Origin of the sequence: Paenibacillus polymyxa M1, assembly GCF_000237325.1 — a bacterium.
GTDB classification, from domain to species: Bacteria; Bacillota; Bacilli; order Paenibacillales; family Paenibacillaceae; genus Paenibacillus; species Paenibacillus polymyxa_C.
In genome coordinates, this window is the sequence record NC_017542.1 from 1,860,240 (window position 1) to 1,975,582 (window position 115,343).

Annotated in this window: 124 protein-coding genes, 3 tRNA genes and 2 pseudogenes (1 of these 129 only partly in view); 98 read left to right on the forward strand and 31 right to left on the reverse strand. The window is 43.4% G+C overall.

What is annotated here, in order from left to right:
- The 14 genes from icd to PPM_RS08370 all read left to right on the forward strand — a co-directional run.
- Positions 1-881: the 3' portion of an NADP-dependent isocitrate dehydrogenase gene (icd, locus tag PPM_RS08305; RefSeq protein WP_013370350.1), read on the forward strand. It extends 415 nt beyond the left edge of the window; 881 of the gene's 1,296 nt are visible here — the last part of the coding sequence; its start codon lies beyond the left edge, outside the window; the stop codon is at positions 879-881.
- A 16-nt stretch (positions 882-897) separates the two neighbouring features.
- The gene (mdh, locus tag PPM_RS08310) at positions 898-1,839 is read left to right on the forward strand and encodes a malate dehydrogenase (RefSeq protein WP_013370351.1); all 942 of its coding nucleotides are present in this window, start codon (positions 898-900) and stop codon (positions 1,837-1,839) included.
- A 354-nt stretch (positions 1,840-2,193) separates the two neighbouring features.
- Entirely contained in the window at positions 2,194-2,610 is a 417-nt protein-coding gene (locus tag PPM_RS08315) for a hypothetical protein (RefSeq protein ID WP_013370353.1), read from the forward strand.
- Positions 2,611-2,823: 213 nt separating this feature from the next.
- The gene (locus tag PPM_RS08320) at positions 2,824-3,693 is read left to right on the forward strand and encodes an SDR family oxidoreductase (RefSeq protein ID WP_025676257.1); all 870 of its coding nucleotides are present in this window, start codon (positions 2,824-2,826) and stop codon (positions 3,691-3,693) included.
- A gap of 121 nt (positions 3,694-3,814) precedes the next feature.
- A complete protein-coding gene (gene pnpS, locus PPM_RS08325; protein WP_013370355.1) occupies positions 3,815-5,617 on the forward strand; it encodes a two-component system histidine kinase PnpS in 1,803 nt (600 codons plus the stop codon).
- Positions 5,618-5,745: 128 nt separating this feature from the next.
- Positions 5,746-6,477: a response regulator transcription factor gene (locus PPM_RS08330; RefSeq protein WP_013370356.1), complete on the forward strand. Its 732-nt coding sequence runs from the start codon at positions 5,746-5,748 to the stop codon at positions 6,475-6,477.
- A gap of 157 nt (positions 6,478-6,634) precedes the next feature.
- Positions 6,635-7,759 (forward strand): methyl-accepting chemotaxis protein, encoded by a 1,125-nt coding sequence (locus PPM_RS08335; protein WP_014599606.1) that lies wholly within the window; start codon positions 6,635-6,637, stop codon positions 7,757-7,759.
- Between the two features lie 127 nt (positions 7,760-7,886).
- The gene (gene pstB, locus PPM_RS08340; RefSeq protein WP_013370358.1) at positions 7,887-8,645 is read left to right on the forward strand and encodes a phosphate ABC transporter ATP-binding protein PstB; all 759 of its coding nucleotides are present in this window, start codon (positions 7,887-7,889) and stop codon (positions 8,643-8,645) included.
- A 39-nt stretch (positions 8,646-8,684) separates the two neighbouring features.
- Positions 8,685-9,344 (forward strand): phosphate signaling complex protein PhoU, encoded by a 660-nt coding sequence (gene phoU / locus PPM_RS08345; RefSeq protein WP_013370359.1) that lies wholly within the window; start codon positions 8,685-8,687, stop codon positions 9,342-9,344.
- Between the two features lie 175 nt (positions 9,345-9,519).
- A complete protein-coding gene (gene polA, locus PPM_RS08350) occupies positions 9,520-12,174 on the forward strand; it encodes a DNA polymerase I (protein ID WP_013370360.1) in 2,655 nt (884 codons plus the stop codon).
- Between the two features lie 71 nt (positions 12,175-12,245).
- Positions 12,246-13,076, forward strand: a complete 831-nt coding sequence (mutM, locus tag PPM_RS08355; RefSeq protein ID WP_013370361.1) for a DNA-formamidopyrimidine glycosylase — start codon at positions 12,246-12,248, stop codon at positions 13,074-13,076.
- Between the two features lie 112 nt (positions 13,077-13,188).
- The gene (locus PPM_RS08360) at positions 13,189-13,986 is read left to right on the forward strand and encodes an MntP/YtaF family protein (protein ID WP_013370363.1); all 798 of its coding nucleotides are present in this window, start codon (positions 13,189-13,191) and stop codon (positions 13,984-13,986) included.
- 10 nt (positions 13,987-13,996) lie between these two features.
- Complete coding sequence (gene coaE, locus PPM_RS08365) at positions 13,997-14,593, forward strand: dephospho-CoA kinase (RefSeq protein WP_013370364.1); 597 nt, start codon at positions 13,997-13,999, stop codon at positions 14,591-14,593.
- Entirely contained in the window at positions 14,590-15,153 is a 564-nt protein-coding gene (locus PPM_RS08370; RefSeq protein ID WP_013370365.1) for a lytic transglycosylase domain-containing protein, read from the forward strand. Before coaE ends, PPM_RS08370 begins: the two co-directional genes overlap by 4 nt.
- Before the next feature lie 117 nt (positions 15,154-15,270).
- Here the strand turns inward: PPM_RS08370 and PPM_RS08375 are convergent, their stop codons facing one another.
- Positions 15,271-15,495, reverse strand: a complete 225-nt coding sequence (locus tag PPM_RS08375; RefSeq protein ID WP_013309613.1) for an alpha/beta-type small acid-soluble spore protein — start codon at positions 15,493-15,495, stop codon at positions 15,271-15,273.
- 105 nt (positions 15,496-15,600) lie between these two features.
- Here PPM_RS08375 and nrdR point away from each other — a divergent pair, with 105 nt between their 5' ends.
- The 4 genes from nrdR to PPM_RS30595 all read left to right on the forward strand — a co-directional run bounded on the left by nrdR (position 15,601) and on the right by PPM_RS30595 (position 16,891).
- On the forward strand, positions 15,601-16,068 hold the full coding sequence (nrdR, locus tag PPM_RS08380) for a transcriptional regulator NrdR (RefSeq protein WP_013370366.1): 468 nt from the start codon (positions 15,601-15,603) through the stop codon (positions 16,066-16,068).
- 129 nt (positions 16,069-16,197) lie between these two features.
- Positions 16,198-16,273: transfer RNA gene (locus tag PPM_RS08385), tRNA-Ala, on the forward strand.
- A gap of 11 nt (positions 16,274-16,284) precedes the next feature.
- Positions 16,285-16,357 (forward strand) — tRNA-Lys (locus PPM_RS08390).
- 372 nt (positions 16,358-16,729) lie between these two features.
- On the forward strand, positions 16,730-16,891 hold the full coding sequence (locus PPM_RS30595) for a GNAT family N-acetyltransferase (protein WP_414056452.1): 162 nt from the start codon (positions 16,730-16,732) through the stop codon (positions 16,889-16,891).
- On the opposite strand, the gene PPM_RS08395 is transcribed toward PPM_RS30595, so the two are convergent.
- The 3 genes from PPM_RS08395 to PPM_RS08405 are packed head-to-tail and all read right to left on the reverse strand — an operon-like array spanning position 16,878 to position 19,306.
- Positions 16,878-17,882 carry an alpha/beta hydrolase family protein gene (locus PPM_RS08395; RefSeq protein WP_013370369.1) on the reverse strand — a complete coding sequence of 335 codons (1,005 nt, stop codon included), beginning with the start codon at positions 17,880-17,882 and terminating at the stop codon, positions 16,878-16,880. The two genes, PPM_RS30595 and PPM_RS08395, sit on opposite strands and share 14 nt — an antisense overlap.
- Positions 17,866-18,531, reverse strand: a complete 666-nt coding sequence (locus PPM_RS08400; RefSeq protein WP_013370370.1) for a GNAT family N-acetyltransferase — start codon at positions 18,529-18,531, stop codon at positions 17,866-17,868. Before PPM_RS08400 ends, PPM_RS08395 begins: the two co-directional genes overlap by 17 nt.
- The gene (locus PPM_RS08405) at positions 18,512-19,306 is read right to left on the reverse strand and encodes a MerR family transcriptional regulator (protein WP_013370371.1); all 795 of its coding nucleotides are present in this window, start codon (positions 19,304-19,306) and stop codon (positions 18,512-18,514) included. Before PPM_RS08405 ends, PPM_RS08400 begins: the two co-directional genes overlap by 20 nt.
- Before the next feature lie 176 nt (positions 19,307-19,482).
- Here PPM_RS08405 and PPM_RS08410 point away from each other — a divergent pair, with 176 nt between their 5' ends.
- The 3 genes from PPM_RS08410 to PPM_RS29940 all read left to right on the forward strand — a co-directional run bounded on the left by PPM_RS08410 (position 19,483) and on the right by PPM_RS29940 (position 22,417).
- On the forward strand, positions 19,483-20,361 hold the full coding sequence (locus tag PPM_RS08410; protein ID WP_013370372.1) for a radical SAM/SPASM domain-containing protein: 879 nt from the start codon (positions 19,483-19,485) through the stop codon (positions 20,359-20,361).
- 230 nt (positions 20,362-20,591) lie between these two features.
- Positions 20,592-21,569: a helix-turn-helix domain-containing protein gene (locus PPM_RS29935; protein ID WP_014599608.1), complete on the forward strand. Its 978-nt coding sequence runs from the start codon at positions 20,592-20,594 to the stop codon at positions 21,567-21,569.
- On the forward strand, positions 21,548-22,417 hold the full coding sequence (locus PPM_RS29940) for an ABC transporter substrate-binding protein (RefSeq protein WP_228392892.1): 870 nt from the start codon (positions 21,548-21,550) through the stop codon (positions 22,415-22,417). Before PPM_RS29935 ends, PPM_RS29940 begins: the two co-directional genes overlap by 22 nt.
- A 281-nt stretch (positions 22,418-22,698) precedes the next feature.
- Here the strand turns inward: PPM_RS29940 and PPM_RS08420 are convergent, their stop codons facing one another.
- The 3 genes from PPM_RS08420 to PPM_RS08430 all read right to left on the reverse strand — a co-directional run bounded on the left by PPM_RS08420 (position 22,699) and on the right by PPM_RS08430 (position 25,792).
- A complete protein-coding gene (locus tag PPM_RS08420; RefSeq protein ID WP_014599610.1) occupies positions 22,699-23,835 on the reverse strand; it encodes a DcrB-related protein in 1,137 nt (378 codons plus the stop codon).
- A gap of 394 nt (positions 23,836-24,229) precedes the next feature.
- On the reverse strand, positions 24,230-25,042 hold the full coding sequence (locus PPM_RS08425) for a DNA alkylation repair protein (RefSeq protein WP_013370373.1): 813 nt from the start codon (positions 25,040-25,042) through the stop codon (positions 24,230-24,232).
- A 75-nt stretch (positions 25,043-25,117) separates the two neighbouring features.
- Entirely contained in the window at positions 25,118-25,792 is a 675-nt protein-coding gene (locus PPM_RS08430; RefSeq protein ID WP_013370374.1) for a Crp/Fnr family transcriptional regulator, read from the reverse strand.
- Between the two features lie 205 nt (positions 25,793-25,997).
- Between PPM_RS08430 and PPM_RS08435 the strand changes: the two genes are divergently transcribed.
- Positions 25,998-27,080: an ankyrin repeat domain-containing protein gene (locus PPM_RS08435; RefSeq protein WP_013370375.1), complete on the forward strand. Its 1,083-nt coding sequence runs from the start codon at positions 25,998-26,000 to the stop codon at positions 27,078-27,080.
- An 87-nt stretch (positions 27,081-27,167) separates the two neighbouring features.
- Here the strand turns inward: PPM_RS08435 and PPM_RS08440 are convergent, their stop codons facing one another.
- A complete protein-coding gene (locus PPM_RS08440) occupies positions 27,168-28,055 on the reverse strand; it encodes a LysR family transcriptional regulator (RefSeq protein WP_013370376.1) in 888 nt (295 codons plus the stop codon).
- Positions 28,056-28,181: 126 nt separating this feature from the next.
- Here PPM_RS08440 and PPM_RS08445 point away from each other — a divergent pair, with 126 nt between their 5' ends.
- The 4 genes from PPM_RS08445 (at position 28,182) to PPM_RS08460 (ending at position 32,867) form a co-directional block, all read left to right on the forward strand.
- Positions 28,182-28,853, forward strand: coding sequence for an O-methyltransferase (locus PPM_RS08445; protein ID WP_013370377.1), 672 nt, complete (start codon positions 28,182-28,184; stop codon positions 28,851-28,853).
- Positions 28,854-29,210: 357 nt separating this feature from the next.
- Entirely contained in the window at positions 29,211-29,957 is a 747-nt protein-coding gene (locus PPM_RS08450; protein WP_013370378.1) for a DeoR/GlpR family DNA-binding transcription regulator, read from the forward strand.
- 2 nt (positions 29,958-29,959) lie between these two features.
- Complete coding sequence (gene pfkB, locus PPM_RS08455; protein WP_013370379.1) at positions 29,960-30,871, forward strand: 1-phosphofructokinase; 912 nt, start codon at positions 29,960-29,962, stop codon at positions 30,869-30,871.
- Between the two features lie 67 nt (positions 30,872-30,938).
- On the forward strand, positions 30,939-32,867 hold the full coding sequence (locus PPM_RS08460) for a PTS fructose transporter subunit IIABC (RefSeq protein WP_013370380.1): 1,929 nt from the start codon (positions 30,939-30,941) through the stop codon (positions 32,865-32,867).
- 103 nt (positions 32,868-32,970) lie between these two features.
- Here the strand turns inward: PPM_RS08460 and PPM_RS08465 are convergent, their stop codons facing one another.
- Complete coding sequence (locus PPM_RS08465; protein WP_013370381.1) at positions 32,971-33,879, reverse strand: LysR family transcriptional regulator; 909 nt, start codon at positions 33,877-33,879, stop codon at positions 32,971-32,973.
- 112 nt (positions 33,880-33,991) lie between these two features.
- Here PPM_RS08465 and PPM_RS08470 point away from each other — a divergent pair, with 112 nt between their 5' ends.
- From PPM_RS08470 to PPM_RS08500, 7 genes are all read left to right on the forward strand, one after another.
- Positions 33,992-34,378 (forward strand): tautomerase family protein, encoded by a 387-nt coding sequence (locus tag PPM_RS08470; RefSeq protein WP_013370382.1) that lies wholly within the window; start codon positions 33,992-33,994, stop codon positions 34,376-34,378.
- Positions 34,375-34,710, forward strand: coding sequence for a carboxymuconolactone decarboxylase family protein (locus tag PPM_RS08475; RefSeq protein WP_014599611.1), 336 nt, complete (start codon positions 34,375-34,377; stop codon positions 34,708-34,710). The genes PPM_RS08470 and PPM_RS08475 overlap by 4 nt, the downstream gene beginning before the upstream one ends.
- A 243-nt stretch (positions 34,711-34,953) precedes the next feature.
- Complete coding sequence (licT, locus tag PPM_RS08480) at positions 34,954-35,811, forward strand: BglG family transcription antiterminator LicT (RefSeq protein WP_013370384.1); 858 nt, start codon at positions 34,954-34,956, stop codon at positions 35,809-35,811.
- Between the two features lie 181 nt (positions 35,812-35,992).
- Positions 35,993-37,873, forward strand: coding sequence for a beta-glucoside-specific PTS transporter subunit IIABC (locus tag PPM_RS08485; RefSeq protein ID WP_013370385.1), 1,881 nt, complete (start codon positions 35,993-35,995; stop codon positions 37,871-37,873).
- A gap of 72 nt (positions 37,874-37,945) precedes the next feature.
- On the forward strand, positions 37,946-39,355 hold the full coding sequence (locus PPM_RS08490) for a glycoside hydrolase family 1 protein (RefSeq protein ID WP_013370386.1): 1,410 nt from the start codon (positions 37,946-37,948) through the stop codon (positions 39,353-39,355).
- A gap of 133 nt (positions 39,356-39,488) precedes the next feature.
- On the forward strand, positions 39,489-40,391 hold the full coding sequence (locus tag PPM_RS08495; protein WP_013370387.1) for a LysR family transcriptional regulator: 903 nt from the start codon (positions 39,489-39,491) through the stop codon (positions 40,389-40,391).
- A 124-nt stretch (positions 40,392-40,515) separates the two neighbouring features.
- Positions 40,516-41,655, forward strand: coding sequence for a 5-methyltetrahydropteroyltriglutamate--homocysteine S-methyltransferase (locus PPM_RS08500; RefSeq protein WP_013370388.1), 1,140 nt, complete (start codon positions 40,516-40,518; stop codon positions 41,653-41,655).
- Between the two features lie 95 nt (positions 41,656-41,750).
- On the opposite strand, the gene PPM_RS08505 is transcribed toward PPM_RS08500, so the two are convergent.
- From PPM_RS08505 to PPM_RS30600, 3 genes are all read right to left on the reverse strand, one after another.
- Positions 41,751-42,913 (reverse strand): IS3 family transposase gene (locus PPM_RS08505; RefSeq protein ID WP_414056435.1). Its coding sequence is split into 2 segments (ribosomal slippage): positions 41,751-42,649 and positions 42,649-42,913, totalling 1,164 coding nucleotides; the frame shifts between segments, so codons are not numbered across the junction.
- A gap of 692 nt (positions 42,914-43,605) precedes the next feature.
- Positions 43,606-44,079: an SMI1/KNR4 family protein gene (locus PPM_RS08515; protein ID WP_013370391.1), complete on the reverse strand. Its 474-nt coding sequence runs from the start codon at positions 44,077-44,079 to the stop codon at positions 43,606-43,608.
- Positions 44,080-44,097: 18 nt separating this feature from the next.
- A complete protein-coding gene (locus PPM_RS30600; RefSeq protein ID WP_414056453.1) occupies positions 44,098-44,184 on the reverse strand; it encodes a hypothetical protein in 87 nt (28 codons plus the stop codon).
- Positions 44,185-44,750: 566 nt separating this feature from the next.
- Here PPM_RS30600 and PPM_RS08520 point away from each other — a divergent pair.
- From PPM_RS08520 to PPM_RS08550, 7 genes are all read left to right on the forward strand, one after another.
- Positions 44,751-45,857, forward strand: coding sequence for an SDR family NAD(P)-dependent oxidoreductase (locus PPM_RS08520; RefSeq protein WP_013370392.1), 1,107 nt, complete (start codon positions 44,751-44,753; stop codon positions 45,855-45,857).
- Between the two features lie 128 nt (positions 45,858-45,985).
- Complete coding sequence (locus PPM_RS08525) at positions 45,986-46,249, forward strand: hypothetical protein (RefSeq protein ID WP_013370393.1); 264 nt, start codon at positions 45,986-45,988, stop codon at positions 46,247-46,249.
- Between the two features lie 293 nt (positions 46,250-46,542).
- On the forward strand, positions 46,543-46,749 hold the full coding sequence (locus PPM_RS29510; RefSeq protein WP_013370395.1) for a hypothetical protein: 207 nt from the start codon (positions 46,543-46,545) through the stop codon (positions 46,747-46,749).
- Entirely contained in the window at positions 46,740-47,048 is a 309-nt protein-coding gene (locus tag PPM_RS08535; protein WP_013370396.1) for a hypothetical protein, read from the forward strand. Before PPM_RS29510 ends, PPM_RS08535 begins: the two co-directional genes overlap by 10 nt.
- A 203-nt stretch (positions 47,049-47,251) precedes the next feature.
- Entirely contained in the window at positions 47,252-47,527 is a 276-nt protein-coding gene (locus PPM_RS08540) for a hypothetical protein (protein WP_013370397.1), read from the forward strand.
- 83 nt (positions 47,528-47,610) lie between these two features.
- Entirely contained in the window at positions 47,611-48,351 is a 741-nt protein-coding gene (locus PPM_RS08545) for a hypothetical protein (protein WP_013370398.1), read from the forward strand.
- A 380-nt stretch (positions 48,352-48,731) separates the two neighbouring features.
- Positions 48,732-48,998 carry a phage portal protein gene (locus PPM_RS08550; RefSeq protein WP_013370400.1) on the forward strand — a complete coding sequence of 89 codons (267 nt, stop codon included), beginning with the start codon at positions 48,732-48,734 and terminating at the stop codon, positions 48,996-48,998.
- 136 nt (positions 48,999-49,134) lie between these two features.
- Here PPM_RS08550 and PPM_RS08555 read toward each other — a convergent pair whose 3' ends face one another.
- The 3 genes and pseudogenes from PPM_RS08555 to PPM_RS29195 form a co-directional block, all read right to left on the reverse strand.
- On the reverse strand, positions 49,135-49,296 hold the full coding sequence (locus PPM_RS08555; RefSeq protein ID WP_228392894.1) for a hypothetical protein: 162 nt from the start codon (positions 49,294-49,296) through the stop codon (positions 49,135-49,137).
- A 285-nt stretch (positions 49,297-49,581) separates the two neighbouring features.
- Complete coding sequence (locus PPM_RS08560; RefSeq protein WP_013370402.1) at positions 49,582-50,130, reverse strand: T6SS immunity protein Tdi1 domain-containing protein; 549 nt, start codon at positions 50,128-50,130, stop codon at positions 49,582-49,584.
- Between the two features lie 62 nt (positions 50,131-50,192).
- Positions 50,193-50,599: pseudogene (locus PPM_RS29195) on the reverse strand (hypothetical protein); the annotation flags it as partial.
- A gap of 550 nt (positions 50,600-51,149) precedes the next feature.
- Between PPM_RS29195 and PPM_RS08575 the strand changes: the two are divergent.
- The 3 genes from PPM_RS08575 (at position 51,150) to PPM_RS29945 (ending at position 53,798) form a co-directional block, all read left to right on the forward strand.
- Positions 51,150-52,193, forward strand: coding sequence for an ankyrin repeat domain-containing protein (locus PPM_RS08575; protein ID WP_013370406.1), 1,044 nt, complete (start codon positions 51,150-51,152; stop codon positions 52,191-52,193).
- 314 nt (positions 52,194-52,507) lie between these two features.
- A complete protein-coding gene (locus tag PPM_RS08580) occupies positions 52,508-52,780 on the forward strand; it encodes a hypothetical protein (protein WP_014599614.1) in 273 nt (90 codons plus the stop codon).
- Positions 52,781-53,543: 763 nt separating this feature from the next.
- Positions 53,544-53,798, forward strand: a complete 255-nt coding sequence (locus PPM_RS29945) for a DNA methyltransferase (RefSeq protein ID WP_013370409.1) — start codon at positions 53,544-53,546, stop codon at positions 53,796-53,798.
- Between the two features lie 107 nt (positions 53,799-53,905).
- Here the strand turns inward: PPM_RS29945 and PPM_RS30605 are convergent, their stop codons facing one another.
- Positions 53,906-54,076 (reverse strand): DUF3953 domain-containing protein, encoded by a 171-nt coding sequence (locus PPM_RS30605; protein ID WP_414056454.1) that lies wholly within the window; start codon positions 54,074-54,076, stop codon positions 53,906-53,908.
- A 571-nt stretch (positions 54,077-54,647) separates the two neighbouring features.
- Between PPM_RS30605 and PPM_RS08590 the strand changes: the two genes are divergently transcribed.
- From PPM_RS08590 to PPM_RS08650, 12 genes are all read left to right on the forward strand, one after another.
- Positions 54,648-55,520: an AraC family transcriptional regulator gene (locus PPM_RS08590; RefSeq protein ID WP_025677044.1), complete on the forward strand. Its 873-nt coding sequence runs from the start codon at positions 54,648-54,650 to the stop codon at positions 55,518-55,520.
- A gap of 153 nt (positions 55,521-55,673) precedes the next feature.
- Entirely contained in the window at positions 55,674-55,817 is a 144-nt protein-coding gene (locus PPM_RS08595; RefSeq protein WP_013370412.1) for a hypothetical protein, read from the forward strand.
- 472 nt (positions 55,818-56,289) lie between these two features.
- Positions 56,290-56,445 (forward strand): hypothetical protein, encoded by a 156-nt coding sequence (locus PPM_RS29950; protein ID WP_013370414.1) that lies wholly within the window; start codon positions 56,290-56,292, stop codon positions 56,443-56,445.
- 177 nt (positions 56,446-56,622) lie between these two features.
- Entirely contained in the window at positions 56,623-57,351 is a 729-nt protein-coding gene (locus PPM_RS08610; RefSeq protein WP_013370415.1) for an ATP-grasp domain-containing protein, read from the forward strand.
- A gap of 204 nt (positions 57,352-57,555) precedes the next feature.
- The gene (locus PPM_RS08615; RefSeq protein ID WP_013370417.1) at positions 57,556-57,984 is read left to right on the forward strand and encodes a hypothetical protein; all 429 of its coding nucleotides are present in this window, start codon (positions 57,556-57,558) and stop codon (positions 57,982-57,984) included.
- Between the two features lie 63 nt (positions 57,985-58,047).
- Positions 58,048-58,353 carry a hypothetical protein gene (locus PPM_RS08620; RefSeq protein WP_013370418.1) on the forward strand — a complete coding sequence of 102 codons (306 nt, stop codon included), beginning with the start codon at positions 58,048-58,050 and terminating at the stop codon, positions 58,351-58,353.
- Between the two features lie 16 nt (positions 58,354-58,369).
- A complete protein-coding gene (locus tag PPM_RS08625) occupies positions 58,370-58,627 on the forward strand; it encodes a hypothetical protein (protein ID WP_014599619.1) in 258 nt (85 codons plus the stop codon).
- A gap of 235 nt (positions 58,628-58,862) precedes the next feature.
- Positions 58,863-59,141, forward strand: coding sequence for a hypothetical protein (locus PPM_RS08630; protein WP_013370420.1), 279 nt, complete (start codon positions 58,863-58,865; stop codon positions 59,139-59,141).
- A gap of 316 nt (positions 59,142-59,457) precedes the next feature.
- Positions 59,458-59,691: a hypothetical protein gene (locus tag PPM_RS08640; RefSeq protein ID WP_013370421.1), complete on the forward strand. Its 234-nt coding sequence runs from the start codon at positions 59,458-59,460 to the stop codon at positions 59,689-59,691.
- A 79-nt stretch (positions 59,692-59,770) separates the two neighbouring features.
- Positions 59,771-60,004, forward strand: coding sequence for a hypothetical protein (locus tag PPM_RS08645; protein WP_013370422.1), 234 nt, complete (start codon positions 59,771-59,773; stop codon positions 60,002-60,004).
- A 231-nt stretch (positions 60,005-60,235) separates the two neighbouring features.
- Positions 60,236-60,334: a hypothetical protein gene (locus PPM_RS29955; RefSeq protein ID WP_014599622.1), complete on the forward strand. Its 99-nt coding sequence runs from the start codon at positions 60,236-60,238 to the stop codon at positions 60,332-60,334.
- Between the two features lie 223 nt (positions 60,335-60,557).
- Entirely contained in the window at positions 60,558-61,010 is a 453-nt protein-coding gene (locus PPM_RS08650) for a DUF6386 family protein (protein WP_013370423.1), read from the forward strand.
- 130 nt (positions 61,011-61,140) lie between these two features.
- Here the strand turns inward: PPM_RS08650 and PPM_RS08655 are convergent, their stop codons facing one another.
- Positions 61,141-62,271, reverse strand: a complete 1,131-nt coding sequence (locus tag PPM_RS08655) for a phosphodiester glycosidase family protein (protein ID WP_014599623.1) — start codon at positions 62,269-62,271, stop codon at positions 61,141-61,143.
- 132 nt (positions 62,272-62,403) lie between these two features.
- On the opposite strand from PPM_RS08655, the gene PPM_RS08660 reads away from it, so the two are divergent.
- The 7 genes from PPM_RS08660 to nspC all read left to right on the forward strand — a co-directional run bounded on the left by PPM_RS08660 (position 62,404) and on the right by nspC (position 70,166).
- Positions 62,404-62,877: a hypothetical protein gene (locus tag PPM_RS08660; protein ID WP_013370425.1), complete on the forward strand. Its 474-nt coding sequence runs from the start codon at positions 62,404-62,406 to the stop codon at positions 62,875-62,877.
- A 52-nt stretch (positions 62,878-62,929) separates the two neighbouring features.
- Positions 62,930-64,243, forward strand: a complete 1,314-nt coding sequence (locus tag PPM_RS08665; RefSeq protein WP_014599624.1) for a PQQ-binding-like beta-propeller repeat protein — start codon at positions 62,930-62,932, stop codon at positions 64,241-64,243.
- Positions 64,244-64,399: 156 nt separating this feature from the next.
- Positions 64,400-65,023, forward strand: coding sequence for an SMI1/KNR4 family protein (locus PPM_RS08670; protein WP_013370427.1), 624 nt, complete (start codon positions 64,400-64,402; stop codon positions 65,021-65,023).
- 181 nt (positions 65,024-65,204) lie between these two features.
- Positions 65,205-67,085, forward strand: a complete 1,881-nt coding sequence (gene htpG, locus PPM_RS08675; RefSeq protein WP_013370428.1) for a molecular chaperone HtpG — start codon at positions 65,205-65,207, stop codon at positions 67,083-67,085.
- Positions 67,086-67,243: 158 nt separating this feature from the next.
- On the forward strand, positions 67,244-67,504 hold the full coding sequence (locus tag PPM_RS08680; RefSeq protein ID WP_013370429.1) for a bacteriocin immunity protein: 261 nt from the start codon (positions 67,244-67,246) through the stop codon (positions 67,502-67,504).
- A 314-nt stretch (positions 67,505-67,818) separates the two neighbouring features.
- The gene (locus PPM_RS08685) at positions 67,819-69,018 is read left to right on the forward strand and encodes a saccharopine dehydrogenase family protein (protein WP_013370430.1); all 1,200 of its coding nucleotides are present in this window, start codon (positions 67,819-67,821) and stop codon (positions 69,016-69,018) included.
- An 8-nt stretch (positions 69,019-69,026) separates the two neighbouring features.
- The gene (nspC, locus tag PPM_RS08690; RefSeq protein ID WP_013370431.1) at positions 69,027-70,166 is read left to right on the forward strand and encodes a carboxynorspermidine decarboxylase; all 1,140 of its coding nucleotides are present in this window, start codon (positions 69,027-69,029) and stop codon (positions 70,164-70,166) included.
- Positions 70,167-70,279: 113 nt separating this feature from the next.
- Here nspC and PPM_RS08695 read toward each other — a convergent pair whose 3' ends face one another.
- On the reverse strand, positions 70,280-70,777 hold the full coding sequence (locus PPM_RS08695) for a hypothetical protein (protein ID WP_013370432.1): 498 nt from the start codon (positions 70,775-70,777) through the stop codon (positions 70,280-70,282).
- 270 nt (positions 70,778-71,047) lie between these two features.
- Positions 71,048-71,575, reverse strand: a complete 528-nt coding sequence (locus PPM_RS08700; protein WP_013370433.1) for a hypothetical protein — start codon at positions 71,573-71,575, stop codon at positions 71,048-71,050.
- A 298-nt stretch (positions 71,576-71,873) separates the two neighbouring features.
- Here PPM_RS08700 and PPM_RS08705 point away from each other — a divergent pair, with 298 nt between their 5' ends.
- Both PPM_RS08705 and PPM_RS08710 read left to right on the forward strand, forming a co-directional pair.
- A complete protein-coding gene (locus PPM_RS08705; protein WP_013370435.1) occupies positions 71,874-72,389 on the forward strand; it encodes a hypothetical protein in 516 nt (171 codons plus the stop codon).
- A gap of 70 nt (positions 72,390-72,459) precedes the next feature.
- Positions 72,460-72,969 (forward strand): GNAT family N-acetyltransferase, encoded by a 510-nt coding sequence (locus PPM_RS08710; RefSeq protein ID WP_013370436.1) that lies wholly within the window; start codon positions 72,460-72,462, stop codon positions 72,967-72,969.
- A gap of 97 nt (positions 72,970-73,066) precedes the next feature.
- On the opposite strand, the gene PPM_RS08715 is transcribed toward PPM_RS08710, so the two are convergent.
- The gene (locus PPM_RS08715; RefSeq protein ID WP_013370437.1) at positions 73,067-73,507 is read right to left on the reverse strand and encodes an N-acetyltransferase; all 441 of its coding nucleotides are present in this window, start codon (positions 73,505-73,507) and stop codon (positions 73,067-73,069) included.
- 381 nt (positions 73,508-73,888) lie between these two features.
- On the opposite strand from PPM_RS08715, the gene PPM_RS08720 reads away from it, so the two are divergent.
- Positions 73,889-73,973, forward strand: a tRNA-Leu gene (locus tag PPM_RS08720).
- Between the two features lie 91 nt (positions 73,974-74,064).
- On the opposite strand, the gene PPM_RS08725 is transcribed toward PPM_RS08720, so the two are convergent.
- Positions 74,065-74,595, reverse strand: coding sequence for an NAD(P)H-dependent oxidoreductase (locus PPM_RS08725; RefSeq protein WP_014599625.1), 531 nt, complete (start codon positions 74,593-74,595; stop codon positions 74,065-74,067).
- Between the two features lie 197 nt (positions 74,596-74,792).
- Here PPM_RS08725 and PPM_RS08730 point away from each other — a divergent pair, with 197 nt between their 5' ends.
- Together PPM_RS08730 and fabV are read left to right on the forward strand one after the other, a co-directional pair.
- Positions 74,793-75,149, forward strand: a complete 357-nt coding sequence (locus tag PPM_RS08730) for a winged helix-turn-helix transcriptional regulator (RefSeq protein WP_013370440.1) — start codon at positions 74,793-74,795, stop codon at positions 75,147-75,149.
- A 218-nt stretch (positions 75,150-75,367) separates the two neighbouring features.
- Positions 75,368-76,546 carry an enoyl-ACP reductase FabV gene (gene fabV, locus PPM_RS08735; protein ID WP_013370441.1) on the forward strand — a complete coding sequence of 393 codons (1,179 nt, stop codon included), beginning with the start codon at positions 75,368-75,370 and terminating at the stop codon, positions 76,544-76,546.
- Between the two features lie 107 nt (positions 76,547-76,653).
- Here the strand turns inward: fabV and PPM_RS08740 are convergent, their stop codons facing one another.
- Positions 76,654-76,857, reverse strand: coding sequence for a hypothetical protein (locus PPM_RS08740; RefSeq protein WP_013370442.1), 204 nt, complete (start codon positions 76,855-76,857; stop codon positions 76,654-76,656).
- A 168-nt stretch (positions 76,858-77,025) separates the two neighbouring features.
- Between PPM_RS08740 and PPM_RS08745 the strand changes: the two genes are divergently transcribed.
- From PPM_RS08745 to PPM_RS28435, 3 genes and pseudogenes are all read left to right on the forward strand, one after another.
- Positions 77,026-78,177 (forward strand): sn-glycerol-1-phosphate dehydrogenase, encoded by a 1,152-nt coding sequence (locus PPM_RS08745; RefSeq protein WP_013370443.1) that lies wholly within the window; start codon positions 77,026-77,028, stop codon positions 78,175-78,177.
- A 190-nt stretch (positions 78,178-78,367) separates the two neighbouring features.
- A complete protein-coding gene (locus PPM_RS08750; RefSeq protein WP_013370444.1) occupies positions 78,368-79,474 on the forward strand; it encodes a GntR family transcriptional regulator in 1,107 nt (368 codons plus the stop codon).
- A gap of 272 nt (positions 79,475-79,746) precedes the next feature.
- Positions 79,747-79,999, forward strand: a pseudogene (locus PPM_RS28435) (Ribulokinase); the annotation flags it as partial.
- A gap of 202 nt (positions 80,000-80,201) precedes the next feature.
- On the opposite strand, the gene PPM_RS08760 reads toward PPM_RS28435, so the two are convergent.
- The gene (locus tag PPM_RS08760; protein WP_013370447.1) at positions 80,202-80,786 is read right to left on the reverse strand and encodes a helix-turn-helix domain-containing protein; all 585 of its coding nucleotides are present in this window, start codon (positions 80,784-80,786) and stop codon (positions 80,202-80,204) included.
- 988 nt (positions 80,787-81,774) lie between these two features.
- Between PPM_RS08760 and PPM_RS08770 the strand changes: the two genes are divergently transcribed.
- The 14 genes from PPM_RS08770 (at position 81,775) to PPM_RS08840 (ending at position 90,928) form a co-directional block, all read left to right on the forward strand.
- The gene (locus PPM_RS08770; RefSeq protein WP_025677012.1) at positions 81,775-82,086 is read left to right on the forward strand and encodes a hypothetical protein; all 312 of its coding nucleotides are present in this window, start codon (positions 81,775-81,777) and stop codon (positions 82,084-82,086) included.
- A gap of 494 nt (positions 82,087-82,580) precedes the next feature.
- Positions 82,581-82,733 carry a hypothetical protein gene (locus PPM_RS08775; RefSeq protein ID WP_228392895.1) on the forward strand — a complete coding sequence of 51 codons (153 nt, stop codon included), beginning with the start codon at positions 82,581-82,583 and terminating at the stop codon, positions 82,731-82,733.
- Between the two features lie 656 nt (positions 82,734-83,389).
- A complete protein-coding gene (locus PPM_RS08785) occupies positions 83,390-84,526 on the forward strand; it encodes a polysaccharide deacetylase (protein ID WP_013370453.1) in 1,137 nt (378 codons plus the stop codon).
- A 189-nt stretch (positions 84,527-84,715) separates the two neighbouring features.
- Positions 84,716-85,141, forward strand: a complete 426-nt coding sequence (locus PPM_RS08790) for a phage holin family protein (protein ID WP_013370454.1) — start codon at positions 84,716-84,718, stop codon at positions 85,139-85,141.
- Positions 85,142-85,222: 81 nt separating this feature from the next.
- The gene (locus tag PPM_RS08795) at positions 85,223-85,510 is read left to right on the forward strand and encodes a Dabb family protein (protein ID WP_013309679.1); all 288 of its coding nucleotides are present in this window, start codon (positions 85,223-85,225) and stop codon (positions 85,508-85,510) included.
- 24 nt (positions 85,511-85,534) lie between these two features.
- Complete coding sequence (locus PPM_RS08800; RefSeq protein WP_013370455.1) at positions 85,535-85,975, forward strand: DUF86 domain-containing protein; 441 nt, start codon at positions 85,535-85,537, stop codon at positions 85,973-85,975.
- 8 nt (positions 85,976-85,983) lie between these two features.
- The gene (locus PPM_RS08805; RefSeq protein ID WP_016819697.1) at positions 85,984-86,631 is read left to right on the forward strand and encodes a helix-turn-helix transcriptional regulator; all 648 of its coding nucleotides are present in this window, start codon (positions 85,984-85,986) and stop codon (positions 86,629-86,631) included.
- A 95-nt stretch (positions 86,632-86,726) separates the two neighbouring features.
- Positions 86,727-87,050 carry a YtxH domain-containing protein gene (locus PPM_RS08810; protein WP_013370457.1) on the forward strand — a complete coding sequence of 108 codons (324 nt, stop codon included), beginning with the start codon at positions 86,727-86,729 and terminating at the stop codon, positions 87,048-87,050.
- Positions 87,051-87,259: 209 nt separating this feature from the next.
- On the forward strand, positions 87,260-88,069 hold the full coding sequence (gene racE, locus PPM_RS08815; protein WP_013370458.1) for a glutamate racemase: 810 nt from the start codon (positions 87,260-87,262) through the stop codon (positions 88,067-88,069).
- A gap of 119 nt (positions 88,070-88,188) precedes the next feature.
- Positions 88,189-89,409: a M14 family zinc carboxypeptidase gene (locus tag PPM_RS08820; protein ID WP_013370459.1), complete on the forward strand. Its 1,221-nt coding sequence runs from the start codon at positions 88,189-88,191 to the stop codon at positions 89,407-89,409.
- 135 nt (positions 89,410-89,544) lie between these two features.
- Positions 89,545-89,817 (forward strand): hypothetical protein, encoded by a 273-nt coding sequence (locus PPM_RS08825; RefSeq protein ID WP_014599629.1) that lies wholly within the window; start codon positions 89,545-89,547, stop codon positions 89,815-89,817.
- Positions 89,818-90,017: 200 nt separating this feature from the next.
- Positions 90,018-90,320 (forward strand): heme biosynthesis protein HemY, encoded by a 303-nt coding sequence (locus PPM_RS08830; protein WP_013370462.1) that lies wholly within the window; start codon positions 90,018-90,020, stop codon positions 90,318-90,320.
- Between the two features lie 23 nt (positions 90,321-90,343).
- A complete protein-coding gene (locus PPM_RS08835; RefSeq protein ID WP_013370463.1) occupies positions 90,344-90,565 on the forward strand; it encodes a DUF1450 domain-containing protein in 222 nt (73 codons plus the stop codon).
- 93 nt (positions 90,566-90,658) lie between these two features.
- On the forward strand, positions 90,659-90,928 hold the full coding sequence (locus tag PPM_RS08840) for a hypothetical protein (protein WP_013370464.1): 270 nt from the start codon (positions 90,659-90,661) through the stop codon (positions 90,926-90,928).
- 126 nt (positions 90,929-91,054) lie between these two features.
- Here PPM_RS08840 and PPM_RS08845 read toward each other — a convergent pair whose 3' ends face one another.
- Together PPM_RS08845 and PPM_RS08850 are read right to left on the reverse strand one after the other, a co-directional pair.
- Entirely contained in the window at positions 91,055-93,037 is a 1,983-nt protein-coding gene (locus tag PPM_RS08845; RefSeq protein ID WP_013370465.1) for an LTA synthase family protein, read from the reverse strand.
- Positions 93,038-93,224: 187 nt separating this feature from the next.
- Complete coding sequence (locus PPM_RS08850; RefSeq protein ID WP_013370466.1) at positions 93,225-94,385, reverse strand: THUMP domain-containing class I SAM-dependent RNA methyltransferase; 1,161 nt, start codon at positions 94,383-94,385, stop codon at positions 93,225-93,227.
- 156 nt (positions 94,386-94,541) lie between these two features.
- Here PPM_RS08850 and PPM_RS08855 point away from each other — a divergent pair, with 156 nt between their 5' ends.
- Entirely contained in the window at positions 94,542-95,186 is a 645-nt protein-coding gene (locus PPM_RS08855; protein WP_013370467.1) for an O-methyltransferase, read from the forward strand.
- A 104-nt stretch (positions 95,187-95,290) separates the two neighbouring features.
- Here the strand turns inward: PPM_RS08855 and PPM_RS08860 are convergent, their stop codons facing one another.
- Positions 95,291-96,511, reverse strand: coding sequence for an MFS transporter (locus tag PPM_RS08860; RefSeq protein ID WP_013370468.1), 1,221 nt, complete (start codon positions 96,509-96,511; stop codon positions 95,291-95,293).
- A gap of 231 nt (positions 96,512-96,742) precedes the next feature.
- On the opposite strand from PPM_RS08860, the gene hemE reads away from it, so the two are divergent.
- From hemE to PPM_RS08905, 9 genes are all read left to right on the forward strand, one after another.
- Positions 96,743-97,798, forward strand: coding sequence for a uroporphyrinogen decarboxylase (gene hemE / locus PPM_RS08865; RefSeq protein ID WP_013370469.1), 1,056 nt, complete (start codon positions 96,743-96,745; stop codon positions 97,796-97,798).
- 22 nt (positions 97,799-97,820) lie between these two features.
- Entirely contained in the window at positions 97,821-98,762 is a 942-nt protein-coding gene (gene hemH, locus PPM_RS08870; RefSeq protein ID WP_013370470.1) for a ferrochelatase, read from the forward strand.
- 7 nt (positions 98,763-98,769) lie between these two features.
- Entirely contained in the window at positions 98,770-100,215 is a 1,446-nt protein-coding gene (hemY, locus tag PPM_RS08875; protein ID WP_013370471.1) for a protoporphyrinogen oxidase, read from the forward strand.
- 137 nt (positions 100,216-100,352) lie between these two features.
- Entirely contained in the window at positions 100,353-101,774 is a 1,422-nt protein-coding gene (locus PPM_RS08880; protein ID WP_013370472.1) for a CapA family protein, read from the forward strand.
- A gap of 81 nt (positions 101,775-101,855) precedes the next feature.
- Positions 101,856-102,626: a glycerophosphodiester phosphodiesterase gene (locus PPM_RS08885; protein ID WP_014599630.1), complete on the forward strand. Its 771-nt coding sequence runs from the start codon at positions 101,856-101,858 to the stop codon at positions 102,624-102,626.
- A 38-nt stretch (positions 102,627-102,664) separates the two neighbouring features.
- Positions 102,665-103,288, forward strand: coding sequence for a fumarylacetoacetate hydrolase family protein (locus PPM_RS08890; protein WP_013370474.1), 624 nt, complete (start codon positions 102,665-102,667; stop codon positions 103,286-103,288).
- A gap of 162 nt (positions 103,289-103,450) precedes the next feature.
- A complete protein-coding gene (locus tag PPM_RS08895; protein ID WP_013370475.1) occupies positions 103,451-104,257 on the forward strand; it encodes a DUF92 domain-containing protein in 807 nt (268 codons plus the stop codon).
- Between the two features lie 67 nt (positions 104,258-104,324).
- Positions 104,325-104,903, forward strand: a complete 579-nt coding sequence (locus tag PPM_RS08900) for a TetR/AcrR family transcriptional regulator (protein ID WP_013370476.1) — start codon at positions 104,325-104,327, stop codon at positions 104,901-104,903.
- A gap of 122 nt (positions 104,904-105,025) precedes the next feature.
- Positions 105,026-106,975, forward strand: a complete 1,950-nt coding sequence (locus tag PPM_RS08905) for an ABC-F family ATP-binding cassette domain-containing protein (protein WP_013370477.1) — start codon at positions 105,026-105,028, stop codon at positions 106,973-106,975.
- 89 nt (positions 106,976-107,064) lie between these two features.
- Here the strand turns inward: PPM_RS08905 and PPM_RS08910 are convergent, their stop codons facing one another.
- The 5 genes from PPM_RS08910 to PPM_RS08930 form a co-directional block, all read right to left on the reverse strand.
- A complete protein-coding gene (locus PPM_RS08910) occupies positions 107,065-108,102 on the reverse strand; it encodes a M42 family metallopeptidase (protein WP_013370478.1) in 1,038 nt (345 codons plus the stop codon).
- Positions 108,103-108,115: 13 nt separating this feature from the next.
- Complete coding sequence (locus PPM_RS08915) at positions 108,116-108,538, reverse strand: LapA family protein (protein ID WP_013370479.1); 423 nt, start codon at positions 108,536-108,538, stop codon at positions 108,116-108,118.
- 56 nt (positions 108,539-108,594) lie between these two features.
- Entirely contained in the window at positions 108,595-110,391 is a 1,797-nt protein-coding gene (gene pepF / locus PPM_RS08920; RefSeq protein ID WP_013370480.1) for an oligoendopeptidase F, read from the reverse strand.
- Positions 110,392-110,590: 199 nt separating this feature from the next.
- A complete protein-coding gene (locus tag PPM_RS08925; RefSeq protein WP_013370481.1) occupies positions 110,591-110,779 on the reverse strand; it encodes a hypothetical protein in 189 nt (62 codons plus the stop codon).
- A 7-nt stretch (positions 110,780-110,786) separates the two neighbouring features.
- Positions 110,787-111,020 carry a hypothetical protein gene (locus tag PPM_RS08930; RefSeq protein WP_014599632.1) on the reverse strand — a complete coding sequence of 78 codons (234 nt, stop codon included), beginning with the start codon at positions 111,018-111,020 and terminating at the stop codon, positions 110,787-110,789.
- A gap of 173 nt (positions 111,021-111,193) precedes the next feature.
- Between PPM_RS08930 and PPM_RS08935 the strand changes: the two genes are divergently transcribed.
- From PPM_RS08935 to pfkA, 4 genes are all read left to right on the forward strand, one after another.
- Positions 111,194-111,391, forward strand: a complete 198-nt coding sequence (locus PPM_RS08935) for a cold shock domain-containing protein (RefSeq protein ID WP_013370483.1) — start codon at positions 111,194-111,196, stop codon at positions 111,389-111,391.
- 209 nt (positions 111,392-111,600) lie between these two features.
- Positions 111,601-113,016 (forward strand): MATE family efflux transporter, encoded by a 1,416-nt coding sequence (locus PPM_RS08940; protein ID WP_013370484.1) that lies wholly within the window; start codon positions 111,601-111,603, stop codon positions 113,014-113,016.
- A gap of 237 nt (positions 113,017-113,253) precedes the next feature.
- A complete protein-coding gene (locus PPM_RS08945) occupies positions 113,254-114,333 on the forward strand; it encodes a tetraprenyl-beta-curcumene synthase family protein (RefSeq protein ID WP_014599633.1) in 1,080 nt (359 codons plus the stop codon).
- A 23-nt stretch (positions 114,334-114,356) separates the two neighbouring features.
- Positions 114,357-115,328, forward strand: a complete 972-nt coding sequence (pfkA, locus tag PPM_RS08950; protein ID WP_013370486.1) for a 6-phosphofructokinase — start codon at positions 114,357-114,359, stop codon at positions 115,326-115,328.
- Positions 115,329-115,343 lie beyond the last annotated feature (15 nt).

Below are 115,343 nucleotides of genomic sequence, written 5' to 3' on the forward strand. Positions count from 1 at the left end.
CTCCAGTAAAACGTCCTGAGTTGGTGGACATGGTCATTTTCCGTGAGAACACAGAAGATATCTACGCAGGGATCGAATATGCCGAAGGGTCCGAAGACGTGAAAAAGGTGATTCAGTTCCTTCAGCAAGAGCTGGACGTGAATAAAATCCGTTTCCCTGAAACTTCAGGAATTGGGATCAAGCCAGTGTCTTCCGAGGGTTCAAAGCGTCTGGTACGGGCAGCTATTCAGTATGCTGTTGACCACGGACGCAAGAGTGTAACGCTCGTACACAAAGGTAACATTATGAAATTTACCGAAGGTGCCTTCAAGAACTGGGGCTATGAAGTAGCCGAGCAAGAATTTGCAGATAAAGTATTTACTTGGGCCCAGTATGATGTCATCAAGGAAAAAGAAGGTGAGGATGCGGCAAATGCAGCTCAAAAAGCAGCTGAAGATGCGGGCAAAATCATTATCAAGGATGCGATTGCTGATATTGCACTTCAGCAGGTGCTGACTCGTCCTTCTGAATTTGATGTCATTGCTACGCTGAACCTGAACGGGGACTATCTGTCCGATGCTCTTGCTGCTCAAGTTGGTGGAATTGGTATCGCGCCAGGTGCAAACATTAACTATGTAACCGGGCATGCTATCTTTGAAGCTACACATGGTACAGCTCCAAAATATGCTGACAAAGACGTAGTGAACCCAGGTTCCGTAATTCTGTCCGGCGTCATGCTGCTAGAACACTTGGGTTGGAAAGAAGCAGCTGACCTGATTTACAAAGGACTGGAGACGTCCATTAATAAGAAGATTGTAACTTATGACTTTGCCCGTCTGATGGATGGTGCTACACAGGTGAAATGCTCCGAGTTCGCGGATACCATTATTAGTAACCTGTAAGGAAGGGGAATACTACTTGACCATTCAACGCAAAAAAATATCCATTGTTGGCGCCGGTTTTACCGGTGCCACTACCGCATTGCTGCTGGCTCAAAAGGAGTTAGGTGATATCGTACTCATCGATATTCCGCAACTAGAGAATCCGACTAAAGGCAAAGCGCTTGATATTTTGGAAGCTGGTCCAGTGCAGGGATTTGACACCCAGATCATGGGCACTTCTAATTACGAGGATGCAGCCGACTCGGATATCGTCATTATTACAGCCGGGATCGCGCGCAAGCCGGGTATGAGCCGTGATGATTTGGTCAATACGAACGCAGGAATTGTAAAATCCGTATGTGAGAATGTGAAGAAGTATGCGCCCGATTCTATCGTCATTATTCTGAGTAATCCGGTCGATGCTATGACCTATACTGCATACCAAACGCTTGATTTCCCGAAAAATCGGGTTATTGGTCAATCAGGTGTGCTGGATACAGCCCGGTATTGTACCTTTATTGCACAGGAATTGAACGTTTCGGTTGAAGACGTGCGCGGCTTCGTTATGGGTGGTCACGGTGATGATATGGTGCCGCTCGTACGCTATTCCAGCGTGGGAGGTATACCTATCGAAAACCTGATTTCTCAGGAACGTATCAAGGCGATCGTACAACGTACACGAGTGGGCGGCGGAGAAATCGTTAACCTATTGGGTAATGGCAGCGCATATTATGCTCCGGCAGCTTCGCTTGCGCAAATGACAGAAGCGATTGTAAAAGATAAAAAACGGATTATTCCAGTCATTGCTTACCTGGAAGGAGAGTATGGCTATCAGGACTTGTTCCTCGGTGTGCCTACACTTCTTGGCGGTAATGGCATCGAAAAAGTGTTCGAGTTGGAATTGACAGCCGAAGAAAAAGCAGCGCTCGATGAATCCGCTGAAGCGGTTCGCAATGTGACTAAAATAGTCAACGTATAGATCCGATTTTCTACTAAAATAGTATACTTTTACTTGAAGAGGTGTCCCCTAGCCATCGTTATGGCTGCTGGCCACCTCTTTTATTTTTTAATAGTCTATTCTTTTTCTTCCTTTTCATTTAATATTGAAAATTTCAGTTTGGGTTTGTACCCTCCCCCCAAGCTGAAACTTTCCCCGTCCTATTCCTTTGCTTTGATCCACTTCCCCGGTATAATAGAGTTCATATGCACTAATAGTTACATAGAAAAGCATGTCCCAAAACATTGCAAAGATGCTAGTCATTCGTTGGAATATGATCGTTCTATGGAAAAAAAACAGTTTGTAAGAAAACAAAGAACTGGGAGGTTGTAAAAAATGTTTTTCATTCACATTATTGGATCACTGGCAATGGGCTTTTATTTATTGCTTCCCTTCGTCGTGGGCAAAATCGACAAATTGGCTCCAAGCGCGCAGGAAGGGACGATATCGGCTGTACAGCTATTGAACCGTCTGGCTCAATTTGCACTGATTCTTGTGCTTATTAGCGGCATCTATATGATCTTTGTTTGGGATTCTTATTCGGTAGCATGGATCGTTGTTGTGTTGGTGTTGTTTCTTGCCATTTCCGGTATCGCTGGTGCTATGGGTAAGCCATTACGCTTGTCATTGGAAGCGGTTCGCAACCAACAGCCGATTACGCAATACGCTGGTAAAATGCGGATGTTCAGCACGCTGCTGGCTGTCTTCATGATTCTAATTACGATTTTAATGGTATACAGCCATATTATTTAATGAACCATTTTAATCGGCCAATTAAATAATGACGAAGGCTAACGTTGAATAAAGCGGTCTGTGCAGAATAAGCACAGGCCGTTTTTTTGTGTGCTCATATAGCTAGTTTTTTCTTTTTTCGTTTAACCGATAAGTTTGTGTGGTAAATCAGGAGTAGAGTGGATGCAAATGTTGCATCCTAAAAAATATCTGATTTTGAAGGGAGAATGTATAATGGCTAAAAGCAACCAACCTCAGCAAACCTTGCCCCCACAGCATCAGGACCAGCAACCGGGGATTGAATCCAAAATGACGCCTGCACCTCAATTCGAAAAACCAACTTACAAAGCGGCTGGCAAGCTCACAGGCAAAGTTGCACTGATTACTGGTGGAGACAGTGGAATTGGGCGGGCTGTAGCTGTCACGTATGCCAAAGAAGGTGCGGACGTAGCTATCGTCTACTTGAATGAGCATAAGGATGCGGAAGAAACCAAGCGTCAAGTCGAACAGGAAGGACGCAAATGCGTGTTGATTCCTGGCGATATCGGAGATGACCAATTTGCCAAAAAAGCGGTGCAACAGACGGTGAACGAACTGGGCAAGCTCGACATTGTCGTGAACAATGCGGCCGAGCAGCATCCACAGCAAAAGCTGGAGGATATCACCAAAGAACAGTTGGAGCGCACGTTCCGTACGAATATCTTCGGTATGTTCTTCCTGACACAAGCGGCATTGCCGCATTTGAAGAAAGGGAGCGCGATCGTCAACACAACGTCGATTACCGCGTATGCTGGGAATAAGACACTCATTGATTATTCCTCCACCAAAGGGGCAATCACATCATTCACTCGTTCCCTTTCGCTCAATTTGGCGGATCAAGGTATTCGGGTGAACGCTGTAGCACCAGGACCGATCTGGACACCGTTAATCCCGTCTACCTTTGATGCAAAAACAGTGAGCGAATTTGGAGGAGCACAGCCTATGAAACGCCCAGGTCAGCCGGAAGAATTGGCGCCAGCTTATGTGTACCTTGCCTCAGACGATTCGTCTTATGTAAGCGGGCAGGTTATTCATATCAATGGCGGTGAAGTTGTAAACGGATAAGAGGATAAAGAAAAGGTTGGGGCAGTCTTTTGCTCCGGCCTTTTTTTCTTTTCACAGTGGAACATAATGCAGGTAGCCTGTAGAATGAGATTAACTTACATAAAAGGATGGGCAAATTTCTATGAAATCGTTTCGTTTCAGGCTTACCCTGATCATGCTGATTTTGATTGGCGTATCTGTCCTTGCTGCTGGAATTACTATGGGACAAATTTTCAAAAATTCGAATATGAAGGTGCTAGAGGAGAACATGGGTCGTGAGATCGACCTGCTTCGCGCTACTTTCCCATTTGTTAATGCTGATGCCCTATCCAGCACAGATTACGTCTCCTATTATTCTCAGAAGGCGAAGGAAATTGCCCATCTGACCGATTCGCGAGTGACCTTCATTCGTAAGGATGGAACGGTGGTGGGTGATTCGTTAAGCGATCCACGCAAGATGGAAAACCATGCATCGCGTGAAGAAATACGGCAAGCTACGTCGGAGGGAATCGGACGGACGATACGCTACAGTGAAACTTTGCAACGAAACATGCTATACGTCGCTGAGCCTGTTGTATCGGACAAGGGCTTTGACGGATATATCCGTTTGTCCATGAGTCTGAAAGCGGTGGAAGAGGGAATGCAGCGAGGCTGGACGGCCATCGGGATCGGTCTTGTGTTGCTGTTTATTGCTGCTGGACTGATGAGCTATCGTATTGCTCGCAGCCTCACCTCGCCCATTGAACATATTACAGGGGTAGCCAACCGCATTTCAGGACTAGATTATGACGCTAGGGTCGGTGTACAGCGCCGGGATGAGGTAGGACAACTGGGTGAAGCTATTAATCGTATGGCCGACAGTCTCCAAAACCAAATGAAAACGATACGTGACAATGAGGATCTCCTCCAGAGTGTCATGAGTAATATGACAGGCGGGATTCTGATGATTGATGCTCGTGAATGCATAGCGCTTGTCAACCGTGAGTCTGAGCGTATGCTCGGTGTCGTGGGTAAGCGGGTGACAGACAAGCCGTATCATGAGCTGAAGAAGCACTATGAGCTCACAAAGCTAATTGAGGGCAGTATACAAAGCCGAGAAAGGCTGCATGGTGAGGTGCATTTGTACAATCCTGAGGAACGACTCGTTTTGCTGGATGGTGTCCCTATGTATGAGGATGAAGGGGGATACCGGGGGATGCTGTTCTTGTTGCAGGATATTACAGCTATTCGACGGTTGGAAAATATGCGAAGCGAATTTGTGGCAAACGTATCCCATGAGCTAAAAACACCGATTGCCGCAGTCAAGGGTTTTGCCGAGACATTGCTTGGTGGCGGGGTTAAAGATGAGGAAACGGCCCGTTCCTTTTTGCAAATTATATATGACGAAAGTGAACGACTGAATCGACTGATCGGCGATATTCTGGAGCTTTCCAAAATCGAGTCCAAACGGTCCCCTCTGGATTGCTCTCCGATTCATATCTCATCATTCATAGAATCATTGCTGGAGAAACTGAATAATGTAGCTGCCAAAAAAAGAATTACGCTGCACATGGATATCCCGGATGAACTGTTTATGGAGGCAGATGAAGATAAGCTTCAGCAGATTTTCCTGAACCTTTTGTCTAATGGCATTAACTATACCCTTGATGGCGGCAAGGTAAAGATCAAGGTTATAACGTTACAACGGGACAATGACACGGAAAAGGTCGTATTTACAGTCAGTGATACGGGTATTGGGATACCGAAGAAGGACCTGCCACGTATCTTTGAGCGCTTTTACCGGGTGGACAAAGGACGCTCGCGCAACTCGGGCGGAACGGGACTGGGATTGTCCATCGTCAAGCACTTGGTCGATCTACATCATGGTACACTCTCAGTGGAAAGCGAGCTTGGTTTGGGTACCACGTTTACCGTTGAATTACCGTTATTGCAACAGGAAGAATGAACTATAATATTTTTTACATTGTGTTAACAATGCCGTGATAAAATAAACGGGTGTCGCATGAGTATGGAAAAGATTTCAGGATTTTGACCAATGCGCCTTTAACAGGTAAACAGGAGATGAAGTTATTAATGGGACAACGTTTGCTGGTTATTGAGGATGAACCAACGCTTGCCAGATTGCTATCCTACAATTTGATACAAGAAGGTTTCGAAGTGGACACGGAGGATCATGGCAGTGCTGGGTTTGAAAGAGCCTCCAGAGAATCCTACGATTTGATCCTGCTGGATTTGATGCTGCCGGGGATGAATGGACTGGATATTCTCAGCAGACTTCGCCATCAGGGGCTGACAACACCTATCATTATTCTAACCGCTAAAAACGGGGAGGCTGAGGTGGTCCAAGGACTGAAGTCGGGTGCTGATGACTACATCACAAAGCCTTTTGGCGTTTCTGAGCTACTGGCCCGCGTAACGGCTGTACTGCGAAGAACATCCGGAGGGGATGAAGGAGTGTTGTCTGAACAGAAGGATGGCTCCAAAATTCAACTGGGCGAGCTGGAGATCTACCCTGAGAAATATGAAGTCATTCTTGGAGGTCAGTCCATCAGCTTAAGACCGAAGGAATTTGAGGTGCTCCTCTATTTGTCCCGCAAGCCGGGTGTGGTCCTGACTCGGGATGATCTAATGAATGCCGTGTGGGGCTTTGACTACATCGGCGGTCAACGGACAGTGGATGTACACGTCAGTTCCTTACGTAAAAAGCTGGAGCTTGATCCCGACTCGGTTCATATTGATTCAATCCGTGGAGTGGGGTACAAGCTGGTTGTAAATAAAAAAAGAAGCGCTTCTCATTTGTTATAAATGAGGAGCGTTTTTCTCTTTCCAGGCAGTAGCAGTGACTTTTATGTCCATTTTGTGATTTTACATTTAGTTAACAAAAATAGCCGTTAAAATCAACAAATGACCGATATGATGTTCCCGTCACTTCAAGTAGTTAAAAAAAGGGGACTTCAGAACGATGATAACGGAACCAAAGACCCAGACGAGTTCCACTGCCGTGATTGAACGTGAAACGTTCAAGCCGATTACTACCTATGTGCCATGCCGGGAGGTTCCGATCATTGGCACGGATATGTCTTGCAAAGAACTGTTAGCACTCATGAAAACACAGGAAGATATTCCCTGTGTCATCGTCGTGGATAAAAATGATCTTCCTTTGGGCATCATCATGAGAGATGCGTACAATCGTCATTTTACGGGCAGGTTTGCTGCGGCATTGTTCTATGACAAACCGGCTTCTATATTTGCCGATCCCAATACATTAATTGTGGATCTGAAAAGTCCAGCAGCAGAAATTGTAGAACAGGCGATGATGCGTGAAGTTCAGCGTTTTTACGATTGTTTATTGATAAAGGAAGGGACAAGATTACTCGGTGTATTCACAATTCGTGATATCCTGTCTGTCGTTCAGCGAATGCAAAGAGAAGCAGACGAAGACCGGGGCGATGTGATTCGACATAGCTATGACGGAGTCCAGCGTATTCGGATGACTGTTCTGGATGCAGCGAAAGAGGCCGATGACAGTGTGCAGCTAACCCGCTCAATGAGTGAATTATCCCGCCGTGGCAAAGTGGAACTGGAGGATGTTCTGCTTTCTTATCATGCAGTGACGGAGCAAATGAAGCGCCAGCATGAGCAGATGACGGCGTTAACCCAATCGCTCAATGATATTGCGGGCATGGCTTCATCCATTCGTGCACTGGCAGATCACAGCGGATTGCTGGCGATTAATGCGTCCATTGAAGCGGCTCATGCTGGTGAATACGGACGTGGTTTTCAGATTGTGTCTCAAGAGGTTCGGAATATGTCACTCCAGACCAAAGCTTTTTCTGTACAGATTACCGGCTTACTTACTCATATCGAGCAAATGCTGCGTGATACCGCTGAACTGACGGATACGAGTATGCAGCAGATTCATACAGGCTCTAAATTTATATCTGCCGGAACCCAAACGTTTTCCAAATTATTGCAGGCAGTCGATGAAATAGAGGCTAAAAACAGCGAAATGTCCCGTTCCGCAGAAGAAGCGGCCTTGAATGCAGCCGGAATTGCACAGGAGCTTGAACTCATGCTGAGTTCTTGATCATTTTACATACCGTTAACAAATCCACCACACTGAATTTACACACAGCTTATATAATCTTCATATTGTGCAAATCAGGTGCAATGCTTGAGGACCATAACTGCAACACGAAGGAGATCATAAATCCATGAATGATTCCGTAATCCGGATTGATAAGCTGAATTTGTATTATGAAAAATTCCACGCGCTGAAACATATAAACCTGGATATTCCTGAAAAAACGGTAACAGCCTTCATCGGCCCATCCGGCTGCGGCAAATCAACCTTGCTACGTACGCTGAACCGGATGAATGATATGATACCGGGAACACGTATTGAAGGCACCGTGAGCATCGCAGGTCAAGATATATACGGCGATACTATGGAAGTAGAAATGCTGCGTAAACAGGTGGGAATGGTTTTTCAACAGCCTAACCCGTTTCCCAAATCCATTTATGATAACGTGGCCTATGGCCCGCGTTTGCATGGAATTCGGCAAAAGGACAAGTTAGATGAACTGGTGGAGCAAAGTCTGCGGCAGGCAGCACTTTGGGAAGAGGTTAAAAATTTTCTGAAGCGTTCTGCTCTGAGCTTGTCCGGCGGGCAACAACAACGGCTATGCATTGCCCGGGCGCTTGCTGTACAGCCAGATATTTTACTCATGGACGAGGCGACATCTGCGTTGGACCCGATCTCGACGATGAAAATTGAAGAACTGGTTCAAGAATTAAGAGACACGTATACTATCGTCATGGTGACGCATAACATGCATCAGGCAGCGCGTGTGTCTGGTCGAACTGCGTTCTTTTTGAATGGGGTTGTAGTGGAGGCAGCGGATACTGAGACGATGTTTTCCACGCCACAGGATTCACGTACGGAAGATTATATTTCCGGGCGTTTTGGCTAAAGCCAAATTGATGATTATGCGAGAAGGGGTGACTTCGAAATGATACGTAGAAAAGGTTTTGATGAAGGATTAGAAGAACTGAGAGCCGTACTGCGCGAAATGGGTGCACACGTTTCGAAGGCGCTCGATCAGGCTATTGAATGTTTGCAGACCCAAAATACAGAAATGGCCCAGCAGGTAGTCAAAAATGATGCATCCCTCAATACAATGGAAGAAAATATTCTGGATATGGGCTCCAAGCTCATAATTACCCAGCAACCGGTAGCGAAGGATTTACGCCGGATCATTGTTGCATTTAAAATTTCCAGTGATTTGGAGCGTATGGGCGATTTGGCACTTGATATTGCCAAGGTCACACTTCGCTTGGAAGGGCAACAGGCGATGAAGCCGTTGGTAGATATTCCACACATGGCTTCCATTGTTAAAGAAATGATCGACAATGCGATCAAATCCTATTTGGATGAAAATACAGATCTGGCCTACAAAATGGCTAAAGAGGATGATCGTGTGGATTCCATGTACAGCCACATGATCAGCGATCTATACGCTTTTATGGTAGAAAAGCCAGCAGAGGCTTCACAAGCCATGTTGCAATTGCTTGTAGGACGGTACATTGAACGTATTGGTGACCATGCCACGAATATCGGTGAAAGCACTGTATATCTCGTGACAGGGGAGAGACCAGATTTGAACCAGTAGAGCGATTGGTATATAGCGGTTGTTTCCAACCCAGACTTGTCTTTGAGCAAAAGGCAAATTTGGCTAGGAAACAGCCGTTTTTTTCTGAAAAAGAGTCTTGTATGTTAAGATAGGAAGAGGAATGCGTAAAACGTAAGAACGTTACGAATGCATTGATGAACTTGTGAGGTGCGAAATGGATAAACTCATGCTTATAGATGGTAACAGTATCATATACCGGGCGTTTTTTGCTATGCCGCCGTTGACGAATTCAAGCGGACAGCAGACGAACGCGGTGTATGGATTTACGACAATGTTATTGCGGCTTTTGGAGGAGCACAAACCAACACATATCTTGGTTGCCTTTGATGCTGGTAAAATTACGTTTCGCCATAAAGGGTACGAGGATTACAAAGGTGGACGGGAGAAAACGCCGCCGGAGCTGTCCCAGCAATTTCCACTGCTGAAAGAGCTATTGACCGCCTTTGGCATTGCCCAATTTGAACTGGATGGCTATGAGGCAGACGATATTATAGGCACCCTCTCCAGAACAGCGGACGAAGCGGGTTTCAATGTGCTGGTTGTGACTGGCGACAAGGACATGCTTCAATTGGCTTCAGACCATGTCACGGTCGGCTTAACCCGCAAAGGGGTTACCGAGGTGGAAACGTACGGACCTGAGCAGATTCAGGAACGTTACGGCTTGAAGCCGCTGCAAATCATAGACCTTAAGGGTCTGATGGGCGATACGTCGGATAATATTCCTGGCATTCCGGGCGTGGGTGAGAAAACAGCGCTCAAGCTACTGCATCAATATGGTTCAGTCGAAGAGGTGCTGGCGCACACGGATGAGCTGAAGGGCAAAATGAAAGAACGCGTGGAGACACATGCTGACGATGCACGAATGAGCAAGGAATTGGCGACTATTTATCGGGATGTAACGTTGGACAAACAGCTGGAAGATGTAGTTTTCAGCGGGCTGCAGGCTGAGACGGCTGGACCAGCTCTGGCGAAGCTGGAGTTCAAGTCCCTGCTGGAGCGTTTATCCTTATCGGGCGAGGTTGGCAGTGCTGGAGTTGGCGTAGAGGAAGCCGCTGCAGACGTGACTGTATTGAATGAAGAGCGTATCAGCGAATTGGTAGAAGTGCTGAATAACATAAATGTGCTGCATGTGGAGACGCATGGTGATAATCCGCATCATGCTGAAATTGTAGGCTTAATATTTGCCGCAACGGGGCGGCAGTTCTTTATGACACTGAATGTTCTACAAAGTGATGCAGCTACCCCTATTCGCGAATGGCTTGCCGATCCTGAACGCAAAAAACGCGGTCATGATTTGCACCGTACAGACTTGGCTTTACACTGGCATGGAATTGAGTTTGCCGGAGCCGAATTTGATGTGCAACTGGCCGGATACTTGCTAGATCCGACAGACGCGAATCAGACGTTGAGTGGACTGGCAGCCAAGTATGGCTTGTCATCGATTCGTCCAGATGACGAAGTGTTTGGTAAAGGAGCTAAATATAAAGTTCCTGAAATGGATGTACTATCCGATCATGTGGCACGTAAGGCAGCGGTGATCGAAGCATTGGTACCCGTGCAGCAGGCGGAACTGGAAAAGACGGAAATGCACAAGCTGTTTCATGAGCTGGAGATGCCGTTATCACGCATTCTGGCGGATATGGAGAAGCAGGGGATTTTGGTGAATGTAGAGGAACTGCGCGCTTTGGGTAAAGAATTTGAAGCCCAGATTGCAACGTTGGTGGGTGAGATCTACAGCATTGCAGGGGTAGAGTTCAATCTTAATTCGCCCAAGCAGTTGGGTGAGATTTTGTTTGATAAACTGGGTCTGCCAGTTATTAAAAAGACAAAAACCGGGTACTCGACCGATGCAGAGGTACTGGAAAAGCTTGCTCCATATCATGATATTGTGCAAAATATTTTGCAATATCGCACCATTGCCAAACTCCAATCGACGTATGTCGAAGGATTGCTTAAAGAAATTTCGGAGAAGACAGGTAAAGTGCATACGTATTTCCGGCAGACGGTTGCGGCAACCGGACGCTTGAGCAGTCAATTTCCGAATTTGCAGAATATCCCGATCCGTCTCGAAGAAGGACGCAAAATCCGCAAAGTATTTGTTCCCTCGGAGCCGGGCTGGTCGATTTTGGCGGCTGACTATTCACAAATCGAGCTGCGGGTGCTGGCTGATATTTCGGATGATGAGCGTTTGAAAGAGGCTTTTGTCCACGATATGGACATCCATACCAAGACCGCATCCGATGTGTTCGGTGTACCAGCAGAAGCTGTAGATTCCGATATGCGCCGTTCCGCAAAGGCGGTCAACTTTGGGATCGTTTACGGAATTAGCGACTATGGTCTGTCGCAAAATTTGAATATTACCCGGAAGGAAGCGGCTCGCTTTATCGACCAGTATTTTGACGTGTTCCAAGGTGTTCGCCGTTACATGGATGATATTGTGAAGGATGCGAAGAGAGATGGATACGTAAAAACGCTGCTGGAACGCAGACGATATTTGCCTGAGATTAACGCCAGCAATTTCAACCAGCGTTCGTTCGCTGAGCGTACAGCGATGAATACGCCGATTCAAGGTACCGCAGCCGATATTATCAAGCTGGCGATGGTGCAGATGGACGCAGCGCTGCGTGAACGCAATCTTCGCAGCCGCATGCTGCTACAAGTACATGATGAGCTTGTATTCGAGGTTCCGCCTGAGGAAATGGAGACGATGAAAGAGCTTGTCCCGGCTACCATGGAAGCTGCATTAAAATTGGCTGTGCCGCTTAAAGCGGAAGTCAGCTATGGCAGCAATTGGTATGAGGCCAAGTAAGATATTTCAATGAGCAGATAGTCCCAATTTGACGTTGCTTCCGTTATAATATAGGGTGAGGTGAAGACATCATGCCGGAATTACCGGAAGTAGAAACCATTAAACGAACACTAAACGAGCTTATCGTTGATAAACATATAGATCATGTAACCGTAAATTTGCCGCGTATTATCCAACGTCCCGATGATATCGACGCATTTGCGATGGAATTGGCCGGCCACCGGATTACAGGAGTGGAGAGACGCGGTAAGTTTCTTCGAATTTTGCTGGACGGGCTGGTGCTTGTCTCCCATCTTCGAATGGAAGGACGCTATGGATTGTATTCACAAGATGATCCTGTGGAAAAGCATACCCATGTCATCTTTCATTTTAAAGATGGTACGGAGCTGCGTTATCAGGATGTGCGCCAGTTCGGCACGATGCACTTATTTCCGGCAGGACAGGATTTGCTGGAAAAGCCGCTAAACAAACTCGGTTTGGAACCGATGGACGAGGCTTTTACACCTGAAATGCTGCGTGCCGCTGTTGGAACTCGTTCGACTTCGATCAAGGCAGCGCTGTTAAACCAGTCATATGTGGTAGGCATCGGGAATATTTATGTAGATGAATCGTTATTTAAGGCAGGGATTCATCCGGCACAGCCAGCCAAAAGCTTAACGGATAGTCAATTTCGCGTACTGCATGAAGCTATTGTCTCCACGCTGGGCGCGTCGATTCAGGTTGGTGGCTCGTCCATCAAATCATTCGTCAACGGACAGGGCAAAACGGGCGATTTCCAGCATCAGTTGCAAATTTATGGACGTAACGCGAAGCCTTGCATGAACTGTGGTACATTGATCGAAAAATCCGTCGTAGCCGGACGTGGCACACATCATTGCCCGGTCTGCCAGCCTTTGCGCTAAACAGGCACAGTCACCCCAAGCCCATCCCTCTCATATATTGTTCCAAGTACCAATACTGCGAAGGAAGTAGGTTGCTGTAAGGCCCAGCCTTCGCAATGGGAGGGAATTTGGAGTGGCTAATCATTGGGGAGCCCTGCTGTTACTGGCATTTGCGCTAAGTTTGGACAGTTTCGGAGTTGGTGTTACATATGGTCTGCGCAAAATGAAAATTCCACAGTTGTCGATTGCCATCATCTCAGTATGTTCAGGTTTAGTGATCGGCATATCCATGCAGCTCGGCGCATTACTATCTCGTGTCCTGTCCCCTGTATATACGACGGTTTTCGGTGCTGTCATTCTGATCTGTATCGGATGCTACTCTTTGATTCAGGCTCTGCACCGCAAGGAAGATTTGACGGAGGAAGCAGCGGAAGTCCCGGGGAATCTTCGCCTTACGGAACAGGTTGATTCAGGGAATATATCAGCACTTGCGGAGAAAAAAAGTGCAGAGGATGCCAATACAGAGTCTCTAAGCAGCTCAGGAAAAGGCCTACCGAGAGAAACCTCTTTGGAGCTACAGCAAGAGGAGCGAACGTTATTTTCGCTGGAGTTCCGCAAATGGGGGCTTGTTATTCGGATTCTTCGAAGCCCATCTGCTGCAGATATGGACCGTTCCGGCAGTATATCTGCTACCGAAGCGGTTTGGTTAGGTATTGCATTATCGGTCGATGCGTTCGGAGCAGGATTAGGTGCAGCCATGCTTGGTTTTCAGCCCCTGTCTACTGCGCTGGCTATTACGTTATTCAGTGGTGTATTTTTAATTGCTGGTATGAAGGCAGGATTCTTCCTGTCAGCATTTCGATTTATGAAGGCGCTCGGTGTATTGCCGGCATTATTACTCATTATGATGGGCATATTGAAGCTGTTATGAGGTGAAGAGCATGAATATCGGATTAACCGGAGGGATCGCTACCGGAAAAAGCACCGTGTCGGCTCTTTTGGTCGCCAAGGGTGCGCTGCTGATCGACGCAGATGCCATTGCCCGGGAAGTCATGCTTCCGGGGCATCCGGTGCTGGCGGCGGTCATACAGCATTTTGGACAAGCTATAGTGAACAGTGACGGAACCCTGCACCGCAAAAGACTGGGAGAGATTGTATTCGGAGACCCTGTTCAGCGACAGGCACTTAACGATATTACGCATCCTGCTATTCGTGAGGAAATGCGTCTGCGCATGGAAGCTTATGAACGGGAGCAGCCGGACAAGCTTGTTTTGGCAGATATCCCGTTAATGTATGAGTCTGGGCTGGAGAGCCTGTACGAGGAAATTATGGTTGTATATGTACCACGTGATATTCAGCTCCGACGTCTGATGCTTAGAGACGGTCTGACAGAAGAGCAAGCAGAGCTCCGCCTGTCCGCACAAATGGATATCGAGCAGAAAAAAAGTTTGGCTGATATTGTTATTGATAATAGCGGAACACAGACTGAGACGAAGCGGCAAATTGATCAGTTTTGGCAACGAAAGGGACTTGCATGAACATTTTACGTAAGAAAAGAGTCCTGCTCATTTTGTTTGTCGGATTTGTCCTGATTCTGTTCCTCAATTCCAATTGGATGTCATGGTTTTACCCGATTCAATATAAGGATGAAATTCGGCAATATTCACAGACGTATGAAGTGGACCCATTTTTGGTGGCGTCTATTATCCGTGTGGAAACAAACTTTAAAACCAGCAAGCAGTCACACAAGGGTGCACTGGGGCTTATGCAGATTATGCCGAATACCGCCAATTGGATTATGGACAGTGCCCAGATTCAGAAGGTCCCGCTGGACAGTGTAAAGCACGAGCCTGGCACCAACATTGAGCTGGGAACCTGGTATCTGCATAACCTGTCTATGAAGTTTCAGGATAATCCTGTGGTCATCGTAGCGGCATACAATGCTGGTCCAGGTAAAGTTAAGGAGTGGCTGGATCAAGGGGTGTGGGATGGCAAAGAAGAGTCCATTAAGCAAATCCCTTTTGGTGAGACACGGCATTATGTACAGCGAGTCATCTACTATTACAGGCAATATACAAAAATTTATAATGAGTTTTAAGTGACAGGTAATGACAATATGAGCCTTTTCGCTTTAAAATGAAAAAAGCGCAGGACAGGCTGTTTTTAGCAGCCTATCCCTACACTTTTTCGTATTACTTCTTGATTATTACCGAGATTATTGGTATTGACCTGCCAATTGTTGTTCGGCGATCGTTACGAGGCGTTTTGTGATGTAGCCCCCGATCGAACCGTTCTCATAGGAAGTCATGTTGCCTTGGTATCCATCTTGAGGAATGCTGATACCCAGCTCTTGAGCGATTTCATATTTCATTTGCTCCAGAGCACCGGAGGATCTGCTGACTACCAGGTTGTTGGAGTTGCCATTGTTTCCTTGTGCCATTGTTGTTCACCTCCTCGCGACGTGGTAAACATATTATGATCCGTTTCGACAAAATTATTACTAAAAAGCTCCGGGAATTTATTGGAAAAAGGAAGTGATGAGATTATGAAGTGCCCGTATTGTGCCTACAATGGCACGAAAGTGTTGGATTCGCGACCAGCGAATGATAATAAGTCCATCCGCCGCCGTCGCGAATGCGAACAGTGTGCCAGGCGTTTTACCACCTTTGAAATGGTGGAAGAGACCCCACTGATGGTCATCAAAAAAGATGGCAGCCGTGAAGAGTTTAGCCGTGATAAAATGCTGCGCGGTCTCATTCGAGCCTGTGAGAAGCGTCCAGTTTCAGTCGAGCAGCTCGATCTGATCGTATCTCAGGTGGAGAACGCTATTCGCAACACAGCAGCCACAGAGGTGGATAGCCAGCAGATTGGTGAGCTAGTCATGGAACAGCTTTATCCTGTGGATGAAGTCGCCTACGTACGCTTTGCGTCCGTCTATCGGCAGTTCAAAGACATCAATATGTTTATGAAGGAACTGAAAACACTGTTATCCAAAGATACAGACAGCGACTGATCGCTGACTGTATCTTTTTAGGGCCTCGGTGGGAAGAGGATTATATTTTTTTATAAAAGTATTGACACAGGGTCGAATATTTTATATGATATAGAAGTCGCTTGAAACGTTAATTCATTTACATGTGACGGGGCCTTAGCTCAGCTGGGAGAGCGCATCGCTGGCAGCGATGAGGTCAGGGGTTCGATCCCCCTAGGCTCCACCATAATTTTATATGGACTCTTAGCTCAGTTGGTAGAGCAGTTGACTCTTAATCAATTGGTCCAGGGTTCGAGTCCCTGAGAGTCCATTCTTTAGAAAAAACGGCAGAAATGCCGTTTTTTTTGTTATTCATAGATCTGTTCCCAGCCTAACCAAGGACAGGTAAGGGTTGAATGAGCGCTTATCGAGTTTGATTATAAATAGCAACCCATTGTTTGTGAGTGTACTTTGATCGTTGTTTCAACGCAGTTCGTATTTTACAAATGAGTTGAGTTCCTTCAAATGAATTTCTAAATGAATTAATAGATTATGCTGAATTGAATTGAAATTAACTTTACATGGTGAGAATGTAGCTACTTTAGATATAATCGTAAACGAGGATGGAGAGCAACTGAAGGAGCTTTTGAAAAAAAGAGGGTACATCTTGCAGGATGGGAAAGAAACGACGTCCTAAGGTACGATACCGAAGTATAGAAAAATGGGGCTTGGAAAAGCCGTTATTTATGAAGCCATAAAAAGAGTCAAGGACAAAGGTGTAGAAAGAATCTTTTCGATGGGTTTTTCATTAGCCTATTCCAAAGAAATATGGAAAAAAAGAATATCATTGTTTAATGCTGACTGACATAATCGGCAAGAATCTTCAGGTACTCACTATTCACCAATTGTCTTGGGGCAAATATGGCTGTTAAGAAGGTTAGGGACTTGGAATGCGCGATTTGTTCATTCATCATGGAATGGTCAACTTCAGGCAAATGAATGACAGACAGCAGCTCTGGAGATATCTTTTGGCGATATACTCGCTCGGTGTCTTTTACATCTACGTTCATATCTTTTCCAGCCAGAACCAAGAGTACTGGGGATTTTAAGTAGCTTAATTCTTCCGTAGAATCAGAACGAAAATTTTTGCCTATAAAGCTCCATCTTTCTTTGGGAATTATATTCTCAGGATCGGCCATGCTTAGGTACTTTTCATAGGAAGCATGTTTTTTCAGTAGTTGTAGAATCTTTTGGTCGTAGTCCAGTCTCTTTTTAATTTGCTGCGGGCTAGCTCCTTCTTGTTCCAACTCTTTCCTGGTGTTAAATTGCCCTTGTGTAATCCAATTCACGGCCGGCGATACAAGGATGCTGAATGCAATATCATGCTCCTCTTTAACGATTTTCGGAATGACCCAGCCAGCTTGACTGGCTCCCCATAGGCCGATTTTGTGCTTATCAATCATCGGTAAGGTTTTGGCCCAGTCAACTGCATATCGAATCTCCTGTGCCCGGTCCTCCATGCTCTGCTCCAGCCAATTGCCTGGAGCGCCGTTAATACCGGGCTTATTCAGGGATAAGGAAGCATAGCCCTTAGAAGCGAACCTTTCCCACAGTGGTTTGTATCCATCATCATAGGTGTCATTGATTGGACCATCTCCATGGACAAAAACAACCAGTCCAATCTTTCCCGAGTAGTTCTTAGGCAAAGCCAGTGTACCTGTTAATACTCCTTTGGGAGTCGCAATTTGTATTTTTTCTTCCGTCATCTTGTAGGAATTTTGATATAAAACAATCAATATCAAGGCAACAACCAGACCTGCCACAATACCAAGGGTAAGCCTATATGTTTTGTTCAATGCTGTTCTCTCCTCGATTGCAGTTTCGTTCTTTCCAGCTCATTAGATGCCATACAGGCTCCTTGAACCAAAAATGCCGCCAATAATTATATTGGGACTGCTCTATTTCAAACGCTAGATTGTGGTACAAACGAATAGCCTGCTGGTTCTTATGTGCTACATGAAGTGTCAACGCATGGAAACCGGATTCAACCGTAAACTGCTGTGCGAAAGCTAAAAAACGTCGCCCGATCCCCTGATTGCGATGACTTGAGCGAATCGCCAAATGATCTATGTAACACTCATCTATGGCAGGCTTATATTCCAGCGCATGCATGCCTGTCAAAAATTTAAATACATTAAAGCAGCCAAACTGTTTTATAAGCGGAGCCAAAGAAATGAGATTGGCTATAGGAAGTGAAGAGGAGGGAGCCTTCCATTTGAGCGAAAGGACACCAACAACATCTTCGTTCTCTTTGGCGACAAATTGTTTCATAGATATAGAATTAGCATTTTGAACCCAAACCTGCATTAATAAACGCTGTATATCTTGATCCTCCAGTGCAACAAGAGCTTGAAATTTTGCTTTAAACGATTCCACTAAGAGCTTACATACAGCTTCATGGTCTTGCTCTTGATAAGCAACAATGTCATAGGATTGTGGACTCATGTAACGCCTCCTGCACATCCGAAATTTGTACTTGAATCTCATATTGCAGCTCGTTGCTGTCAAATATGGATAGATAGGATTTTTCCACCACAATGATTTTGCTTAAGCATTCATAGTGGTGCTGGGTCGCATAATGCTCCAGTTGTTGGACTTGGTGTTCTATCTCAGCGTCTTCAGTGGCGGAGAAGTGCTTGTAAAGATAGCTGCCTTCTTCCAGAATATAGTCAGCTTTTCCTGATGTCGTTTCATAATATAGCTTCACCTCTCCAGAATCAGATAGATAATGTAGATCATTTTCAAATAATTGTGGTGGGGCAGGCCGCTGTTCAAATAGATTCCTAGCCGTGAGTTCTTGATCACTCTCCAATGCAAACCACAGCTTTAAATGTCGAGTGCCCTGCAGCTTGAGTCGATACTCATTGTTTTGCTGGGTAAGGGTATAATGTTCTTTTAGCACTTTGTGAATAAACTGTTCGAGCAACTTTAAGTTAGCGATTTCATCCTGTACCTTCTGTAACGAATGTTCTAAAAGCTGGTTGTAATCATCGGCAGTATAGGAAGTCATACATTCTTCAATTTGACCGACAGGGATGTTTAGTTTACGTAGCATTAAAATATGGGAAAGTTGATAAATTTCATGAAGTCCGTACATTCGATATTGATTTTCATCTGTGTATAACGGATAAAGGATCCCCTTTTCCTCAAAATACCGCAGCTGATGTACAGATACATTCATGAGCTGAGCAAGCTGGCTGATCGTTATGTGTTTTTTCAATGATAGGTCTCCTTACTCATAATTGATAATTGAATAACTTCACTATAAACCTTAGGTCAGACCTAAGGTCAATAGAAAATATCCGCAGAGTTTACCTCTCGTTCATAACCCGTTATAATCATAAGATTAGTGAGCATAAACCAAATGTTCAGGATGAAGGTTAGAATGGGGAAATCATGTTGAAGACTTTTAAGAAGGTATACATTGAGATCACAAGCATTTGCAATCTTGCATGCAGTTTTTGCCCTCAGACACAACGTGTCAAAAAATTTATTGATCCGGAAGTTTTTCGGAATGTGCTTGATCAGGTCAAGCCGCATACGGATTACATTTATCTGCATGTAAAAGGAGAGCCTTTGCTCCATCCCAAAATTGATCTTTTGCTGGAGAGTGCGCATGAGAAAGGCTTAAAGGTCAACATTACCACCAATGGTACCTTGCTGCCGAAGACCGGACATAAGCTGCTTGGTCAGCCAGCCTTACGGCAGATGAATTTTTCTCTTCATAGTTTTGACGGGCATGAAGGTTCTGTGGATCGAGAAGGTTATTTGGGTCATATTTTCACGTTTGTCAGAGAAGCTGTGAAGCACAATATCATTATTTCCTTCCGTCTCTGGAATCTGACTCAAGATAATTTGACTAATGTGCAGCGTCAGCGCAACCGGGAGACACTGGAGCAATTGGAGCAAGAGTTTGGACTGGATTATCGGATTGAGGAAAAAGTAATACCGGGCAGTGGGGTCAAAATCGCTCCTAATGTATATTTGAATCAGGACTACGAATTTGAATGGCCTAGCCTGAGTGCTCCGGAAGATGACGGAAAAGGCTTTTGTCACGCGCTTCGCAGTCAGGCGGCGGTTTTGGTGGATGGAACAGTGGTCCCTTGCTGTCTTGATGGAGAAGGTGTCATTAACTTAGGAAATGTGCATGAGCAAACTTTTTCCGAGATCGTGGAAGGTGAGCGTGCAAACCGTCTGTACTTTGGATTCTCCAGAAGAGAAGCAGTAGAAGAGTTGTGCCGAAAGTGCGGGTATCGCAAACGATTTGGAACCTAATCATAGAGGTAGAACTTTAAGCGACAATAGAATGCATCACAAGAAAGAGAGCCCTTTTACAGGGCTTTTTCTTATATTTGCATAGGGGGATAATCAGCGGCTTTGACGATCTAGAGGAAGTTAGACGTAATGATTGCTTGTGAGAATGATTATCAATTATAATAAATTTATTCTAATAAATTGGGCGGGATAAGCAACACATCGGTTTGGATAGGGGCTGAGCGGTAGTAATGAAGTTGAACGATCACATTGTATTGTGGAATCATGTGTTTATACAGGTGATGGATGTTCGCCATAAGAAAATGGAAAAAGGGGAAGAATTGCGGAGCTATAGACTTCCGGTCAGTGCGTTTTTATATACGGTGCGCGGAAGTGCACGGGTATGGCTGGATGACAGTGTTCATAGGGTGGATCGTTTTCATGTCCTGCATGGGGGGAAAGGAATCTGTCTGAGCGTCATGACGGAGGATGTATTTGAATATTACATTATTCTGTACAAGGCAACTTTGGCCCTGTCTGGTCGTAAGGAGGTCGCACAATTGCTGGAAAGGGAAAATCCCTTTCAGAATCAGTATGCTTTCGCACCTCATTACCCGCTGCCCCTGTATGATAAAGTGAAGCTGTTGAAGCAAGAATGGCATAAGGGATCGGGACTTGGTAAACTGCATGTCAAAGCTTTGTTTCATCATTTTGTATTCGAGTTGTTACACCAACTGGATCGACAAGGTATTCAGCCCCTTAAGCCTGACTTGGTAGCGCAAGCTGTAACCTATATTCGTGAGCATTTTAGTCGGCCTATAACACTAGAATCTATTGCGGAGGACCTAGAGTGCAGTACCGGACATTTATCAAGGCTGTTCAAAAGTAAAATGCATACCAGTCCAATTCATTACTTGGGTCAGATACGGGCGAATCGGACGGCAGAGCTGCTAATGCAGACGGATGCTACTTTGCAGGAGATCGCAGAGCGTGTGGGATATCCAGATGCGCATTCATTAAGTCGCAGCTTCAAGAAATATAAGGGACTATCTCCTATACGATTCAAAAAAGGACGGCAGCAGCATATCCAGGGACAAGATCAGGTATGCCCCAAACGAAGCTTAAATATGCCCTTCAGCGGACAGCCTTCACACGTTATACTGATATTGATTATCAATATCGGTATCATGCGGAAGGGGATTTTTTCATGCACGGTAGAGGCAAAATGACGGCTATGATGATCATGTTGTGCTTATCATTGATGCTGGGGGCCTGCTCAGCTTCGACGAATACACATGGAAGCTCGCAGACGAAGGCTAATCATACAGTGGCAACATCTAACAGCGATGGACAAGCGGCAGTACAAACGCAGACAAGAACGGTTAAGACACTAAAAGGCGATGTAGAAGTACCTGCAAACCCGAAACGAGTGGCATCGGATCAGTATATGGGTCATCTTTTAAAACTGGGGATTATTCCAGTAGGGGTCAGAAGCTATATGCTTAATGAGGCTTGGATTGATCCATCGGGATATCCCAAGGAGAAGTTAGCCGGAATCAAAGATCTCGGGGATTTTCCTATGGATTTGGAGGAACTGACCGTTCTGCAACCCGATTTAATTATCGGCTCAATTGAAAAGAACATCGACAGCTACCAAAAGATAGGAACGACTGTGTTCCTGCCGTATTGGGAGGGTGAATCTACAGCGGGACCACTGGATAAATTCCGCAGAATCAGTGAAATTTTTGGCAAACAGAAAGAAGCCGAGCAGTGGATCGCTGAATATGAGAAGAAAGTTGCAGAGGCCAGAACCAAAATTGACGGTATCATTAAAGATGGAGAGACGGTTTCGATCGTACAAGTCGCCAATAAATCCATATATGTTTTGGCGGCGAAAGGCGGCAACTACGGAAGCCCAACCATATATCAAATGCTAAAGCTGCCACCCACAAAGAAAGCATTGAATATGAAAGAGGGATTTGAAAATATTTCACTTGAGGTTTTACCCGAGTATATGGGAGATCATATTTTTGTATATGGCTCAAAAGATGAGGGGGGCCAATCAGATCCTGCATAGTGAGCTATGGAAAGGTCTTCCGGCTGTAAAAAAAGGACAGGTGTACATGTACGGTTCATTCAGCAATAAAGGGGATGAGTTTGTGATGGAAGACCCCTATTCGCTGGAGCTTCAACTGGATACCATAGTTAATCTCTTATTAGCCCACAAAAAATAAAGGAAATACAAGTAACATCTTTGTATACTAATTGGGAGAAGCTTTAAGACTTCAATCTGCGAAAGTCATATAGAAAAATCCGCTTCACACAAGATTCCTAAGTGTTTGGCGGATTTTGTTATATCTATATTTCTTCTTCTCTATATGTTTTGGTATATCTTTGAAATTCAGATTTTTGATCATCGTAATAATCTGCTCTTGTCCAGAAAATAATTTGAGAGAACGAATCGGTATGCTCCAAATAAGTGATTAAATATACAACTTTCACTTTATCGCTCTCTGTCCATACTTCGTATTGCAAACCTTGATTCCCGTTAATATTGACCTTTATTGGTCCCGTCAATATTATCCCTTTTCCAGACCTTTTAAGTACTAATTGAGCTGAAAACTCAGCGTATTCTTTTAATGTGATCATTGAGGATTTCTCATAAGGCAGTTCAGATTTCCAATCCTTGATGACCGCCATGTACGCATCGTTTTTTTCATACCAGGCTTGAATTAATGCATCTGGATTAAGAATTAAACCAGACTTCCATACATAAGGGAGACGGATTCGTTGCTGGGCATCTTCGCTTTTAAAAGTTTTTAAAATAGTTGTTGAACGAAGATCAGGCTCAACTTGTGAATCGCTTAATATTTTCAAGGAGCTGGCTATTGTCGCAAATTCGTGATGTTTTTCTATAGCTGAGCCTCCCCTTGAATAGATCAATACTTGAAGATAATGCTGTTTGCTCTCAAACATGGCACTGAAGTAATAGACCTGTTGGCCCTTGAAATTCCAACTATAATCGGCTGTTCTGGCGGTTGTGGAATCAATCTGGATTGGGTTAGTATCCACAGCCTTAAAGTTTTCTAGGCCCAGTGCGGAGATTTCTTCACGTTGCTGTACGAATTCGTTGAGCGTCATATTATTTGCAAAAGCAGACTTGGGGACACGGAAAACCAGACCTACGTTCTTTTTTTCTTTGTCACAAACACTAAGCACCGAATCCAGTTGTCCTTGTTTAAATTTACGCCAGCCAGCGGGAATGGTGAGAGCCACAAGATCCTTATCCGAGGTAACGGTATGAGCCGACGACTCTGTAACGTGTGGGACAGGCTGACTTTCTTTGTCCACAACGGCTGTATTATGAGTCGTATTGTCTACATTAGAATTCGTGTGGACTGTAGTTACAGCATTTTTGGAATTGCAACTGGTAAGAATGAATAGTGCTATAAGTGTAACAATATAAAATCGAAAATAGGCAAAACTGAATTGCATGGAAATAACTCCCTCTGTTTCATATTTATAAAGGGAATTTTACCCTTTTATAAAATCATAAAAAAGAGGCGTTTGTCCTGTTTTACGTAGCTCAGTCGTTTATTGTGGTCGTCACTGTGACGTTGTTGACAGAAGTTGAGGAAGCGCTGGTGTTAAAATTGATCACCTCAACAACTACGGTAGCGCCAACTAATAAGCCAGTATATATGATTAGATTAGTAGGAGAAAGTGTCGTTAACCCGTCTCGCTGCAACGTTCCCAGATACAACACTGTCAGCTTCCAGATAGATTCGGATAATAGACATAGGAATTCCTCCACTCCTAATATTCCAGATGTATCTCATAGTCTATGTGAATATTTTAGATATGGATTGGATGGGGAGGAGTCTTCGATTTATTTCATTTTGTTCAAGCTTCTTTGGGCCCGAGTTACTATTCGCTTCGTTTCCTTTGTATCAGAAGTCATCAGCCATGTATCACAAACCTGAGTTACCCATTCCGGGTTAGTTTTGCTGGCATCATTCAGCCAATTGCCCACCGAGTCTTGAACATATTTGACTGGGTCGGATTGAACCGCTTCCAAAAGTGGAAGGGCCAGCTCGGGATGTTCTTTTAGTTCAGGGATATGCTTGGCCCAAACGCCTTGTGGCCGGGTTAATTCAATAGCAAAACGACGTATGTTAGCATCCTCATTTCGCACCCAGCTGTTTAACAGCGCAAGCGCCTCATCCAGTTGCAAGAATATAGGTTCTCTCATTGCCATCCAGGCTATTTCACGTACTCCGAAATGGGAATCCGCTGCAAATGGTCGAATGCCAGCTAATTTTTCTTCTAGACTTAAACGGGAATCAATCCCGATGATGTAGGCAGCCCAGCAGCGAATGCTGTCTGAAAGATGGGAGGCCATCGCGTCAAAGAGTCGAGTACGTTCTTCTAGCGCTTGTTGCTCAAACACATGAAGCCACGCCTGTGCTATTGCGGGTATCATTTTCATGATCTTTTTTTCCTTCAGATGATCCAATTCAGTCAAGAAGACATTGAATGATCGCTGCAATCCAAACTCATCCAGAGCGTTCCGCAGAAGAACAACATGATCCACAGCCAGCCATTCGGTAAGATTCACGGTCTCAAGCTGTCCCTGCTGTAGCAGTTGAAGTACATCAGTAGGGATATCTGTTCTTTTGCGAGCTCCTTTGCGGTGTAACATTTCATCACTCCATATCGTATATTTGCTGGTAGGTATACGATAATTCTTTTGTCAGGAGGAAAGATGTAATGTAGCTTACAACTTGACTAGCTTTTTGCGATGGATATAAATTGTCTTAAAACCGGTTTTAATGGCCTTTTCTTTGACAAGCTCCTGTAGAGCGGTTGTTACAGCTTCACGGGTGGCCCCAACCAAATTCGCTATTTCCTGGTGAGAAAGCGGAAAATCAATTTTATAATACTCATCATGACTTTGAAGGGCAAATTGATCACATAATTTTAAAAGAACATACATAATTTTATCTTGTAAATTCCCCAAAGCCAGATGCTGGGCTAAACTGCTCATTCCTGAGATCCGGTCACTTAGTACCTGAATCATGTTCATCATAAACCGGGGATGCTGGATTAAAAAATGTTCAAATCGGTCTGTGTCCATCAAGCAGATATCGCATTCTTCTATCGTTTCTATGTACATGTCCCGTGTCCCCAGCGAAATCATGTCCATTTCACCGAATACATTTCCCTCACTGAGAATATCCAAAGTGAACTGCTTCCCATCGGCATTCAGCTTGTAGAGACGTACCTTTCCCCTTTTCACAAAATAAAGCCCCTTGGAGAAGGTATCCGGGGTTTGAATAAATGTGTTTTTTTGTATAGTCGTAATAGAGGTCATTTGATCCATTTCAATCAAATCTTCTCGTGAGAGACTATGTAGCAAATTGAATTGGGATAAGTATTGAATGCTATTCATATGTTCTCCTTTTCGTTGCATCGAGTATACAGAATCATAATACTATACAATTATAGCTTCTCTAAGGTACTTTCACCTATACTACTCACTTGTTTGCATTAAAAGTGAGCGAATAAACTGGGAAGTCAGGCGGATTTATGTAAAGGGGAGATTGGTATAAAATAGATTTACATGATAATAGATACATAAAGAGTGAGGGTATATAATGATCCAATTAAAAGATATTGGCAAATTTGACGTTCTTCCCGAAATCGCAATGCATATTGTAGAAGGCAATATATCGGCATTACGCCAAGCGCTGACCGAAGGCTGGGATATAGAACAAGAAATTAAACTCAGCAAACATACGACGTTAAGTCCATTAGACCTTGCGCTTATTTCTCAGCGAATGGACGTGTTAAAGCTGTTGGTGGAGCAGGGAGTTCAACTCAATGCAAAAGATCGCCCTGCATTTTTAACAGCTGTTCGCTACTGCTCAGAAGAGATTGTCCGCTATGTGGTGGCCCATGGTGCCAAGCTGGACGGAAAAAATCAAGTCAAATCTGGTGCCTATGAGCAAGCCTATTATGGCAATAAAAAGAATATCCCGCTGATTCACGAACTTGGCCTCGATATAAAGCAGCATGGGGGAGCAACGCTGCGCAACGCAGTTAGTAACCATGACCTGAACACTGTAGCACTACTGTTGGAGCATGGTGCAGATATTAATTACAATGCCTCTGATATGGTGTATCCCTATAAAGCGACTCCTTTAACTGTAGCAGCACGAAATAATGATTTTGCGATGGTTAAGTACCTAGTAGAGCATGGGGCTGACGTGACACTGGCAGAAAAAGGTGGAGATCGGGCATATACGATTGCTGTTAGCAATAAGAACGTGGAAATGGCCGAATATCTAAAGTCTGTGGAACCGCCAGCGTTTCATAATCTGGAGAATAAACAACATGCTTTAAAAAGCTACAAGCTTCCGAAGGATCTTACAGCCTTTCTAATGGGAGACCAGCGCCGTGTAGACCTGCCAGAAAATGATTTAGGTATCCAATTTGTTGAGTTTTTCTCTTTCATAGATACGGTTGAAATGAAAGTAGGTCGGCAAAAGCTGTTGCGTTTGTCTCTAGAAGTAGATAACTATTCGGATATCCTTTTGGTGTGGAATCCCAAGCACAAGTGTCTGGGCTATTACGATGAAGAACATCAGGAATATGCGGATGTATGCAGCTTTGCTGAGTTTCTTGCGCAGCCGGGAGATTACCTGGAGAAGATGATTGAGGGTGAATATTTATCATAACAAGGTGAGCCATGAATGCGGTATGCACGCAGTCATGGCTCTTGTTATTAAAAGAAGGTGCAAGTGTACACAGGTATCCTATGCTTATCAAGAATGATTGCGAATAAGCTGGATGAAATTCTGGGTAGCCGCTGATAGTGGCTCATTTTTGCGAGTACAAATAGCGATTGAATTGAGAAGCTGGACACCCTCCACATATACCCGACATAGCTCACCGCGTTCTACATATTCACGCACGACTAGTGAGGACACAAAGTTTGCACCATAACCGGCAATCACTGCGGTAATCGCCTCATGCAGCCCTGTGAAGTTAAGTGTGACTTTGGGAGCAGGGGCATTGTAGGTTCGACATAAGGAAAACAATCTCTCTCGTGTCGAGCTTCCCTTCTCACGCATAACAAAGGGCTCCTGCATCATTTCCAATAATGAAACCTGCTGATTCGCATACCGATGATCCGGCGCTACTACAAACCATAGCTCATCACGAAACAATTCTTCGGTCTGAATCGTATCGGAGTACTGCTCAGGCAGTCCTCCATAGATCGCCAAATCTACTTCGATATTCAATAGATGCTGCAAGGCATCATTGGAGTTCGTGGTATGAATCGTCATTTCAACTTGTTCATATTGCTGTTTGAATTTTGCGATCCAGGCCGGAATGAGGAAATGAGCCGGTAAATAAGTAGCAGCCAGCCGAATATGACCATGGGCTCCGTCACGATAATCCTGTGAAAATTGTTCGATTTGCTGTTCGACAGCAAAAAGCCGTTTGGCGAGAACAGCAAGCTTTTCACCAGCATCGGTTAAGGTAATCCCTCTTCCCATGGGCACGAGCAGTGTGAGGGATATTTCTTTTTCGAATTTTTTAATCTGGGCTGTTATCGCAGGTTGGCTAATATTTAATAGTTCAGAGGCACGTGTCACACTCCTTGTAGAGGCGACCACGTGAAATAAGCGTAATGCATGCAGGTTCAAGACCGGACTCCTTTCTGATTAACTCATACATTTAAATTATGAATAGAACAAAAACATATATTATTTTTATAATAGTAATTCATTTACAATCAAATTGTAAGTTAAAGCCAAAGGAGAGTGGAGCAAATGCATTCAACGAATACGTGGGAACAAGTAGATCAGTATATCTCGGAGCGTCTTATTCCGCATGATGCTGTCTTGGAAAAGGTATTGGCAACTAACCAACAGGCAGGATTACCTCCGCATGATGTGTCGCCTAATCAGGGAAAGCTATTAAATATCTTAGCTCAAATGCAAGGTGCACGACGTGTGTTGGAGATTGGTACCTTGGGAGGCTACAGTACAATCTGGCTGGGTAGGGCGTTGCCGACAGATGGAAAAATAGTTACGCTGGAAGCCCATCCGGTTCATGCTAAAATCGCTCGGTCGAATATATCGTTGGCTCAGTTGGATGGAATGGTGGAACTTCGAGAGGGAGACGCATTGGAGCAGTTGACACAAATGAAGGATGAGAGCGTTGCACCTTTTGATCTCATTTTTATTGATGCGGATAAACCCAATAATCCATTATATCTAGAGTGGGCACTTCGTTTTTCACGTTCTGGCACCGTTATTATCGGGGACAATGTTGTCCGTGAAGGGGAGATCATTCAAGCTTACAGCACAGACCCTCGTGTGCAGGGCGTAAGAAAGTTTTATGATTTGCTGGCTGAGGAATCGAGAATTACAGCTACAGCCATTCAGACCGTGGGGAGCAAGGGATATGATGGTTTCGTTATTGGAATCGTTAAGGAGTGAGTGTCAGGGACGTTAAGCGTCCAAAGAGCTAAATACTGAGGACGAAGTCCTGGTGATTAGCTCTTTTCTGACTAAATAAGGTTGGGACGAATGGTACGTAGAATGGTAAAATAGTGCTAATTGAAGTGTCAGAACGTTTTTGAACGTTTACTGCTGAATTTCCATGTAAGAAGAATGAATTTACATAAAAGCAGATGAAATTTCTTTAAAATGTAAACGCAATCATGCTGATTAGAGTAGGAATTCACCATTTTGTAAAAAAATGAAGTTGGAATGAATTTTTTTGAATCTTTTTGAAGAAAAATGATTGTTTTTTGCTAGGTTTGTGGTACGATAAGAACAGTTGGGGGAATGAAGATGCTGACGGAAGAAAGATACAAGTTAATAATACAGCGCTTACAAGAACGTGGTGTTGTAAAGTTGCAGGAATTGGCTGATCTCTTGGGAGCTTCTGAGTCAACGATTCGGCGTGATTTGATAGATCTTGAAGGCCGTCAGTTGTTAAAGCGGATTCATGGAGGGGCAACCTTGCTGAATCAGAAAAGTCAGGAACCCGGCATGGAAGAAAAAACGTTCAAAAACGTTCAACAAAAAAACGCAGTCGCCCGTATGGCAGCTAAAGAAATTTTGGATGGTGAATGTATCTATCTGGATGCGGGAACAACAACGATGGCGATGATTCCTTACATTGAAGCTAAAGACGTGACGGTCGTGACAAACGGTCTCTCCCACGTAGAAGCACTGGTAAGCAAACGAATTAGAAGCTATCTACTGGGAGGGATGATGAAAATTCATACCAAAGCCGTAATCGGGAGTATTGCCCTACAGAATCTGGACAATTTTCGATTCGACAAGTGCTTTCTGGGAACGAACGGGGTAGATGTGGAGATGGGGTATACGACTCCTGATCCTGAAGAGGCGCTGATCAAGCGGCGTGCCCATCAGCTGTCCGGCAAAACATATGTGTTGGCCGATTCCAGCAAAATTGGAGAAGTAACGTTCGCCAAACTATTCGATCTCAAGGAAGCTATCCTTATTACTGAGTCGGTGCCAGAACGTTCACGCCGATCCATAGCTCAGAAAACTAAGATAATCGAGGGATAACAATGATATATACAGTAACACTGAACCCTTCCATTGATTATATCGTGGAAGTTGACGATTTGAAGCTCGGTGATTTGAACCGAATGAAACGTGATCTAAAACTGCCAGGAGGCAAGGGAATTAACGTATCACGTATATTGAACCAACTGGGAGCAGACAGCACGGCGATTGGTTTTCTCGGAGGTTTCACAGGCAGGTTTATCGACGATACATTGCGGGAAGAATCCATTAAAACTGATTTTGTAATGATCGAAGATGATACACGGATCAATATTAAGCTCAAGCATGGTGATGAAACAGAAATTAACGGTCTGGGACCTGCGATTCGTGAGCAAGAGGCCGATGCATTGGTACAAAAGCTGGCGGGTCTCCAGAAAAATGACATTGTCGTCTTGTCGGGAAGTATCCCGCCATCTCTTGGAGGAGACTTCTATGAGCGATTGATTCGCGTGTGTCAGGACACCGGGGCTGAATTCGTCATCGACACCACAGGTGAGGCGCTGATGAAGGCTTTGGTTCATAAACCGCTGCTCATTAAGCCCAATCATCATGAGCTGGCTGAGTTGTTCGGCGTAACTATTCATTCAGAGGAGGAGATTGTCACTTACGGCCGTAAACTGCTGGAGGCAGGTGCAAAAAATGTACTCATTTCCATGGCAGGAGAAGGGGCTTTGTTCATTACGGCAGATGAAGTGTATCACGCAAATGTACCAGCAGGAACGGTGAAAAATTCTGTAGGCGCAGGTGATTCTATGATTGCTGGATTCGTGGGTACGCTGGCTCTTCAAGGCGATCCGATCGAAGCCTTCCGTGCAGGAGTGGCATCCGGAAGCGCAACTGCGTTCTCCGATGATCTGGCTACAAGAGAGAAAATTGAACAATTACGGCCGCAAGTCACGATTTCAAAACGGTAATCCGGCTGCATCATGAGCTTATTATGCGTGTGTCTACACGCTGATCGAACTTAGGAGAGTGTGAACAATGAGAATAACAGACCTGATGATTAAAGAAACGATGATCATGGACCTGCAGGCGACGACAAAGGACGGGGCGATTGAGGAACTCATCGCCAGTCTCGAAGCAAGTGGACGTATTAATGACCGTGCCTTGTTTAAAGAAATGATTTACAAACGCGAAGCCGAATCCAGCACTGGAATCGGTGGCGGTATTGCGATGCCGCATGCCAAGACCAAAGCTGTGAATGAAGCGACCGTTGTTTTTGCCAAAAGCAGTAAAGGCGTAGAATTCGAATCGCTGGACGGTGAGCCAGCGAAGGTATTCTTTATGATTGCAGCTCCGGAGGGAGCAGCAAATACACATCTTCGCACATTGGCTGCCCTCTCTCGGCTGCTCATTGATACTGATTTCATCGACAAGCTGATGAATACACAAACACCGGATGAAGTAACAGAGTTGTTTGATACCAAGCAGGCGGAAGAAGAAGCTGCCAAAAAAGCAAAAGAGGCCAAGAAAGAGGCAGCCAAAGCACAGCAAACACCGGAGGTAATCGTTGGCAACCCGGATTCTGACGAGTTTGTCGTTGCGGTGACCGCTTGTCCTACAGGCATTGCGCACACGTTTATGGCTGAAGACGCTCTCATTAAGAAAGCGAAAGAGATGGGTGTCAATATCCGGGTAGAAACGAACGGCTCGGAAGGCGCACAAAACGTACTGACAGCGGATGAAATTCGTCGTGCTAAAGGTGTCATTGTTGCGGCTGACAAGAAGGTCGAAATGGCCAGATTTGACGGTAAGCCTGTATTGCAAAGACCGGTAAGTGACGGTATCCGTAAATCCGAAGAATTGATTCGCAAAGCGCTAAACGGCGATGCGCCAATTTACCGTAGTGAAGGTAAAGGCAGCGCTGAAGAGTCAAAAGCCGAGAAGACCAGCGTGGGCAGTAAAATTTACAAGGATTTAATGAACGGTATTTCTCATATGTTACCATTCGTTGTCGGCGGGGGGATCTTGTTAGCGATTTCCTTCTTGATTGAACAAGTGGCCGGAGAAGATAATGTACTTTTCCAACTGCTGCAAACGATTGGCGGGGGAACAGGTGCGTTCCACTTCCTGATTCCGATACTGGCCGGATTTATCGCAATGAGCATTGGAGACCGCCCGGCACTGATGCCAGGTATGGTCGGTGGTCTGATGGCTGTAAACTCCAATGCAGGGTTCCTTGGCGGTCTGGCAGCTGGTTTCATGGCCGGTTATGTAGTTATCTTCCTGCGTAAAGCTTTGGCAGGTCTGCCGAAAGCTCTGGATGGTTTAAAACCAATCTTGTTATACCCTGTATTTGGACTCCTAATTTCAGGCGCGATTATGTTCTACCTGTTCGATCCGATTTTCGGTGGTATTAATACGTGGCTTGTCAATGTTCTGAACAATTTGGGAACAGGTAATGCGGTTATTTTGGGTCTGATTCTGGGCGGAATGATGTCGATCGACATGGGTGGACCTTTCAACAAAGCAGCTTACGCATTTTCGATCGGTGTCTTTACTTCCAGCGGTAACACAAACGGGGCTATGATGGCAGCTGTTATGGCAGGCGGTATGGTACCTCCACTGGCGATTGCACTAGCTTCGACGTTCTTCAAAAATAAGTTTACCGAGCAAGAGCGCAAATCTGGCTTGACGAACTATGTACTTGGATTGTCCTTCATTACGGAAGGAGCCATTCCATTCGCAGCTGCTGATCCTCTGCGTGTCCTGACCTCTTGTATTGTAGGTTCAGCGATTGCTGGTGGTCTGACGCAATTCTGGCAAATCAATCTTCCAGCTCCACATGGCGGGATTTTTGTAGCAGCTCTTGCCAACCATGCTTTGCTGTTCTTGCTTGCAGTGGCGATTGGCTCCGTGATTTCCGCGCTCATTCTGGGACTGTGGAAAAAAACAGTTGAAACGAAATAACGAGTATCATAAGAGTATAAAATAAAAGAGGAACCGAACTCCTCTTGGCCTTATCATAGCAAAACCGCTAAACACTCGTATAACGATGTGTTTAGCGGTTTTTTTATAGGATTTCAATATTTTCAGTTTCAATGGGAGTCATTTCCCACTGCTCTTTAACCAGCTGCATAAACAACCTTCGGGCCGAAGTCAGGTATTGGGGTTGCTGATTGTTTTGTAATAGTCCGATGGGAATATTCGGGTCTGTTAACTGGAGAGGGATGGTGACTAGGTCCTTCTGCAAAGGCATTGACGACAGAACCACTCCAACCGATGGAATCGTATTTACAAATGAGGGTATAGAGGAAATTTGACTGACGGAATAAAAAAACGGCATCGACGGGAAGCCGGAAAGCTCTTTCTCCAGTCGTAAATGGTACAAGCAGTTCTTCCCTCCGACGATAAGCGGGTACTCATACAGATCTTCGAGCTGAAGCCCATTTTTTGCCGCGAAGGGATGACTGCGGGACACGATAAAAGCAATTTGTTCGTGATATAAAGGTTCAAAATGTAAGGATGGTACCGAGTGAGGTTCCCCGGAAATTGCAAAATCCAGTGTGCCGTCCACCAAAGCTTTTGAGAGCGTATCCGTGTTTCCCACTGTAAAATGGCACGTAATATTCGGTTTATGCTTCCGAAATTGTCGTAGAATCAAAGGCAGTACGGTAGTAGCCACAGTTTCAATTACACCGATATGGAGCGTGCCAATCTCTTCTTTTTTCAGCGACCTCGCCTGATCCATTACAAAATTCCAATGCTGAATAAGTTCGTCAACCTCTTCGGCATATATTTTTCCTGAGGCGGTTAATTCTGCATCCCAGCCTCTTTTAAAAAGCTGAAATCCCAGCTCTTTCTCTAGCCTCTGAATTTGGTTCGTGACTGTAGACTGCGCGTAGTTTAATTTGGCGGCAGCCTTGGAGAAGGTTCCTTCTTCAATAATAGTACGAAACGTAGTTAACTCTTTCAGATCCATACAAACTCATCTCCATCGATAAAGTTGAATATATTTATGATTATTTTCAATTATACAGATGAATATAAGGAGAGTACAATCATCTTATCCCAACGGATAGGAGAGAATGAATATGCCCTTTGTACGAGTAGGCTATACGGAGCAACAATACACAGAGCAGGAGCTGCCTGGCATTAGCCGCTGTATTATGACTGCTTTGATCGAACATTTTCAGGTCCCGCCCAACGATTACTTTCAGGTTTTTCATGCCCATAAGCAGAGCGAGTTTTATTATAGTCCCGATTATTTGAATGTACCCAGAACAGACAAGCTGCTGTACATCCAAATTACAATGGGATCGGGTAGAACTACGGAACAAAAAAAGAGTTTTTACCAAACGTTAGCCGAACTCCTATCTATTGAATGCAAGATAAGATCAGAGGATGTATTTGTGACGCTGGTAGAGACTGAATTAGAGGATTGGTCCTTTGGCAACGGACTTGCTCAAATGATCTTATGAAGCATAAATTAATCAGATCGAGTGTTCGTGAAATGATAGGTAATTTTGCACCCGCTTTTGTAAGCTATACGGAGGAAGTTCTTTTTGGAGATGTATGGAGAAGAAGTGAGCTATCTCTTAGGGAACGGAGTCTCATTACAGTTGCTGCTTTGGTAGCGGGTGAGCATGTGAATCAACTTCCTTATCATCTGAACCTGGCCAAAGAGAACGGGATTTCGGAGGAAGAATTGATTGAGGTCATTACACAGCTAGCCTTTTACGTAGGATGGCCGCGGGCGGCCTCAGCAGTTCAGGTTGCCAAAGACGTATTTTGTAAGGAAAAAGAACGTTAACCATGAACTTAAAATACCGCTGAGCACAAGGATTTCGAGTGTTTGGCGGTTTTTTGATATGATTGTATTGTTATTCTGCTTTGAAAGCGGTATAGTAAGAGTAATTGAATGAGGGGCATTGTGCCCTTCGGGATTGTTACTGGTAAGCAGGCGATACCCAAATAATGACTAATGGACTTAGTCGTTATTTGGTTTTTTTTGTTATTCCAACTTTGTTATTACATCAATGAGGTGAGCAGCTAGATGATCATCCGGCAAATATTTAACAACAATGTCATTCGGGCCGAAAATCAGGTAGGTCATGAGTTTGTTGTCATAGGGAACGGTCTGGGTTTTAAAAAGAAAAATGGTCAAAGGGTCGATGAAGAAAAAATAGAAAAAACCTTTGTATTAAAGTCCGATAAAATTCCGCAAAAATTAATTGATCTCATTGGGGAAACATCTGTAGAGTATTTGAAGGTGGCGGATGAAATTGTAGGCAGCGCCAAAAAAGAAATGGGAGATATTTTTAGTGATAATATCTATATTTCGTTGATTGACCATATTCAATTTGCCATCTCTCGATACAGAAAATCCGTGGGACTTAAAAATTCACTGTTATGGCAGATCAAAAAATTTTACAAAAAAGAATTTATGATAGGTATGAATGCATTGGACGTTATTCATGCTCAATTTGGCATTCAAATGGATGAGCATGAAGCAAGCTTTATTGCCATGCATTTTGTTAATGCAAGACAAGACGGTCAGGGCATGAAACAAACGGTTGAGATTACTGAAGTCATTGATGACATTTTCAATATTGTAACCGATTACTATCAGATTACACTGGATGAAACCTCATTTAATTATTCGCGGTTTATTACTCATTTGCAGTACTTTGCCCAGCGCTTGCTAAGCAATGAACAAGAGCAATTAGCTTCAGGGGATAACTTCTTGTATGATCAAGTCAAAGAAAAATACGAGAGGGCTTTTCAGTGTACCCAATTAATTAATCAATATTTGGAATTAAAGCATGAAAGTGCGATGTCGATTGACGAGAAAGTGTATTTGACGATTCATATACAGCGTGTAACCTCCAGAAATGATTTGGCTGATGCTTAAAAAAAAGCTTGCAAACGATTTCGGAGTGTTTTATAGTAGGCTCACAACTTAAATTTAAGGATTGTTACTGATAAGCAGGCGATACCTAAATGAATGGCAGTGATCATTTTCTTTGATCATACAGGCCTTTCGTTTAGGTATTTTTTTGTTTTCAGGCAATCTGCCCCAGAGGAGAATGAACATGGACCATAAGAAAATGGGCGAGGATATCGTACGTCTCGTTGGAGGAGAAGAAAATATTAATGGGCTTGTCCATTGTGCTACACGGCTCCGATTTGACCTGAAGGATTCACGAAAAGCCGAAAGAGAAGCGCTTGAGAAACACGAGGGAGTCATTACTGTTGTTGAAAGCGGAGGACAATTTCAAGTCGTGATTGGCAGCCATGTTGCCTATGTATATACGGAAATCATGAAAAACATGGATTTTGGGTCAGACGCCTCTACGGCTCACGAATCCAGCGGAAAAAAGACATCCGTCATATCCACAATCTTTGAGGTTATTTCCGGCAGCTTCTCCCCGTTGATTCCGGCGATGGCAGGCTCGGGGATGCTGAAAGCCCTCTTGACGGTTTTGACCTTGCTGGGCTGGATGTCTGCAACAAGTGATACCTATCTGATCCTGTCTGCTGCCGGGAATGCTGTATTTTACTTCTTGCCGATTTTACTAGGGATTACGCTCGGTATAAAGCTGAAAGCGAATCCTTATGTAGCTGGTGTGATCGGTGCAGCTCTCCTGGAACCCAACTTTACGGGACTGATGGACAAAGGTTCTGATGTATCGTTTTTGGGAATACCGGTGGTCATGATGAACTACTCAGCGAGTGTTTTTCCGATATTCATATCTATCAGCATCTATGCGTTGGTAGACAAGTTTTTGAAGAAGATCATTCTTAAGGATTTGCAGCTGTTTTTAGTTCCGATGCTGGCTTTAATGATTATGGTTCCGCTATCTGCCATCGCATTTGGACCGTTCGGTACAACGGTAGGAGATTGGATTTCTTCGGGTGTGACATGGTTAATCGGTGTAAGCGGCATTTTATCAGGAATTGTGCTTGGCGGTTTTATGACCTTTATGGTCGTCTTCGGACTTCACTGGGGCTTTACCCCGATCACGATTCAAAATATCGGTGTTGGCGGTGATCCGATTGAGGCTATGGCGGCTGCGGCTGTATTTGCTCAAATTGGTGTCGCATTCGGTATCTTCCTGAAGGCGAAAAAAGATAAAACACTTAGAACCCTTGCGGGTTCCACGAGTATTACAGGCTTGCTGGCGGGTGTAACAGAGCCGATTGTGTATGGTCTGGTGCTTCGCTTTAAACGAGTCATTCCAATTGTCATTATCGCAGGGGCTATAGGCGGTGCCATCAATGGACATTTTGGAGTGAAAATGACGGCTTATGTGTTTCACAACATTTTTGCGATTCCGGTCTATACGCCGACCTTGGTTTACGTAATTGCCATCGCATGCTCGTTCGCGGTAGCCACGGTGCTGACTCTTATTTTTGGCTATGAAAGCAAGGTGAAGGGGGAGACGGCAGCAACCGTTGAGACCACTAAGACGGAAGAACCTCTACTAGCTGTTACAGCAACTAAGGCTGTTGACATCAAGAAAGAAACGATCTACAGCCCGATCACAGGCAAGACGACACCACTGAGCCAAGTGAATGATTCGGCATTTTCTACAGGGGCAATGGGAAAAGGCTTAGCCATTGAACCGTCTATCGGTGAGGTCGTAGCGCCCATAGATGGAGTTGTAACGTCGCTGTTCCCTACAGGACATGCCATCGGTTTGACTTCCAAGGCGGGTACGGAGATATTAATTCATATTGGAATTAACACCGTCGCGTTGAAAGGAAAGCATTTTAATCCGGTCGTTCAAGAGGGAGATATCGTAAAACAAGGGGACTTGTTAATCCAATTTGACAGAGAGCAGATTATAGAAGCAGGGTACGAAATCGTAACCCCTGTCATCGTCACCCTGACGAAACATAAAGTGGACGTATTTGAGACCAATCAGGAGCAGGTTCAGAAAAATGAAGTATTGCTAACTTTGGTGGTGTAATACAGGAAAGCTCATCATCACGTACATGAAGCGAAATTAGAAGGATATAACGATAACTGGAGGAACTAGATCATGAAACATAATCAATTGAAGGCATTTCCTGAAAATTTTTTCTGGGGAGGTTCAACTTCCGCTTATCAAGTAGAGGGTGCATGGGACGAAGATGGAAAAGGCCCCTCTGTCATTGACATGGCTAACCATGTTGAAGGGGTGACTGATTTTAAGGTAACCAGTGATCATTACCATATGTTCAAAGAGGACGTAGCTCTGATGGCTGAAATGGGCTTTAAGGCGTATCGCTTCTCGATCGCTTGGACACGCATCTATCCACAAGGCGCGGGTGAAGTCAATCCGAAGGGAATTGCATTTTACAGCTCATTGATTGACGAATTAATTAAATATGGTATTGAACCGATTGTTACCATGTATCATTTTGATCTGCCCTATGCGCTTGAACAACAAGGCGGATGGTCCAAAAGGGAAACGATTGATGCCTTCGAGCAGTATGCCAAAACGTTGTTTGAAAACTTTGGGGACAGGGTGAAATACTGGCTAACCATTAATGAGCAGAACATGCTGATTCTCCATCCCGGTTCTATTGGTACATTGGATACTAGCCTGGAAAATCCGCAAAAGGTACTGTATCAGCAAAATCATCATATGTTAGTCGCGCAGGCGAAGGCGATGGTGTTGTGTCACGAGATGCTGCCTGACGCGAAAATTGGACCAGCACCGAATATTGGGGTCATTTATCCAGCCAGTTCCAAGCCGGAAGATACGCTGGCGGCTGATAACTATGCAGCCATTCGCAACTGGCTTTACCTGGATATGGCTGTATTTGGTCGCTACAACCACATTGCCTGGAGCTATTTGGTCGAGAAGGGTTATGAGCCTGTTATTGAAGAAGGGGATATGGATATATTAGCGAAAGGAAATCCAGATTTTATCGCCTTTAACTATTACACCTCCCAAACCGTAGGGGAAAGTTTGGATGATGGAAATGATTTTTCACATACAGGCGATCAGCACGAAATTGTGGGTGAACCTGGAGCATATCGAGGTTCTGTGAACCCCAACCTGCAAACGACAGAGTTTGGTTGGGAGATTGATCCGGTTGGTTTTAGAACCACATTACGCCAGATATATTCTCGCTACCGCCTGCCTTTAATCGTGACAGAGAACGGCTTGGGCGCTTTTGACAAGCTGGAAGAAGGAGATGTAGTGAACGATCCTTATCGTATTGACTTCTTCAAGAAACATATCGAGCAGATTCAATTGGCTATTACAGACGGCGTAGAAGTGTTCGGTTTCTGTCCGTGGTCAGCGATTGATCTGGTTAGTACCCATCAGGGCTCCAGTAAGCGTTACGGATTCATCTATGTGGATCGTGAGGAATTTGATCTCAAAGATCTGCGCCGCATTCGTAAACAAAGCTTCTACTGGTATCAAAAGCTGATCGCTACAAACGGTGAAATTCGTTAATTAATGTAGCAGTGAAAAGCACCTCCTTGAAATGGATGTTACCATTTTAAGGGGGTGTTTCTATTCCCTTTTCCAGGAGGGTGATCATATATTATATAATAGAAGAAACAATAAACGGAAAGGACATCATGCATTGACCTTACAACAATTAAAATATGTCATCGAGGTTGCCAATCGTGGCTCCATGAATGAGGCGGCGAAGCGGTTGTTCATTTCCCAGCCCAGTCTGTCGAACGCGATTCGCGATCTGGAGGAAGAAATTCATATCACCATTTTTGAGCGTACTAATAAAGGCATTTCTTTATCCAAGGAAGGCGTGGAATTTCTAGGTTATGCGCGTCAGGTCGTTGAGCAGGCGGAGTTGCTGGAAAGTCGCTATTTGGATGCCAAGCCTTCACCACAGCATTTTGCTGTGTCTACGCAGCATTATGCTTTTGCAGTGAATGCATTCGTAAATCTGGTGAATCAATATGGACAGGATGAATATGAGCTGGCTTTGCGGGAGACCAAAACCCATGAAATCATACAGGATGTCAAAAGCCTACGCAGTGAGATCGGAATCCTGTATCTGAACGAATTTAACGCCAAAGTCATCAACAAGCTGCTAAAAGATGCAAATCTGCAATTCAACAGCCTGTTTACGGCTAAGCCGCATATATTTATCAGTGCCAATAACCCGCTATCCCGGCAGTCTATCGTGACCATTGACCAACTTCATCCTTACCCATATCTGTCTTTTGAACAAGGGGAGTACAATTCCTTTCACTTCTCCGAGGAGATTCTGAGTACATTGTCGCACCCCAAAAGCATTCGCGTCAATGACCGGGCCACCCTTTTTAATCTGCTCATTGGCTTGAACGGCTATACCATTTCTACCGGAGTGATTAGTGCGGATCTGAACGGTAACGAAATTATTTCCGTCCCCCTGGAGTGTGATGAGTCTATTAATGTGGGATGGATTTGCCATAAAAACGTCGCGCTCTCCAAGCTGGCCACAGTCTATGTAGAAGCGTTGCATGAGGCAATAGGGGAATAAAAAAGTTTGATATAGCCTTAGGCTATAACTAGCTATAGTTTATTGGAGTTACCTTATAGCTGAAAATGTATGTTATCTTTCTTACAACAACTTCACTACTGAAGCGAAAAAGGAGATAACCCTAATGAGCAGCATCCTTGACAATGCATCCCAACGTAAAGTGACCCCTTTTAGACATGATATGGTTGGCAGCTTTTTGCGCCCGCAAGCGATTAAAGACGCCCGAATTCAATTTCAAAATAATGAAATCTCTGCGGACGAGCTGAGAAAGATTGAAGATGAAGAAATTATCAAACTGGTGGAAAAGCAAAAATCCGTAGGCCTTCAAGCCGTGACGGATGGGGAATTCAGACGTTCCTGGTGGCATCTTGATTTTATGTGGGGACTGGACGGCGTGGAAAAGGTACAGCTTGCAAACGGCTACCAATTCCAAGGTGTGGAAACAAGAGCGGAAACCGCACGTTTGTCCGGTAAAATTGGACATTCCCGTCATCCTTTCATTGAAGATTTTAAATTCCTGAAGCAAGTAGCAGGAGAGGATGCCATTGCTCGCCAAACGATTCCGGCACCTGCGCAGTTCCTGGCTGAGCTGTTGCGTGGAGAAAATAAAGAATCAACCGATACGTATTACAGCAATCTGGATGAACTGGTGACGGACATTGCCAAAGCCTACAAATCCGTGATCCAAGCGCTCTATAATGAAGGCTGCCGCAGCCTGCAACTGGATGATTGCACATGGGGCATGCTCTGTGATAAAAACTATTGGGAAGCTAGACAGCATGCGGGTGAAAATGTGGAAGATACTAAAAAGCTGTTCGCTCGCGTGAATCAGGAAACTGTGAAGGATCTTCCAGCCGATTTGGTCGTTACAACCCACGTATGCCGTGGTAACTATCATTCCACCTGGGCATCTTCTGGCGGCTATGAACCTGTAGCCGAAACCCTGTTCGGCATCGATAACATCGACGGCTACTATCTCGAATTCGATACCGACCGCGCAGGTGATTTTACACCGCTTAAGCATCTGAAAGATGAAAAACAAGTCGTTCTGGGCCTCGTTTCCTCCAAAACGGGTGAGCTGGAAGACAAGCAAACGGTCATCAACCGTATTAAGGAAGCAACTCAATTCGTGGACATCAACCACATCTGCCTTAGCCCGCAATGCGGCTTTGCTTCCACAGAAGAGGGCAATATTCTGACAGAAGAGCAGCAGTGGAAAAAGCTTGCTTTCATAAAAGAGATTGCGGACGAGATCTGGAAGTAAGAGTTTAGGGGAATTGAATTGGAGAGATTCGTGATTACTAAAACACGCCACTTTGGTCATACCCCTGTCAAGTAGACAGAACTAAAAAGACATCTTTAAGCAGCAACCGTTTCTCGGTATTCAATCGGGGAACGGTTGTTTAATTTTTTCTGAAATCTATTTTCATTATAAAAAGAAATGTACTCCCGTACGTGTTGTTCTACCTCCGCTAGGGTTCCGGGTTTCGTTAAATAAATCCTCTCTGTTTTAAGATGGGAGAAAAAGGATTCTATACAGGCATTGTCTAGGCAATTTCCACGCCTTGAATGGCTCCCAAGCATTCCAAGCCGCTTAAGCTTGCGGTTAAACGGCTTGGAGGTATACTGAAAACCCTGGTCTGAATGGAGAATGACACCCTCCATGTTCACGTTCTTACTTAGAACGTCTAGCGTCTCGCTAACTAGAGCAAGGTCATTTCGTTCCGAAAGACGCCAAGCCACGATTTCATTGTTAAACAGATCTTGAATGACAGAGAGATATACAAACCGCTCTCCAGCTCGTATGTATGTAATATCGGTAACCAGCTTGGATAAAGGAGAATCTGCCTGAAATTGTCGATCTAATCGGTTGGCATTTACCACAGATGCCTGTTTGCCAAAAAAGCGCCGTTTCTTTCGAATGACGGAACGGATCCCTAATTTCTTCATTAGGCGGTACACCTTTTTGTGATTGACCAAGATACCTTCTCTACGTAAAGCAACGGTCATCCGCAGATAACCAAAATAGGGATGGACCCGGTGGATCGACAACATATGCGATTCCAGAAGCTCTTCTTCTTGCTTACGCTGCTGGGTTGTTTGCTGAGTCTTTCTCCATTTATAATATCCTGCCCGAGAAACATGGGCTAATTCAAGTAACCATTTCAACGAATATCGTGTTCGCATTCCCTCAATAATTTCAAACCTCGCTTCTTTCCTCGTCACTCCTTGTGTAGATTTGGATACTGCTTTTTTAAATATTCAATCTCCGCCCGTAGATACGCCATCTCCTCTTCCATACTGGAAAATTTCGTTTTGGGTCGTCCCTGCCTTGTGGTCGTTGGCTGGAGGTTCTCCCCCGCTCGATGTTTCATCACCCAGCTTTGCACTTGGGATTTATTACGAATGTCCAATTGTTTCGTCACTTCACGAATACTCATATGTTCTTCGTTCACCAACCGGACTGCCTCCATCTTTACATCTAAGGAGTATTGCCGGAATGATTGTCCCTTTTTAGCCATGAAAAATCCCCTCCGTTCAACAAGATTAAGTCCATCTTAACAGATGTCTTTTCTCTCTTGTCTACTAGAAGGGGATAATACCACTTGAGCGCGTGTTTTTTATTTGAAAACCTACCTACAGCACCTATAAAATATGCACTAATCACTAGTAATAATCCAAACGTTTTAATCACCACCACATTAGAAAGACAAAAACCTTATAGACTTCTATAAACTAACGAGCAACGCATAGCAGAAGCTAACACTGGAGCAGGAGAATGAGCAGCAAACGGAAATTAACGACGTGTCGATAGAAATCATACAAGTTTTAAGCACACGACGATATGCTGGAACAAAATGATGATAACCTATTTAATTCGTCGGTGGAGAAGATCACGATTCTCTCACCAACTCATTTTTCATTAAGAAATTTCTGAACATGAAATTTAAATGTTGTAAAAAATTCTATTTAATTAATAAGAATAACAAGAAATAGGTCAATCATGGTGATATCTAACCATAATCGACCTATTCAAACGTAACGGAATAGAGTGATTTAGGGAATCAAATTTAAGCATTGATGTGTGTATAATCAAAATGGCGAAATCTTTATAAAGGCATTACTCGAGTTAGGCCACTTGGACTTAGACGCCCGACTTATTCGGCACTGGGTGGAGTCTATTCATCACGTGCTAACATGAACTAGAAAAACACTACTCTTTTAGCGTTTCAAAAAATTCAGATATATTTGAGGCGACCTTTTGTGTCATAGGAGAAAACTCCTCCGACTCTTCATGAAACCAAATAACTATAGTAGGCTCTTCCGTTTCTCTAAAATCCAAACAAATTAAATCCCCTGAAAAAAGCGCTGCAATAGGAACTACATTCATCCCCACTAAATCTTCATTATCAGTTAATCTATCACCTATTTGAGTAATAATAACTTCAATATCATACCATCCATTAATAGGATCAGATTCAATATCATTCAATATACAAAGAAATTTTTCAATTATATATTCATGATGGTTAAAACTAAACACATTTGTGACAGGTACAACTCCATTATTTTCCTTAATAAAAAACCTATAAGTTTTAGGAAATGAGACTCTCAAGCTTCGCTCAACCACATTTAATAATTCGTCGGTTGGCAATGGAAAAACAATTGTATTGACATCCAATCTCACTTTTTTCACTCCCTATTCTTATCTTTTAGCATGCGCCCAACCACCGGGAGCTCTTACACCCTTATGATTTATGAAATTATGTATTCCAAAAGGTACTAATTCCATTCTATCGTCAATTTCGGAATTATTTCATATTGTTCCAGGCATACATGTTCCACCTGGAAGTTGTGAATCAAGCCATTAGAACTGTTTAGGATCAAATTTCTTCAAATAGTCTTTCTGCATAAACCGTAACAAAGTCATCTAATAGTTCATCAAACTTTTTATTACCTGACAAGAAATACTGAAATTATCAAGTATAGATTTTATAGTTTGAAAGAACATGGCAGTTTTAATTTATATAAGCCGACTTTATTAGGTCAGCTATACGTTTCATGCCAATTTGCTACGATAATTAGAATTAAGCTTATATACAATGAGAACAAAAAAAGTCCCTAACTCTCAAGAAAGCAAGAATTAAGGACCATCCTATTGTAATTTTAAAGGTGAGGAGGAGTTAGACCTCCATCTCCTTCTTGACGGGAAGGTATTTTCATTAAACTATCACCATACACAGAAAGGATTGAGACCTTCATTCTCCCGCGTGAAAGGCGGGCACTTTAATTAAGCTACTGTGTAAGAAAATTGTACCATATGTTATTATATGTGTAAATAATAATTAAGGTGATAAAATGAGAAAATATAAAAAAATAAACGATAATGGCAGACAGTATAGATGCTATGTTTGTAAAGAATCAAATATTGTAGCTCATGAACACTATGTAAAGCTGTGCCAATCATGTGGCGAATACAATGAAAAAAAACGTCTAGCCAAGCATCATTTAGAATCTTACATCGCATTGATTACAGGTGGACGAACAAAAATAGGATATCATACAGCATTACGCCTATTACGAGACGGTTCACGAGTCATTTTGACAACCCGTTTTCCGTATGATGCACTACAGCGTTATATTCAAGAGCCTGATTTTGAAAATTGGAAAGATCGCATCCATATCTACGAATTAGATTTTCGCCAAATTGAAAGGGTAGAAATGTTTGCCTGTTTCATAGATAAAGAGTTTCCCTACATGGACATCATTATAAATAATGCTGCTCAGACGGTAAGAATGTCGCAAGAGGAATATAAGGAATTAACATTAAATGAAGTGGAACTCCAAAAACAAATAATGGACAACCAACGTCTACTTGCTAACAGCACGACTATCTCTTACTTTGATAAATCTACGAATGAAACAAAAGATATTCAAAATTTACAGCTTTTTAATCAAGAAATGGGAGTAGTAAGTCACAATCATTCGTTTCAAAATTCATGGACAGCTCAATCCCATCAAATTTCCATGGTTGAAATGCTCGAAGTTCAACTAATCAACGTGACCGCTCCATTTTTGCTCAACACAAAGTTGAAGGATACTATGATGAGGAGTCCTAATCAAAATCGATTTATTGTAAACGTATCTGCAGCAGAAGGCCGATTTCAGATGAAAAGAAAAGGTGGATATCATGTCCACACCAACATGGCAAAAGCCTCGCTTAATATGATGACCCTAACCTTGTCTAAAGAGTATAAAAAGCATCGAATATTTGTAACTAGCGTAGATCCTGGCTGGGTATCAAATCAGTTTCCAGAACAGGTAAAGGCTAGTCGAGAGATAAATCTACCATTGGATTTTAATGATGCTGCTGCTAGAATTTGCGATCCAATCTATGAAGGAAAAGACGCAGAGAGACCACTCACGGGTGTGTTTTTAAAGGATTATAAACAAGTGGATTGGTAAAAGATATTCATATTATTATAACGAGAGTAGCCAGAGGCTGTCCTTGTACATCTATATATTATAAGCTCGTATAGAGGAGTGTGGATTGTTGTCAGGGTAAGTTGATACATATGGGGGATGGTCGATAGTTGGCTGTTCCTTTTTTTCGTGCTGGAGGTGAAGAGAAGATCAGCAAAAATAATGAAAAACCAAAAAGGAACAAGCCCAAGATACTGACCAAGTATGATCAATTTATTGTGTCAAGACTGAAGGCTATTCCCGTTTGGGTACGTGAAGGGACAACAGATGTGGAGATAGCGAGACGACTTAGTATTCATATTTGGACATTAGGCGACTACCGTAGAAAATATCCCAAATTTGCGGAAGTATTAGAACGTCCGACCAAGTGGTGATGCCACATATGCTTAGACATACACTTGGCTATAAGCTGGTAAAACGACTCCATTGACGACCATCCAGCAATTCCTTGGACATGGTCATGTAGCAATGACCAATATCTATACCCTAACAACACAGCAGGATATGGCGGAAGCTATGGCAAATACAAATATCGAGTAGTGAGAAGCCACTCTTTTTGTCGTGGAGGGGGAGCTTCTATTTGTAGAAACAGAGCCGTCAGCAAAGGAAGTAGAAATTTTTGTGATGATTTTATAGTGAATTTGAGAAAGGAGTTATACCCATTGACATGATAAAGCAAGAAGAGCAGCGACAGGCTGAGCTGCTTAAGCAGTATATGGAGAAGCATTTCAAGCCGCCCAATGGGACAGGTTGCCTGATTGAGGAGATGGAACTAGCCATGTACATTGATCCAGTTATTAAAGCGGGGAAGAAAAGCGATTATTCGGCAATTTCGATTTTGGTCAGCAACGAAGGACGAAGCAAATGTATGTGATGGATGGAAAAATTTATAAACTGCTGCCGGATGATTTATTTCAAGTGAGTATTGAAAAATTGAAGCTTTATCCTGTAGATAAGCTTGGTTTTGAGGTGAATCAAGCGCAAAGCTATATGAAGCAGAAATTTGAAGAAGAGTTATGGAAAGTGAAAATACATACGCCCGTAGAAAGTGTACATTCCAACGAGCAGAAACATAAGCGCATTATTAGTCTGGAGCCAGAAGTTAGGAAGGGTCGTATTCTGTTCAATGCAGATAACCTCAGGTATAATCATCAGGTAAAGGACTACAATTGAAATTGTACATATGATGACGCGCCAGATAGTTTATATGGAGCTGTTCAATTGATTCAGTCGGTCAAGAATCGAGGCTTATTATTTTGAGACTTTCGCTAGATACTCATTCATTATTTTGATCCAATTTTGTTAAGCTTATGGGCAGGATAACTTAACCAGTTACCCAATTAGTTGTTTGTATTGTTGCAAGGAAGGGGATACAAATGGCCATTTGTTTGGACTACGAGTTAGTTGAGATAAGAGGAACCGTTGCTGTGTATAAATTTGGAAACTGTTTGAAGGTATTAGATGGAATTTTTGAGATTGACCTACCCAAGTTGATAAGTGGGGAAATATCGATGCAAGCACCAATTGGTGAAGTAGTGAAACTAAAGAATGACAACCAATCTCAAGCTAAGGCCATCAAAGTATTTGGAAAAATATATAAACATTTTCTTGAACATCACGAATATCCTACAAAGGGTGGATATTATGCTTAGTTAATTGGAGTTATTCTTTTAATCTTATAATGATCAATGGAAGATATAAAAATTACTTAGTGGACTTGAAAAGGAGCGGGAATATGGGCCTGGATGCTTATGTAGTATGCAATTGTGTGAAGGAAGGAAATGTTAAGCCTCCCCCTTTTGATATAATCTTGCTGGAAATTACGGACGAAGGAATCGACATACTGGAATCTGTAAATGACGAAACCTATCAGCTTTATCAGCAGTGGCGGGAGAACTCCTGCGGTCATGAAGACTTTTACTATTATCAAGACCGGGTTTTTAATGTCGCAGGAGGAAATTTCTTTTATGGAATTATTGATCGGTTGGGGCAGGACAAATTCCCATTATTAATTTCAATTGGGGAGAAGTTACTCTCTGCTGATCAGGCCGAAAAAGCTTTAAAGGAACTGGATATTTTTGAATCAGGAGCAAGCAAGCTGCAAGGGATTTTTCTCGTAGATACTGTATCTAATGAAGAATATGGGAGATCTCTTCCTGGAGAGGATAAGTGGTTCTTATCATCTGGAGGCGAGCACACTTATCAGTTAAACGACCGAGGATTCTGTATTCTAGACAGAGATCATCGCGAGCTTTTTCACTCAGTAGCGTTCGCCCAGGAAGTAATGAGTGTTGAAAAAGAAGGACGGGAGCATAAGCATGCAAGATTTCATGATTTGGAGATGGGACGAATTTTTGAATCTTCTTATCCGCTAAGCCGAAAGATATGGGGAATCGATGAGTTGTATTATCCAATATCTTTTCAGGTCGTAAAGAGAAACCTAAAGGGATCTGATTCTCAACCCGCGCGAGTCTAAGAAGCCTGTTTGAGGCTTCCTTACAGACAGGTAATCCGATCATTTGGGCATAAAGAAATCTGAGATGAAGCATTTGAATATTAACGGAACACGATCCTACGTTGATTACAAATCCAGACTTTTTGAGATAGCTTAATATTATTCTTAACTTAGCATAATTGAGCTAACGGAAAACTTTAGTTCAACAAGGAACTATCTTATTAAAGGTGGTTCTTTATTTAGGCAACAATTACTTAACCTATTTTGAAAGGAAGGATGTATTTGCAAATTACGGAACAAATCATTATAGAATGTTTAAATGAACTCCAATTGGCTGATTTAGCCAAACAGAAATATTTAGATTACTACAGTGGTCAGCATGCTATCTAAAGAACTATGCGATGCAAGAAAGTCGAAGCAATCAAAAGCTCATTTTCAATTTCCCATGTAAGTTCGTAGATAATGAAGTTGGCTATCTGCTCGGTAAACCAGTAAACTATGTGTCCAAGTCAGATCAGGATGAAGCCATACATAATATAGATGTACATATGATTCATTGGGATAAAGAGCACAATCTACAGCTTCGAAAACAATCTGAAATCTTTAGTGAGAGTTTTGAATTGAACTATATCGACTCGGATGGCCAGTTTTCAGCCACAGTATACTAAAACAAATTGATAACCTATTAATGCGTTGGTGGAGAAAATCACGATTCTCTCACCGACGCATTTTGTTTTTACCTTGAAAAGTGGAATGAGCATAGATGAAATATTGGACTAATGTAATTAGGGGCTAATGCAATCATTAAGCTAATGAATATTTGTGAGAGTGCATGACGGGAAGAATCAATCGAATCTCGTCTTTTACTCCTTCCATATAAATGGAATGTTTGTCTTGACTTAGCTTATAGCCTATGGCTTCTTCCCATTCGGATAGCAGCTGTTGAATATCCTTGTTTTGATTCATTTTAAATTGATCCATTTGAGTGAACAAATTTTTTTCGCCTGTTGTTGTTCACTAGCAAGTTCATATTGATAAAATCTATGGCGTAATGCTTCTAAGAACCAATCTTGCCAACCTCCATGAACATATTTCTCTTTCGTTGTTGAAGTGTTGTATGTTAACTCAGATGGGGAATTGGCTGGCTATATTATTTTGTTACTGATCTTGAACAGATAAAAGACTTATCCACCTTATAAATCAAGTTGGAATGAGCCTTTAGGAGTATAATAATTTTGAAAGCAATTTTTCTTACTCAACAAGACTCGTGAATTGGGTATTCAAATATATGTGCTCAATTAGTTTAACCTTTTCTAGATTTTCTATCTTTTCGGAACCGCCTAATCCTAGAAGTGGAACATAACCAAAGCATTCATCAAATGCTGGTTTTCCGTATTTTTCAATGGCATCAGGATATGGTAGCCAATCTAGATCGTTTTGTAGGGATGAATCATCCTCTAGGTCAGAGAAAAAAAATTCAAACCCAGATGATATGTCTTGCATCTTTCCTCTTCTAAAATTAAGTAAAAGTAAATATTTATTATCTTCCCAAATAAGTAGATCTCCCATGGAAGTAGTAAATAAAACCAGAGCCTCTTTGCTTCTTATATACACCTCTTCTAGCAAAGAGTGAAATTCATCTGGGTTTACTATTTTTAAATATCCATTTAGGATACTACCAAAGCCATACTGCTTCCAAACTTCTATTAATTGCTCAGGTACTTTACCTTCAAATTTATTAATCAGTTTTTCAGAAGCCTTTTCATATAGCTCAAAATCATTAAAAATTCCAATATCCATCCTGATCTCCCTCTGTTAATTTGTTAGTTTGATATTTAAATGAGTTGACTTTCTTTCTGTCTATCGGTCTCCTCATATTGTAAAACAAATGTCTCCAGTTTGGCATAGTTGCTAACGGTATCAATGGCATCTCCATACTGATACTTTCGAATCATCGTAGTGACCAGATCATCATAAGTACGGTGAATATCTTGATAGGAGCGTCTATTCACCTTGATATCCATCTGATACGAATGGGAAGCAGCCTCCAGTTCAAATGTATATACGCCTCGTACACAGTGTACGGCTCTTGCTCCATATCCTGTCCTATACATGCGGCTTCTTGTTCTTCTGAGAGCACACCACTAATATGCAAATAGGCATGGTCGTTGATGGCACGTGTTATTTGAAGCTTTTCGATGTGTTGTGGCTGAAAGGAACCATAAAAGCTGAGGCTTTCATAGCCAATTCCGGCTGATAGTAAGCTCAAGTGAGTTCATGTCTCCTATCCTAATGTGATGGCTGTTTTCTCAATATAAGCACGTCATTTTTTAATCCGTTTCTGGTTATTGAATACGGATCGGTGCTTTGGCTCAAGATCAATATGTATCATTGAGTTTGTTGGGTGCCAAAGGATGCGAGGTGGTATTTAATAAACAACCCATCATATGTATTGATTGGTTAAAATAGAGATGCTTTTTTACATAATGACCCATTTAAAGCGGTATTTACAATGTGTATTTTTGGAAGGGACAGGGTGGGAGGAGTCTACTTGCAACTGGAATTTCCGAAAAGGACAGGTCATTGTTGCGAGATAGTACCTAAGAAGTATCACATTTATCTTTGTTGACTAAATAAAATGCAGACTCAACCTTTACAGGATGGAGGCACGGCGTTAAGTGGCTCCAAGAAGGCTAAAACTCCAGATTCACACAATTTAATTGAATGGGCTCAAACTCAGTTTGATTTTTTACTGGTGCAGGAATTTCATGCTAATATAACAGGAACAGAGAAGGTAAAATCAATGGGGGCATGAATTTATGAAAAATGTGGGGAATTTGGTTAACAGCATTGTCGATGAATCTGTGATTAAAGGGAAAACTTATATTTATTTAATATCAGGCACAGAGAATTCATTTACCAGCGGGTATTATAAGATTATTGAAAATGAAGTCTCATATGTTAGTGATGTAACTGTTTTTCTTTTTGAAAAATATACAAATGAGATTGAGAGGATAATGAAGGGAAAGGGGATTCTTTGTATCAAAGTGGAAGCTGGGAAATTAATGGAATATAATATTGTGAACGATATGAATCCAGAGCTTTTTGATAGTGATGTCTTCGAATTGATTATGTACCAGAGATATGATTTGGAACCGGAGGGAGAGGAAAGTAAAGTAACCTTACGGAAATCATTAAAGGCCGAGAAAATTAAAGAAACTCTAGTGTTTGCATGCTATATGAATGATATGGAAGGAATCAAGAAACTCGTTGCGAACGCAAGTAAATCCAATTTAGATAAGGTTTTGAAATATCACGGCACAGCTTTGCAGTTTTGCTGTAAACACAATAATTTAGAGGCATTTAGACTTTTAGCAGAAAAAGGGGCAAATGTAGGAAAACGTGCGTTGGCTGAGACACCGCTTGAAATTGCATTTAGATATTCAAGTGATATTGTGAATTATATACATACGGAATATGCGGATATCTATCAAAAAGAGGTAGAAAAGAAGGGGTTCGGGATCGCTCTTCATTGTAAAGATGAAGCTCTGTTAAATGATATTTTAGAGCTGGGCTGTGATGTGAATTGCGAAAAGAAACCGTTTCCTCCCTTACATAATTTTGCGGATTGTAATAACGTTTTGGGTATTCAATTCCTGTTGGATCATGGGGCTAATATTGAATGTAGGAACCAGTATAAACAATCAGCCTTGCATAGAGCTGTCAGCAATGGAAATGCAGCAGCAGCTGAAATCCTAATAAAATATGGGGCTGACATTCAGGCTAAAGATGATAATGGAAAAACACCTTTGGAATTGGCACGGGCACGTGAAAACAAAACAATATTTAATATGATGGAATGATGTAACTGTAAATTAGTAGGAGGCAATTGATGCCGTTGCTAAGAACTACGGGGATTTCGCACTGCTTAGCAATGAGATTAAAGATCCGATCGAAGCGCTTATCGTGTATTGCAACAAGAAAGTGATTGAAAAAGCCGTTGCAATGTGCAGAGTACTTATATTTTTGGAGGCGATATCTAATTGGATACTAAATTTCATTTGGAGAATGTTGGAATAGAGGGAGACATTTACGTATCAAACGGAAAGCTACTTCTGGATTTGGTTTGTTCGTTTTATCTAATGAACCTATAGAATATCATTTTAGAGAGGAAGCCATGAGTTTAAACGAAAGAGAGTCATATATCGAAGATTGTTTAAATAATCTGCCTGATGAAACTATTGATGAATTAAGCAAAAAATGTGTATGGAAGGATGGTATAATGACAGGTTGTTATCCAGATATGAAATGCCCGGATGGTTTGTCGGATGCTCAAGGTAGGGATATTTTACGCTTTATTTCAGTAAACGATATTTTTATCAACAGAAATCCCTATTATAACAATGGAGCCGTATTTGGAGCAAGCATTTTGGTTGGTATGGAATTTTGAAGATGGCATAGAAGTTATTATCAAAGTAAAGAAAGTTCTTGAAGTACGTGAGTTTCTAGTTATGGGGAATATGCAAATTGGGATAAAAACGACTACAGGTAATAAGCATTTGCAGAAGCAGTACAGGGGAAGTTCAATGCTGGATGACTTGCTTAAGAACCATCTTAGGGTAAAGTGCATATTGATGCGCTATCTCTGCCATATCGTTAATGTTAAGACATTGACATGAAACACACAGCAGGACATACACGCTTGTTGGCAGCCAATAAGCTTGGACTAAAGGAAGTCCCAACAATACTGGTAATAGGTCAAAGCTTTCAGAATAGCTGATAACAAAACGGCTGAGTATGCAGATTGGAATTTCGAATTGTTGGCGCAGGAACTGGAAGTATTAAAGTTGGCTGATTATAATTTTTCTTTAACTGGACTTGAGTGAGTGTGAGAAGTTGCTGGATACATTATATGAAGAATCTATGGCTGATTAGGATACTTTCGATTTAGAAGAAGCATTGCCTGAACATCCAATAACCCGAAAAGGTGACATTTGGCTACTTGGTAAACATAGGCTCATATGCGGAGACTAGACTAATCAACAGGATATCGCAACCTTGATGGATGTAAGAAGGCAAAACTCATTGGAACTGATCGCCCCTACAATGTGGACTATACAGGTAACAGGTAAAACGAAGCATGCTCTGAAAATTGAGAACGATAGGATGGACAATCACCAGTTTATAATTTCCTATTGGCTGCCTATACTCAAATGTTTGAAGTAGCAGATGACGGAGTAAGTATTTATGAACGGAAGCAAACGACATTATGGCAATTTGATCGTCCCTTCCGCAATGAGTATCATCCCACGTTGAAGCCGATTCCCTTGATTAGCTATCCAATTAAAAATTCCAGTAAGCTTGGTGATATTGTGTTTGATCTATTTGGTGGTTCAGGTTCAATGTTGATTGCTTGTGAGGAAACTAATCGAATTTGCTATACAGTGAGCCTGATCCCAAATATGTAGATGTGATTGTAAGGCGGTATATTGCCCACGTTGGTAGCGATAGCGATGTATATTTGGTTCGGGATGGTTAGCAATATAGCTATCAAGAAGTAGTTGCTGAGCCAGAATTAGAGAATGCGTAGATAACCTTTTCTCAATAAAAGTGTAGATATAAATGCAATTGCAGCGAACAAGGATACACTGAAGCTAATTATGGCATACGTTTTTCGATTTGTCTTAAACTCGGAGATGCCAAAAAATAAAAACATGAGACTGAGAAAAAGCTGTGTAAAAAGGATAGGAGTCGGTCACTACCAGTATAAGCAAGTGAAAAAAGGGACGTGATAACAACAGCAGCAGCACACGCAAATTTAAGAATTAGAAATATATTCATTTTTTTGAGGATAGGTCAGTTCTCCTCTCTACAATGATTAGTATTCAATGAACCCCATTATATAATATTATACAACTATTTGATTCGGGATAATAATCAGTATGACTATCATGAGTTGTTGCTGAGTCGGTAAGGTCAGAGGTATCATGTGCTGACTAAACCGAAAGAGTGATTTGATTGGGTAAGGCAAAAGTGAATATAGTGATTCGATTTCTAAAGGGCATGTAAACCGAAAAGGTAAGTGCTGGGAGCTGAGGAAGCTCGGGAGGACAAATGAGTTGATTCAAAAGGTAATTGAGGATATCGAATTGTTTTACGAGGCTGAGTTAATACATATGGGGAATGACCTTTGTTACATATGTTTCCCACTAAATTTATGAATAAGAATAGACCCTACATACCCTACATAATTGTGCAGGAATTGTCGGATGGATGCATTTGACTACTGTTATTCTATTGATGAAGGAGGTCATATAGTGGATTTGCTTAAGAGCATGAATGAAGCGATAAGGTATATTGAAGAAAACCTGACTAACGAAATTGACTTTAAAGAGGTAGCAAGGCTGGCTTACTGCTCTGAATTTCATTTTAAAAGGATGTTTTCTTTTCTTGCAGGTGCTACGTTATCAGAATACATCCGCCGCAGACGCCTCACTCTTGCAGCATTTGAGCTTAAAGATAGCAACGTAAAGGTCATAGATATCGCGATTAAATACGGGTACAATTCACCAGATTCTTTTACAAGAGCTTTTCAAAATTTACATGGATTAACGCCGTCTGAAGCCAGAATTAATGGCCGTTCACTTAAAGCATATCCACGAATGACCTTCCAGTTATCAATTAAAGGGGGAAGTGAAATGAACTATCGAATTGAAGAAAAAGGGGCATTCCGCATCGTTGGTATCCAAAAAAGAGTTCCCATTATTTTCAACGGAGTCAATCCAGAGATTGCTGCGATGTGGGAAAGTTTAGATGGTGAAACGATCAATAATCTTAAAAGAATTTCTAATGTCGAGCCTATGGGGTTGCTTAGCGCATCCACGAACTTTTCTGAAGGTAGAATGGAGGAAAAAGGGGGGCTTGATCACTATATTGGCGTTGCAACAACAAAGGAGTGTCCGGATAACCTAACACAACTTGAAGTTGCTGCCTCAACCTGGGCAGTATTTGAAGCAATCGGATCATTTCCTGATACTTTACAAGATGTGTGGGGCCGTATTTATTCCGAATGGTTTCCATCCTCAAACTATGAACAAATAGAAGGCCCTGAAATCCTATGGAATGAGAGTAAAGATATAACCTCACCGACTTTCAAAAGTGAAATATGGATCCCCATTTTAAAAAAGTAACATAAAGTGTGTGTTTATTAAGTATCTGTTGAGCTGTTTCGGCAGCTCTTTTTTTATTTATCTTTTCTCAACAAATAAATCGGCTAACAGAAACGAAAGTTGAATCAAGGCAGCGCCACTCTAGGCTTTTTTCGTGCTGGAGGTGAACAGAAGATGAGCAAAAGTAATGAAAAACCAAAAAGGAACAAGCCGAAGATACTGACCAAGTATAATCAATTTGTTGTGTCAAGACTGAAGGCTACTCCCTTTTGGATACGTGAAGGGACAACAGATGAGGGAGATAGCGAAACGACTTAGTATTCATATTTGGACATTAGGCGACTATCGCAGGAAACATCCCAAATTTGCTGAATAATTGGAATATCCAACCAAGTGGGAAACCCATGTATATCCTCGGTCAACGGAGATTGAACAGTGGTTCGAAGAAGACGTGAACGCGGAGGATATCATCAAGAAACTCGATATAGGTAAAAAGACTTGGTACAAGTATATTGATAAGCATTCGATGCTGGCTGAACTAGTCAAATGGAGCAGATCTGTGAAATCAGTGAACGCAAAGGATTAGCGAAGGTATTCGGCAAGGGACTCCTTCCGTACCATACCCTTGAATAAGGATGTGCAAAAAGCCGTTAATCGGTATCTTAAATCAAGTCAAAAGTAGAATCAGAATATCTGTGTATGGGGCAGCGTGGGCCATTGGAACGAAATGCGATAAACCTGATTCTGAACAAATATGGAGATCGAATCAACGTTAAGAGTCACACCCCATATGCTAAGAAACGCGCTTGGCTATAAGCTGGTAAAAACGACTCCATTGACGACCATTCAGCAAATCCTTAGACATGATCACGTAGCAACCACCAATATCTATACCCTAACAACACAGCAGGATATGGAAATGGCTTTGTCGAATATTGAGTGGTAATGAGCCACTCTTTATATCGTTGCATAGCAGGGGACTTCCAACGGTGGAAACGGAGCCGCCAGTAAAGAGTGAAGATTTTTTTAAGATGAATTTTTGGTGAAATTATTTTAGGACTGACTGTATTGTTTGAATAAAAGTAAGAGATTCACATCGGAGACGTATGCGTAGGAGGTCTTTATGAAGGTATATATTAGAAAGGGTTTTGATCATGAAATTGCAAATCACAATTTTTATGCAGCTTTTGATGGATTTAAGCAGATGGGATTTGAAATACGTTATTTTGAAAATATAAATAAGCTAACTGATCATAATAAAGAAGATATCGTAGTTAGCTATGTGGATGATGTACGAACAGCACTCCATATATATGACATTGTTGCATCTGAAATTGATTATCCGAAAGAGTTAACAGCTTACTTGGGCAGAAAGATTTGGAAGTCTAAACTAAGTGTCATAGCAAATAATCCTGAGAACTGGAATATTTTTATTAAGCCTGTCGAGGATAAGAAATTTACTGGCGTTGTCGTTAGAAGCATGAAGGATTTAATCGGCTGCAGTACATATGGTGAAGACCCGGAAATATTATGTGCAGACATTGTGAATTTCGTGGCAGAGTGGAGATGTTTTGTTCGGTATGGGAAGATATTAGACATTCGAAGATATAAAGGAAACTGGAGAGCACACTTTGATTATAAGGTAGTTGAAAATGTGGTCTCACAATTCCAAGCTGCTCCTAAAGGGTATGCGGTGGATTTTGGATTAACAGATAAAGGAGAAACATTATTAGTAGAAGTTAATGACGGTTATTCCTTAGGACATTATGGATTGTTTTCTTTGGACTATGCGAAGTTGTTATCGGCCAGATGGGCTGAGTTGACCAGTACGATAGATGAGTGTGATTTTTAAAGTTTTACAACGAAATGAATACATCAAATCAATAAAAAGGAGCCGCAACAATTGAAACGATAAACTAGAACAATAGCGACAAACCGAATTACTGAAACAATACATGGAGAAGCATTTCAAGCCGCTCAAAATGAAACAACTGATCGAAACGTTCTCTTTTTCTGAACTAAGAAAGCTTATAGGTGAGATGGACATTGAATACATATGCTTGCAAATAGAGGACTGATCACAGCTTTCAGACTCCCAAGGGAGCATGGAAAGTCCACGATCAGTTTCTTTTTATTTCCGCTGTATGCCACGCTTTATGATAAATCACAGTTCACGCTCATCATATCAGCAACAGAGCAGATTGCATTGCCGTTCCTTGATATGATCAAAGATGAGCTAGAAACCAATCAGATGTTGATTGAGGATTTTGGGATTCGTAAAGGGGGACTGAATTCCTGTATCATGATTAGTGGCATAGACGGTAACTTGAGAGGTATTCACTATAAGCATCATCGTCCTACATTGGTTCTAATGGATAATTTGCTCAAGGAGGATACGACACGATCTGAAGCCAAACGAGAACAAATTAAAAATACGTTTACGGATGTCATTTTGCTTATTGGCACGGGGATATCAATACTCTGATCTGTGGTCAGAGTGGTAACGAAGTATAATAACTTGCAAGACAAGGACAGGATCAATACGGCCTTGTCTTTTTTTATCGCTCATGAAAAAGAAACGCTAGAGGGTATGAAAATCCTGTGGAGCGAGTATTTTGGATATTATTATTTAATATGCAAGAAGCAAGCCATGGGTGAAAAGAGCTTCTATAAAGAATTACAAAACGATTCTCGTTCAACCGATGATTACATATTTCAGAATCTCATGTATTGGAACAGGTTGTCTGAGTTTGAGGATATGGAAATGGCGATGTACATTGATCCAGCCATCAAAGCAGGGAAGAAGAACGACTATTCAGATATCTCAATTATAGGCCAGCAAAGGAAAACATAGCAGATGTAGGTGATTGATGGCAATATCTATAAACTGTTGCCGGATGATTTTATTTCAAGTCGCTATTGAGAAGTTGAAGCTATACCCTGTAGATAAGCTGGAATTTGAAGAAGAGTTATGGAAAGCGAAGATACATACACCTGTAGTAAGTGTACATTCCAAGGGACAGAAACATGAGCGCATTATTAGTCTGGAACCAGAAGTTAAGAAGGGTCATATTCTGTTCAATGCAGCAAATATTCGATATAATAACCAGATAAAGGATTATAACTGAAACTGCCAATATGATGATGCGCCAGATAGTTTATAGGGGACTGTTCAATTGATTCAGTCGGTCTAGAGTCTGAAATTTTATGATCGAAGCTTAATATTTTGAAACTTGTGCTAAAACTCAGATTTTACTTCATCCAATCTCGTTAAGTCAATGAGCAGGATACTGCATGAAAATGTTGAATCGCTAATTATAATTATGACTGCATATGCTTTTGTAACTCTAAGAGGTGTATTAAATGGAAACAAAATGGTTAGCATATCGAATCTTTCCTGAACCATTAGGAACTACTTACCAGGATTATGACTTAATGAATAGAGCTGACGTTGAAAAGTTATTTGATTACTGTCAAATATTAGAGGCTATGATTTCAAGACAAGGTTGGCAATTTTTAATAAATCATCATAGCTATCCAGTATTGTTTGAGATAAATGAAGGAAGTGAATGGTTTGATTGTGAAAGCGTTGAAGAATTTATTTTTGAAGTCGAAGCTCATATTGATTCGTTACCTATCTAAGCTCCCTCGAAGTAGCAAAAGGCAACTATGGCAGCCATGAGCAAGGTGAAACTATGTACGACTATAAAAGTATCCACTCGGATAAGTACATGTCCAAAATTATATCGGAGGTTGTTGAACAACTCTTAGCCTCTGTTTTGGGATTCACAAAAGTTAGTCACCTAACGTTTCATAAAGAAGTCAATGGGAGATTCAAGATAACAGCAGTTACAGCACTCATGATGCCTAAATTTCTTGAACCTTTTAGATATGTGAGTCGTATGTATCATAGTATATAAAGGGAAATTATGGTAATATCTATAAGGGAGAGATTTTATTGAAGAACGGCTTAAAGTGGACGCTGTGGATTGTATTGCTGTTGATTTTAGGTGGTATTGTTTTAAACTTTTATTTGAATTATTTCACATTCGCCTATGCCTTGATGGGAGTACTCCTGCTTGTGTTCTCAGGTTGGGGAGCTGTGGCCAAATTAAATAATGGCGTACATGAATATAAGGACCAGATGAGAAGAAATTCGAATAAAGAAGACATTGAGCGATACACCAGATAGCGTCCAGACTGCGAGTTTACTTTTTTATATTATTAAATGTAGCTAGAATTAAATAATTGTATAAATAAGGGGGCTGAGTATGGAGATTTACAAGAAGAGACTGCTTATTATGGCAGGATGTATTGCTCTATCTATAACGTTAACTAGTTACGGAGAATCAACCAAAGAAAACAAAGAAAGTGATAATGCCGGAGAGATAATAAGCACGGTTGAATCAACTCCTGTGGACGAAGCTGCAACGGAGACAGAAAGCGGTAAGGCTACTGAGCCGGTTAAAGATGAAGGCACCACTCAATTTCTTTCACCCAGCTAGAAACCCCACTCCTTCAGAAGATGAAGCAGAAGGATGTGAGCAGGCTGCTGCGCAGAACAGACGACATTCTTTGCCAGTTGTCATCCCGAGTCATTACCGACCCATCCGAAACATACCAGTCCATTTTCTAAGAGGCTCCTTCACAGCAAATAAACTTGCCGATTCGCCCGGTCGTTATCTGCTTTTCTACATACGATAAGAGTAAGCTTTAACGCAAGGAGGGATTTAGACATGGGTGAAGTAGGTTACGGTGGAGCATGGACATCCACAGGCGCGATTTTGGTATTGTTCATTTTGTTGGTGATTATCACCAAATCTTTTCTGATCTAACGTTAGGTTAGCATCGCTCAAACTTACAAAGCGACCCTCTTTCACGACATCGTGAGGGAGGGCTTTTTTAATGCAGAATGGATGGTGGCTCTAGTATGTTGTCTGGTTCTACAAGCATTGTTATACTTTACATACAGGGATAATTTCCCTCAAATCTATAGCAATACGGATAGCGGAAGACGTGGGAAAACGGAAATTCGCTGACTATTATCAGGAGGATTGTATGATGAACATGGCAATCAGTCCATTTCAATTTACGACAGACACGGCGACTCTTTGCCTATTTGATACGCAAGCTCTGAAGCATCGTTTGAACGATGAGCCGGATTGGTGGTCTATCGAAGCAGACGAGCTGGGGGAGTTAAATGCGGGAAACGCTGCTTTCTTGAACCTGGGAGCGGATGGGACGTATGAGGTTGTGATAACAGATCATATCGAGCAGCCGACGGTGCGGCTGTTTTTGAAGGTTCCTTCAGGGAACATATTTATTGGTGCAGGAGAGGAAGCCACAGGTGGTGAGTTAGAACCTGATTGTGTATGGGGAGGGTCATTCCTGTCTGTGCAACCCGGACTTTATGAATGCTTGGCAAGCAGAGGAGAAAACAACCGTATTTATCTTTCTTTAAAAAAAGGAAGCGAAGGCAGCAACAGTTTTACCAGTCTGGTTCGATTGTAGGTTGCAGGATCAACCCGTAACGGATCAGACAAACCGCTCGAACACAGGGGAGCCATAATAACCGGGACTGGGAAAAAAGAAAAAGCTATCCCCACGGCTTACATATCCGTGAAGACAGCCCTTTATTCGTCTATTGATACTTTACAATAATAGCGTTGCTGATCTGGCGGCCGGGTGTGGTGAGGTAAGAGCCGTTGTAGTACAGTCCGCTGGAAGCACCGCCATCCAGATTCATGGCCTGATAAGCGCCAGCCTGCTTCATCATTTGGGCGAGCTGCGGAATGGTCGCTCCGCTTGTAGTCAGAAGGATCAGCTTATGATCCCTAGCAATTCCAAGTGCGCTGCGGGCGCCGCCGCCTGTTAATATTTTAGGGTCCTTGAAGCCTTCGGCTTTGACATTTAGGGAAACCTGACCATTCGTGACCAGACGAGGCCCAGCTTGAAGAGCACCTTCCACGCTGCCTTGACTTAACTGTTGTTCAAAGACAGAACCCGACACAAGCTTGGCTAAATGGTTAGCATCGTAGGTAAAGACGGTACGTTGGTCACCGGAGCTTTTTTTCAACATCTTGCCATGGCTGACCAGATAGCCGTAAGACGTCTTGTAGGAGCTTTTGGTATAGGCGTCAAAGAATGTGCCATTAATGGCTACAACCGCTTGATTGCGTTTGGCAAGACTGCTTAAGTCCTCCACTTTACCAAGGGTATCGCTTGCCAGTGCTACGTCCAAACTTACCTTGGGATGGAGCATGGAGATGGTGACCACCTTAGCGGAAAAGGTACGAGATCCAACCTTGAAGCTCTTATGAGCTGTCGTGATGGGGGTAGTGTTTCCGGGTAGCTTGCCGGTAAGTACCGGAAGCGTAACAGACTTCGTACTCTGCGTAATTCGCACAGCTGAGGTTTCTTTTTGCCATAAGACTTGCAGATTTAGATATTGGCTGATGAACTGCAAGGGGACATAGGTAGCGCCGTTATCGGTAAAAGGTGCATTTTGCAAACGAATCGTTTGATCATTTACTTTAGCAACAGTTTGTCCCGTAAATAAGGTAAGCCGGGTATTGCCTTGCGCTATTTCTATTTTTTTGTCCGCTGGGTTCAGGTTGAGCGTGATCCCTTCATAGCTGTTCAGGAGGCGAAGCGGGATGAAGGAGTGGTTATTCTGATCCACATAAACCAGCATAGGTGCTGGTGCAGCAGCGTAGATCGGGGTTACAAGTAAGAGCATGGACAGGATGATAAGTGCGGTGATTCTTTTCATGAATAGATCAATCTCCTTATGTAGTCTTAACTATGGACGAGGTGCTTGTACTTATATCGGGTTTTATGAGTTATAAGTGTATGTTACGCGAATTTTGAGTGTTTGGATGATACAGAAACGGGGTGGCTGGAGATGAGCAGGTATGAGACAAGACTTGAGGATTACCGTCGCAGGGAGCGCCCTTCTTATCGTGTTTTTGAAGGAATGCAGGAATTGGTGTGCAGTGTGGGGCAGCTGCATAATAACTGGTTATATGTGAATGTGGATCAATGGGATCAGGACCCTGTTCATACACCGATTTATTATTTGGATGAGCATTGGCTGGAGGAATGTGCAGAGGACGGTACAGCCGCAACCAACGAACAGGACGAGTATATTCCCCTATGGATATCAGATCGTCAGGTTCAAACCTGGTTTGAGCTGGCCACCTTTGAAAGTGTTGTAGAAGTTCTTAAGGCTGCTGGAAAGCCAGTGACACTTCAGATGGTGATTGTGGCGGTCAAATATTACGACAAGCGCGATGCCTATCTGGACTATGACGAGGTAAAGGCAGTGACAGACCTGTGGTTTGTGTTGACGAAGGTGAGGAACCACCTAACAGAATGAATAAAGCCTGTAGAACAAATAAGACATACATACACTGGATGGGGGAAGCAGGATGAGTTGGTTGGATCATGAAATGGCGGCACAGTGGCGACAGGAAGGAAAAAGGTATGCCGCAGACGTGAATGAATTTGTCAGAATCGGTATGGAAAGTCAGTGGCAGCAGGAGCAGCCAGAGCCAAAGCAAGACGAACGCTCCAAACTAGCCGAAGATATTTTTCGTATGATTCAGGAGGCAAATCAGGCCGGGGAAATAGAGCAGTTACGTCAGGAGATTCCGGCTGCATCCTGGCCGCTTACACCAGCGTTTGAGGAGGCTTTGCAAGCCGTTAGGCCGATGGCTTTTATAAATGGAGGCAATGAAGTCATTCTACATGCAGGCAATCCTCGGGAACGCGGACAGATCTATGTGGCGGGAAAAGATGGAATCAGGCAAATCCCTGGAATGCACCGAGTAGGTTGTTCGTCGGACGGGAGTTATTTTGCGTTGGTGGATGGACAAGGGATTCGGATTGTTCGTCAACCGGACCGAAATTTGCAAGGCGAAGAGACAGCGCATTTTCAATGGACGGATATACAAGTCCGCTTAAAAGCATCTATTCCTGACTTGGAATGCTTGGCGGATGAGGAGCATCCTGAGGATATATTAGATGAAGTGATTCCTTTTGGCGATGGACAGCGTCTGTTGCTGGTTTGCGGTTACGGTGTTTATTTGCTGGCTAGTGATCAGGTGGAATTGATTCATCCCACGGCGTCTGAACGAAGGGAATTGGGACTGGAAGACACGATTGTGGATATGGCGCATGGAGCTGTGTCGAAGGATGGACGCTGGCTCGCATATGGCAGCCAGATGAGTGAGCATTTGCTTATGGACTTAACCGATAGGACGGTGCATACATTGGAGCCGAGCTCCAGCTATCCGCATTATGCCCTATTTTCCAAAGATGATATGGATGTCTGGTACAATGCCTGTCATTTCTACAACGGTGCCACCATTCAGGTGCCAATTGCCGAAGTGGAGCAGGGAATTGCTCAGAATAAGGAAGAATGGCCGATAATAAATGAAGAAATGCGAGTATACGCTGCAGTAGTGCTGACACAAGGATCTATTCTAGGTGATGCCTACGGCTATCTCCGTCTTATTGATAGAGAGGGGCGTGAACTTTGGCGCTATTTTGTCGGCAGTACGATATCCGGGCTGGCAGTTACACCTGATGAAGGCATGCTGGCGGTTGGGACGTATGGCGGTATGCTTCATTTGATTGATTTGCAGAGTGGCTCAAAGGATGAATATAGCATTGGCACTGCTCCAATTCACGAGACAGAGCGTTGGTTGCTCTGGCGTAGTTATGAGCCATTGCGCTGGTAATACTAATATTCCGCAAATGGTGAAAAAAGCAAGTTCTGATAAGCTGAACATAAAAAGAGTAGTGGTATATGATTGCAATGCTATTTTCATATAAAGACGCATGAGGCATACACCTATGGTGCAAAATGGGAATAAAAAGGAAAGAGGTGTGAGAACATGGACAAGAAAGCGGATATTCGCACATCCATGAAGGAGTTATTTGCACAGATGAATGAAGCCTTTTTTATGGATGTGGAAGAAAATGTACCGTTCGAAATGCGTGATGGGAACGTCGATGAGGAGGGATGGATCAAGTGGAAACCTATTCCTTCACAGATTACAGAACAGGAAGTTCGGGATATGGAAGAAAAATACCATTTTGAACTGCCGCCTCTGCTGAGGAATTTTATCATGTCCTACCATTATGTATCTTTACAATTCGATAATGAATCTATTCCGGGAGTATACTGGAGCGATTGTACGTTTGTAGAGTTTCCACGTCTGCCAATAGGTCATGGCTTAAAGGCATTTTATGATTTGATCGATCAATGGTCACCTTTGCTGTCAGCAGGCTATATTCCATTTGCAATTGCAGAAGACAATCAGGGTCCTGTGTGTTTAAATGCAGGCAGCAGACATAAGGACGGAGATTATCCTATTGTCTGGTTCTTTCATGAGGATCTAAGGCATTTGGATGAGGATGAGCTACGGATCAGGAGTAATCTGCTTCCTCATGTGCAGGGGCTGTTTCCATCCTCTGTCGAACTGTTTAACGTTATGTTTAAGCAGATCAGACACTAGCGATTTCCTGAAATGTAATTTTACTGTGCAGGTTAAGCAAGATATTGACATAAAAAATGAGGAATGTTATAAAAAAGGTAGGCTAGCACTCGAATGGTGGGAGTGCTAACAAAGTTGAATCGTTTGCATAGCTCTTATCCGCTGGCCTTACATAGGTTTATATTTGAAAGGAGATATCCGAATGGAGAAAAAACAGTTTCAGGCTGAGTCCAAGCGTCTGCTCGAAATGATGATTAACTCGATTTACACTCAAAAGGAAATTTTCCTAAGAGAGCTGATCTCCAACGCAAGTGATGCGATTGACAAAATTTATTACAAAGCACTGACAGACGATCAATTGGTCTTTGACAAAGAAAATTATTATATTAAAGTAATTGCTGATAAGGATCATAGAACGCTAACTCTGCGTGATACCGGGATTGGGATGACCAAGGAAGAACTGGAAAATAATCTGGGCGTCATTGCTAAAAGTGGTTCATTGGCATTCAAAAATGAAAATGAGTCCAAGGATGGTCATGACATCATTGGTCAATTCGGCGTCGGCTTCTATTCAGCTTTCATGGTAGCAGATGTAGTTACAGTAACTACCAAGGCTTTGGGAAGCGATACGGCTTATAAATGGGAATCAACAGGTGCTGACGGTTATACCATTGAGGCGGCTGAGAAGGACGAGGTCGGAACCGAGATTGTACTGAAAATCAAGGAAAACACCGAGGATGAGTCCTACGACGAATATTTGGACGAGTACCGTTTAAAAGCGCTTATTAAAAAATACTCCGACTTTATCCGCTACCCGATTAAAATGGATGTTACAGGCAAGCGTCTGAAAGAAGGAAGCGACAACGAGTTTGAGGATTACAAAGAAGAACAGCGTATTAACAGCATGGTGCCCATCTGGAGAAAAAATAAAAGCGAGCTAACCGACGAGGATTATCAAAACTTCTACGCGGAAAAACGCTATGGCTACGACAAGCCGCTCCAGCATATCCATGTCAGCGCGGACGGCGCGGTAGTGTACCAAGCTATTCTGTTTATTCCTGAGAACATACCGTTTGATTTTTACTCCAAGGAATATGAAAAAGGGCTGGAGTTGTATGCCAACGGTGTACTGATCATGGAAAAATCTCCTGACCTGCTGCCGGATTATTTTAGCTTTGTGAAAGGTATGGTTGACTCCGAAAGCCTGTCACTCAACATTTCGAGAGAAATGCTGCAGCACGACCGTCAGTTGAAGCTGATTGCCAAAAATATCGAAAGTAAAATTAAAGGCCAGCTGTTGACTCTGCTCAAAAATGATCGGGAGAAATATGATCAATTCTACAAATCATTTGGCAGACAATTGAAATTCGGTGTCTACAACGATTACGGCAGACATAAAGAAACCCTTCAAGATCTGCTTATGTTCTACTCTTCTACAGAGAAAAAACAGGTTACTTTGGACGAATATGTATCTCGTATGCCAGAGGATCAAAAGTATATTTATTATGCTTCCGGGGAGTCCAACGAGCGTATTGAAAAGCTGCCGCAGACCGAATTAGTGGCCGATAAAGGCTATGAAATTTTGTACTTCACTGATGATATTGATGAGTTCGCTATTAAAATGCTCTTAAGCTATAAAGAGAAAGAATTCAAATCCGTATCGAGTGGCGATCTGGGGATTGAATCTGACGAAAATGAAAAAGAAACTGAAGCGGAACAAAACGACAACAAGGAGTTGTTCGAGTACATGAAGGGCTTGCTGGAAGGCAAAGTATCCAGTGTAAAAGCCTCCAAACGCTTGAAAACACATCCGGTATGTCTGTCCGCAGACGGCGAAGTGACTATTGAGATGGAGAAAATTTTGAACGCCATGCCGAATAACGCTGATGTCAAAGCGAATAAAGTGCTGGAAATCAACGTGAACCATGCGGTGTTCAACTCTTTGAAAGAAGCCTTTGCCGAGGATAAGGAGAAGGTAAACCTCTATACGGCATTACTGTATAATCAAGCTTTGCTGATCGAGGGCTTGCCGCTGCAAGATCCGGTTGAATTCACGAACGATATTTGCAAAATCATGGTTTAATATGCTTTATTACGATATAGAGCCGTTCCCGTACCGGGGGCGGCTTTATTTATTATGACACTTCTTAAAGCTCCATAATAGGTCGTATAGTGCTTACACTAGAAGTGTAAGGCTACAACACTATGTTGACTATAATCCATACCTAGGAGGGCGATTGTATGAGTCTGGACCGAAACCCATTGAAACTCCAAAAGTTAAACCGAAGTGAGCTTATACAGTTGGTGGACAAAATTATCAGAGGCGAGGGAACGGAGGAGGAACTTGACAGCATGCTGACTGAAGTCATGCAAAATACACCTCATCCGGGGATTAGTAATTTGATTTATTGGGATGACCGTGATTTGAGTGCGGCAGAGATTGTAGATGAAGCATTAGCCTATCAGCCCATTATTTTACCACCCCATGAATCTTCTTCATAGGACGCGGAGGGGTGGTCTTTTGTTCAAAAATAAGATAATATGATTTCTTTAAGACATGAGCATTATATTCAAGAGAACTTCCATTAAAGGTGTGTTGGATTCCTTGTAATGTATGGGGAAATGTTTGCTTTTGGCTCGCTTCACAAAGAATTTATGCATAATTTTGGGATTTGTAAAGTTTTTGTGACATGCTCCTGTGAATTTTGACACAGCAAATTGTCGTTTTTCTTGATTATTTGGTGGGATGTCTTTATAATCATTTTGTTTGCAAGAATGAATAGCGATTAGCGTATGGAATAAGGAGGTTATTTATTTTGGGAAAAGCATTGATTATTGGCGCCGGTGGCGTGGCCAGCGTTGTGGTGCATAAATGTTGCCAAAACCCAGATGTATTTGAAGAAATTTGTATCGCAAGCAGAACTGTTGAGAAATGCGATGCGCTTAAAGAGAAGCTGGGTGGAGGTCGTACGAAGATCCAAACGGCTCAGCTTGATGCTGACAACACCGACATGGTCATTGACTTGATTCGAAGCTTTCAACCGGATGTAGTTATCAATGTGGCTCTCCCTTATCAGGATTTGACGATAATGGATGCTTGCCTTGAGACAGGTGTTCATTACGTTGATACGGCGAACTATGAACCGCCGGATACGCCGAAGTTTGAATACAGCTGGCAATGGGCCTACAAAGAAAGATTCGAAAAAGCAGGAATTACAGCTCTGCTGGGCAGCGGTTTTGATCCAGGTGTGACTGGAGTATTTACGGCATATGCTCAAAAGCACTATTTTGATGAAATTCATACGATTGATATTGTGGATGCAAATGCAGGGGACCACGGATATCCTTTTGCAACTAACTTTAATCCGGAAATCAATATTCGTGAAATTACAGCGAAAGGCCGTTACTTTGAAAACGGAGAATGGATTGAAACTGAGCCACTTTCTGAGAAAAAAGTATACGACCTGCCTGAAATTGGACCGAAAAATATATATCTTTTGTATCATGAGGAACTGGAATCTCTTGCAGTGAATATTAAAGGCGTGAAAAAAATCCGCTTCTGGATGACGTTCTCGGACAATTATCTGAATCATTTGAACGTACTTCAAAACGTAGGCATGACTTCGATCGAGCCTATTGATTATGAAGGACAACAAATCATTCCACTGCAATTCCTGAAAGCTATTTTGCCGGACCCGGCTTCTCTGGGACCAAGAACAAAAGGCAAAACAAACATTGGCTGCATCATCCAAGGCGTGAAAGATGGAAAGCCAAAAACCTATTATGTTTACAACGTTTGTGATCATGAGGAATGTTATGCAGAGGTTGGCTCCCAAGCCATTTCTTATACAACAGGTGTTCCTGCCATGATCGGTGCAATGCTTATCATCAAAGGTCTCTGGAAAAAGCCAGGCGTTTACAACGTTGAGGAATTCGATCCAGATCCATTCATGGAAGCACTAAATAAACACGGATTGCCATGGCAAGAGAACTTTTCGCCAACGTTGCTTGATTGAGGTCTGCGATGAATATTGATATTACCGGACTCCCATCACCTTGTTATCTTGTTGACGAAAGACTTCTTGTCAAAAACCTTGAGGTTTTGAATTCCGTACAAGAGCGGACAGGTTGCAGTATTCTGCTTGCTCTTAAGGGATTTTCGATGTTTTCGACCTTTCCTCTGGTTGGCAAATACTTAAAAGGCGTAACCTCCAGTTCGTTGTTCGAGGCAAGACTCGGTCGCGAAAAAATGGACAAGGAGGTTCACGTATACGCACCAGCTTATGTTGACAGTGAATTTGATGAGCTATTGGAGTATGTTGACCATATTGTCTTCAACTCCTTTGATCAACTGAACCGCTTCAAAAGCAGAGTGCAAGGCGTAACTTCCAAAAAAATCGATATCGGCATTCGAGTGAATCCGGAATATTCGGAAATCGAAACGCCGCTGTATGATCCTTGCTATAACAACTCCAGAATGGGTGTGACTCTGGCTAACTTTAGACCTGAGGATCTGGATGGCGTGGACGGTATTCATTTTCATACGATGTGTGAACAGAATTCTGATACGCTGGAGCGCACTATTAAAGTCGTGGATGAGAAATTCGGGCCATACATTAAGCAAATGAAATGGCTCAATTTTGGCGGCGGTCACCATATTACCAGAGAAGACTATGATCTGGACACACTGGTACGCTGTATCCAATATTTTCAGGATAAATACGGTGTGCAAGTTTATCTTGAGCCAGGCGAAGCTATCGCTCTGAACACCGGATATCTGGTTGCAACCGTATTGGATACGATGAAAAACGGAATGGACATCGCCATTCTGGATACTTCGGCTGAATGTCATATGCCTGATGTGCTGGCTATGCCTTACCGCCCGAATATCATTGGTGCTGGCAAGCCTGGTGAGTATGCACATACTTACAGACTTGGAGGACTTACGTGCTTGGCTGGAGATGTGATTGGTGACTATTCCTTTAAAGAGCCATTGAAGCCGGGAGACAAGCTTGTATTCTGCGACATGGCCCATTACACGATGGTCAAAAACCATATGTTCAACGGAGTCAACCTGCCAGCCATCGCCAGCTACAACGACGAAGAAGGCATCAAGGTAATCCGTCAGTTCTCCTACGAGGACTTTAGCTCGCGTTTGTCGTAAAGAATAAATAATGTAAAGTGACTTAACACAAGAAGCCGCGTCCCTGAAATAGGGGCACGGCTTTTGTAATTAGTATTTATTGATTATCTAAGCTACTAAGTAAATACATAATTTTAGTTAGGTTCAGTAGAGACTTTATAAAAGAACGCTCTGCCTGTGTAAGGTTCAAGTCCTGGTGCTTCGACGACTAGGTAGTATTCCTTACCTTTTTCAAATTCTACATCTAAAAAATATTGATCGTCTCTTGAACGACTCAATTTATGATGATTACTATTATAAACAGTCATTTGCAACCAGGAATCAGAGTATCTGTCTCCCTGAATTGTAAAATGAACTTTTTGCGATTCATAAGCTTTAAATTTAAATACATCATAGGCTTCCCAGACTCCAGGAACTCCTTCTTTACCAAGGGTCCCAATGATAGAATCACCTACAAAAAAAGGGTTAGCTTGTTCGAAGGTGCCATTTGGTTCCTGTTCATTTCCAGTAAGGGTTGGAACAGCAATTAGTTGATTGTTTGCTGTAGGATTTGTTTCTTCGGCTACAGCGATACCAGTAGTAGTACTCAGCATAAGTGTAAGACCTAATGAAGCTAGCAACATTTTTTTCATAAAATAAAACACCTCTCTTTTTAAGGGTTATATTCTTATATGAATATATCAGTAATTATTTTTGAACTATTTATATATCCTTCAATAGAAAAGGATATACACAAAATAAGTAGAAGGTACAAACGAGCCATAAGACGAAGAAGGTATGAACGTAAAAAACCGTCAGTTCTTCTACGACGATATAGCTATTTTTGCCGTAAGATAATAGGGGTTCAAAGATGTAAACTCAGTAAAAAGGATCGCGTTTTTTGTTATACTTCAACTTTACTACTAATTGATTTGTTTAATCGTAGAAGTAACTCTATAGTCAAACAATTGACCAACGTCAGCATCAGTTGCTTCTACTAACAAGTAGTAAGTTTCTCCAGCTTTAAGATTTAAACCTAAACGGTATTGACGCTCTTCTGCACTTCTTTTGACGCTTCCATTACTGTCAGCCACACTAAGCCTCATCCATGCTTTGGGATATATCTCTCCTTGAATATTAAATTCGTAGAATCCAGACTGAGAAGCTGTAAACTTATAATAATCGACAAAGTCATAATAGCCTGCATATCCTCCAGGGATTTTTCTTCCTAAGCTCCCATAGATATCGATTCCATCTCCTACTGTTATTTCACTGGTAATCTCATCAAACCAGTTATTAGGCTCTGTGTCGGCGTACCAAGAATTAGAAGGCTGGATAGATTCCTTTTGTAATGCGGGTGCTACTTCTTGAGCTTCTTGAGCAGATGCAACGGCGGTGGATGTACTTAATAGAAGTGCAAGACCTAGTGTAGAAAAAACTGCCTTTTTCATTTAATCATCTCTTCCCTTCTTTTATTTTGGGATTTATACGAATATATATAACCAATCCCATCCAGTATTATATATTGAATCCCAATAAATCGGAATAAAAATGTAACAAAAAACAAAAATATATATTTTTTTGTCACAATTATGAGATTTTACAAATTTATTCATTAAACTTCAATTAAGAGTTAGCCAACTTACTGTATACTATAGAATTCCGTCTTAATATGCTTTCGTGAAAAGGGGCATCCTATTTTAGGAGTAACACAAGCTATGTTATACTCAACAACTGGGGGTGAGAAAAGTGTTCGACCCGACCGTTTTTGATAATTTAAAAGTGGCTATGGAAAATGTGGTTTATGATCTGGATAATCTGGATTCACGTATTAACATTACACAGCGAATCGATAGATTGGAAATGTCGGTAATGTCGCGTGAATTTGGTGTACAGTTCAGTCTGAGAGAACAGCTGGGTGTGACGGCAGAACTTCAACTAAAAATGGATTTAAACAACCTGGCTGCAGAAATTTTGGAAATGGAAGATCAAACTCCGGGATGTAGCTTATTGCTGTATTTTGATATGAAGATTCAAGATATTGAGACACAATGCAGCCGGATTGAAAAAATACTGGCCGAAATTTGGAAGCCTGAACTTCGACCAGTACAGACGCTAAGTCAGATTTACGGAGAGAAGACATCTACATACCATAATAGGATTGAACTCCGATTTTCCAGGCAAATTAACGAAGATCAGATGGAGGATATTCCAGAGTTGTTGGAACATATGTTGCTGACGCTTACGGAATTAAACAAGATCTAAACATCCCTCTTCCTCTTAATAAAGACAGCCTGTCATTTGGGGAATTTAGAAGTAAAGGAGCTAGGGATATATGATAAATGAACACGATTTTTCTGAAATATATGCGATTATGGAGTCTTCTTTTCCAGCATCAGAATGCAGGACGTTTGAGGCTCAAAAGGCTTTGCTAAAACATCCTAGCTATCGCATCATGACTGAAAAGAATGAGCAGGGGAACATAGTGGCTTTCTTGGCAGGTTGGAAATTCGGACATTTTCGATTTGTAGAGCATATTGCGGTAGATTCCCGTATACGAGGCGGCGGATTAGGCAAAAAGCTTATGAGGAAATTTGTCTCACAGTCTGACCAACCGGTAGTGCTGGAGGTTGAGCCCCCAGTGGATGAATGGTCACGGAGAAGAATCGTCTTTTACGAACGATTAGGGTTTCATCTGAACGATTTTGAATATGTACAGCCCCCTCTAAGAGAAGGACAGGCAGATCTGCGGCTTCAGATTATGAGCTATCCAGGTGCGTTGGCTCAATCGGCGTTTGCTCCGTTTAAAGAGATTTTATATACCGAGGTTTATGGGCTTAAATAAGAGACTAGACAGTTAGTAGATAAAAGTAAAAGGCTCTGCTTGTGCCGTATGGATACGGGAGCGGAGCCTTTGCTCTAAAAAGTTAAAGGGTGCTTCATTAGTATGAATGTTTAGTCCATATCATCACAAATTCCTTCTCCTCAGTTTCGGCATCCACAGATTCCGCTTGAATGGTAAATCCATTTTTAGTATAAAAGTTAAATGCTTTCGTGTTGGACTGATACACCTTTAATTGAATTTCGTCATGATGCTTCTTAACCCAATCTAATAGTAGCTTTCCATAGCCTTTTCTTTGAGAATCAACACGTATAAACAGAGCAGCCAAGTATCCATCCAACATGGAAACGAAGCCGCCAATCGTATGATCATCCTGTATGATAACGTAGTTTTGAGCGAGGGGAAGGTACTTGTTCTCCATCTCGGCAGCTTGAGATTTCCAATACTGTGGAGCAATAAAATGATGGGCTTCTACAGAAGCATCCAGCCAGATGGCTACCAGTTCTTTCAACTCTTCTACTTTCACAGGTCTAATCGACATTGTAACGCCTCTTTTCACATTATGTAATCTTATCTATATTAAGTATGATACTGAAATAAAAAAGACCGTCCGTGGACGGTCTTTCTACCCGTGGCGCTTAATTAAAGCCTTGATCCGTATCCCGCGCCTCCGTCAACTCTGTAAATTAGAGAATAACGGACCGGGTAAGGGATACGCTCAACATATGATTATTGATGTTGACGCACCTCCTTTCCTGATGCGTTCATCTTACCATATCTGGTTGATGATATCCAGTGATTTTATTATATTTGCTAGTATTATTCATAAAAAATATAATATAAAAATGGCTTGCTTTTAAATTCTATGCAAGATATAATCTTAATTACGGTGATTAAAAAAATTGCCATCAATACATAGTATGCGGTCGTGGCGGAATTGGCAGACGCGCACGGTTCAGGTCCGTGTGGGCTAACCCCCCGTGGAGGTTCGAGTCCTCTCGACCGCATTATACCTAACCATTACAGGTTCTTGGATTGGCTGGATGCCACCAAGAGCCTGTTTTTATATGGTTAAGATGCATGTTGTAAATAGCCATTTTATTTATACTGGAATATATATTTAATATAGTCTTTTGCACTCTGGTTAATGTCTTCGTCACTTGCTTGAAACGAGGCTCCGAAGACTGCGAAGTAGGGTAATGTCGTAGCACCGACATGTACTGCGCTTGCTTTGAAAGGTGCTATAACTTCATCTACCGTAAAGGAAACGGAACCAGTAGATAAGTAGTTTTCTTTTTTATCACCAATCGACGTGGCGATCCCTAGCTTCTTTCCTTTTAACTTATCACCTTTTGAACCATAAGCCCATCCATGCGTAAAAACATCATCAAACCACTTTTTTAACAGAGGAGGGTAACTGTACCAATACAAAGGAAATTGAAATATGATATTGTTGTGTGCTTCAAGTAACTTTTGTTCTTTCAAAACATCAATATTCCAGTTTGGATACTCTTTATAAATTTCATGAATTGTAATTTCATTGGTATATTGAAGCAATTCTTGTTTCCATCTTTGATTTACTCTGGAATCTTCAATATTCGGATGTGCTAAAATCACGAGAGTCTTCATCATAAATCACCTTTCTTACATAGCATCATTTGCTTTTTGTGGATACGTCTTATTATTCTGTACGCTATAAAAAAAGTAAATACACACAATAAAGTAATATAGTTACTTGAAAGTGTGCATGGTACTTAGAGTAAAGATATGTGATTATAGAATTAATTAGATCAACTTAGTTATTTTAGCGGTGAAAAGGTGGTCGTATGAAACAATATAATTTAGGCATAGAAGCAACACTTGAGATCATCGGAGGTAAGTGGAAATCCTTAATCATATGTTTATTAATGGCTGGTAGAAAGAGGACAAGTGAATTACAGCGTAGTATTCCAGGCGTTTCTCAAAAGGTTCTTATACAGCAGCTTCGTGAACTTGAGAAGGATGGCATCGTTGGCAGACATGTGTATAATCAAATGCCTCCAAAAGTGGAGTATTATATAACAGAATATGGTATAACAGCAAATGAAATAATTGATTTAATGTGTACCTGGGGAAGATCGAATATCAAAAAAAGACAACAGCAAGGAGAAGATGTGCGGTTGTTAGAAAGTGAGTCAAAATGAATAGTAGAGTGAAAGAGCGCTGTAGACTATGATGTTTACGGCGATTTTCTTTTTTATCATAGAGTCGGTAGATTGGGGATGTCTGTTGTCGTAGTATATGAACAGTTACCTTCAAGACTATGTTATATGTTGAGCCGCAAGCTGATTTGTAATATAGTTATGACTGGACAACCATTCCATCAATATTAAATGAATGCCAAAGTAGGGGGACCCTTGCAATGATTATTAAACCGAAAATTCGTGGTTTTATATGTACGACTGCGCATCCTGCAGGATGTACGGCTCATGTTAATCGCCAAATCGACTACATCAAAGACAGCACGTCACTACAAGGAGCAAAAAAGGTACTCGTGATTGGAGCATCCACAGGTTATGGACTGGCTTCCCGCATCGCTGTGAGCTTCGGAATGGGAGCTGACACTATAGGAGTATCCTTTGAACGTCCTGCTTCAGAAGGACGTACAGCTTCGGCAGGCTGGTACAATACAGTGGCCTTCGAAAAAGCAGCCAGAGCAGCTGGTTACATCGCGGAAAGTATTAATGGAGATGCTTTTTCCCATGAAATTAAGCAGGAGACGCTGAAGCTGGTCAAGGAAAAACTGGGCAAGGTAGACCTGATCGTGTATAGTGTCGCCTCACCTCGGCGGACCCATCCAGATACAGGTGAAACCTTCAATTCCGTTCTCAAGCCGATCGGACAGCCGTTTACGAATAAAACGGTGAATACGAATACGGGTGTTGTATCGGAAATCACACTGGAACCAGCTACGCAGGAAGAGATTGAGAACACCATCACAGTCATGGGTGGCGAAGATTGGTCTTTATGGTTAAAAGCGTTAGAAGAAGCCGACCTGCTGGCTGAAGGAGTAACCACACTGGCTTACTCGTATATTGGTCCTGAGATTACGGAGGCTATCTATCGTAAAGGAACCATTGGCCAAGCTAAAAATGATTTGGAAGCCACAGCGCATACTTTAACAAAGCAACTGGAGCCTTATCATGGGAAGGCCTATGTTTCAGTGAATAAAGCTTTGGTTACACAATCCAGTTCCGCTATCCCTGTTGTGCCTCTGTATATTTCCTTACTGTTTAAGGTCATGAAAGAAAAAGGACTACACGAGGGATGTATTGAGCAGGCGCAACGTCTGTTCGAGATGTTATACAATGGGTCCACAGTGGAAACGGACGAAGAAGGGCGCATTCGTCTGGATAACTGGGAAATGAGAGAGGATGTGCAGCAAGCTGTTAAAGCGGCTTGGTCTGAGATTACTACCGAAAACGTATCCGAATTGGGTGATCTTGAACAATACCGTTTGGATTTCCTTCAATTGTTTGGATTCGGTTTTGATGAAATTGATTATGAATTGGACGTTGATCCAGAAGTTCACACGAATTAAGTAAAATAGTTCTAAGTCAAAAACGGGTACTCTCAAGCTGCGATGGCTTGTGAGACCCGTTTTTTATGTATGCAGTTAAATTTAACTGGGCTGGTTTGCAACAAAATTCATCGAGAATTAGACGTAGAAAGCGACTTCCGGTGCAGCAAGCGAAAAACGGCAATAGTAATGATAATCCCTGCAATGCCAAAAACCGTGACAGAAGTCAGTGCGCGATAAGCTTGCCAGCCGAACAAAAAAGCAATCCCACTGCCAAACGTTGTACCTGCCAGTAACCCGAGTGCGCAGGCAATGTCCGTTCCAAATTTCATAATCATGTTCCTTTCGAATGGTTGAATTGAATAGTAACTTGTACGTTTTTTCTGGACTTGTACCTACACTTGTGCGTACAATTAAATAGTAATCGTTTTCAAACGGATTCTATTTATTAGTATGGATCATTCTTGTACAAATTATTCCTTTTTCAGGAGGCTGATGAAATGAATATGAATGAGCAAATCAAGCTGTGGAACGAAGAGGCGCAGGCTAGTAATGCTGATCATCCTCACCGAAAGGTTGAATTGTTTATTGAGGTACGGGATGGAGCACTTGAATCCATTGCTTCTTATTTAATTCAACAGAATTATCGGCATGTCACTCTGGTAGAGGATGAGCATACTTCAGCGGCAGCAGGGAAAAAAGTAGCTGAATTCATCCGTGAAGCAGGTTTGACAGTTGATGTAGTCCGGCTGCCTCCGAATGCGGTAGGGGATGTTATTGCTGATGAAACTTATATTATGAAGGTTCTGCTGGGTGTAGCGGATCAAAGTCAGGCTGTACTTGCTGTAGGGTCCGGTACAATTCACGATCTGGTTCGCTTTGTATGCTATAAAATGAATCGACCGTTCTTGTCAGTCCCAACGGCTGCCTCCGTAGATGGTTTTACCTCCGCCGGTGCCCCATTAATTGTGGATGGAAGCAAGCAGACGTTCCAAGCCGTCCCGCCAGAGGCGATCTTCGCTGACTTGTCCGTACTGGAGAGTGCCCCTCAAACGATGACTGCTGCGGGTTTTGGCGATATGCTCGGTAAGTTTACCTCATTAGTAGACTGGCATGTGTCCAGAGATTTGGGAAACGAGCCGTATTCACCTGTGGCTAACCGAATTACCGAGGAGGCTTTACGTGCCTGTGTAGAGCATGTTGATGAGATTGCGGCAGGCAGCAAGACAGGTGTCGAGGTGTTGATGAATGCGCTTATTGCATCCGGTATTTCGATGTTGATGATTGATCATTCCCGCCCTGCATCAGGTGGAGAGCATCATATTTCTCACCGAATTGAGATGGATTTTATTGCAGAGGGGCGCAAGCAAGTTTTGCATGGTGCCAAAGTGGGCGTTGCCTCTGCTTTACTGTCTGATATGTACAGGGAATTGGCTGCCAATCAGGATGTGGAGGCTTTTAAAGTATATCGGACTTTGCCTACATCGGAACAGATGCGTGCATGGCTAGCTCAGGTTGGAGGTCCGTCTACCATTGCCGATCTGGGGGTTACGCAGGAACAGCTTGATCGTGCTTTGCGTACGGCACATACTTTGCGTGATCGCTATACCGGACTCAAGTATATGAATGAACACCAGTTGCTCCGTTCGTAATGTGTGTTACACCTACACCAGAGTCCTTTAGATACTCAATCTAAGCATGGGAAGGGATTTGTGAATGGCTTTACGCCTCCAGCAGCTATACAACGATATCCTGCTCCTGTAACATTTGTATGTACAAATGTACGATATGCTATAATCGGAATACGAATAGGTACATGATATGGCAAGTACGGAGGAAATTATGGCGCCCAAATATATACAAGTTAAACAGGAAATTTTATCATGGATTCATTCATCCAAACTGGAGCCGCAAAGCCAGCTTCCTTCTGAACATGAAATGTCTGAACAATTTGCAGTTAGTCGGCAAACGGTTCGTCAGGCGCTGGGTGAACTGGTACAGGAAGGTTGGCTGTTTCGCATACAGGGCAAGGGAACCTTTGTCGCAACACGGGAACATAAGCAACCCGAAGATCCACGGACAATTGGAGTCGTTACAACCTATATATCGGATTATATTTTTCCATCCATTGTACAGGGAATTGAATCTAAGCTAAGCCGGCAGGGCTACAAGCTACTGCTATCAAGCACAGGTAATGACCCTGAACAAGAACGTCAGTGCTTGGAAATGCTGCTGAGTCAACCACTGAGTGGAATTATTATTGAGCCGACCAAAAGCGGGGAACGTAATCCCAATTTGAACTATTATTTAACCGTGGAAAATCGCCAAATCCCTTATTTAATGATCAATGCGCGTTATGAGGAGATGGACGCACCTTGTCTGCGTTTGGATGATGAGAAGGGTGGTTTTTTGGCAGCAGAGCATTTGATCAAGCTGGGGCATCGGCGATTGGCTGGTTTTTTCAAAACCGATGATATGCAAGGAATTCTGCGGATGAAGGGATTTGTAGCTGCTCACCGTAAATATGGAGTGACCTTACATCCGAACGCAGTAACGACGTACCGGACTGAAGAAAAAAATGAGCTTCCGTTACAACGCGCATCGCAGCTGCTGGCGATGGAGGCAGGGGAACGTCCGACCGGATGGGTGACCTATAATGATGAACTGGCGGTGCGGCTACTGGATATTGTACGTTCGGCGGACCTGAGCATTCCCCAAGATCTATCGCTGGTTGGGTTTGATGATTCATTTTTGGCGACAGCCACGGAAATCAAACTTACAACCATTCGGCACCCCAAGGAAGAATTGGGGTTACGTGCCGCCGATACCATGCTATCGATGATTAAAGAGAAGGGGTATCGTGAAGAAGATCGTCAGTGGATTATACCTCCAGAGTTGATTGTACGCGAATCCACGGGACCAGCTCAGGCAATGTCTGGAGGATTTTGAAATGGGGCTATCAATCGTTTGGGTTCAACGCTGAATTTTGAATGGCATGCTACTCGCCATACCGAACAGCCTGTTTTCTGGATTGCAGAAAATGGGATGTTTTTTCTATACATTTTCGAAAATGTATACATAAAACTATCAAAAAATACATAAAAAAGCTGGTTGAGTTGTACGTACAAGTGTGTGATGAGAGTGGTAACAGAAATGAAAGTAAGAAGAGTGACCTAAATATATTAGGAACATTAAATCAGGACGTTTGGGAGGACAGACTGGCAGCCGTGGCTGCAGGAGCTGGAGCTGGAGGGTACGACAATATCGTCGAAGCAGCACGCCATATGGCACGTGTACGGGACGAGAGCTTCAAACACATCCCCCGAGAACGCTGCCGTCTATAATAAGCTCTATGAGGAATACAGCCGTCTTCACGACTACTTTGGATGTGGGGGCAACCCAGGTATGAAAAAGCTGAAGGCTATCAAGGCAGAAGCTGGACGTTCAACTGAAGCGGCAAGCACTCATTCCTAAGAAGTATACAAATTATAAGCAAGAAGCATTTAAATTTTGCAATCTAAAAAGCACAGTACACCGAGGAATCGGCAGACTGTGCTTTTTTGCTTTTATATTCTGTGAATTACATGATGTGAAAGCCTTATGCATGAAAGATGGTAATGCGTTCCTTTCAAAGACTTTCATGAAAAATTCAACCGTTTCGTTTTAAAGGACATTGTTACTTTTTCAGCATGGCATCAGCAAACAAAATGGATTTTGGAATACGGAAAAACTGTTCCGCCTGATCCTGGAAGGTTTGTGAAGGAACGGTACCCTGATGCAACCATTTCCGAAATGTACCCGGGTGAACGCCAATCCAATGACTGACATCGGTCACCGAAATATCATGTACCATGCACAAACCCGCCAAAATCCGGTTTTTAACCGGAGAACGAGTTACAGTCCGTTTCATAAAACGGGACGGCGATGGTTGACAAATAAGCGGTGAACGCCGGACAACCTCTTCATTAAATAGAATATGGTGTGGATAACCAAGTGTGTTACACGTCTTTTCCAGATTAGTGTTGCCGGGAATACGACCTTCATATACCCACGCGCTGACGCTGCGAGAGGAGATGGAAAGCTCCTCGGCAAGTTGGGACAGTTTAATGTCATTAGCCATCAAAACGGCAAGCAGAACGCGATTGCGTACTTGACAGCGTGTTGGTTTGCGAAAACGTTTGACACGCACGCCTTTTCCCAAATATTTGCGATTGATCAGAGACCACGCCTGAATGGAATGTTTGTCTTGTTGTTTAGGCATATACCCTCCGATTTTTTTAAACACATACTACTATACCCGAAGGGGGCTTTGCAAGTGACTCCTATCCTGATTTTCTTTTAATCCCATGGGCTTAACCGGTTTATGGAAAATAAGGTCCATTTGGCCTATAAAAATGGAAGTTTAAGGTGTCGATATATTAAAATGTGACATTTTTTATGGAAATGGAGGTAATATGTTCTTCTCTTACGATTGTGAGGATGTCAGAGAGAAAAGTGGGTTTTTGCGCTATATGGTTAAGGTAATGGTATGGAGAATGTAATTGCTTTACAGCAGGTACGAAGGTTAGAACAGATGAAAGAGAGAAGAATATTGAAGACATTCAAGTCAGAGATATGGTTCTTTCAAAAAAATGAGGAGACTGATGAGGTAGAAGTAGCATATAAAGAAGTTACGGTTATGTTCAAATACGAGATAAATGAGATTTATCAAGTCCATGTGGGCGGTCAAGTTATTGAATCTACCTATAGCCATCTCCTTTGGGTATAGGGCAAAGGATGGACGCTTGTTAAAGATTTCAAGGTTGGAGACTTGCTTGTTCAGAGTGCCGGGAATGCACTTTAGAAAGACAATATTGAATTGTTGCACAAGCAGGCAACGGTTTATAACATGACAGTCGATAGTTCCAAACGTACTTCGTAAGCGACCTTAGTATAGGTGCGTGTGAATACACCAGTATTAAGAGTAAAGAAATTAACAACGTATAATAAACTTTCTAAAAAATATACAAGAAAAAGCGGATGCAGCTTTTAAGCAATTCAAGGAGAATCCGGAGCATCCAAGTCTGAATTTCGAGCACCTAAATCCCCAAATGGTAGAAAGTATGTGTCTCCCTGATCGAAGGTTCTTATTGGGCTTATGGAATAATTCGAGAAAACGGTGTAATTGAGTGACTTGGAATAAACAACCACGACTACAAGGCCGTCATTAAGGAATTAAAGGCTGCTTTTTGAGTGTAAGGAGGAGTCTTATGGGATGGAAACATATTGTTCTAGAGGCAAGTTGTTTCTATGAAGACAATGAAGAGAATCATGGTTCAAAATGCTGTAAGGGAAATATAGGTGTTCACTGTTTAACTTACAACCAAGATGGTCATCAAATTTGTCCCAATTTGGTTTTCGGTAAAAGTAGGACATCGGTTATTGCAACCGATAAAGATGGTAATGCTGTGGATTCTTCTACGTTTTGGACGGACGAAAAATTAAGTCCTGAAGAATGGGTGAGAAGAGAAGAAGAATGGCTAGACGAGAAGAGAAGGCTAATGAATATGGATGGTAAGTAATGGGATTCAATAAAAAGCTTGGATAAGAGAAAGACCTTGAGAGTATACCATTTCAAGGTCTTTACTTTTACCCCCACCCAGTGTCGAATGAATTGGGCGGCTAAGTCCAAACGAATTTAACTCTCATGACTCCCGTAGCCTGTACACTATACTAGATAGTTTCGTGTTATGGTCTTTTTTATTATTACTTCTTGACTGATAATAAATCTATGATCCTGACCAAATATTCCAATGCAATTTCAATATATTGACCCTAGGACAGGTAAAACTACATCGGATCACTATTATTTCGGATGAATAGGATGATGAATTTGGAAATAAATCTTAAACGGCCTTATGGTGTGATTAAGCATAATATGTCAACGGAGAATATTGCTGACTTGATAAGGTTATTCATTGAAAAGGATTAAATTGTATTATTTTCCTTTTACGAAAGGAACATGAATTTATTTGATGTGAATACACAGAATTTTATCTCAGAGAGATGTGTTTTTGTGAATTCCGAGTGGGTGTTGCCATGGAAGGAATCTATACCTCATTGGAATGAACCGAATCAGACACCGCCGAAAATAATGTGGTTTTCAGTGATGCAAAAAGAAGATATTATTAAAACAATTGAAATTGATCATTTATTAGATGTATTGTGATTAAAAAAAATTCAGATTTTAAACAATATTTCAATGTTTTATTTCATCAGGAATATTATTTTTCCGTTGATGAGGAAGACTATGAATATTATTTAGGTTTTACAAATAAGGATTTGTTTCTTGCTAATTATCTGGATAAAGTTAAAAAGAGGTTTGAGGTATCATTAATAGAATAGGCAACTGGAGAGACTTTGGGGGCGACAATCCTCAGGGTCTTTCTTTATATCTATCAATACCTAGTACCTTGTAAACGGGTTAAATGATACTCCTCTATGACATTCCATAGTTTATTAGATACCTAGAATATTTAGTCAGATACCAGAGTTCTATCCCCAAGTACCTTACCTTCATATTTCTTCAGGTAGTCTCTAGTTCTATCAAAATTTATTCACAACTTTGTAACTTATTTGGTAAGATGGATTGCGAGATTGTTTTCAAATTGTTTTACTATATTTACCTACTATAGTCTGGTAATCTATTAATATGTATAGGGGGCCAAAAGACGTCCGGTTCAGTCGGTTGAGATGCGTTTATGTTCTTTATGTTGAGTGAATGTCTATATTGCCATGTCTATATCGTCATGTCTGTATAACTTCATAGACAAGCTAGAGATAGCTCCCGCACATTATAAAATACAGCACAGGATGGTGTAATGAATGAAGCTTTTAAAAGTAAAATGGATGGCTGTATGCTTGATGGCAATCTGTTGTTTGGGTTTGCTAGGTATACATACGAATACAGCGAGTGCACAAGCGCAGGCTCCTTTACTTGGGGTCAATGATGTTTTGCTAGATTCGAATACGATTAAGCCTGTAATGGAAAATGATAAGTTGTATGTCCCTATCGTGACATTGGGGCAAAAGATGGGCATTTCTACTTCTGCCAATGGAAATACATTGGTGCTGACTGGACATAATCGCAGCTTTACGCTGGATTTGAACAAAGGGGATGTGTTTGAGCGGGGAGGACGTACGATGGTGCCAATTCGTACTTTGACCGATGCGTTCGGCTTCACTATTACGATTCCTACGAGTAATTTGTATCGAATTCAGAATGCAAACGCTAGTTTGTCTGATGCTCAGTTCTTGAATACATTCGCGGCAGAAATTAAACAGTACGCAGCTGTCAAGCCAGACAAAGCCAGCAATACAGGCGATACGGGAAATGCCAAGCCTTCCAGCCGCACCATTTATTTGAGCTTCGATGATGGTCCTACAGCGCATACGTCGCAGCTGCTGGATATTCTGGACAAATATAATGCCAAGGCTACGTTCTTCATGCTAGGGCCTGAAATTCGCCAACATAGCGCAGTGATGAAGAGAATGGTAGACGCAGGGCATGGCTTGGGCCTCCATGGGATGACGCATCAGGTGAAAAAGATCTATGCATCCCCGGCAGCAGCACTGGCAGAGATGAATCAGGATAATGAGATTTTATTTAAGGCAACAGGGAAACGCACTTCTTTGATTCGTACACCTTATGGTAGCAAACCATATTTGAAGAAAGCATACCGTGATCAACTGACGGGTGCAGGCTATCATATTTGGGACTGGAACATAGATTCGAATGATTGGCGTTATACTAAAAATCCGCAGCATTTTGTACAGACGGTCCTCAGTGATATTAAGAGACTGAAAAAGCAAGGCAGAACACCAGTCGTTCTTATGCATGATAAGCCTTCTACGATCAAGGTGCTTCCACAAATCATGGCGGCCTTGCAGAAAGAAGGATATTCGTTCGAGCCGTTGAATGATAACCTGACTCCGCTTAATTTTTGGAATGATCACCGTTAATAGAATAAACCTGAAAGAAAAGCAGGCTACCCTACTTCAATTTTTTTGAAAGAGGGTAGCCTGTTTTTTTATTTTGCAGCTCGTTTTATATGAATCTATGAATTGATATCTATGCACAGGTCATATGACTTTACGGGTAACCACGTCGCTGCATATATTACAATAACCGCCCCGAGAGGAGGAGCAGGTATGAATATTAATCCGAGTATGTTTAGTATGATTTGTGCCACCGCAGGAGCGATTATTACGTTTGCCTTTGGCGGCTGGAATCAGCTTATGGTGCTATTCACGGTTGCCATGGCTGTTGATTATGTAACTGGAGTCGCCGCCGCCGTGAAGACTGGGCAAGGTTTAAGCAGTAAAGCTGGCTTTTGGGGGTTGGCGAGAAAGGCTTTAATGCTCATGGTGATTTCTTTGGCGCATCATGTGGATCTCCTGATGGGTACGGAAATCATGAAAGGGGCGGCAACGTATTTTTATTTATCCAACGAATTGATCTCAATTACGGAAAACTGTTCACGAATGGGTCTGCCGCTTCCACCGAAGCTTAAGAATTTTTTTGCCCTATTAAAGGACAAGGAGTCTGATGGTAAAAATGGTGGAAAAGATCGCTAAGATCACAAAGTTTCTTTCCGTATGTGGGGCGTTATGATAAAATTTTCAAGAGAACATTTTTAAGATAAGGAGCCTATACGCATGATTAAACATATTGTTTTGTTCAAATTGAAAGATCGCTCCCCTGAAAGCATTGAACATACGGCATCTATTTTGCGCAGCATGAATGGCAAGATCAAAGAGCTGCTGTCACTCGAAGTAGGTACGGATGTGATTCGTTCGGAACGCTCTTATGATATTTCTCTTACCGCTGTGGTTGAAACATTGGAAGACTTGCAAACGTATCAGGTACACCCTGTGCATCAGGAAATTATTGTACACATGAATGAAGTGAAGGATGTATCTATCGCAGTTGATTATGAAATCTAAAGCGGTTACTGGAGGTGCAGAACTTTGTATTATGTCAACCGGGAACAAATTGAGCTTCGACTAGGGGCTGTTCCCGACATTGTCGCCGGACTTCGCCAGACATCCGCCGCCTGGAACGGCGATCTGTTGCAGGGGCTAGTGCAGGAGCGCTGCCTTCATCTGGCCATTGAGACGGTAACGGACGTAGGAAGCTATATCATCGACGGTTTTATTATGCGTGACGCCAGTAGCTATGAGGACATTATCGGTATCATTCATGAGGAAGGTGTATTGGATGATACCGTATTTCATTCACTATTAGAGCTGGTAGCCTTACGTAAACCCTTAGTACAGGAGTATTTCCATTGGGACAGGACAAGCCTTCACCCACTTACACCTAAGCTGCCTGGGTTGCTGGAGCTTTTTGTATCTAACGTGCACGATTATTTAAATAAGGAATTGGGTCCTCAGCCCGAGGGAGTGTAAAGGCAAAAGTGACGGATAAGTATATCGTACCCGAAATGCCCACTAGGCGCATGATCTTGACACTGTTGAAAACCCAGGGACCTGTGGGCGTCGGAAGCTTGGCAGCTCAATTGGGCATTACCGAAATGGGGGTGCGCAGGCATCTCAAATTAATGGAGCAGGATGGCCTGATTGTGGCTACGATCCTGAGACAGGCGATGGGACGCCCAACGTTTTTGTACAGCCTGAGCGATCAGGGAAGCGAGCAGTTTCCTCGTAATTATGATCATCTATTACTGGAACTGTTAGAGGAACTGGATGAAGAGCAGGGAATGGAAGCTGTTCACTCGTTATTTGATGGTAGAAAACGTAAAATGATGAAGCGCTACGCCCCTCACATAGAGAGTGAGTCTACACTAGCTTCACGTGTGGAAAAGCTTTCGGGTATCCAGAACGCTTCAGGCTATATGGCAGAGTGGCGTGAGGAAGAGGATGGCAGTTACTCTATTATGGAATACAATTGTCCGATCTCTCAGATCGCCAATCGTTACCGCAAGGCTTGTGAATGCGAACAGCAAATGTTTGAGGAGCTGCTTGATGCCGAGGTTGTCCGTGAGGATTGTTTGGCGGATGGAGGTCGTTGCTGCTTGTATCGTATCCGCTCCAAAAATAAGTAGAAATTTCTGGCTTGTTCTCTGTATCATGACAGGCTCTCCATGCTTATAATGCATTAACAGATGGGCATTCGCCCGGGCATAAGGGAGAGATGAATATGAAAGAGAACTGCAAAAGCTTTATCCGTGGCGCGTTGGTAGGCAGCATTGCTGGTTCGGTTGCTGCGTTGTTATTTGCTCCTAAGTCAGGTCGCGAGCTGCGTCAGGATATTACAGACCAGGCACGTCACTTGAGTGATAAGGGACAGGAGCTTGCGGGGAAAATTTCAGATACTTCCATCGAGTATACTGACAAAATTAAGGAGACAGCTTCAGCCGTCATTCATGAATTAGGTCAATGGCGTAAAAAGAGTGATATTGCTTCAAAGGTTGGCATTTCATCCGTGCCTGTTCAAGGGAATACGAAAGAAGATGCTTTGTAACTGTCTGTATATCGTAGGTGAAACAACTGGCTATAGCTTGAGTTTGTGGCTTCTCCCGTTGGGGTGAAGCCTTTTTGTTGATCGCTTCCTCGTTTTAGGGTAATCTTTTGGGGTACCTTTTACGCTAATACGACATAAGTTATGTAGCAGCAGAAAGATTTCCAAGATGAAACAACTCATATTTAAACAAAAAAGGAAGCGGTGTGTACGTGCAGCAAGCGATTGCAATATTGGATTCCGGTGTAGGAGGTTTGACGGTTGTTAAAGAAGTCATGCGTCAGCTTCCGCGGGAAAAAATCATTTATTTTGGAGACACTGCGCGCACCCCGTATGGTCCCCGACCATCGGAAGAGGTTAAAAAATTTACAGAGCAGATGGTTGATTTTCTGATTCAATTTAATCCGAAAGTCATTATTATTGCTTGTAACACAGCAACGGCTGCGGCATTGGAGTATATAAGCCAAAAGGTATCCATTCCGGTGATCGGAGTTATCCACCCTGGGGCTCGTGCTGCGATCAGTGCGACCGCTACCGGGTATGTCGGGGTGATCGGAACTGTCGGTACGATTCGAAGCGGAGCATATACAACTGCGCTCAAGCAGTTGTCTCCCTATGTAGACGTGGTGAGCCACGCTTGCCCTGCACTTGTGCCTTTGGTGGAACAAGGGTTGTTCCGCTCCAAGACAACATCGCAGGTTGTGGAGGAATCATTGAGACCTATTCAAACGTATCCGATTGATTGTCTGATTCTTGGTTGTACGCATTATCCTTTTTTGAGGGAAACGATTCAGGAAGTCATGGGTCCTGCGGTGAAGCTTATTAGCTCGGCAGATGAAACTGCACGAGAGACGAGTACCATTTTGTATAACAAGGGCAAGTTAGAGGCCGGGGACGAAACGCCGGTGCATCAGCTTTTTTGTTCCGGCGATCCAGAGTTGTTCCAGCGCATTGCCGCACAGTGGCTTGGGGAGCAGATTCGGCAAACGCCTGTTGTCTGGCAAGTCACCCATCTGGATTAACGAGACAACCAACTTTTTTGTCATTGGACAAAAGAAGTTGGTTGTTTTGCTTTTCGCTACATCAAGACACGCAGCGTCTGCATAACATGCAGTAAGGCAGATGGAAGGGGCGTAGTAAGATGAGGGAATATATCGTTCAAAAAGGAGATACATTGCACCGGGTCGCCTCGGCTTTTAAACTATCCGCGGATACTTTGATCGCAGATAATCCGTGGGCCGCCACGCAACCCTATCTGATTTGTGGTCAATTGCTATATATTCGTCCGTCTACGGATCGTAAATACGTTATTCAGCCTGGGGAGAATGCAAGTCAGATTGCCAAACAGTTCGGTGTAGAGCTTGATGAGCTGCGGCTCGCTAATTCGAGGCTTGCGGAGCATGATTTTGTGGAAGGAAAGATAATTATTATTCCTGATGACCATCAGGATCAAATTGTACGGTTACGTGGAGAGTACAGTTATGAAGATTTAAAGGAAGACCTGGAGGCATTGACCCACAAATATCCGTTTATTGAAGTTGGCAGCATTGGCACCAGTGTCATGGGGAAGGATATCCCTTATATACGGATTGGGCAGGGAACGAGGAAAATTCATGCCAACGCTTCTGTACATGCTAACGAATGGCTGACGACGCCTTGTTTGCTGCGTTTTATAGAACAATATGCACAAGGGATTAATGGGTCTGGAGAACTTGCTGGGAATTCTCAATGGGTGTATGCGGGCTCTCCGATGAAATTAATGGAACATACATCCTTATGGGTGGTACCGATGGTCAATCCGGATGGAGTAGAACTGGTGCAACAGGGTATACTCCCCACTCATCCGCTGTATCATGAACTCAGAAAGTGGAATGAAGGACGTGCTGATTACCGCGGCTGGAAGGCCAATATTCGCGGTGTCGACCTCAACGATCAGTTTCCGGCGTATTGGGAGGAGGAGGTGCGCAGACGCGGTAAAACAGGTCCGTCTCGACGAGACTACGCAGGACCTGCACCTTTGTCTGAGCCAGAGTCCAAGGCCCTTGCGGATTTAACGGAGCGCGAACAGTTCGACATGGTATTATCCATACACAGCCAAGGACAGGAAATCTATTGGAATTATCGGGATCTGGAGCCTAAGGAGAGCCGAGATTGGGCATTACAGATGGCTGCTGCAACAGGGTATCGGGCGGTAAAGCTGGGGGGAAGCGATGCAGGGTATAAGGATTGGTTTATACAACGGTTTGGTAAACCGGGATTTACCGTTGAAGTCGGTCTAGGCGTAAATCCGCTGCCTATGCGGGATTATGATGATATTGCAGCAGAAGTAGGCATGTTAATGGCGACGGTGCTGTCATGGTAACAGATCGGACCTGCTGAAACGTATTGATTCATTTGCGCGTATTAGGAGGAGCACGTTTTTACAAGTGTTCCTCTTTACATGTCCCTTCAATAGGGTATATATACTTAGGAGCATTGGAAATGGAGTGAACAACCTATGAAGTGGAAAAGACTACTATCTCTCCGTCAGTGGTTACATGTATTTCGTCGTATCCCCCGATTGATTACCTCTTCGAGGATTCCATTGGGTGAAAAATTACTTTTTGCGGTGCCTGTATTGCTCTATTGGATACTACCTGATGTCATGCCATTTATGCCCATCGACGATATTGGTGTGACGTTATTGCTTATGAATTGGTTCGTCACCCGTGCTGAACGAAAATATCCCGATATGCTTGAAAAACAGCACGTACGTGTCCGTCAGATGTAAGCTTATGATTTTCGTGATTGCGATTTTTTACGATTTTCTTTACAATAGGAATATTGCCTTGTGCTATGCTGCACAACTTCTTTTTATCAAGGAGAGGGCTAATTATTGGAATTGTTGATTTTATCCGCTAGGTTGTGTGGTGTGGATATGTATCCATTGAACCACATTTCATTTAATGAATATGAAGGAGATGAAGTTTAATGAACTGCAAAATTACTCGTAATGCAGCTAAAGTATTGAAGCTTGAACTGGATAAGGAAGAGAACCAAGGGAAGAGCCTGCGTGTTGTTATTACTCATGCTCATGGAGATCATGCTCATTACGGGCTCGATTTGGACACGCCTAAGGAAACAGATACTGTTGTATCTACAGATAAAGGCATCGATGTAATTTTGGAAAGCGGTCAGCCGTTGCTGGATGGTGTAAAAATTGATTACTTGTACTTCCCCGAAGAAGGATTTGTTATTACTAACCCTTCCCAAGGTAATCACGGCGACCACTAAGCCGGAGCTCGGAGGGATGACAGATGGCTAATGATATTCGCGTATGTGATGAGTGCAATCATATCCGCTTAAAAACGATCTTGCCTAAGTTGAAAAAGATGGCACCCGATGCGGAGATCAAAATCGGTTGCAAATCGTATTGCGGTCCTTGTGGAAAACGGGCGTTTGTGTATGTGAACGGACGTTATGTGAGTGCGGCCACAGAGGATGAAGTATTAGAGAAGGCTGCACGCTTTATAAAATAGTTCGAGTGCGCATCGTTGGCACCTTTTGAATAGTTCCCCTCCTTCTGATCCATGCTAATGAATGTAGACCATGCCCAGAAGGAGGAGTAACTCATGGCCCAATATGATTCCAATCTCGACAATCACAGTGTCGAAGCTCAAACACAAAACTCGGTGGACAAGCTCCACAATGCCGTGTCTCAGGCATTGTCACATCCGGCTGAACAGCTGATTGAGCAAGCGGAGCAATCTCGCACTCATGCGGAGCATGCTATACAGCAGGCAAAGGATAGCCTTGGTGACGATGCAGTAGAAGTTGCTGAGGAAATGCTTGGTGAAGAGGTACAGCGTCTTGATCAGGCTAAAAAAACGTTGCGTTCCTGAGTATTTGTTAATGGTAACAAGCGCAGTCAAATGACTGTCAACACAAAAATCCCGATCCACAGCCCTAACAAGCGATGGATCGGGATTTTTGTTATATATCAGGTAGTTATGCAATCGATATCCTTGTTACTTCTTTGCTTCAGTCTCCCATTCGCGAATAAGATCGTATGTGATGACCTGATCGGATATCTTTAATCGATTGAGAGCCTCAGTATAGCCTGGTCCGCAGGCATTCACATCTGTAGGTTGACCTGTACTCAGATTGTAACAAGTTCCATTGGAGAATGTACCGTCCTCAGATGGAATGTAGTACACTCGTCCATCCGTGAAAGCGCCAGTACGCAGCACAACCATACGAGGTTTTCCACTAAACAGATCGTTACCCATAAAATGATATGGTTTTGTAGAAATCCCAAGTAGATGCATTACGGAAGGCGTTAGATCCAGCTGTCCTGCCGGTTCTGTATACGTGCCTGCCTGGCTTCCGTCAGGAAGATGCACAAGTAATGGCACCTGATTCATGATTTTCTGCATGTCCAGATCTGTAAGAGGCTTGCCTAAAAACTTTTCATACAGTGCTTTGTCTTTAATGGAATTGTCGTGATCCCCGTAGAACATCAGGATCGTATTATCCCACAATCCGTCTTTTTTCATCTGATCTACCAATTCACCCAAAGCCTCATCCACATAATGGACGGATTTTAGGTAGTCTCCGAACATCGTACCTTCAAACTCGCCAACATCCAAATCTACAGCGTCAGGTGACAGGTTGTACGGATGATGGCTCGAAATACCGACCATATAGGCGTAGAACGGTTGCTTAACTTCGGTTGTGAGATCGTTGAGCGTTTGTCTAAAAAAGGATTTGTCTCCCAGGGACCAGCCCAGAGGCTCATCTATTTTAAAATCCTTTTTACTGTAGAACTTGTCGTAGTTCATCGCCTTATACATCGTGTAACGGTTCCAGAAGCTGCTGTCGTACACGTGAAACGCATTAGGACTATAACCTGTATCCTTCAAGATGGAAGGCAACGTATCGAATTTATGGTCCGCATAACGGATAAATACAGAACCCGTAGGGAGCGGATGCAGCGAAGCGTGGGTAGAGAAGTCCGCGTCCGAAGTACGACCCTGCGCAGTTTGATGGAAATAATTATTAAAATACATGCTTTCCTTCGTCAGTTTGTCAAAGTTAGGCGTAATTGCTTGACCGTTGATCTGTTTGCCGATAAAAAAGTTCATGAAAGCTTCAGCTTGGATGACCATCACATTTTTGCCCTTATACTTGCCGTATAGGTCATTTTTTACCTGAAGTAACTTCTGGTGTTGATTGAACCATTCCTTATCCTTATCAGATTCCACCTGAGCCAATGTAGGCTGGGGCCCAAGATGATCCTGACCGTAGCGGTAGATATCATATCCATGAAATCCGATCAATCCGGTTACGTTGTACAAGGCCATTGACCACCAGTTGCCGACAAATATGCCGGTTGCCCAAGTGGAGGTATATATTTTGATCGGTCCAAATGTCAAAACATAGCCAATCAGGAAAGCCAATGCCCCCTTGGAGAAGCGAAGCAGAAATCTTTTAGTGAAAGAGCTTCGTGATGCTTCTAAGTAATGATCATTCGTTGTAAACCGACGCCGTAAGGAAGCTACGAATATGACATACGGAATGAATAAAATCCAGTCTGCAAAAAAGAAAATATCCCACCAGTACATAAGAGATGCGATACTTCCACCCAGAGAATCAACTTGTCCAGCTTGAAGCAAAACGGGAATCGTAATGAAATCCTGGAAATACCGATAATAAACCATGTCGGAATAAATGAGCGCGGTGAGCAATATATCGAGCACCACAAGAGCAATCAAACGTCCGCGACGTGGCAGCCACAAGGTCCAAAAGCTTACAAGCAACAGGGAACCAATAGCAATGACATAATCCAGCGGGTTCATGTCAATATTTTGGGCATGCAGGTTATAGTGAATCAGTACAAGCTTGCCAATCATAAGTACAAAAAACAGAACTAAACCGAAATATTGAGACAGCAGCAGTCTGCTGAACATGTTACCAGTGCGTCTTGCACTGGTCGTGCGAATAACCAACACTTTACCCCCTCCGGCAGAAATGTTCGGCTAGTATAAACTACACATTAACGTAATGTTAAAACCGAAATGCCTTTAATTATTATAGCGCTCATCCTGCGCATTTCAATGATTAAGTAAAGAAAATACAGCACAAATGAGGCCAGGACAACGAACAAAGGGTTCGTTTCCTGGCCTATAGCTCGAACATTTAGGACTGCAACGGTGAAGTATCTTTGCGGCGCGGAGGCAGAGGACCCAGATACTGATAGTATTGGCATTCAATTCGGCCGTTAAACAGCTTACGGCGCTTATCGGCTTTGCGGCCCCAATAATGCTCAAATTGCTTGGTGGAGCTGATGGCAAAGAAGGACCAAGTCTTCATTTCGGCTGCCGTGCGTGCAAGTGTACGGATCAGCTTTTCCACCTCGGCTTGCTCGCTCAGTCTTTCGCCGTAAGGTGGATTTGTAATCATCACACCATACTGGCCCTCAAGTCTAACCTTGCTGGCAGGCAGCACCTTTAGTGAGATGTCTTTAGCAAAGCCTGCTGCCTTTACAGCTGCTTCAGCAACTTGTATAGCGCTAGGGTCGATATCGCTACCTGCAATCTCAAAAGGAATGTCATCACGAGTCAGATCCATCGCCTCGTCGCGAGCCTGATTCCATAATTCTCTGCCAATGACAGGCCAGTCTTCCGAGTTAAAGGTACGTCTCAGGCCTGGAGCAATGTTCCAGGCTTGCATAGCAGCTTCGACCAATAAAGTACCGGAACCGCAACATGGGTCATAGAATGGTCGATCCGGGCTCCACCGACTAAGCTGAATAAGAGCGGAAGCCATTGTTTCTTTGAGAGGCGCCTCTGTAACAAGCTTGCGGTAGCCTCGTTTGTGCAGTCCTGGACCAGTTGTGTCCAGCGTTATCAGCGCACGGTCATTCAATAGGATGACCTCAATGACGTAACGAGGACCATCTTCAGCAAACCAGTCTGTATGGTAGGTTTCCTTAAGCTTTTCTACAATCGCCTTCTTGACGATTCCTTGACTGGCTGGTACGCTACTAAGCTGTGATTTGTGTGAACGTCCCTCTACGGGAAATTCACCATCTACAGGAATCCAATCCTGCCAAGGCAATGCTTTGGTACCCTCAAACAGCTCGTCGAAGGTAGTTGCAGCAAATTCGCCCATTTTAATAAGAACGCGGTCAGATGTGCGAAGCCACAGGTTGCATCGGCATATATCCTTATAATCTCCGGAAAAAACGACGCGGCCATTCTCGACGGTCAGATCCGTGTACCCCAGTTCTCTGAGTTCTCGGGCCACAACGGCTTCCAGTCCCATCGGCGCAGTTGCAATTAGTTGCAGTTGAGTCATTAAACGTATTCACTCCGTCTCATAATCATGTAAGCTTGGTTCAATCCCTATAGTATAGGTCATTGTACTCGAAGAGACAAATCGTTAAGGCAAATAATTTACGAAGGACACCGCGTCCAACCTGCGTTATGATAAAGCAAGAAGGAGAGATGAAACGTGGAAATCACACCCAATATGACACCTGAACAATATGTAGACCAGCTGGTACAGGAGGATGAAGCGCTGCGCAGCATTAGGGAGGCTATTGTTAAAGAAGGGATGCCGGAGGTATCGGTTGCTCATCCCTATGGAAAGCTGTTGACCTTTCTCGTTGAAGTCTCTGGTGCACAGCAGGTACTGGAGATCGGAGCATTAGGAGGATACAGTGGATTATGCCTGGCCCGTGGGCTGGGAGAGAAAGGTCGCATCGTGTCCCTGGAGCTGAAAGAAGCGTACGCTGCGTTGGCTCATCAACATATGAAAAACAATGGCTACGGTGATCGTGTCGAGTATCGTATTGGACCCGCAGCGGACAGCCTGAAGAAGCTTCAGGAAGAAGGAAAGACTTTTGACTTTTTTTTCATTGATGCGGATAAGGAAAATTACCCAGTGTATCTGGAGTATGCGATTGCACTGGCCAATCCAGGCGCTATAATTGCCGGAGATAACTGTTTTCTTCGGGGACGCACACTGAACACCGACAAGAACGGACCTGCCGTACAGGCCGTGAGACGTTTTAACGAAACGATAGCAACGGATCCACGGCTAGTCAGTACGCTTTTGCCGGCTTATGATGGATTGGCGTTGGCACGAGTGAAGTAACGGGCGTCCCTTGAATGTAGCTATACCAAAAAGAACCTCCTTATCCACAGTGTGGAGCGGAGGTTCTTGTCTGTTAAGGCAGGCTGTCCTACCCGAAGGTTGTCTTACCTGAAATGAGGCGTAGCCTTACGATCAAAAAGCTTCATACGTACCCAGATTATATTGACAATCAGCAACACACCAGACATGATGAACAGTCCCTCGATGCCGATAAATCCGGAAAGCACTCCGCCAATGACCGCACCCAGCATATTCCCGAGCGCCAGTGAACTGGTATTGAATCCGAAAGAGCGGCTTTCCATTCCTTCCGGTGTATAGGTGCGAATCAGCGCATTTACGCTTGGTAGCAGACCGCCCATAAACACACCCATGAAAAAACGGATAATGACAAGCTGCCATACTTCATTGACAAAAGCTTGCGGAATGAGCATAATCGCCGTTCCGAGTAGTGCAATGGTCAAGATCTTGTGTGCTCCTATTTTGTCACTTAATCGTCCAAGGAGCGGTGCGGCTACCATATTCGATACGCCTGTAATAGCGGTAACGAACCCGGCAACCAGTGCAATTCCTTCTGCCGAGCCATATAGCTTTTGCACATACAAAGGTAGCAGAGAAACTGTACTGATCATGGCAAACTGGAGTAAGAATGTCACGGTGAACAAAGCCGGAAGCTGGGGCGTATGGCTTAGCTCCTTTAATCCGGCAAGAACCGAAATTTGTGGAATTCGCGCGGCCTCCGCTTTGCTGAAATTTTCTTTAACCAAAAACATTGCCATTAGAGAGGCTAGGAAAATAAGAGCTCCTGTAATGTAAAAGATCGGTCTGAACCCGACCCAGTCAGCCAAAAATCCGCCTAGCAAAGGGCCGAGAATTGTGCCAGCCATTTGACCGGACTGCATAATTCCCATAGCAAAGCCGGTTCGCTCTTTGGGAGTGGTACCCGACACTAGGGAAATAGAAGCCGGGTTGAAACCCGAAATTGTACCGTTTAGCAGGCGAAGCGCTAGCAGCTGCCATGGGTGGGTGACCAAACCCATACATCCGATGACCAGGGCCATGCCGAAGCCTGAGCGAAGCAGCATGACTTTACGTCCATATCGGTCGGCCAGCTTACCCCATAATGGCTGAAATATAAACGAGGTCAAAAAGTTAGCTGCAAAAATAACTCCTGCCCACAGTCCTATATCGTGCTCGCCCTTCACATGGAGGTCTTGAGCCAAATATAGGGCAAGGAACGGAGTAATCATTGTAATTCCCGCATTGACCAGAAACTGACCGAACCAAAGCACAATGAGATTGATTTTCCACGTCTCCCACGTTTTCAATGTGCTTTCACTTCCTTTCTGCCATTCTCATCCTGTTGTAAAGGTACTTATTCATGTATAACTTTCCCGGAGCTTTAAAAAAGCCATTTCTCTAGTATAGCACACTTCATTGAAACTTTATCCAAATGTCATGGGTTTGTCATGGTTTGTTTGAGAGCGGCGGTTGTTACGACTCTTGAAAAAGGGCATAATAAAATATAGTATTTATGATTCGAACTGGAGGCTGAAGTCATGACCTACAATGATACTTTTATCCGCGCTTGCCGCAAGCAAGCTGTGGATCATATTCCCGTATGGTACATGCGGCAGGCCGGAAGGTATGACCCTGAGTATCGCAAAATTAAGGAAAAATACACGCTGCTTGAAATTTGCCGCCAGCCCGAGTTGGCCGCAGAAGTAACGTTGATGCCCGTGCGCAAGCTTGGGGTGGACGCTGCAATTTTATATTCTGATATTATGAATCCGGTAGCCTCGCTAGGGGTTGATTTTGATATTGTCAAAAATATTGGCCCGGTTATTGATAATCCGCTCCGTACAGCTGCAGACGTAGACAACTTGCGTCCGATTGATGTAGAACGCGATTTGGGTCATATTTTGGAAACCATCCGTATTTTAGACCGTGAGTTGAACGTGCCATTGATCACGTTTGCTGGGGCGCCTTTTACTATTGCCAGCTATTTAATAGAAGGAAGACCCTCCAAGGGATATATTCGCACCAAAGCGATGATGTATGGAGAGCCTGAACTATGGCATCGTTTGATGGATAAGCTAGGGGATATGGTTATTACATACGTGCGGGCCCATATCGCTAACGGTGGTAAGGCTTTTCAATTGTTTGATAGCTGGGTAGGTGCACTCTCGCCTTATGATTTTCAAACTTTTGTGTTGCCGACCATTGTACGTATTTTCCATGAGTTATCTGATCTGAATGTGCCTAAAATTTATTTTCCGGGCGTAAGCTCTGGTGAATTGCTTCCGCATTTGAGCGGGGTAAAAGCCGATGTGATTGGACTGGACTGGCGGGTAAGTATACCTGAAGGCCGTCGTCGCTTGGGTAACAGTTTTGGAGTGCAGGGCAATTTGGACCCTTATGTGCTTACTGCGCCGATGAATGTGATTAAGCAGTATGCAAAAAAAATTGTAGATGAAGGCATTCTGGAGCCGGGCTATATTTTCAATCTCGGTCACGGCTTATTTCCTGAAGCCTCGCTAGATAAGCTAAGAGAGCTTACCGATTATGTACATGAGTATTCTCGCTCTGTTTTGTCAAAAAATGAACACAACTAGAAAAGATAAGAGGGATCTGCTAATGAAAACCAAAGTGGGTGTACTGGTCATGTCCTACGGGACGCCGGAGAGTCTGGACCAGGTTGAAGCGTATTATACACATATTCGCCGTGGTCATGCTCCCTCGCCGGAGCAGTTAAAAGAATTAAAAGATCGCTACGAAGCCATTGTGGGTGGCGTGTTTCCGTTGCGTCAGAATACAGATCGACAGGTCCACAACTTGCAGGAAACCTTAAATCAGGAAAATCGCAACCTGGACATAGAATTTGTCTGTTATCAGGGGCTCAAACACGCCAAGCCGTTTATTGAGGACGGTATCGAAGCGATGGTGCAAGATGGCATTCGTACGGCGGTGGGTGTCGTGCTGGCTCCGCATTATTCCGTTATGAGTGTAGGCTCTTATATCAAGCGTGCACAGGCTAAGGCACAGGAACTGGATCTGGCCATATCATTTGTGGAGAGCTATTATCTTCATCCCAAGCTGATCAAGACGCTGACTGAGCGTGTGAACGCAAAACTGGCGCTTTTTGAAGAAGCGGGAGCCAAGCGGGACGAGGTTCGTGTTCTGTTCAGTGCGCATAGCTTGCCTGAGCGGATTTTGGCTATGGGTGATCCATATGTGGAGCAGTTAATGGCTACTTCGCAGGCTGTTGCGGATAAGGCGGGAATTACCAACTGGCAGTTTACGTGGCAAAGTGCCGGCCGTACAGCTGAACCGTGGCTGGGACCAGATATTTTGGATACCATGCACAGTCTTAAGGAAGAGCAAGTGGAGTATGTGCTGGCTGCGCCAGTTGGCTTTGTTTCTGATCACTTAGAGGTGTTATACGACCTGGATATTGAAGCACAGGCTTTGGCGAAAGAATTGGATATGCGTTTTCAGCGTATTGATTCACTCAACAGTGACCCACTGTATATGGAGACGCTTAGTGATGTCATCATAGACCAATGGAAAAAGGGATGAGGACATAATGGAGCAAAAGTTACGTAATATTGTAATTGTAGGTGGAGGCTTGACCGGGCTTAGCACTGCTTTTTATACACGAAAAATGTACAAAGAAGCTGGCTACACACCTCGAATTACGCTGGTGGAGAAAGCTTCCGCGCTAGGCGGAAAAATTGAAACATTGCATAAAGATGGTTTTGTCATAGAAAAGGGGCCAGATTCCTTTCTGGCCCGTAAAACGGCTATGATAGATCTGGCAAAAGAGTTAGAGATGGATCATGAGCTGGTAAGCACGAACCCTGAAGCTAAAAAGACATATATTTTGCATGAAGGTCAGCTTCATCCGATGCCTCCTGGGCTTGTGCTGGGCATTCCAACAGAGCTAAAACCATTTTTACGCAGTGGCTTGATCTCTTTAGGTGGAAAAATGCGGGCTATGATGGATTTTGTCATTCCGCCTCGACGTGAACCGGGAGATGAGGCGCTGGGTGATTTTATTGAACGCCGACTGGGCAAAGAAGTGCTAGAGAATGTAACCGAGCCACTGCTGGCGGGAATCTATGCTGCCAACATGAAGACGCTAAGTTTGCAGGCAACTTTTCCACAGTTTGCAGAGGTGGAGCAGCAATACGGAAGCCTTATTCACGGGATGAGGACAGGTCGAAAACCAGCTGAAACACATACGGGTACGAAAAAAAGCGCCTTTTTGACCTTCCGTCAAGGCTTGCAAAGTTTGGTGCATGCGTTGCTGAATGATTTGTACGACTGTGATTTACGCACCGGAATTGCTGTTACAGAATTCACAAAGACAACGGAAACTAAAGGAAGTCCCTATTGCGTTATGTTGGACAATGGAGAGACGCTGGAGGCAGATGATATTTTTGTAACGACTCCCAATTTTGCTGCTGCGCCGCTATTGCGAGATCATGTAAATGTGTCTGCACTGGAAGCTGTTAATTACGTCTCCGTAGCGAACGTGGTCATGGCCTTTGATAAAACAGATATTGAGAACATCTTTGACGGCTCCGGTTTTCTGGTTCCTCGCAAAGAAGGACGTAGTGTCACAGCTTGTACTTGGACGTCCGCCAAGTGGCTACATACCAGCCCGGATGATAAGGTGCTGTTGCGTTGTTATGTAGGGCGAGCAGGAGCTGAAGAAACAGTAGACTTACCGGATAATGAGCTGATTGCGGTGGTACGTAAGGATTTGAAAGAGATGATGGGAGTTACAGCAACTCCGCTGTTCACGGAAATTACACGTCTTCGTAATTCCATGCCGCAATACCCGGTAGGGCACCCACAAGCTATAGCTAATCTGCGGGAAGAGCTACGCAGTGCGATGCCAGGGGTGTACGTTTTAGGCGCTGGCTATGATGCAATCGGTTTGCCGGACTGCATCCGTCAGGCTAAGGAATGGGCCTCCAAGGCTGTCCACACAGCACAACGGGAAGCCGTCAAGGTCCAGGTATAAATGTTCGATAATGAACCCTTCGCGATCCAGGCGAGGGGTTCTATTTATATAGAAATTTGATATATAATGGAGAAGGTGTAAAAGTCGCCAGCTAATAAGGAATGCATGTATATGGAATAGCATAGAAGGAGTGAAGAATGTACCCTCCCAGGTCACAGAGAAATGAAGGTCGAAAGAGAGCGAGAAAACCAAAAATAGGAAAGGCATGGATCATTACGAATCTGGTCTTGCTGTTCATGATTGTAGGACTTTTCGGTTATTATTACATATTTGAACACGATAGTAGTGGTTCTCTTGCGGAAAACGCCAAGTATTCGCAAACTGAAAAGAACATCCAAACGGGGTCTGCTAATGATGAGAATTCTACTCCCTCAGGAAGTGAAGATGTTAATGAAACGAAGGACTCTACTGTTCCAGACACAAGCAGTCGTCCCGTAACAACGCCCGACACCAATGCCTCCGAAGCCAGCTCTTCAGGAGCAAAATTATCTTCGGAGAAAGACGGGCAAGCACAGGAGGATTCGCCAAATAAGGATGTAAACAACGATGATGCACCCACCGAGAAGAGGGGAACGAAGGATGTCATAAAATCAAACACGGACGATGGGAATTCTCCAGCAGTTATCCTTCACTTCATAGGGGATGTGCAGTTCTCTGGTAAAGTTGAGCAGCGGTTGGAGCAGAACGGATTTGATTATCCATACCAATATCTCGGAAGTTTGTTTCATAAAGACGATCTGACGATTGCCAATCTGGAAACACCAGTGACTACTAATGGCGTCGGTGCGTTAAATAAAACGTATGTGTATAAATCTTCGCCCAAGGCGCTAACTGCAATGGCAGCGGCAGGGGTCGATGCTGTAAATTTGGCCAACAATCATATTTTGGATCAGGGGACAAGTGGATTACTGGATACCCTGAAATATTTGGATGAAAAGGGTATAGCCCATGCTGGAGCTGGACGCAATGCTAAAGAAGCGTATGCACCGCATTATTTTGAACGTAACGGGATTAAAATTGCGTTGTTGGGGGCTACACGTGTCATGCCTGAAGCCAACTGGAATGCGAGTGCCAAACAGCCCGGTGTAGCAGGGGCTTATGATTCGACCGCTATCGTAAAGTCTATTCGTGAGGCACGAAATCAGGCTGATTTGGTGATTGTGGTTGCCCATTGGGGCAAGGAGCGGGCAACTACACTTGAACCTCATCAAACGGAGTTATCTCACGCTTTTATTGATGCTGGGGCCGATCTGGTCATTGGCGGGCATCCTCATGTGCTGCAAGGGATGGAGCAATATAAAGGCAAATGGATTGCATACAGCACAGGCAATTTTATTTTTTCTAAATCAACGGTGCCAGCCACTTGGGATACAGCGATATTTCAGGCCACCTGTACCCGAAACGGGGACTGTAAGATGAAGCTGACCCCTTACCGGGCGGAGCTGGGTCAACCGATCCCATTGAAAGATGTGGAGGCCAGCAAAATTTTGCAGAAAGTAGCGACACTGTCACCAAGTAATGTCTCGATAGGTGTAGATGGTACGGTAAGCGCTCAGTAGCAGTAAGAAAGAAATTGTCAATATAGACATGGACGGAACGATTGTATGAACGACTCCTTTGTGAATGGAGGTCATAACGAGATGGATCATTTGTGCGTGGCTCACCGCGGTTTCTCGGGAATTGCTCCCGAGAACACGATAGCAGCCTTTAAGCTTGCGCTGGAACAGCCTTTTGTGCACTGGATTGAACTGGATGTACAGCTGTCAAAGGACGGTGTTCCTGTGGTCTTTCATGATTTTACGCTGGAGCGAACGACGAACGGTACGGGACGAGTGAAAGATGCAGACTGGAAACAATTGCAACGACTTGATGCAGGTAGCTGGAAAAATGCACAATATTACGGGGAACCTATTCCTTCCCTCGCCCAAGTGCTTGACTTGTGCCAGGGGCGTGTGTCGCTCAATATTGAGCTCAAAACTGCTGGTGATATGTATCCCGGACTAGAGAAAGCCGTCCTACGTGAAATTATAATGAGGGGGATGGAGGCTGAGGTGGTCTTGACCTCTTTTGAGCGTGCGGCATTGCGCCGAGCAAAAGAACTGGCACCCGAAATCCGTACTGGACTGATTATCGATGCCCGTCCAGACGATTTGGCAAAGCAATTAGAAAATCTGCAATGTTCTTTTTTATCTATTGGCTATCCACGGATAGACCGAAAGCTCTTGAAAGATCTGATCGGAAGGGGTATTACGGTCATGGCGTGGACGGTGGATGACCGGCGTATCATGCGGAGATTGTCCTCATTACATCCTGAATTGATGATTTGCACTAATTGGCCGGATCGCTGGGAGCAGGTTTTTTTGCTTTCTAAGTCCCGGATGTGGCACTATATACGTAAACTTATTCGTTAATCAATTGGACTACATACGCGGAAGGGTGACGGATCGTAATGAACGTAGAAATTCGTAATGTTTATTGTGTCGGACGCAATTATAAGTTGCATGCGGAGGAACTGGGGAATGAGGTTCCCACAGAACCAATGATTTTCTTGAAGCCATCTCATGCGGTTGTGCCGCTGGATGGTGCTGCGCTGGAGCTTCCTCAAGGTAAGGGAGATATTCATTTTGAGACTGAACTGGTTGTCGCTGTAGGCCGTAACTACGAACCAGGCATGACCGCAGATGCGTGTCTGAACGCTTTTGCATTTGGCATTGATTTTACCCTGCGTGATGTACAAAGTACGCTCAAGAAAAAAGGCCACCCGTGGACTGCTGCCAAAGGCTTTAAATCGTCTGCACCTGTGACACCGTTCTTGCCTTTGGAGAGCTTGGACGTGCTGGAGCAGCAGGATTTTTCCTTATTCAAAAATGGACAAGAGGTGCAGCGTGGGCATGTCAAGGACATGATCTTTTCCATCCAGCACATCGTTGAATATATAGCAACTCAATATGGACTAGGTAAGGGAGATATTATTTTTACTGGCACTCCGGCGGGTGTAGGGCCTACAACGAGCGGGGACCACTTTGAGCTTTACTGGGGGAGTGAGCATCAGGGAAGCTTCACCATCGGCTAAATCTACAGTGGCAATAATAAAGATACTTAAAAAAGTCTTGTGAAGGCCGTGTCCTGTGCGAAAGCATGGAGCACGGCTTTTATATAAGCGTACAGCATTGTACAATGATATACAGAACTACAAGCGAAAAACAGAGATTCATCTCAAATGCGGGGGTATATCATGGACTGGATTATCGGATTGCTTTCCGCTGCTGTGGTAGCGGGGGCTGCATTTTATAAAAAATCTTTAACCTTATCCGGCTTTGCTGCGGCTGTACTGATGGGAACTGTGTATTATGGGGCGGGCAACCTGTTTTGGTTTGGTACATTGCTCTTATTCTTTATCACCTCCACCCTATTATCGAGGTTCAAAAAGGAACGCAAGGCTGAGCTCGAAAAATCGTATGCCAAAACAGGCAATCGGGATGCAGGGCAAGTATGGGCTAATGGGGGATTAGGTATGCTGCTATGCCTAGGTTATGCGATATGGCCTCATGTTGCCTGGCAACTGGCATTTGTCGGTGTTATGGCTACGGTCACCTCCGATACGTGGGCAACGGAATTTGGAAGCCTGAGTCGTAAGCCGCCTCGTTCGGTGCTTACCGGGAAGGTGCTGGCACCCGGAACCTCAGGAGGAGTATCTGTATTAGGAACGGCTGCGGCCTTGGCTGGTGGCATACTGATCGGTATTGGCGCATGGGGCTTTGGACACGCCGTAGGAATGCCGGAATTGCCGTTATGGCTGTGGGCACTGATTGGGGGAATATCCGGCAGTGCCGGAGCTTTTGCTGATTCTTATCTTGGTGCTACGGTGCAATTGATGCGCTCCTGCCCAGTTTGCAAGCGGGAAGTAGAAGTAGACACACATTGTGGACAAACGACAGTTTATATACGAGGCTGGCATTGGATGAGCAATGATCGGGTGAATAGTATTAGCTCTATTTTCGGAGGATTGGTCGCGCTTGCAGGCATTTTCTTTATACTCTGAACATGGGGCTGGAGATCGCTCTAGGGAATAACTGCGTGCTTCAATCATGGTTTCAGGAGGTGCAAAGATGGGTGAAATGCACGGAGATAAATATGAAGCTATTTTGAACGCTGCTTACACTGTCTTTGGCACCAAAGGCTTTTATGAAAGCAAAATTTCCGAAATTGCAGAACAAGCAGGTGTTGCTAAAGGCACGGTATACTTGTACTTTAAAAGTAAAGAGCAGCTATTTATAGCAGTCACACGTAGAGATTGCGAACAATACCTAGCCGAAATGCAAGACGCATTAGTCAATCGTACTTTGGGAGAGGGATTGCTGCGAATGGCGAGTTTGCATCTCCACTACTATTACAAACGCAAGCAGCATACTAAATTATTTTTTATGACTCCGAATAGTGATCCCGATCTCATAGAGTTTATACGGGGATTTATTCAGGACTATACCAATCTGGTCAAAAATAAACTGGCGTCAGAGGGTGTATTGCAGCCCGAATTTCATGCGAAGGCATTCATTGGTATGATGGAACGCCTAAAAATGGATATTTTGTTGAATCAAGATTTCCGTGAATGTGACGTGGATCAGACGGCTGCATTGGCAGCTAATTTATTTATGCATGGCTGTGAAGCCGGAGTACAAAAATCCTGACATGTTGTCTTTGAAAACCGTACTGGCATTGTTCAGCTAACGGTTTTTTTTAATCATTGGCTGTGTCTGTGTTAAAATAGACAAGATGCATCACAAAATTGGGGAAGAGTAGGGAATCTGTAATGAATATTATGACCGTTGAACATATAACAAAAAGCTACGGCGAGAAAATGTTGTTCGAAGATGTTTCCTTCGGTATGGATGAGCGTGACAAAATAGGGGTTGTTGGTGTAAATGGCACTGGAAAGTCAACGTTTTTACGTGTGATTTCCGGCTTAGAGCCGCCAGATGAGGGTAATATTGCAGTGAACAACGATGTGCGAATTCAGTATCTGGCACAAAATCCGGAGTTTGATCCTGAAATGAAGGTACTCCAGCATATTTTTCATGGCAATCAGCCTGAAATGAAAGCAGTGCGTGAATATACGGAAACCATGGAGTTACTGGAGTTGAATCCGGGTAGCGAGGAGCTCCAAAACCGCCTGCTGCGAGCAAGCCAGCAAATGGATACGTTCCAAGCATGGCAGCTGGAGAGCGAGGCGAAAAATATACTTACCCGACTGGGGATCACCCAGTTTGAGTCTCGAATGGGCGTTCTCTCCGGTGGTCAGCGTAAACGGGTTGCTTTGGCTGCGGCTTTGATCCAACCCTGTGAGCTGCTCATTCTGGACGAGCCTACCAACCATATTGATAATGATTCCGTTGCATGGTTGGAGCAATATTTGCAAAAAAGACGCGGTGCGTTATTAATGATCACGCATGATCGTTATTTTCTGGATAGAGTTGCTAATGTCATGTTAGAGCTGGATCATGGTCGCCTTTTCCGTTATGAGGCTAACTATACCCGTTTTCTGGAGCTGAAGGCAGAACGCGAGGAGCGGGAAGCGTCATCGGAACAAAAAAGGAAGAACCTGCTGCGTAATGAGCTGGCCTGGATTCGCCGAGGAGCAAAGGCACGTTCGACCAAGCAGAAAGCGCGTATTGACCGATATGAGCAGCTCAGGGATCAGCAACCGGAAGCTCGTTCTGGATCTGTAGATATGTCCGTTGCCTCCACACGTCTGGGTAAAAAGATATTGGAGATCGAGGAGCTGTCCAAATCGGTAGATTCCCGCAAGCTGATTCAGGATTTGAGTTACATTGCGGTTCCTGGTGATCGTGTGGGCATCCTGGGACCTAACGGTAGTGGAAAATCCACTCTGCTCCAAATGATTGCTCAGCGTGTAGAACCAGATTCCGGCAGTGTTGTACTGGGGCCGACTGTGAAGCTTGGTTATTTTACTCAAGAACATCAGGAAATGGACGAATCCTTGCGTGTCATTGAATATATTAAGGAAGAAGCCGAAGTGATTCGTACGGCAGACGGTTCGACGATTACAGCTGCGCAGATGTTGGAACGGTTTCTGTTTGCACCAAGCGCGCAATGGACGGTTATTTCTCGTTTATCGGGGGGAGAAAAACGTCGTTTGTATCTGCTGCGTGTCCTTATGTCCGCACCGAATGTACTATTGTTGGATGAACCGACAAATGATCTTGATATTCAGACTCTTTCCGTTTTGGAAGACTATCTGGATGAATTCCCGGGCGTAGTTTTTATCGTTTCTCATGATCGTTATTTCCTGGATCGGACCGTGGATAAAATACTGGCTTTCGAAGGGAATGGGCAAGTACGTGTACATGTAGGCGACTATAGCGAGTATGCAGAATGGATCAGTAAAAATGCTCAATCTTCTGCAAATACGTCTGACTCGACGGGGACGGCTTCCTCGAATCGTTCTTCTACGCCTAAGTCTGCGGGTTCTTCCGATTCAGTCAAGGGGACAAGTAAACCCAAGCTTAAATTTACCTTTAAGGAACAGCGGGAATATGAGCAGATTGATGAGCTGATTGAACAAGCCGAACAGAAATTGGCTGATATTCAGCGACAGATGGAGGAATCTTTCAGCGATTCGACACGGTTGCAGGAGCTCATGGCTGAGCAAGCGAAGGCCGAACAGCATCTAGAGTACCAAATGGAACGCTGGACCTATTTGAATGAGCTAGCCGAGCAAATTGAACAAAGTAAATCTTAAAAATAAAAGCAAGTCTCCATTTAGATGGAGGCTTGCTTTTTTGTAGAAATAGAAGTATGTGCACCTGTTTTCCATGCAGCATAAAATGGTTAAGCTGTTACATAAGCCGCGAGCAGACGGGCAGTGTTCACTACGGCCTGCTTATGCGTGCGTTCCATTGCGTGAGAGGCGTGTACGCCAGGTCCGATCAGTGCAGCACGAATGTTATTGCCTGCTTTAAGCGCAGCCGAAGCGTCTGAGCCATAGTGTGGATAAATATCTACCGCATACGGAATATTCAGTTCCTTAGCCAGCTCAATCAGACGGGTTGTCATGTTGTAGTCATAAGGACCTGAGGAGTCTTTGGCACAGATGGAAACGTCCGTTTCCTTGCAGCTCAGATCTTCACCTATGCAGCCCATGTCGACAGCAATCATCTCACTGATTCCTTCGGGTATGTAAGCCGCTCCGTGCCCCACTTCTTCATAGTTGGAAATGAGCAATTTAACAGTATGTCGAGGCTTCCAGCCTCCATGTACAGATGATTCTAATAAACCAAACAGTGCCGCTACGCTGGCTTTATCATCCAAGTGCCGCGACTTGATAAAGCCACTGGGAGTTACGACTGGGCGCGCATCGAACGAAATAAAATCGCCCACCGAGATACCGAGCTGAAGCACGTCTTCTTTCGACTCGACAAGCTCGTCAATCCGTACCTCCATATGGCTCTCCTTACGCTCAAAGCTTCGTGCATCATCATAGACGTGCACGGATGGGTGGCTGGATAGAATAGTGCCCGTATAGGTTTGTCCGCTTCTGGTATGAATAAGACAGTATTCGTTCTCAATGCTGTTCATCATGAAGCCGCCCACAGATGTCAGGCGTAGGGTACCATGCGCTGTAATCGAACGTACCATTGCGCCCAATGTATCCACATGCGCGCTAAGCGCCACTGTACGGTCCGTTGCTTGACCTTCCAGAGTCAGGATAGCACCGCCTTTTGCATTCCATTCGAGGGGTACTCCTAGCTTTTCGGCTTCCTTACGAATCAGCTCCATCACATGATGTGTATATCCACTGGGACTAGGCGTGTTCAAAAGCTGATTTAAAAGGCTCATGATATAGTTTTCATTTAATTGAATTGTCATTTGTTGCTCCTCCTCATTTGGACAACCGATCAGGGTTAGAGGACGATTGCTCTATACCTGGGTCGGATGTAGACACCGTGCTGGAAGAACCAGTCGTGTCACTGGACACATTCGCATATGCTTCGACTGCCGATGTGTGCTCTTCTTGTAGTGTATGAAGCTGATTAGTCAGACGTTTAATCTCTCTCTGAAGCCTATATTGGCGAAAGATACCGAAAGAACCGACAATAAGTCCACCTAAAAGAGTGCAACCGAGAATAAGCAGAATCAAAGGGATGCTAACCCTACTAAACAGAAGGTTCACTTGAACCGAATTGACATTAATAACAGCAAAAACAGCTGTTAACAAAGCTATAACAAGTGCTGCGATCAAAGACCATTGTGTTTTCAAAATGCCACCCCCTTCCGTTACATTATAAAATCCCTTGTCCGCCATGGACAAGGGATTTATCCGTGCATCTTTTTAATGCGGGATTCTAAGTGTGCACGGTTTTACTTTCCTTCAGTTAGTTTTTCCATTTCCGTAATGACTTCCTCAAATACGCTCATTGCTTCGCGAATCGGCTGCGGTGAGGACATGTCAACGCCAGCTTTCTTCAAAATATTAATTGAATAATCACTGCCACCGCTCTTTAGGAAGCCTAAGTAACGGTCAACGGCTGGCTGGCCTTCTTCCAGAATCTGTTTCGAGAAACTGGTTGCTGCCGAGAAGCCGGTAGCATATTTGTAGACGTAAAAGCTGTTATAAAAATGAGGGATTCGTGCCCATTCCATTTCTATGTCTTTGTCTACCTTCATGCCAGGTCCGTGATATTTCACATTCAGATCATAGTAAATCTCCGACAAAAGCTGCGGTGTAAGGGATTCTCCCTGTTCAGCACGCTCATGTACAATCTTCTCGAATTCCGCAAACATCGTTTGACGGAATACCGTTGTACGGAATTGGTCCGCATAATAGGTGAGGAGATACATTTTCTCTTTTGGATCGGTAGATTTGTTCAGTAAGTAATCCATCAGCAAGGCTTCATTAGTAGTGGAAGCCACTTCAGCCAGAAAAATAGTATACTGTGCATCCCGGTACTTCAATGCGTTGTCTGAATAGTACGAATGCAGCGCATGCCCCATTTCATGTGCAAGCGTGAACATGCTGTTCAGGTTATCTTTATGGTTCAGAAGCACATAAGGGTGGGTGCCATAAGCTCCCCAGCTATAGGCGCCTGTACGTTTATTTTCATTTTCATATACATCAATCCAGCGCTCATCATAGCCTTTTTGCAATGAAGCCAGATAGTCCTCGCCCAGAGGCTTAAGGCCTTCTTTGGTTTGCTTTTTGGCGTCCTCATACGTAATATCCATCTTATATTCGTCCACAAGCGGAGCAAATAAATCATACATATGTAGCTCATCCACACCTAGCAGCTTTTTACGCAGCTTGATATAACGGTGAAGCAGGGGCAAGCTTTCATGAATCGTATCAATAAGATTCGTATACACTTCCTTCGGAATATTGTCGCCGTATAGTGACATTTCCAGTACGGAAGGGTATTTGCGAACACGAGAATAAAAAATATTTTTGTTCACATTGGCACTCAATGTAGAAGCAATCGTATTTTTATTTTTGGCATATGTGTCATATACCGCTTTAAAAGCACGTTCACGTACTTCGCGGTGTGGACTTTCGAGAAATTGAATGTAGCTGCCATGAGTCAGCTCGACCTCTTTGCCATGCTCATCCTTGATTTTCGGAAACTTCAGATCCGCGTTATTGAGCATCCCAAAAATCGTTTGCGGGGCTTGAGCCAGATTGCCAACCTGAGCGAGCAGCGCTTCTTCTGTTTTGCCCAAAACATGTGCTTTTTCCCGCTTCATTTCTTGAAGTGTGAACTTATAATCCGAAAGCTTCGGATCTTCAATGAAGGCATCAAGCTGAGAATCTGGCAGCGCCAAAATTTCAGGTGTGACGAATGATAGGGACTCGCTGACTTCAACGCCTAGCTTTTTAGCTTTTTGCGAAAGACCTTGATATGTAGGTTCAGCCGTATCTTCATCATGATGAAGATGGGCATACACATATACACGCTCAGTTTTGAGCGACAGCTCATCTTCGAGTTTGAAGCAGTTGCCAATCGCTTCGGCTGAGTTGAGCTTGCCTTGAAATTGAGCAGCCTTTTTGGCCAATTGTTTGACTTCTTCGTATTCTTGATCCCATGCCTTGCGGTTGGGGAACAGGTCTTCCAGTTTCCATGTATTTTCCACTGGCGCATCAGCGCGTTTTACAATTTCACTCATGGAGAGCCTCCTCTGATCGAACGTAATGTGGGATAGGGCTGCGGCGGTAAGGGGCGGATGCCAAAACGAGGAAACCGCCACACTTACTGTAAGCAGCAGGGCAAGAGGTTTTACAGGATGCATGTAACGGCATATCCTCCTTATACCATGGCTTGTTATACCATAGTATGACCTTTTGCCCCTGAAAGTATAATTTTCCTTACTGTGGGTTGGAACCTATATTTAATAAGCTGTATACAATAAGATAAAAGGCAAGGCAAATCATGATTACGGCAGTGAGGGCCATCCACTTTTTGAGAGGAGCCGGTATCGTTTCACGCTTCATGATCAGCACTCCGCCCAGCGTGAAGGCCAGAATAATGAAGATGAGATAGCTGTTGGACACCATGTATAGGCTACACCTGTTTGAAAGCGTTCATGATCCGCTGCCACTCTTCCTCATTATCTTGAAAGGATTGCTTGGGAAAACGATTTTCAGCCCAATGCATAAGCGCAGGACGGCTCAAAAACGTGTGGGCTTCCTCGCCCCAATCATCAGATATTTCCCGCAAAACGATGTAACGGCCCTGCACCTCGACAGTCATCATATTCCACTTGTCTTTTTTGTATATTTCGTGTTTTTTCATCATATGCATGTCTCCGATTTTATAGATGTTTTGGTTCATGATACCGCAGTTTCCGCCGCAAAAGCAAATCATTCCAGACCATAAAACCCGGAAAAACACCAATTGCAATGTGAAAAAGCATGAAGTATAATATGGATATTCGCCATAGATGGCGGTATTTTTAGGAGGTTGTTCACTTGAAAGGTACAGTTAAATGGTTTAACGCAGAAAAAGGTTATGGCTTCATTCAAGTTGAGGGTGGCGAGGATGTATTTGTACACTTCTCCGCAATCCAAGGCGACGGTTTTAAAACTTTGGAAGAAGGTCAAGAGGTTGAATTCGAAATTACTGAAGGCAACCGTGGACCACAAGCAGCTAACGTAATCAAACTGTAAGTGTAACTGAATTGTAAGAAATGTTCCGTTTTTACGGATGTCTTATATATTACGGTTAAACGATGAATTGAGAGCGCAGTTCCTTACATTTAAGGAGCTGCGCTTTTTTGCGTAAAAACGTTTGTGAAATGAGAAGATTGAGCTCGAATAGGGTATTATACGTAATAAAACTAAATATGAGTTATTGTAAGTTGAAAGGAGTTGAGAAAATGAGTGCAGCAGAGGCTAATCGTAATCCTTCCCTGATTGAAGGCCCCATTGCCAAAACACTGTTTATGTTCTCTTTGCCGATGCTGTTCGGAAATATTCTGCAATCCTTGAATGGAACGATTAATTCAATCTGGGTTGGAAAGTTTCTGGGAGAAGCTGCGTTGACTGCCGCTTCGAACGGAAATATTATAATGTTCTTTCTGATCAGCTCGATTTTTGGGGTCACTATGGCGGCCACTATTCTGATCGGACAAAATATCGGAGCGGGTGACATAGCGGAAACGAAGCGTGTAGTAGGTACAAGCGCTGTCTTTTTCCTGGTGCTCGCTTTTGCTATAGGTATTATTGGTTTTTTGGGCTCACCTTGGATTCTTCATGTGCTCAATACGCCTGCCGAATCAGTCGATATGGCGATCACCTATACACGCATTATTTTCGCGGGTATGCCCTTTTTGTACGGCTATAACTACATCATGACCGTAATGAGAGGGGCGGGAGATTCCAAAACACCATTTTATTTTCTGCTCGTTTCCGTCGTACTGGATGTATTACTTAACCCACTACTCATATTTGGATGGGGACCGATTCCTGCTATGGGCATCGGAGGCTCTGCCGCAGCTACCCTGATTGCTCAAGGGATCAGCTTTGTGTTGATTCTCATTTACCTATATCGTGTAAAATATTTTCTGCGCATTACATCTTCAGAGCTTCACTTACTTCGATTTGATTGGAAGATTATTTGGACTCTTATTCGTAAGGGAGTTCCGATGGGACTACAAATGATTGCTGTCTCTACCAGTGCGATTGCTTTAATGAATCTGATCAACGGTTACGGGACAGTCGCAGCGGCAGCCTATACAGCAGCTAACAATTTGTCCAGCTATGTGCAGATGCCGGCCATGGCATTAGGTGCAGCAGTATCTTCCTTCGCCGCTCAAAATATCGGAGCCGGACGCTGGGATCGAGTACGCAGGACAACCTGGATTGGGATTGTATATAATTTTGTATTGACTGGTGGGGCTGTGGTACTCATTTACGTGTTTAACCGTCAAGCCTTGCTGATGTTTCTCCCTTCTACGGGAGGGGCATTGGAACTGGGTATGCAGATTAATCTGATCACGTTGTGGTCTTTTGTTATATTCGGTATTACCAATGTCATTACAGGCGTTGTTCGATCTACAGGCTCTGTAATGGTACCGCTTTTAATTACCATTATTTCATTATGGGGCATTCGTATACCTTTGGCCTATGCATTTGTCGATAAGTATGGTCTAGATGCTGTATGGTGGAGCTTTCCTGTTGGTTTTACGATCTCCGCCGTTGCAGTTATTTTCTACTACCTTTTCGGGAAATGGAAGCAGGCTAGCATGGGAGAGGGCAACCAAGGCATGAAGTTGGCAGAGGACAAGGGCTAGGTAGGACATTTCTACTATTTGCGATTAAAGTCTTATAAAGGTGAATCTTGTTAAACTCCGATTTTTGATTGATTCAGTAGCACAGGTACAAAGCGTTTTTGTGAGAAGAACTCATTTTTCTTGAAAATGAAAGAAAAAAGTGAGGTTGTTCATTTGTGCTAAAAGGTCGATCATATTATAATGAATATGGTTTGGATAGGTATAATTACGTAGACAACAATGTGGAGGCACCGTCATTTGAGTTATGTTGAGCAAGGACGTTATCAAGTACCGAGAGGCCCCATAGGTCTAATGAGCCGAATGTACAAGCACATTCTCCCTGAAACGAAACAAGAATTGAGTAACTGGAAGAGCAAGGCCGAACAGATTCCGGACCCTGAGCTGAGAAGCCAGGCGCTTGCGAGCATAGCAGAGAAGACGTTTCACTGCGTGGGGGGAGCGGTTTATGCTGCAGCCAATATGTCTGACCGGCAGACGCTAATTCCGTTGATTGTGGCGTACCAGACGATTAGCGATTATCTGGACAACCTGTGTGATCGCAGTACGTCGATGGACCCGGATGATTTTAGGTTGCTGCATCAGTCTATGCTGGATGCGGTTAATCCGGCGGCTAGGCCAGTGAATTATTATGAGTTGCGTCGTGAGCAGGAGGATGGCGGTTATTTGACCGGGCTGGTGACAACCTGTCAGTCTTGTGTAAGCAGGCTTCCGGGCTATGAGGCGGCAATGCCTTACGTTCAGGATTTGGCGCGATTATACACGGATTTGCAAGTATACAAGCATATTAAACCCGAGCTGCGGGAACAAGCGCTTTTGGACTGGTGGTCGATTCATAAGGACCGTACACCCGAGCTGCGCTGGAACGAGTTTGCTGCGGCTACTGGCTCAACCCTGGGGGTCTTTATGCTGTTTCTTGCTGCCAGCGACCGGCATCTCACAGATGCGGGGGCTGCCTCAATACATGCATCGTATTTTCCACATGTGTGCAGTCTTCATATTTTGCTGGATTATCTAATCGATCAAGACGAAGACCGGAAGGGCGGAGATCTTAACTTTTGCAATTATTATGAAGATGCCGACATGATGCTGGACCGGATCGCCTACGTTGTGAATCGGGCGCGGGCTGATATTGCAGATGTCCCTGCCAGCTCCTTTCACCGGATGATTATCGAGGGATTGCTGGCTTTATATTTATCCGACCCTAAAGTTAGTGAGCAGCAGGATGTTCGCGCTGTTTCGAGACGTTTAATGAAAAATAGTCCGCTCATGCGTTTGTTTTTCTTATTAAACAGTCGATGGATAAGAAGGCTTATATGATTATTTTGAGGAGGTCATAAATCATGACAGCAGTTAAGAAAATTGCAGTATTAACAAGTGGTGGAGATTCACAAGGGATGAACGCGGCAGTTCGCGCCGTTGTGCGTAGCGGATTGTATTTCGGACTCGAAGTATTCGGGATCCAACGCGGATATCAAGGTCTTTTGAACGACGATATTTTTCCAATGGACCTGAGAAGCGTCGGAGATATTATCCAACGTGGGGGTACTGTACTTCAATCTGCAAGATGCCTGGAATTTACGACTGAAGAAGGCCAGAAACGTGGCGCTGAAATTTTGCGTAATCGTGGAATTGACGGCGTAGTCGTAATTGGTGGCGACGGTTCTTACCAAGGAGCTAACAAGCTGACCAAGCAAGGCATTAAAACCATGTGTCTTCCAGGAACGATTGACAATGATATTTCCTTCACAGACTACACTATTGGTTTTGATACGGCGGTTAGTATTGTAGTGGACGCAATCAACAAGCTGCGTGATACGATGTCTTCCCATGAACGTTCTTCCATTGTGGAAGTTATGGGACGTCATTGTGGCGATATTGCTCTCCATGCAGGTCTGGCTTCCGGTGCAGAAACGATCTTGGTACCTGAGGTGGAATTTGATCTGAATGAAGTATCCGATCGGATGAAACAAAACTTCAAACATGGCAAACGCCACAGTATCATTATCGTTGCTGAGGGTGTAGGCAAAGGCGAAACAGTAGCAAAAGTAATCCAAGAAAATTGTCCGGATTATGAGCCTCGTGTTACAGTGCTTGGACACATTCAACGTGGAGGTACACCAACTGCGTTTGACCGTAACCTCGCAAGCCGTTTGGGGGACTTTGCTGTTCGTCAATTGATTGAGGGTGTATCTGACAAAGCTTGCGGTACGATCGACGGTAAGCTGGTAGCTACAGATATTGACAAGGTTGTAAATACCAAAAAAGATTTCAACATGGAGCTTTATGAGTTGGCTCTGCGTTTGTCCCAATAATAAGAACCTTTACGC

Coding starts and splice junctions, on each gene's coding strand:
- PPM_RS08745 (WP_013370443.1), top strand. CDS start 77,026: ATGAATATGAATGAGCAAATCAAGCTGTGGAACGAAGAGGCGCAGGCT.
- PPM_RS08560 (WP_013370402.1), bottom strand. CDS start 50,130: ATGGATATTGGAATTTTTAATGATTTTGAGCTATATGAAAAGGCTTCT.
- PPM_RS08450 (WP_013370378.1), top strand. CDS start 29,211: ATGCTGACGGAAGAAAGATACAAGTTAATAATACAGCGCTTACAAGAA.
- PPM_RS08335 (WP_014599606.1), top strand. CDS start 6,635: ATGATAACGGAACCAAAGACCCAGACGAGTTCCACTGCCGTGATTGAA.
- PPM_RS08535 (WP_013370396.1), top strand. CDS start 46,740: ATGTATGTGATGGATGGAAAAATTTATAAACTGCTGCCGGATGATTTA.
- PPM_RS08520 (WP_013370392.1), top strand. CDS start 44,751: ATGAGAAAATATAAAAAAATAAACGATAATGGCAGACAGTATAGATGC.
- PPM_RS29510 (WP_013370395.1), top strand. CDS start 46,543: ATGATAAAGCAAGAAGAGCAGCGACAGGCTGAGCTGCTTAAGCAGTAT.
- PPM_RS08820 (WP_013370459.1), top strand. CDS start 88,189: ATGAGGGAATATATCGTTCAAAAAGGAGATACATTGCACCGGGTCGCC.
- PPM_RS08670 (WP_013370427.1), top strand. CDS start 64,400: ATGGACAAGAAAGCGGATATTCGCACATCCATGAAGGAGTTATTTGCA.
- PPM_RS08915 (WP_013370479.1), bottom strand. CDS start 108,538: ATGGCGGACAAGGGATTTTATAATGTAACGGAAGGGGGTGGCATTTTG.
- PPM_RS08595 (WP_013370412.1), top strand. CDS start 55,674: ATGAGCAAAAGTAATGAAAAACCAAAAAGGAACAAGCCGAAGATACTG.
- PPM_RS08615 (WP_013370417.1), top strand. CDS start 57,556: ATGCTTGCAAATAGAGGACTGATCACAGCTTTCAGACTCCCAAGGGAG.
- pnpS (WP_013370355.1), top strand. CDS start 3,815: ATGAAATCGTTTCGTTTCAGGCTTACCCTGATCATGCTGATTTTGATT.
- PPM_RS08555 (WP_228392894.1), bottom strand. CDS start 49,296: ATGAATCAAAACAAGGATATTCAACAGCTGCTATCCGAATGGGAAGAA.
- mutM (WP_013370361.1), top strand. CDS start 12,246: ATGCCGGAATTACCGGAAGTAGAAACCATTAAACGAACACTAAACGAG.
- PPM_RS08770 (WP_025677012.1), top strand. CDS start 81,775: ATGGGATGGAAACATATTGTTCTAGAGGCAAGTTGTTTCTATGAAGAC.
- PPM_RS08730 (WP_013370440.1), top strand. CDS start 74,793: ATGAAACAATATAATTTAGGCATAGAAGCAACACTTGAGATCATCGGA.
- fabV (WP_013370441.1), top strand. CDS start 75,368: ATGATTATTAAACCGAAAATTCGTGGTTTTATATGTACGACTGCGCAT.
- PPM_RS08625 (WP_014599619.1), top strand. CDS start 58,370: ATGGCAATATCTATAAACTGTTGCCGGATGATTTTATTTCAAGTCGCT.
- PPM_RS08885 (WP_014599630.1), top strand. CDS start 101,856: ATGGATCATTTGTGCGTGGCTCACCGCGGTTTCTCGGGAATTGCTCCC.
- PPM_RS08465 (WP_013370381.1), bottom strand. CDS start 33,879: ATGGATCTGAAAGAGTTAACTACGTTTCGTACTATTATTGAAGAAGGA.
- PPM_RS08410 (WP_013370372.1), top strand. CDS start 19,483: ATGTTGAAGACTTTTAAGAAGGTATACATTGAGATCACAAGCATTTGC.
- PPM_RS08320 (WP_025676257.1), top strand. CDS start 2,824: ATGGCTAAAAGCAACCAACCTCAGCAAACCTTGCCCCCACAGCATCAG.
- PPM_RS08930 (WP_014599632.1), bottom strand. CDS start 111,020: ATGATGAAAAAACACGAAATATACAAAAAAGACAAGTGGAATATGATG.
- PPM_RS08895 (WP_013370475.1), top strand. CDS start 103,451: ATGGACTGGATTATCGGATTGCTTTCCGCTGCTGTGGTAGCGGGGGCT.
- phoU (WP_013370359.1), top strand. CDS start 8,685: ATGATACGTAGAAAAGGTTTTGATGAAGGATTAGAAGAACTGAGAGCC.
- pfkB (WP_013370379.1), top strand. CDS start 29,960: ATGATATATACAGTAACACTGAACCCTTCCATTGATTATATCGTGGAA.
- PPM_RS08545 (WP_013370398.1), top strand. CDS start 47,611: ATGGGCCTGGATGCTTATGTAGTATGCAATTGTGTGAAGGAAGGAAAT.
- PPM_RS08710 (WP_013370436.1), top strand. CDS start 72,460: ATGATAAATGAACACGATTTTTCTGAAATATATGCGATTATGGAGTCT.
- PPM_RS08540 (WP_013370397.1), top strand. CDS start 47,252: ATGGCCATTTGTTTGGACTACGAGTTAGTTGAGATAAGAGGAACCGTT.
- coaE (WP_013370364.1), top strand. CDS start 13,997: ATGAATATCGGATTAACCGGAGGGATCGCTACCGGAAAAAGCACCGTG.
- htpG (WP_013370428.1), top strand. CDS start 65,205: ATGGAGAAAAAACAGTTTCAGGCTGAGTCCAAGCGTCTGCTCGAAATG.
- PPM_RS08460 (WP_013370380.1), top strand. CDS start 30,939: ATGAGAATAACAGACCTGATGATTAAAGAAACGATGATCATGGACCTG.
- PPM_RS08925 (WP_013370481.1), bottom strand. CDS start 110,779: ATGGTGTCCAACAGCTATCTCATCTTCATTATTCTGGCCTTCACGCTG.
- hemY (WP_013370471.1), top strand. CDS start 98,770: ATGGAGCAAAAGTTACGTAATATTGTAATTGTAGGTGGAGGCTTGACC.
- nrdR (WP_013370366.1), top strand. CDS start 15,601: ATGAAGTGCCCGTATTGTGCCTACAATGGCACGAAAGTGTTGGATTCG.
- PPM_RS08680 (WP_013370429.1), top strand. CDS start 67,244: ATGAGTCTGGACCGAAACCCATTGAAACTCCAAAAGTTAAACCGAAGT.
- PPM_RS08940 (WP_013370484.1), top strand. CDS start 111,601: ATGAGTGCAGCAGAGGCTAATCGTAATCCTTCCCTGATTGAAGGCCCC.
- PPM_RS08430 (WP_013370374.1), bottom strand. CDS start 25,792: ATGAATAGCATTCAATACTTATCCCAATTCAATTTGCTACATAGTCTC.
- PPM_RS08485 (WP_013370385.1), top strand. CDS start 35,993: ATGGACCATAAGAAAATGGGCGAGGATATCGTACGTCTCGTTGGAGGA.
- hemH (WP_013370470.1), top strand. CDS start 97,821: ATGAAAACCAAAGTGGGTGTACTGGTCATGTCCTACGGGACGCCGGAG.
- PPM_RS08660 (WP_013370425.1), top strand. CDS start 62,404: ATGAGCAGGTATGAGACAAGACTTGAGGATTACCGTCGCAGGGAGCGC.
- PPM_RS08550 (WP_013370400.1), top strand. CDS start 48,732: ATGCAAGAAAGTCGAAGCAATCAAAAGCTCATTTTCAATTTCCCATGT.
- PPM_RS08790 (WP_013370454.1), top strand. CDS start 84,716: ATGAATATTAATCCGAGTATGTTTAGTATGATTTGTGCCACCGCAGGA.
- PPM_RS08695 (WP_013370432.1), bottom strand. CDS start 70,777: ATGAAAAAAATGTTGCTAGCTTCATTAGGTCTTACACTTATGCTGAGT.
- PPM_RS08900 (WP_013370476.1), top strand. CDS start 104,325: ATGGGTGAAATGCACGGAGATAAATATGAAGCTATTTTGAACGCTGCT.
- PPM_RS08650 (WP_013370423.1), top strand. CDS start 60,558: ATGATGAACATGGCAATCAGTCCATTTCAATTTACGACAGACACGGCG.
- PPM_RS08470 (WP_013370382.1), top strand. CDS start 33,992: ATGCCCTTTGTACGAGTAGGCTATACGGAGCAACAATACACAGAGCAG.
- PPM_RS08725 (WP_014599625.1), bottom strand. CDS start 74,595: ATGAAGACTCTCGTGATTTTAGCACATCCGAATATTGAAGATTCCAGA.
- PPM_RS08880 (WP_013370472.1), top strand. CDS start 100,353: ATGTACCCTCCCAGGTCACAGAGAAATGAAGGTCGAAAGAGAGCGAGA.
- PPM_RS08420 (WP_014599610.1), bottom strand. CDS start 23,835: ATGCAATTCAGTTTTGCCTATTTTCGATTTTATATTGTTACACTTATA.
- PPM_RS29935 (WP_014599608.1), top strand. CDS start 20,592: ATGAAGTTGAACGATCACATTGTATTGTGGAATCATGTGTTTATACAG.
- PPM_RS08665 (WP_014599624.1), top strand. CDS start 62,930: ATGAGTTGGTTGGATCATGAAATGGCGGCACAGTGGCGACAGGAAGGA.
- PPM_RS30600 (WP_414056453.1), bottom strand. CDS start 44,184: ATGGAATTAGTACCTTTTGGAATACATAATTTCATAAATCATAAGGGT.
- PPM_RS08910 (WP_013370478.1), bottom strand. CDS start 108,102: ATGACAATTCAATTAAATGAAAACTATATCATGAGCCTTTTAAATCAG.
- PPM_RS08330 (WP_013370356.1), top strand. CDS start 5,746: ATGGGACAACGTTTGCTGGTTATTGAGGATGAACCAACGCTTGCCAGA.
- pepF (WP_013370480.1), bottom strand. CDS start 110,391: ATGAGTGAAATTGTAAAACGCGCTGATGCGCCAGTGGAAAATACATGG.
- PPM_RS08645 (WP_013370422.1), top strand. CDS start 59,771: ATGGAGATTTACAAGAAGAGACTGCTTATTATGGCAGGATGTATTGCT.
- licT (WP_013370384.1), top strand. CDS start 34,954: ATGATCATCCGGCAAATATTTAACAACAATGTCATTCGGGCCGAAAAT.
- PPM_RS08810 (WP_013370457.1), top strand. CDS start 86,727: ATGAAAGAGAACTGCAAAAGCTTTATCCGTGGCGCGTTGGTAGGCAGC.
- PPM_RS08740 (WP_013370442.1), bottom strand. CDS start 76,857: ATGAAATTTGGAACGGACATTGCCTGCGCACTCGGGTTACTGGCAGGT.
- PPM_RS08850 (WP_013370466.1), bottom strand. CDS start 94,385: ATGACTCAACTGCAACTAATTGCAACTGCGCCGATGGGACTGGAAGCC.
- PPM_RS08435 (WP_013370375.1), top strand. CDS start 25,998: ATGATCCAATTAAAAGATATTGGCAAATTTGACGTTCTTCCCGAAATC.
- PPM_RS08630 (WP_013370420.1), top strand. CDS start 58,863: ATGGAAACAAAATGGTTAGCATATCGAATCTTTCCTGAACCATTAGGA.
- PPM_RS08890 (WP_013370474.1), top strand. CDS start 102,665: ATGAACGTAGAAATTCGTAATGTTTATTGTGTCGGACGCAATTATAAG.
- PPM_RS08700 (WP_013370433.1), bottom strand. CDS start 71,575: ATGAAAAAGGCAGTTTTTTCTACACTAGGTCTTGCACTTCTATTAAGT.
- nspC (WP_013370431.1), top strand. CDS start 69,027: ATGAATATTGATATTACCGGACTCCCATCACCTTGTTATCTTGTTGAC.
- pfkA (WP_013370486.1), top strand. CDS start 114,357: ATGACAGCAGTTAAGAAAATTGCAGTATTAACAAGTGGTGGAGATTCA.
- PPM_RS08785 (WP_013370453.1), top strand. CDS start 83,390: ATGAAGCTTTTAAAAGTAAAATGGATGGCTGTATGCTTGATGGCAATC.
- PPM_RS08580 (WP_014599614.1), top strand. CDS start 52,508: ATGAGTTTAAACGAAAGAGAGTCATATATCGAAGATTGTTTAAATAAT.
- PPM_RS08400 (WP_013370370.1), bottom strand. CDS start 18,531: ATGAGTCCACAATCCTATGACATTGTTGCTTATCAAGAGCAAGACCAT.
- PPM_RS08475 (WP_014599611.1), top strand. CDS start 34,375: ATGAAGCATAAATTAATCAGATCGAGTGTTCGTGAAATGATAGGTAAT.
- PPM_RS29955 (WP_014599622.1), top strand. CDS start 60,236: ATGGGTGAAGTAGGTTACGGTGGAGCATGGACATCCACAGGCGCGATT.
- PPM_RS08375 (WP_013309613.1), bottom strand. CDS start 15,495: ATGGCACAAGGAAACAATGGCAACTCCAACAACCTGGTAGTCAGCAGA.
- PPM_RS29950 (WP_013370414.1), top strand. CDS start 56,290: ATGCTAAGAAACGCGCTTGGCTATAAGCTGGTAAAAACGACTCCATTG.
- PPM_RS08445 (WP_013370377.1), top strand. CDS start 28,182: ATGCATTCAACGAATACGTGGGAACAAGTAGATCAGTATATCTCGGAG.
- PPM_RS08575 (WP_013370406.1), top strand. CDS start 51,150: ATGAAAAATGTGGGGAATTTGGTTAACAGCATTGTCGATGAATCTGTG.
- PPM_RS08795 (WP_013309679.1), top strand. CDS start 85,223: ATGATTAAACATATTGTTTTGTTCAAATTGAAAGATCGCTCCCCTGAA.
- PPM_RS08610 (WP_013370415.1), top strand. CDS start 56,623: ATGAAGGTATATATTAGAAAGGGTTTTGATCATGAAATTGCAAATCAC.
- PPM_RS08835 (WP_013370463.1), top strand. CDS start 90,344: ATGGCTAATGATATTCGCGTATGTGATGAGTGCAATCATATCCGCTTA.
- polA (WP_013370360.1), top strand. CDS start 9,520: ATGGATAAACTCATGCTTATAGATGGTAACAGTATCATATACCGGGCG.
- PPM_RS08750 (WP_013370444.1), top strand. CDS start 78,368: ATGGCGCCCAAATATATACAAGTTAAACAGGAAATTTTATCATGGATT.
- PPM_RS08500 (WP_013370388.1), top strand. CDS start 40,516: ATGAGCAGCATCCTTGACAATGCATCCCAACGTAAAGTGACCCCTTTT.
- PPM_RS08830 (WP_013370462.1), top strand. CDS start 90,018: ATGAACTGCAAAATTACTCGTAATGCAGCTAAAGTATTGAAGCTTGAA.
- PPM_RS08905 (WP_013370477.1), top strand. CDS start 105,026: ATGAATATTATGACCGTTGAACATATAACAAAAAGCTACGGCGAGAAA.
- PPM_RS29940 (WP_228392892.1), top strand. CDS start 21,548: ATGCACGGTAGAGGCAAAATGACGGCTATGATGATCATGTTGTGCTTA.
- PPM_RS08825 (WP_014599629.1), top strand. CDS start 89,545: ATGAAGTGGAAAAGACTACTATCTCTCCGTCAGTGGTTACATGTATTT.
- PPM_RS08715 (WP_013370437.1), bottom strand. CDS start 73,507: ATGTCGATTAGACCTGTGAAAGTAGAAGAGTTGAAAGAACTGGTAGCC.
- PPM_RS08840 (WP_013370464.1), top strand. CDS start 90,659: ATGGCCCAATATGATTCCAATCTCGACAATCACAGTGTCGAAGCTCAA.
- PPM_RS08655 (WP_014599623.1), bottom strand. CDS start 62,271: ATGAAAAGAATCACCGCACTTATCATCCTGTCCATGCTCTTACTTGTA.
- hemE (WP_013370469.1), top strand. CDS start 96,743: ATGACCTACAATGATACTTTTATCCGCGCTTGCCGCAAGCAAGCTGTG.
- PPM_RS29945 (WP_013370409.1), top strand. CDS start 53,544: ATGTTTGAAGTAGCAGATGACGGAGTAAGTATTTATGAACGGAAGCAA.
- PPM_RS08490 (WP_013370386.1), top strand. CDS start 37,946: ATGAAACATAATCAATTGAAGGCATTTCCTGAAAATTTTTTCTGGGGA.
- PPM_RS08315 (WP_013370353.1), top strand. CDS start 2,194: ATGTTTTTCATTCACATTATTGGATCACTGGCAATGGGCTTTTATTTA.
- PPM_RS08425 (WP_013370373.1), bottom strand. CDS start 25,042: ATGTTACACCGCAAAGGAGCTCGCAAAAGAACAGATATCCCTACTGAT.
- PPM_RS08760 (WP_013370447.1), bottom strand. CDS start 80,786: ATGCCTAAACAACAAGACAAACATTCCATTCAGGCGTGGTCTCTGATC.
- pstB (WP_013370358.1), top strand. CDS start 7,887: ATGAATGATTCCGTAATCCGGATTGATAAGCTGAATTTGTATTATGAA.
- PPM_RS08370 (WP_013370365.1), top strand. CDS start 14,590: ATGAACATTTTACGTAAGAAAAGAGTCCTGCTCATTTTGTTTGTCGGA.